Genomic DNA, 92,563 nt, shown 5'->3' with positions numbered 1-92,563 from the left:
TTGCCACGCTCAAAACCTGGAAGATCCTGGCCAAGCTGCGCTGCTGCCCACGCCGAGCCACCGCGATCGTGCAGGCGATCCTCGTCCTGCACCGCACCGAATCCAACCGCTACGCAGGATGAAAAGGGCTGACTGGCCTACTGACATGTCCGCGGTGCGGACAGCGCTACATCGGCACGTCCGCCAAAGGCCGCACCCGCCGCTACCGCTACTACACCTGCTTCACCCGCACCCGCTACGGCAAGCACGCCACCTGCACCGCACCCCGACTCCCCGCCGACGACCTCGACCACATGATCCTGAAAGCCCTACTCGACTTCTACACCACCGCCGAACCCGTCCTCGCCGCCATGATCCAACGCGCCCACACCCAACACGACACCACCACCGACGACCGACGCGCCGAACTCACCGCCACCGCCCACCAGATCACCAGCACCGAGAACGCGATCGACCGGTATCACACCGCGTTCGAGAACGGCACCATGGACGACGCCACCGCCGGACCCCGCATCCGCGAACTCCGCCAACGACTCGCTCAACTTCAAGCCCGGCACACCGAACTCGACGCCGACCTGACGTCACAACCCGAGCCCCCGCCGCCGGGCACCGTCGCCCGGATCCGCGACCACCTCAGCACCATCATGACCAGCGGCACCGCCACCGAACGCAAAGCCGCCATCGAAGCGCTCATCGCCGAAGTCCAACTCACTGACCAGGGAGTCGTACCCGTGTTCAAGATCCCCACCGACACAACAATGCCCCCGCCCGAAACGGACGGGGGCACCTCAGGAGTACCACCGGTTCGCACAATGGTGCGGTCGGTGGGGCGGGCGGGACTCGAACCCGCGACCGAGGGATTATGAGTCCCCTGCTCTAACCGGCTGAGCTACCGCCCCGTCACCGCGCCGGATCTTATCCCGCCCGGTGGATCACCGGCCAGCACGAGATGGCGCCGTCGCTCATCGGCGTCGCCGGCGTAGCAGCACGATGGGCAACGCGAGGATAACAGTGAGCAGCCACCCCACCGCGACGACGCCCCACAGCCAGCCCTCGTCGCTCTCGGCGGTCTCGGTGATGAACATGCCGAGGGTCAGCAGAGCGTTCGCGCCGCCGATCGCCAGCGCGGCGAGGCCGCTGACGACCATCAGCGGGATCTCCCACCAGGAGCGCTTCGCCGGCTCCCGCCGCTCGGCGCCGGCTGCGGCCCGGGGCTGCGGGATGCGGTCCGGGTCGCGGGCCGGCATGACCACCTGCCGGTCGGCCGGTACCTGGGAGTCGATCACCCGGATCGCGCCGGGGTGCAGGTCGAACATGGTCGGTTCGATCCGCATGGAGATGGCGTCGTCGCCGATGAGCTGCCGGGCGCCGTCGGGCCAGGCGAGCATGAGGGCGCACTCCGCGTACCGGACGGTGAGCGGGCCGCCGTGGCCGAGCCAGCTCACCCCGTCGACGCCGACGTGCAGCTCGCCGTCGCCCTCCTTCTCCTGGTACGCGGTGCCGGCCACCGTGTCGGCCGAGCGGGTGGGGGCCGCGGCGAAGCCGGCCCAGTCGGCGCGGTGTCCCTCGGGCACCATGAGCAGCGCGCCGGCCAGCGCCTCGCGGGCCACCTCGTGCACGTCGTCGACGTCGACGGCCTTCAGCTCGGCGCGGTGCTCGTCGACCGTCAGGTTGCGCTCCCCGGTGAGCACGTTGAAGGCGTACGACGGCAGCCGGGCCGCGTCCACCTCGGCGGTGCCGAGGAAGTCCTCCCGCTTCGCCACGACGGCGTCGAGGTCGGCCTGCTCGATCCGGCCGACCCGCAGCTTGGCGAGCGTGTCGACGAAGCCGCCGAGCACGGCGTCCTGCTTCTCCGGCAGCGCGTCGGCCAGCGCCCGCAGCGTCGCGTGGCCGTCGCCGCGCGGCTCGTAGCCGGCGGTGGTCTGGTAGGAGAGTCCGCCGTCCTGGCGCAGCGCCCGGTACAGCTCGCGCTCCAGCACCCCGGCGAAGACGCTCGCGGCGGTCCGGCGCCGCACGACGGCGTCCAGCACCACCGCCCGCGAGCCGCCGACGAAGTACGCGGGGGTCCGCGGCAGCGCCGACGACGCGGCCGGCACCGGCTGCCGTACGCCCGACGGCAGTGCCAGCCGCAGCCCGGCGGGCACGGACCTCCCGGCGATCCAGAGCACCGCGTTCTCCCGGGTGAACCAGCGGGCCGCCCACTGCCGCAGGTCGTCGGCGGTGAGCGCGCTGAGCCCCCACTCCGGGTAGCTGGTGATGCCGAAGTCGCGGGCGCCGTGCCGCCACAGCGGGATGTCGTCGGTGGCGGCCGTGCCCCGGCTGCTGTGCTCGGTGCGCAGGATCTCCTTCTCCACGTCCAGCCGGCCGGTCGGCAGCTCGCTCAGGTTGGCGCAGACCGAGGTGAGGAAGGTGGCGATGTCCTGCGCGGAGCCCTGCATGTGGAACGTGGTGAACACCGGCGCCGTGGCGCCGTTGACGTGGTAGTCGGCCAGCCCGAGGGGGGCCAGCGCGAGGTGTTCCAGCAGGTGGGTGATGCCGCTGCGGGCGAGCGTCTCGTCGGCGGTGCCGACCCGGAAGGTCAGCCCGGCGCGCATCGGCCCACCGGTGGGGGCGAGCAGCGTGGGCACCCCGTCCACGTCCAGTTCCTGGATCATGACTGCCCACCCTTCGCGTACGCCTTGTCGCGGAACTTCTGGAACTGCTTGGCGGGGTCGCCGATGTAGCCGAACATCGCCTCGTCGCCGAGCGGCCCCATGGCCGCGAACTGCTGCGCCGCCGCCGGGTACTCCTCCAGGAGGCAGAAGGCCATCGCGAAGACGCTGCGCACCCAGACCCAACCCCAGCCGTGCCGGAACCCGGGGTGCCAGACCGACTGCTGCGCCGCCTGGTGGATCTCGTGCCGGACGTGCGCGCCGCGCAGGTGGGCGCCCGCCTCGCTCACGTCGTCGTGGTCGAGCGCCTCCTCCAGGTGGGCCTCGACCACCAGCACCGCGTTCGGTGCGCCGGGCGGGGCGGCGTCGGCACACTCCCGGGCGAAGCCGTGTGCCCGTTCCCAGGTGCCGCTCCACTTCGGGCAGAACTGTTGCAGCAGCGACGCCTGGGCCGGCAGGTGGTGGGGGTGGTGCTTGGCGAGCTGGTCGTAGCGGCGGCGGGCCTCGGCCTGGCCGAGCTCCAGTCCCCGCGCGTTGGTGATCCGCTGCGTCCACGCCGCCGCGTCGTCCGGGTGCCGGGCGGTGACGTCGATCAGCACCTGCTCGGCCCGCCGCAGGTGGGCGTGGAACTGGGCGAACTGCTCCCGGCTGACGTGCTGGGCCCGGTAGGACGATCGGATCCGCCAGCCGGCCCGGATCAGGTGCGACCCGAGCAGGGCGCCGGCGAGCGCGTCGTCGGGCCGCCCGGCCAGCACGTCCCGGAGGAACTCCTCGACGTCCTCGGTCTCGCCGGCCTCGCCGACGAGGAGGGTCCGGCCGTGCGGGTCCTGCCCGTCGACGATCGCGCGCAGGGCCGGCCAGTCGCGGGCCGCGAGGGCCGCGCGCACCTGACCGACCTGGGGGTACGCCGCCGCGGCGTCGAAGTCGGGCGGCGGAATGGTTCCGGGCATGGCGAGGAGCATAAGTGATCTTCAACGGGGCGTGACCCACCGTTCAGCCGGTACGCAGCTCCGACAGGACGGCTCCGGCGGCCCGCCAGCCGCTGGCGAGGGCGCCTTGGATGGAGGGGCTGTCGCGGTGGTCCCCGGCGACGAACAGGCCATCTCCCAGGGCCACCGGCTTGCGCAGCCGGCCCTGCGGCGGGGGCGCGGCGGGCAGCGCGTCGGGGATGGACACCGTGGTCAGGTGGGTCCAGTCCGCCGTGGACCGGCCGTAGAGGCGGGTGAGTTCCGCCCGCACCGTCGGCTCGGGCGGGGCCGACGGGCCCACCACCGAGGTGGCGACCAGGTGCCGACCGGCCGGCGCGTACGTGGGCGCGGCCCTGCTGACCACCACCGTGTTGGCGACGATCTCGCGCCGGTCGCCGTCGAGGAGCAGGATCGGCTCGTCAAGCGGCGGCTCCGGGGTGCTGTGGTAGTAGGTCGTGTAGCTGTGCATGCGTACCGCCGGCAGACCCGGCAGCAGCGTGGCCGCCGCCGGCGGGTCCACGGCGACCACGACGGCGCGGCAGCGGATGTCGCCGGCCTGGGTGCGGACCCGGCCGGGCGCCACCTCGGCGACCGGGGTGTCCAGGTCGATCAGCTCCGCCGGGAGCGGGTCGGCGACGGCGCGGGGCAGCGCGGCCATCCCCTCGGCGGGCAGGCCGATGCGGCCCCGGGCGAAGGAGCGCAGCACCATCGCCAGCACGTGGCTGGAGGTCTCCAGCTCCCGGCCGACGAGGACGCCGGAGAGGAACGGCCGGAGCAGCTCCTCGACGATCGCGTCGGAGAGGCCGGCGCGGCGCAGCGCGGTCTCGGTGGTGGTCTCCTCGGCGGCGAGCAGCCGGGTCTTCGGCAGGGTGGCGCAGCCCGTGGCGAGCGCGGCGAAGCGCAGCCGGTCGAGCAGCGATCCCACGCCGGCCAGCGCGGTGGCGGGGCCGCCGGTCGGTTCGCGCAGCGGGTTCACCAGGCGGGTCAGCCGGTCGCCCTTGCGTACCAGCACACCGGAGGTGAAGTGGCCGAGGCGCAGCCGGTCGACGTCGAGCAGGGTGCCGAGCCGGGGGTACGCCGTGTTGAGCACCTGGAAGCCGCGATCGAGCAGGTAGCCGTCGACCGCGTCGGTGGCGACCCGGCCGCCGAGGCGGGCGGCGGCCTCCAGCAGCCGCCACGGCACGCCCGCGCGGTGCAGCCGCCGGGCCGCGGCGAGCCCTGCCAGGCCGCCGCCGACCACGATCACGTCGGTCTCCGCGAGCATCGCGCGCCTCCCGCTCCTTCGTTCGTCCGGGGCAGCCCGCCCCGGCCACCAGATCGTCGGCCCGGTGTCGCAGCCCGGCGCGCGGGCAGCCGGCAGCGAGCGGACGTTCCCATGAACCGACGCATCGATCGACGCAGCAGGAGTCTAGGTCGACATCGACCATCCTGCCGGGGAAGCGGGCCCCTGGGTGGCGGAAACGCCCACCCGACCCGGGGGCAGGAACGGCGAACGCCCGCCGGCGTGGCCGACGGGCGTCTGGGTGTGGAAGCTCCCCCGTTTGGACTCGAACCAAAAACCTGCCGGTTAACAGCCGGCTGCTCTGCCAATTGAGCTACGGGGGACCGTTGCGTCATCCGGCGCCGATCTCGCTGTGCGCCGTGCGACGAGGACAAGAATACAGGATTCCGGGGGGTGTTGGTCCAGGGGGTTACCTTCGGAGTCGGCGCCCGGGCCACACGATAATAAAACCAGACAAATCGTCATCACGGCACAAGGAGGTATGAGCGGAGAGCAGGATGGGTAGTTAGCTGCCGACAGAGAAGACAGGCGCGATTTGGTCGCCTCCGGCGGGGTAACCCACCGGACGACGGCGCGTCAGGTACGGAAGGAGCCGCCATGCGCGGAAAGATGATGTTCCTTGGCGGGCTGGCTGCGGGATTCGTCCTGGGCGCCCGTGCCGGTCGGGAGAAGTACGAGGAGCTGGTGATCCGGGGCCGCAAGGTGCTCGACCACCCGACCGTCCAGGAGGCGGCCGGTGTCGCGCAGGCCCAGGCGACCCGCCTCTACAGCGAGGGCAAGGACAAGCTCGGCCAGTCGAAGCTGGGTGAGAAGCTGAACACCAACGGCCAGAAGCAGGAGCTGACCGCCGCCGACGACGCGTTCGCCGGCACGCCGGCCACGGTCGGCGCGAAGAACGCCACCGGGTCGTCGAGCACGACCGCGACCCCCGGGTCGACGTCGGCCACGCCCCGTAACAAGCCGTCCGGCTCGGGCACCAACGGCAGCACCCTCTGAGCGCACCTTCGGGCGGGCCGGTCACCTTCGGGTGACCGGCCCGCCCCGCGTGCAAACCCCGACGCGGGCGGCCCGGGTGCGACCGCGTGCGGACCCCGACGCCGGTAGCCCGGATGCGACGCGTGCGGACCCCGACGCCGGTAGCCCGGATGCGACCGGAGCCGGTCAGTCCTTGCTGCTGAAGGCGGCGTCGAAGGCCGCGGCGGGGGCGTCGAAGGCGAGCCGGCGGACGAACTGCAACGCCTCCGGGGCGCCGACGAGGCGATCCATCCCGGCGTCCTCCCACTCGATCGAGATCGGGCCGGCGTAGCCGATCGCGTTCAGGGCCCGGAAGCAGTCCTCCCAGGGCACGTCGCCGTGGCCGGTGGAGACGAAGTCCCAGCCGCGCCGCATGTCCGCCCACGGCAGGTGCGAGGCGAGCCGGCCCCGCCGTCCGTCCCCCGTACGCACCTTCGCGTCCTTGCAGTCGACGTGGTAGATCCGGTCGGCGAAGTCGAAGATGAAGTTCACCGGGTCCAGCTCCTGCCAGACGAAGTGCGACGGGTCCCAGTTCAGCCCGAACGCGGGCCGGTGCCCGACCGCCTCCAGTGCCCGCTTCGTCGTCCAGTAGTCGTACGCGATCTCGCTCGGGTGCACCTCGTGGGCGAAGCGCACCCCCACCTCGTCGAAGACGTCCAGGATCGGGTTCCACCGGTCGGCGAAGTCCTGGTAGCCGCGCTCGATCATCGACGGCGGCACCGGCGGGAACATCGCCAGCGTGTGCCAGATCGACGAGCCGGTGAAGCCGACGACGGTGTCCACCCCCAGCTTCGCCGCCGCCCGCGCGGTGTCCTTGACCTCCTCGGCGGCGCGGCGGCGTACGCCTTCGGGTTCGCCGTCACCCCAGATCCGCGCGGGCAGGATGCCCTGGTGCCGCTCGTCGATCGGATGGTCGCAGACGGCCTGGCCGACCAGGTGGTTGGAGATCGCGAAGACCTTCAGGTTGTGCTTCGCCAGGGTCTCCCGCTTCCGCTCGACGTACGAGTCGTCCGCGAGCGCCCGGTCGACCTCGAAGTGGTCGCCCCAGCAGGCGATCTCCAGCCCGTCGTAGCCCCACTCGGAGGCGAGCCGGCAGACCTCGTCGAACGGAAGATCGGCCCACTGGCCGGTGAAGAGCGTGATGGGTCGCGCCATGGTGCTTCTCCCCTGTGCTGATGGGGATTCCGTGGGTGCGTGACCGGGGCGAGGGTGACCGGCCGGGGCGGTGCGGCGGCGGGCCACGGCGGAGCACCGGTGGGTGCGCGTGCGCACCTGGAACCGGCCGGGTTGCGCCTCCCGCCGGTCACCGGCAACCGCCACGGTCGCCGACCCCACTCTAGGACCGCCGGGGCACCCCACGAAAGCCCTCGTCCTCCCCGCGATCCCGCGGTTGTCCGCCCCGGTCCGCACACCGTGCCGGCGCGGACCACGGGATCGCGGGGAGGAACGCCAGGGTCAGCGGATCAGGGCAGGGTCCACTTCTGGTTGGCACCGGTGTGGCAGGTCCACAGGTGCACGGCCTGACCGTCGGCCGGGTTGTTGCCCGAGACGTCCAGGCACTTGCCGGTCTGCGGGTTCCTCAGCGTCCCGTCCGCCTGCGCCGACCAGTTCTGCGCACCGGTGCCGTTGCACGTCCACAACTGGATCTTCGTGCCGTCGGCTGACGCGCCGCCGGAGATGTCCAGGCACTTGCCCAGCGCCTTCACCGTCGAGTTCGGCGTCACCGTCCACGTCTGCGCGGCGGAGCCGTTGCAGGTCTGGATCTGGATCTGGGTGCCGTCGGCCGTGGCGCCGTTGCGCACGTCCAGGCACTTGCCGGCCAGGCCCCGGATCGGTCCGACGCCGCCGCTGCCACCGGTCCTGACCAGGGTGAAGTCGTCCACGTCGAAGAGCCCCGTGCCCGAGCCGGTGAAGGTCAGGTAGAGGTCCCGGGTGCCGGACGGCACCCCGGACAGGGTGGTCGTGACGTCGGCGAAGGTGTTCCAGCCGCCCGTGTTCGGCACGGCGACCGAGCCGAGCACGGTGCCGGTCGTCGATCCGGTACGCACCTGGAGGGTGCCGCCCGGCCCACCGGAGACGACCCGCGCCCGCAGCGACGTCACCCCGCTCAGGTCGACCCCGGCGTACGCGGCCCAGTCGCCCGGGTCGATGTGCCCGAGGGTCTGGCCACCGTTCGCGCCGGCCTTGGTGAACGGGGCGACCCCGGCCGCCGAGCTGAACGCCTCCGCCTGGACGGTGGTGTTCCCGCCCGGCGGGTTCACGCCGAGTTCCTTGATCCGGATGTTGCGGAACGAGGCGTCGTCGCCGGTGCCGTGGTTCTGCAGCCCGATGTGGCCGGCGAGCGAGCGGGCCGGGTCGGTGTTGGTGAAGTCGTTGATCCGCACGCCGTTCAGGAAGACCTGGAGGCGCTCGCCCTCGACGAGCAGCTCGTAGGTGTTCCACTCCCCCGGCGGGTTCAGCGCCGCGTCCCGGGCGGCGATGTCGGCGGACTTGAAGGTGTAGACGGCCCCGGTGGTGCGGTCGGCCGCGTCGGTGGCGTCGATCTGGACCTCGTAGCCGCTGTTCACCGCCGACCAGGGGTCGCTCGACGGCGGGAAGCCGATGAAGACGCCGGAGTTGTCGTCCCCGGCGAGCCGCCAGTCCAGCTTGAGCGAGTAGTTGGTGAACTGCTTCGCGCTGTACCAGTACAGGCCCATGCCGCCGACCGACGTCAGGGTGGCGTCGGCGTTGCTGAAGCTGCCCGGCCCGGCCTGGGACCAGCCGCTGGTGGAGCCGTTGTAGAGCGCCGTGTAGCCGGTCTCGGGCCGGCAGTCGGCCTTGGCCCGGCCGGCCGCGTACCGGATGCCGCCGAGCAGGTGGGCGCGGAAGGCCGGCTCGGCGTACGACGCCTGGGTGTGCCCGCCGCCGGTGTAGAAGGAGCGGCCCCCGCTGTAGGTCTTGCACCAGGAGTGCGGGTGGTCGGCCCCCATCGAACCGCCCGTGTAGGACGACTCGTCGAGGGTGGCCAGCACCCGGGCGGTGGAGCGGGCGTTGGTCTGGTAGTTGTACCACTCGTCGGTGCGGGTCCAGGTCTGCGGCAGGTGCGCGGTCGCCGCGTGCGCCCGGTTCTCCGCCTTGACGTTCGCCTGCTGGATGTGCGGGTGTGAGGCGAAGTACGCCCCGACCAGGTTGCCGTAGAACGACCAGCCGTACTCGGTGTCGGCGGCGGCGTGCACGCCGACGAAGCCGCCGCCCGCGCCGATGTACGACTCGAAGGCGCTCTGCTGGGCGCCGTCGAGCACGTCGCCGGTGGTGTTGAGGAAGACCACCGCCTCGTAGCGGGACAGGTTGGCGGTGGTGAACTGGGTGGCGTCCTCGGTGGCGGTGACGGTGAAGTTGTTGGCGGCGCCGAGGTCGCGGATCGCCTGGGTGCCGACCGCGATCGAGTCGTGCCGGAAGCCGGCCGTCTTGGAGAAGACCAGCACGTCGTACGGGGCGTCGGCGGCGCTGGCCGAAGGGGCCGAGGTTGCCGGGGTGGTGCAGGCGAGGACGGCGAGGACGGCGGTGGCCGCGCCGAGCAGGGGTCGGAGGAGTCTGGGCATGTCGCTCTCCCAACGAGGTGTAAGGAAGGGCCCCCTGTTAACGCCTGGTGTATAGGAAGGGGCCCTTCCTTCAGATCAGGGCAGGGCCCACTTCTGGTTGGCGCCGGTGTGGCAGGTCCACAGGTGCACGGGCTGACCGTCGGCGGCGGTGTTGCCGGAGACGTCCAGGCACTTGCCGGTCTGCGGGTTCTTCAGGGTGCCGTCCGCCTGGGCGGACCAGTTCTGCGCGCCCGTGCCGTTGCAGCCGTACAGCTGGATCTTCGTGCCGTCGGCGGACCCGCCGCCGGAGATGTCCAGGCACTTGCCCAGCGCCTTCACGGTCGAGTTCGGCGTCACCGTCCACGTCTGCGCGGCGGTGCCGTTGCAGCCGTGGATCTGGATCTGGGTGCCGTCGGCCGTGGCCGCGTTGCGTACGTCCAGGCACTTGCCGCCGAGCCCGACGACGGGGCCGGTGCGGACCGCCGCGCCGGTGGTGAAGGCGAACGTGTCCACGTCGTAGAGCGCGCCGGTGCCCGTGCCGGCGAACGTGAGGTAGAGCGTGCCGGTGCTGGCCGGTGCCCCGGAGATGCTGCCGCTGACCGTGGTGAACGTGTCCCAGGCGCCGGTGACCGGGACGGTCGCGGAGCCGAGCACGGTGCCGGTGGGCGAACCGGCCCGCACCTGGAGGGTGCCGCCGGCGCCGGCCGAGGAGACCCGGGCGCTGAACGAGGTCGCGTTGTCGATGCGGTACGGCTCGAACGCGATCCAGTCGCCGTTGTGGATGTCGCCGACGGTCCTGCCGCCCTCGGCGGTGGCCTTGTCGAAGGTCCCGACGCCGGAGGAGGTCTTGAAGTGCTCCGCCTGACGCTTGCGCGGCTGGAGGGTGTGCTGCTTGTGCGTGGTCAGCCCGCCGGCGTCGGTGTACTCGGCGTCGAAGATGGCGAAGATGTTCGCCGCGTCGTCGTGTTCGCCGTCGACCGGGATGGTGATCGAGCCCGAGCAGCCGTTCTTCGAGGTGATCTGGTGGCCGTGGTTGTCGTGGCCCAGCACGTACGTCATCTTGACCTTGGTGCAGTCGATGGCGCCGTCCTCCGGGTCGGTCACGGTGATGCTGAACGGCACGGTGTCGCCGTAGCTGAACAGTCGGCCGTTGGCCGGGCTGTTGATGGTGACCGTGGGCGCGGTGTTGCCGACGCCGATCTGCACGTTCGCCGTGCCGGTGGCGCCCTGGGGGTCGCGTACGGTCAGCGTGACCCGGTAGGTGCCGTTGGCGGTGTACGTCTTGCTGGGGTTGGCCGCCGTCGAGCTGGTGCCGTCGCCGAAGGCCCAGGAGTACGTCAGGGCGCCGCCCTCCGGGTCGGTCGACCCGGCCGAGGAGAAGTTCACGGTCAGCGGGGCCGTGCCGGAGGTCTTGTCGGCCGCGGCGACGGCGGTCGGGGCCCGGTTGCCGCCGGCGATGTAGTCGTAGCGGTAGAGCGCCGAGTTGGCGTCGCCGTTGAAGTAGCCGGTGCCGTAGTCGAGGATGTAGAGCGCCCCCTCGGGCCCGAACGCCATGTCCATGATCTGCTTGCCGTTCCACGGGAACGTGTCGATGCCGCCCGGGGAGCCGTCGGCGTTGAGGTGGATCGGCTTGACCCAGCCCCGGCCGAGTTCGCCGGCGAAGAACTGCCCGTCGAAGGACTGCGGGAACTTGGTGGTGGAGTTCAGCGCGGCGTCGTAGCGGTAGACGGGGCCGGCCATCGGCGACTCGGAGCCGCCGCCGAACTCGGGCGGGGTGCCGGCGTCGCCGGCGTACCGGATCCAGGCCGGCTTGGCCCCGGGCAGGGTGGGCAGGCCGGTGTTGCGGAACGAGTTGTTGGTCGGCCCACCGGAGCAGTTGAACTTCGCCCCGGCGGTTCCGGCGGCGAAGTCCCACTCGGCGTACGTCTCGGTGGCGGTGTTGGTGCCGGTGCAGTACGGCCAGCCGTAGTTGCCGGGACCGGTGACCCGGTTGAACTCGACCTGGCCGCTCGGGCCCCGGGCGCCGGTGGTGCCGGCGTCCGGGCCGTAGTCGCCGACGTAGACGATGCCGGTGGCCCGGTCGACGCTCATCCGGAACGGGTTGCGGAAGCCCATCGCGTAGATCTCGGGGCGGGTCCGCGTGTCCGAGTCGACGAACATGTTGCCGGCCGGGATCGAGTACGTGCCGTTGGCGTTCACCTTGATCCGCAGGATCTTGCCGCGCAGGTCGTTGGTGTTGGCCGCGGTGCGCTGCGCGTCGTACGCGGGGTTGCGGTTGGTGCGCTCGTCGATGGGCGCGTACCCGGCCGAGTCAAACGGGTTGGTGTCGTCGCCGGTGGAGAGGTAGAGGTTGCCGGCGGCGTCGAAGTCGATGTCGCCGCCGACGTGGCAGCAGATGCCCCGGTCGGCGGGCACGTCGAGGATGTCGACCCTGCTGCCGGTGTTCATCGTGAAGTCGGCGTTCAGGGTGAACCGGGAGAGCCGGTTGACGCCCTGCCAGGCCGAGAAGTCGCTGCCGGTCGCCGGGGCGTCGCCGGACGGGGTGGCCAGCGGCGGGGCGTAGTAGAGGTAGATGTGCCGGTTGGTGGCGAAGCCCGGGTCGGCCGCGATGCCCTGCAACCCCTCCTCGTCGTGGGTGTAGACCGGCACGGTGCCGATCACGGAGGTGGTGCCGGCGGAGTCCGTACGGCGGACGGTGCCGTTGCGGGCGGTGTGCAGGACCGACCGGTCCGGCAGCACCGTGATCGTCATGGGCTCGCCGACCTCCGCGACGCCCTTGGCGAGGGTGACCTGCTGGAAGTCGGTGCCGACGATGGGGTGGGCCTGGGCCGGGGTGGGGCCGCCCAGCGCGGCCGGGCCGGTGCCGAGGGCGACCGTGCCGGCGGTGGCGGCCAGGAGCAGCGCCGAGGCGGCGCAGAGCCGTCGTCGGAGCCGGTGGGTGGGGGCGTCCTGGGTGGACATGGGTGTGCCGTCCCTTCCTGACGAGTGACTGCCAGGGCGGGCGCGCGCCGTCGCGCCGGATGCCGTAGCGGGGGGGGTGCTCGGCCTGCCGGGTGCCGTGCCCGGCCGGCCGTGACCTGGGAGCGACGGGGCGGACCCGGTCGGTCGGAGGTCACCAGTCGATGGGTTCCCGCGCCGCCGGTCCGCCTCGACGAAACAGATTCGTGATGGGCCCGACATTAAGCGGCGCACATCGATGTGTCCATACCTTCCGCCGAATCGGCGCTAACTTTTGTCGATCTCGCCGAAAGTCGCGGCCGGTACGGGACGACTCAGCGGGGGCGGTCGACGGCCCGGGCGGCGAGTTCGGTCAGGGCGGCCCGGGCCTCGGCGGTCACCGGGGCCGACGACAGGGCCGCCAGCGCGGCCTCGGCCCGTACCCGGATCATTCCCTCGATCCGCGCGCGGGCCCCGGTGCCCTCGATGATCTTCCGCAGCTCGGCGGCGCCGTCGCCGTCCAGCGCCGGATTGCCGAACAGCTCCCGCAGCCGCGCGGCCTGTGCCCGGTCCGCGGCGCCGCGGGCCAGCGCCATCATCACCGTCGGCTTGCCCTCCCGCAGGTCGTCCAGGACCGACTTGCCGGTGACCGTCGGGTCGCCGAAGATCCCCAGCACGTCGTCGCGCAACTGGAACGCGTCGCCCAGCGGGTCGCCGAACTCGGCCAGCGCGGCGACCCGCTCCGGCCCGGCCCCGGCCAGCGTCGCGCCGATCTGCAACGGCCGGGTGACCGTGTAGCGGGCCGCCTTCATCCGGACCACGGTCAACGCGCTCGCCACCGAACCGTCGCCCACCCCCGAGACCAGGTCCAGGTACTCCCCCGCGATGACCTCGGTACGCATCAACGCGAAGACCGCGTACCCCCGGTGCACCCGGCCCACGTCCAGGCCACACTCGTGGAACATCTGATCCGACCAGGCGGCGCAGAGGTCGCCGCAGAGCAGCGCGGTGTCGCGCCCGTACGCCTCGGGGTCGCCGCGCCAGGACGAGCGGGCGTGCAGGTCGGCGAAGAGCCGGTGCACCGACGGTCCGCCCCGGCGACGGTCGCTGCCGTCGAGGATGTCGTCGTGGATCAGCGCGAACGCGTGGAACAGCTCCAGCGCGGCGGCGGCCGCCACGATCGGCGCGCCGTCGGCGCCGCCCGCGCCCCGCCAGCCCCAGTAGCAGAAGAGCGGGCGCAGCCGCTTGCCGGCCAGCACGAACCGGTGCAGCGCGGTGAAGACGCCCCGGGGCGCACCGTCCGGCCAGTCCCGGCCCTGCCGGTCGAGGAACGCGGCGAGCGCCGCGTCGAAGCGGGCCCGCAGCCCGCTCGTGTCGGTCGGGGCGACGGCGACGGTCACGGCCCCTCCCCCGTTCGCCCGGTCGCCGCCGGGGCGGACGGCACGGCCGGCGGCGGCCCGCCCCGGCGCGGCGGCGCGACCGCGTCGGAGGCCGGCGACGCCAGCCCCGCCAGCTCCAGCAGCAGCGCCTTGACCTCGGTCGCGGCGACCCGCCCCCGGGCGGCGGACGCATCGGAGCAGAGCAGCACCGGCCCGTCGGCCGGGTCGGCGGGCAGCCGCCCGTGCGACCCCCTGACCGCCCGGGCACCGGCGTCCAGCCCCACCACGCTCATCAGGTAGCGCATCCCGAGCTTCCTGCGGGCCAGCGCCACGGCGGCCCGCCGCTTCGCCGCCGACGGTGCGGCCGGGTCGAAGAAGAGTTCGGCGGGGTCGTAACCCGGCTTGCGATGGATCTCCACCAGCCGGGCGAAGTCGGGCGCGCGGGCGTCGTCGAGCCAGTAGTAGTAGGTGAACCAGGCGTCCGGCTCGGCGACGAGGACCAGCTCCCCGGCGCGTGGGTGGTCCAGCCCGTACGCGGCCCGCCCGTCGGCGTCGAGCACCTCGGCCACCCCCGGCAGCCCGGCGCAGAGCGCCGCCACCGCCGGCACGTCGGCCGGGTCGCGGACGTAGACGTGCGCCACCTGGTGGTCGGCCACCGCGAAGGCCCGCGAGGTCCACGGGTCGAGATACTCCATGCCGGCCTGGGTGTGCACCCGCAGCAGCCCCTCGGCGCGCAGCGCCCGGTTGACGTCGACCGGGCGGGACACGTCGGTGATGCCGTACTCGGAGAGCACCACCACGGTGGCGTCCCGGGCGCGGGCGGCGTCCAGCAGCGGCCCGAGCACCTCGTCCAGCTCGGCCGCCGCCACGGCCGCCCGGGGCGACGAGGGGCCGTGGCGTTGCAGGTCGTAGTCGAGGTGCGGGACGTACACCAGCGTCAGGTCCGGGGACTGTTCGGCGAGGATCAGCTCGGCGGCCCGGCAGATCCACGCCGACGACGCCAGCCCGGCGCCCGGCCCCCAGTAGCTGAACAGCGGGAAGGTGCCGAGCCGGTCGGTCAGGGCGTCGTGCAGCTCCGGCGGGTCCGTGTAGCAGTCCGGCTCCTTGCGCCCGTCCGCGCGGTAGACGGGGCGGGGGGTGACCGTCCAGTCCACGTCGGCCCCCATCGCGTACCACCAGCAGACGTTGGCGACCGTCCAGCCCGGCTCGACCCGGCGGGCCGCCTGCCACAGCTTCTCCCCGCCGACCAGGGCGTGGTGCTGCCGCCAGAGCAGCACCTCGCCGAGGTCGCGGAAGTACCACCCGTTGCCGACGATGCCGTGCCCGGCCGGGAGCGCCCCGGTGAGGAAGGTCGACTGCACGGGGCAGGTCAGCGCGGGCAGCACCGTGCCCAGCTCGGCGCGGAAGCCGGCGTCGGCGACCGCGCGCAGCCGGGGCATGTGCGCCAGCAGGCGGGGGGTCAGCCCCACCACGTCCAGCACCACCAGCCGCCGGCTCACGCCGGCACCCCGCTGTCGTGCCGGTCATCCGCCGGCGCGAGACTGAGGGCGACCAGCTCCGCGCGGGCGAAGGCCAGCTCCGCGGCGATGCCGACGGCCAGCTCCGCGTCGGTGCGCGGGCGCCGCGCGGCCGGCAGCACCCCCCAGGTGTACGTCTCGACGTCCAGGTGGTCGCAGCCCGGCGCGGGCCCGGCGTAGAGCGCGGCCAGCGCGGCGCGCAACACCGGCAGGGTGGAGCCCAGCGGCGGCTCGGGCGGGGCGTGCAGCGGCACGTGGTAGTGCACCCGCCACGGCCCGGGCAGCCGCGCGTCCAGGGCGGCGTCCAGGTCGTCGGCGGCGTGGGCCGGGTGGGCCGGGTCCGCCGCGCCCGCGCAGCCGGCGGCGCGGGTCTGGTGCAGGAAGCGCGGCTCCACCCAGCGGCGCAGCGCCGACGTGGCCCCGGCGGGCGCCTCGATGGCGGCCGAGACCTGCACCTTCACCACCGGCAGGCCGGCCGTACGCAGCCGGCGCAGCGCGTCGGCGGGCTCCTCCCACGCGCAGGCGAGGTGGGCGAGGTCCAGGCAGACGCCGATCCGGTCGCTGTCCACGCCGGACAGGGCCGCGACGGCCTGCCCGGTGCTCTCCACCACGCAGCCGGGCTCCGGCTCGAAGCCGACCCGCACCGGCCGGCCGGTCTGCCGCTCGACGGCCGCCAGACCGGCCGCCAGCTCGTCGAGCCGTCGGCGGGCGGCGTCCGCGCGGGCGGCGTCCCAGGGCTGCCGCCAGGCCAGCGGCAGGGTGGAGACCGAACCCCGGGCCGCGTCGTCGGGCAGCAGGTCGGCGAGCACCCGGGCCAGGTCCAGGGTGTACGCGAGCCGCGCGGGGGTGGTCCAGTCCGGGCGGTAGACGTCGCCCTTGACCACGGGCGCCTGGAAGGCCGCGTACGGGAAGCCGTTGAGGGTGACCACCTCCAGCCCCCGGACGGTCAGCTCGGCGCGCAGCCGGCGACGGGCGGCCGGGTCGGCGGCCAGCTCGGCGGCGACCGGGGCGGCCAGCCACAGCCCGAGGCCGAGCAGGTCGGCGCCGAGCGCCTCGCGTACGGGCACGGCGTGGGTGTCCAACTGGCGCAGGATGCCGGCGAGGTCCTCGGCGGGGTGCACGTTGGTGCAGTAGCCGAGGTGGACGGTGCCGCCGCCGGGGTGCCGCAGCCGCATCAGCTGCCGCCGCGCAGGATCGAGTTGCCGGCCCACGTGCCCGTCCCGGCGTCGACGGCGGCGTCCAGGTCCGTCAGGTCGAGCCGCCCCGACTGGCCGTAGAACTCGACCGGGTTGCGCCACAGCACCCGGTCCACGTCGTCGGCGGTGAAGCCGGCCAGCAGCATCGCCTCGCCGGTGGCCCGGGTCAGCAGCGGGTCGGAGCGTCCCCAGTCGGCCGCCGAGTTGACCAGCATCCGCTCCGTCCCGTACGCCCGCAGCAGCTCCACCATGCGCGGCGGCGACATTTTGGTGTCGGGATAGATGGAGAAGCCCAGCCAGCAGCCGGTGTCGCGGACCAGCCCCACCGTCACCTCATTGAGGTGGTCGAGCACCACCCGGCCCGGACCGATCCCCGACTCGGCCACCACCGCGAGGCTGCGCTCGACGCCGCGTGCCTTGTCCCGGTGCGGGGTGTGCACCAGCGCCGGCAGGTCGTGCGCCACGGCCAGGGCGAGCTGGGCGGCGAAAGCCTCGTCCTCCTGCGGGGTCATCGAGTCGTAGCCGATCTCGCCGACCGCCACCACGGCGTCCTTCTCCAGGTAGCGCGGCAGCAGGTCGAGCACCGGGCGGCAGCGCGGGTCGTTGGCCTCCTTCGGGTTCAGTGCGACCGTGGCGTGGTGCCGCACGCCGAACTGCCCGGCCCGGAACGGCTCCCAGCCGATCAGCGAGTCGAAGTAGTCGGCGAAGGAGGCGGGGCTGGTGCGGGGCTGCCCGAGCCAGAACGCCGGTTCCACCACCGCCCGGACGCCGGCGGCGGCCATCCGCTCGTAGTCGTCGGTGGTCCGCGAGGTCATGTGGATGTGCGGGTCGAAGATGCGCATCACGCCTCCTGGTTCGCGCGCAGCCGGGTGAGCAGGTCGGTCGCGTCCGCCGGCAGGCCGCGCCCGGCGGCGTGCCGCTCGGCGGCCAGCGCCCCGAGCATCGCGGCGAGTTCGCCGTCGGCGCGGGCGTCGAGGTCGTGCACCACAGCCAGCGGCACCCCGGTGAAGACGCACTTGAGCACCGCCTGCCGCCAGGCGGCCGGGTCGAGGTGCCGGGCGTACGGGCCGAGGGCGGCGGTCAGCAGCCGGGTGTCGTTGGTGCGGATCGCGTCGTGCAGCAGCGGCACCCCCGCCGCGCCGATTGGCAGCAGCGGCAGGGCCTTGAGCACGGCCCGCTTCTCGGCGGCGTCGCCGTGGCGGTAGCGGGACTCCGCGTGCGCGGCGTGGTCGGCCGGCAGCGCGGCCAGCAGCAGGGCCCGGACCGCCTCGTCGGCGCTCCAGCCGGGTGCGGCGGGCAGCGGCGCCCGGCCGCAGCGCCGCCCGGCGGCCGGGAACGACCGGTCGATGGCCGCCGGCTCGGCCGCCACCCGGCGCAGCGCCGCGTCGAGCCAGTCAGGATCGGGTACGCCCCGCAGCGCGGCCCGCAGTGCATCCGGTGTCATCCCGTCTCCTCTCTCGTGCCTCCGCCGTGGCCGGCGTCACCGTCGCGCCGATTGCCTCCCGGTCGCACCCGGTTGCGGTCGCGCCGCTTTCCTCTCGGCGGCGCGCAGGAAGTCGAGCGAGCGGGCCGCGACGGCGGGGGCGGCGTGCGAGTGCCGGGGCAGTTCCACGGCGATCAGGCCCCGGTAGCCGACGTCGCCCAGGGCGCGCAGCACGGGCGGGAAGTCGATTTCGCCGGCGCCGAACTCCAGGTGTTCGTGCACACCCCGGCGCATGTCGTCGATCTGCACGTTGACCAGGTGCGCGGCCACCTCGCGCACGCACTCGGGGACCGGCCGGGGCTCCAGGCAGCGGCAGTGTCCGATGTCGAGGGTGATGCCGAGGCGGGCCGGGTCGCCGAGCGCGGCGCGCAGCCGGTGCCAGCCGGCGATGTCCTCGACCAGCATGCCCGGCTCCGGTTCGAAGCCGAGAGTCGTCCCGGCCGCCTCGGCGGCGTCGAGCACCGTCGCGCAGCCGGCGACCAGCCGGTCCCAGGCGGTCACCGGCGCGACCGTGGCGGGGCGTACGCCGGACCAGAGGGAGACGGCCTGCGCGCCCAGGTCGGCGCCGATGCGTACGGCCCGGCGCAGGAAGTCGATCCGCCGCGCCGGGTCGTCGTGCAGCAGCGTCGGGGCGTGCTTGTGCCACGGGTCGAGCAGGTAGCGGGCGCCGGTCTCGACGACCACGGCGAGGTCGAGCGCCGCGAGCCGGCGGGCGACGGCGGCCACCCGCCGGGCCAGCGCGGGCGCGAACGGGTCGAGGTGGTCGTGGTCCAGGGTGAGCGCGACGCCCTGGTAGCCCAGGTCGGCGACGACGGCGAGCGCGTCGGTCAGCCGGTGGTTGGCGAACCCGTTGGTCCCGTAGCCGAACCGCAGGCCGTCGCGGTCCGGGTGGGCCGCGTCGGTGCCGGCGCGTGCGGGCGCGGGCGCGTCCGGGGCGGCGGCCGGGCCCCGGCGGTCCGGTGCGGGGGTCGGTGGGGTCCTCACGTCGGGGAGATCTTCCGCGCCAGGTGGCCACCGAGCGGCGCGGCCGCCGCCACCGCCAGGCCCAGCAGCCCGGCCCCGGCGCGGGCGGCGAGGGCGCCCTGCAACGCGGGCAGCCCGGTGATCCCCGCTCCCACCGCCGCCCGCACCGGGCCGGGCCGGGGGTCGGCCGCCGCCCGGGCCTGGGCGGCGCCGTACCGGGCCGCGTACCAGCCGGCCAGCAGCGCCGGCAGCGCGACCGCGACGCCGGGGCCCGGGCGGAGGACGCGGTCCGGCACGTCGGTGGGCCTCGCGCGGGCGACGACCCGGGGCCGGGCGCGGACCGGGCGCGGCGGCACTCCGGCGCTCGCGGCGACCAGGGCGGTGCCGGCGAGGGTACGCAGCGGCAGCGCGGCGTCGGCGCCGGTGACCTCCCGTCGGGAGAGCGCGGTGACCGTCCAGGTGTGCGCGGCGACGGTGGCCGCCGCCGGTACCGCCGTGCGCACCCGGCCGCCCGTCGCGCCCAGCAGCACGTCCAGCCCTCGGCAGGCGGCCATCACGGCCGGCCCGGCGGGGGTCGACTTCGCCGCCAGGTCGTACCCCCAGACGGCGGCGGCGAGCGGGACGGCGACCGCCGCGGCGCGCCTGCCCCCGGCGGCGGTGGCCAGCGCGACGCCGGCGGCGGTGAGCCCGGCGGCGAGGCCGAGCGCGACCCCGGGGGCGACCCGGCCGCTGGGGATGGGCCGCTCGGGGCGTTCGACGGCGTCCAGCCGGCGGTCGGCCCAGTCGTTGGCCGCCATCCCCGCCCAGTAGAGCAGGACGGACGCGGCGGCCAGCGCGGGCGTACGCCGCCCGAGCGTGCCGGCTGCCGCCGCCCCGGCGACGACGTCCCCGGGCACCGACAGCGCGGCCGGCGCCCGGACCAGCTCGGCGAGGTCAGCGAGGCGCGGCATCGGTGCCCCCCGCGTGCAGCCGGCGGGTGAACCCGCACAGCCGGGTCCACTGCTCGGCGAGCGAGTGGGTGGACGCGCCGAGCGGGTCCTTGAAGAAGAAGGCGAGGTCGGTGAGGGGGCCGGTGTGGCCGGCGGCGTGCGCGGCGGCGGTGAGCCGGGCCAGGTCCAGCACGAGGGGTGCGGCCAGGGCCGAGTCGCAGCCGTGCCAGGTGAACTCCATCCGCATCCCGGTGCCGAGGAACCCGGCGAAGGTGACCAGGTCCCACGCGGTCTTGAAGTCGCCCAACGCCTCGACGTACTCGATGCGGGTGCCGCCCTGCGGGACGTGGCCGAGGGTCTCGCCGAGCACCCGTTGCTTGCTCTCCACCTTGGCCGCGTTGGCCGCCGGGTCGGCGAGGGTGGCGCCGTCGCCGCCGCCGAGCAGGTTGACCCCGGACCAGGAGCGCACCGCTAGGTGCCGCATCGCGAACATCGGCGCGAGCACGGACTTGACCAGGGTCTCCCCCGTCTTGCCGTCGTGCCCGGCGTAGGGGATCCCGCACTCGGCGGCCAGCGCCGCCAGGGCCGGCAGCCGCAGCCCGGTGGACGGGGTGAAGTCGACGTACGGGCAGCCGGCGCGCACCGCCGCGTACGCGTAGAGGGAGCTGGGCGGCAGCACCTCGTCGCCACCGGCGAGCGCGGCGGCCAGCGCGCCCGGGTCGGCGTGCCCCGGATGCGGGCGGGCGGCCGGTTCGGTGGCCGAGACGTTGACCACCACCACCCGGTCCAGCCCGTGCCGGCGGCGGAAGTCGGTGAGGTCCCGTACGACCGCGGCGGCCCGTTCCGCCTGGCTGCCGCCGGCAGGGGCCGGGCGCAGCTCGTCCTCGACGGCGGCCAGTTCGTCGGGGAGGGCGGTGACCAGTCGGCCGGGCAGCACGCCGGCGGTGGCCAGGGCCTCGGCCCGCTTCGTCAGCGGGGTGGTGACGACGTCGTGCCCGCCGAAGACCAGGTCGGTGAAGGCCGGCAGGGCGGGCCCGCGCAGGTCGGGCAGCTCGGTGACGCAGCCGGTCGGGCCGGTGAGCCCGGACCGCAGGGCGAGCGCCCCCACGATGCTGGTGGTCGCGACCGAGCCGCGCGCCCCCACCAGCCAGACACCCGTACGCATGGTGCTCCTTCCCGATCAGGAGGAACCAGCCGTGCATTGAGTTATATAGATATCAGAAGTTTGTTCAGAAAGATATGCATCTATGCAGATGGGCCCCGTCCGCCGGCCGCCCCGGGAGGAGCCCACCGGTCCGGTGTCGACGTCGGCGGCGACGACCCGGCCCGGATCCCGGTGCGGGCGCGGACGGACGGGGCTGGCAGGCAGGGCCGGTCGGCGTCCCGTCCCTGCCTCCCCCGCACCCGCCGGTCGGGACGACGGCGCGCACCGACCGGACGTCGTGGGGTGACACCCCCGGCGGCGTCGCCGGGTGGTGACGGTCCTCCGGTGCGACCGGGGAATCCCGGTCCGGCCGCACCGGACGACCGTTCTGCTCGTGCCCACCGGACCACCGGCCCGGTGGGCACACCCTCCGGCGCCGACCTCGTCCCGGCCGCGGGGCGCAACCGCGGCCGGTCCCTCGCCGGTCGGCACCGGAGGCGGATCAGGCGGCGACCGTGGCCAGCGCCGGCTCCACCTCGGTCCACGAGGAGCCCAGCTCCGCCGACCGGGTCACCGCGTCCAGCACGAGCTGCACCTGCAACCCGTCGACGAAGGAGGGGGCCGGGTCGACGCCGGTGGCGACCGCCTCGACGAAGTCCCGCGCCTGGTGGGTGAAGGAGTGCTCGTAGCCGATGAGGTGCCCCGGCGGCCACCACGCGGACATGTACGGATGCTCCCCCTCGGTCACCAGGATGCGACCGAACCCCTGCTCGGCGGCGGGCCGCGTCGCGTCGTAGAACTCCAGCTCGTTGAGGCGCTCCAGGTCGAAGGCCACCGTGCCCAGCGAGCCGTTGATCTCCACCCGGAGGGCGTTCTTGCGGCCCGTGGCGAAGCGGCTCGCCTCGTACGTGGCCAGCACCCCGCCCTCGAGCCGGGCCACGAAGACCGCCGCGTCGTCGACGGTGACCGGCCCGGTGGCCGGGCGGTGACCGTCGGAGCCGTTGGCGTCGGCCGCCGCCAGCCCGTCCACCGTCACCCCCGTCCCGTCCACCGTCGCCGCCAGTCCGCTCGACCCGGCCGGCAGTGGCCGTTCCCTGACGAACGTCTCGGTGATCGCGCTGACCCCGGTGATCCGCCGGCCCGTGACGTACTGGGTCAGGTCGATGATGTGCGCGCCGATGTCGCCGAGCGCGCCGGAGCCGGCCCGGTCCCGCTGCAACCGCCAGACCAGGGGAAACTGCGGGTCCACGATCCAGTCCTGCAGGTACGTCGCCCGGACGTGCCGGATCACCCCGAGCCGCCCGTCGGCGACGAGCCGGCGCATCATCGCCACCGCCGGCACCCGTCGGTAGTTGAACCCGCACATCGACCGCACCCCCGCGGCCTGCGCGGTGACCGCCGCGGCGGCCATCGCCCGGGCCTCGGAGATCGTGTTGGCCAACGGCTTCTCGCACAGCACGTGCTTGCCGGCGGCCAACGCGGCGAGGGCGATCTCGGCGTGGCTGTCGCCCGGTGTGCAGACGTCGACCACGTCGATGTCGTCGGAGGCGATCAGCTCCCGCCAGTCGGTCGTGTACGCGTCCCAGCCCAGCCGGCCGGCGGCGTCGGCCACCTTCGCGGCGTCCCGGCCGCAGATCAACGCCATCCGGGCCCGCGCCGGCAGGTCGAACACCCGGTTCACGGTGCGCCACGCCTGCGAGTGTGCGGCGCCCATGAACGCGTAGCCGACCATGCCGACCCGCAGTTCTCTGTCTGTCGTGGACAAGGTGGGTCTCCCCCCGTGTGTCAGAACCCGAGCTTGAGGTAGTCGCCCGCGTTCTCCTTGGTGATCGTCTCCGAGGCGAGGATGATCTCCTTGGGTACCTGAAGTTCCACCAGGTCGGACATGCCCCTGCCCTGGCCGATCAGCCGGGCCAGCGAGACGGCCGAGGAGGCCATCGAAGGGCTGTAGGTCACGGTGGCCTTCAGCACCGTGTTGTCCGCCTGGATGTCCTCCATCGCCTTCTTCGAGCCGGCGCCGCCGACCATGAAGAACTCCTTGCGGCCACTCTGGTTCACCGCGGCCAGCACGCCGATGCCCTGGTCGTCGTCGTGGTTCCAGAGCGCGTCGATCTTCGGCAGCGCCTGGAGCAGCTGCGCCGCCTCCTGCTGCCCCGAGTCGGCCGTGAAGCGGGCCGCCCGACGGTTGGCGACCTTGAAGCCGCTCGCCGTCAGGGTGTCGGCGAAGCCCTTCGACCGCTCCTGGGTCAGCTCCAGCTCGTCCATGCCGGCGATCTCGCCGATCACCGGGTTGCTGACGCCCTTGGCCTTGAACTGCTCGATCATGTAGGTGGCGGCGGCCACCCCCATGCCGTAGTTGTCGCCCTTGATCTGGAGCCGGTAGGCCCGCGCGTCGGGGAAGGCCCGGTCCAGGTTGACCACCGGCACGCCGGCCTTCATCGCCTCCAGGCCGAACGCGTTGAGTTCCTTGCCGTCGTGCGGCAGCAACACGATCACGTCCGGCTTCTGCGAGATCAGCGTGGACAGCGCCGCCCGCTGGGCCGCCGCGTCCGCGCCGGCCTCGACCGACTTGAACTCCACGTCGGAGTACGTCCCGGCCTGCGCCTTGGCGTTGTTGGTGATGGCGGCGATCCAGCCGTGGTCCGCGGCCGGGGCGGAGAAGCCGATGACGACGCGCTTGCCGGGCTCGCTGTTGCCGCCCGGCGCACCCGCCGCCTTGGTCTGCGCCTCGGTCGGCTGGCTCTCGTTGCTGGTGCAGCCGGCGAGCAGCACGCCGGCGCCGACGGCGGCCCCGCCGAAGAGCAGTCGACGGCGTGACATGTCGCGACTGTGCTGGGTCATGACGACCTCCTGGGTTGACGGTGGTGGTGGAGGAAACTCGCGGTGCGGGAGGGAAGAGGGCGTGCGGGGCCCGGCCACCGTCGCTCAGGTGGCCCGGATGCCGCGCGGAGTGCTTCTGCGGGTCGGTGCGGAGTGGGTCGGTCGGGTCGGTGCTGATGCGGGTCGGTGTGGTGCAATGCGGGTCAGGTGGTGAGCCGGTTGCGGCCCAGGAACTGGGTGAGGCTGCGGAACTGGACCTGCTGGACCAGGACGGCGGCGACGATGATGCCGCCCTTGACCATGTTCTGGGCCTCCGTGGAGAGGCCGTTGATGGCGAAGAGGTTGGTGATGGTGGCGAAGATGACCACCCCGAGCAGGGAGCCGATGATGGTGCCCCGCCCGCCGCTGAGCAGTGTGCCGCCGATGATCGCGGCGGCGATCGCGTCCAGCTCGTAGAGGTTCGCCATCGCCGCCTGCGCCGAGTTGGCCTGGGCGGTGAGCATGATGGCGGCGATCCCGCAGCAGAGGCCGGAGAGCGCGTAGAGCAGCACGGTGTGCCGCTTGACGTTGATGCCGGCGAGCCGGGCGGCCTCCGGGTTGCCGCCGACGGCGACCGTACGCCGGCCGAAGGTGGTGCGGTTGAGCAGCACCCAGCCGGCCGCGACCACGGCGGCGAGGATGTAGACCAGCAGCGGGATGCCGAGCAGGCTGTTGCTGGCGAGCCCGTTGATGAAGCCGTTCTCCGACACCTGGGTCTGCTTGTCGGAGATCTCGGCGGCCAGACCCCGGGCGGCCACCAGCATGGCGAGGGTGGCGATGAACGGCACCAACCGGCCGTACGAGATGAGCAGCCCGTTGACCAGGCCGACCGCCAGCCCGACGGTGAGCGCGCTGAAGATCATGCCGCCGGCGCCGTAGCTCTGGGTGGCCACCGTGGTGCACCAGACGCCGGCCAGCGCGACGATCGCGCCGACGGAGAGGTCGATGCCACCGCCGATGATCACGAAGGTCATGCCCACGGTGACCACGCCGACCACGGCCGCCAGCTTGAGGATGCTCAGGACGTTGTCCCACACCCAGTCCGGGTTCGAGTACAGGTCGGAGCGGGTGAGGGCGCCGATCACGACGAGCACGACCAGCACCCCGACCAGGCCGAGGTTGCGGCGGGCACCCTCGCCACCCTCGCCCCGCCACCAGGAGATCCGGCCCGGGGCGGACGTTTTGTGGACCGCCCCGGCGGTCTCCGTGGGATCCACCGGCGGCGACTGCGCCGGCAGTTGCGCCGCCCGCTCCGGCGTCGCGGTGGGGGTGAGAGGCTCGCTCATGCCGCTGCGCCTTCCATCAGGGACCCCGCCATCACGAGGTCGAGCACGGTGTTCTCGTCGAGTTCGCCGGCCGGGGCCTCGCGGACGACCCGCCCCTCCCGCATCACCAGCACCCGGTCGGCCAGGCCGAGCACCTCGGGAACCTCACTGGAGACCAGCAGCACCCCGACGCCGCGCGCCGCCAGCCCCCGGATCACCTGGTAGAGCTCCGCCCGCGCGCCGACGTCGACACCCCGGGTCGGCTCGTCGAGCAGCAGCAGCCGGGTGTCGCCGAGCAGCCAGCGGCCGACCACCACCTTCTGCTGGTTACCGCCGGAGAGGGTGCGCACCGGCCGGCGTACGTCGCGGGGCCGCAGCTCCAGGCTCTCGGCGATCCGGTCGGCCTCCGCCCGTTCCCGCCCGGCGTCGGTGAACCCGGCGCGGGCGTAGCGGGCGAAGGTCGCCAGGGTCACGTTGCGGTAGATCGGCTCGCCCAGCAGCAGCGCCTGGCTCTTGCGTTCCTCGGGCGCCATCCCCATCCCGGCGCGCACCGCCGCACCGACGCTGCCGGGACGCAGCGCCCGGCCGGCCATCCGCACCGAACCGGCCTCGGCGCGGCGGGCGCCGTAGATGGTCTCCAGCAGCTCGGAACGGCCGGAGCCGACCAGCCCGGCGATGCCGACGATCTCACCGGCCCGGACGTCGAGCGAGACGTCGGCGAACTCGCCGGCCCGGGTCAGCCCCTCGACCGTGAGCAGCTGCGCGCCGTCGGCCGCGCCGGCCGGGCGGTCCGGGAAGACGTACTCGATGGTCCGGCCGGTCATCCGGCTGACCAGGTCGCGGGTCGGGGTGTCGCGGGCCGGCAGGTTCGCCGCGGTGGTCCGGCCGTCCTTGAGTACGGTGACCCGGTCGCCGATCTCGCGGATCTCCTCCAGCCGGTGCGAGATGTAGATGACGGCGATGCCCTGCGCGGTCAGCTCACGGATGATCCGGAACAGGTTGCCGACCTCGTCGTGGGCCAGCACGGCGCTCGGCTCGTCCATGATGATCAGCCGAGCCTCGTGGGAGAGCGCGCGGGCCATGCTGACGATCTGCTTGCCGGCGGCGGGCAGCGCGCGCACCATCCGCCCGGGCGGGATCTCGGCGTGGCCGAGCCGGCCGAGGATCTGCCGGGTGAGCCGGGCCATGGCGCCCCGGCGGACGAAGCCCAGCCGGCGCGGCTCGTGGCCGAGGAAGGCGTTCTCCGCGACCGAGAGGTCCTCGACCAGGTCGAGTTCCTGGTAGATCGTGGCGATGCCCGCGCGCATGGCGGCCTGCGGGTTGGCGAAGGTGGCCGGTCGGCCCCGCCACTCGACGAGCCCCGAGTCGGGCCGGTGCACCCCGGCCAGCACCTTGATCAGGGTGGACTTCCCGGCGCCGTTCTGCCCGAGCAGGCAGTGCACCTCGCCGGCCCGCACCTCCAACTGCACCCCGTCCAGGGCCCGTACGCCCGGGAAGGTCTTGACCACGTCGGTGAGGCGCAGCACCACCTCGCCCGCGGCGGTGTCGGCGGGCGTCTCGACCAGCGGGGTGCCCGCCGGGGTGAGGTGCGCCGCTGCGGCGGCCTGCTGCTCGGGTCGGGCCACGGTCTCCTCCTCGCGCTCACTCACGACGCCACCTCCGTTCGCGACTGCGGGGCTCGCAAACCCGGCTCACTCCTCGCACTCACGACGCCACCTCCGTTCGCGACTGCGGGGCTCGCAAACCCGGCTCACTCCTCGCACTCACGACGCCACCTCCGTTCGCGACTGCGGGGCTCGCAAACCCGGCTCACTCCTCGCACTCACGACGCCACCTCCGTTCGCGACTGCGGGGCTCGCAAACCCGGCTCACTCCTCGCACTCACGACGCCACCTCCGTTCGCGACTGCGGGGCTCGCAAACCCGGCTCACTCCTCGCACTCACGACGCCTCCCCGAAGGCGACGTCGCTGGCCAGCACGGCCGCGCCGGCCACGCCGGCGCGCGGGCCGAGTTCGGAGAGGACGACGGGAAGGTTGCCGGTGGCCAGCGGCAGCGACCGGCGGTAGACCACGCTGCGGATCTCGGCGAGCAGGATGTGCCCGAGCTGGGCGAGCCCGCCGCCGATCACGATCATCGACGGGTTGGTGAAGCTGACCAGACCGGCCAGCACCCCACCGACCCGCCGACCCCCGTCGCGGATCAGCTGGATGCAGGTCACGTCCCCCTCCACCGCGCCGCCGGCGACGTCCAGGGCGGTCACCGTGCCGTGCGCGGCCAGCCGTTCGGCCAGCGCGGGCGAGGCGCCGCTGCGGGCGACGGCGGTCGCGTCCTTGGCCAGCGCGGCCCCGCTGAAGAGCGCTTCGAGGCAGCCGACGTTGCCGCAGGAGCACATCGGGCCGTGCGCGTCGACCTGGATGTGGCCGATGTCGCCGGCGCAGCCGTCGGTGCCCCGGTAGACCTCGCCGCTGAGATAGATCCCGCACCCTATTCCGGTGCCGATCTTCACGAAGAGGAAGTCGTCCACGGAGTGCGCGACCCCGCCGTGCCGCTCCCCGATCGCCATGATGTTGACGTCGTTGTCGACCACCGCCGGGCAGCCGTGCTCGCGGGTGAGCAGCTCGCGCACCGGGAACCGGTCCCACCCCGGCATGATCGGCGGGGAGACCGGCACGCCGTCGCGGAAGCTGACCGGGCCGGGCACGCCGATGCCGACCGCGTCGAGCCGCTCGTAGGCGCCGTCCACCCGGGCCTTGTGCAGCAGCTCGTTGACCCGCTGGAGGATCACCTTCGGGCCGGTACGGATGTCGGCCGCCTCGGCGTACGCGGCGACCGGCTCCAGCCGGCCGTTGACCAGCTCGACGTCGATGGAACTGGCGCCGAGGTCGACGGCGGCGAAGCGCAGGCGTGGGCTCAGCTCGACGAGGGTGGAGCGGCGGCCACCCCGGGAGGCTGCCAGCCCCGCCTCGGCCACGTAGCCGAGGCTGACGAGCCGTTCCAGTTCCGCCAGCAACCGGGGTCGGGGCATCTGCAGCCGGTCGCCCAGCTCGGCCCGGGACACCGCGCCCTCGTCACGCAGCAGGCGCAGCAGCCGTACGTGCAGGGGGTCGACCGTCCGCACCGGAACTCACCTCTTCGCGGGCTCGTGCACATCGACGTGATGCCGAGGTGTCGTGCCCGACACAGTAGGAGTGTTCCGCGTCACGTGTCCAGAGCTTCGGCCGATTTGACGCAAACTTTTGTCCGTTCGAGCAAAAGCCTTCGGCGGATCAAGAAAAGCCGCGCCCCGACACGACCCACGAACGTCGAGACCCAGCCGCCAGCACCGCCGCAGGGGCTGCCGCCAGCACCGCCGCACACCCAGCCGCAGGCGCTACCGCGGGGGCTGCCGACGGTGATCAGGACGCCATGTACCTGAAAACCGGCGGGTAGCGTCCACCGCGTCCTGATCACCGGGGTGCTCACCCGTGCGGAGGCGGGCGGACCGGCACGCACTCACGCCAAGAGGCGGGCGGACCGGCACGCACTCGCGTCCAGAAGCGAGTGAGCGGGCAGCGCCATGGGCAGGCACGACACGCGCCAGGAGGGGGCGAGCGGCCAGCACGACACGCGCCAGGAGGGGGCGAGCGGCCAGCACGGAACGCGCCGCCGCCCCGGCACCGGAGGGGTGGCGGGGCGGCGGGGAGACGTGGTGGGGTGGGGTGGGGTGGACACCGTTCAGCGGCGGTTGGCGGCGTTGCGCTTCTTCTTCAACTTGCGGTCGTCGCGCAGTTCGACGTACGGCTCCTCGTCCGGGGAGTGGCCAGCCTCGATGGCGCGGCTGCGCTCCAGCTCGGCGTCGAACTCCGCACCGAGAAGGATCGCGATGTTGCTCAGCCAGAGCCAGATCAGGAAGATGATCACACCGGCGAGCGCACCGTACGTCTTGTTGTACGAGCCGAAGTTGCTCACGTAGAGCGCGAACAGGCCCGAGATCACCAACCAGATCACCACGGCCAGCACGCCACCGGGGCTGACCCAGCGGAAGCCGCCGTGCCGCGCGTTCGGCGACGCCCAGTAGAGGATCGCGAACATCAGGCTCACCAGGAGCAGCAGCACCGGCCACTTGGCGATGTTCCACACGGTCACCGCTGTCGAGCCCAGCCCGATCGCTTCCCCCACCTGCTCGGCGAGGCCGCCGGTGAAGACCACGATCACCGCGCTGGCCAGCAGCATCACGCCGATCACCGCGGTCACGCCGACGCGGATCGGCAGCGTCTTCCAGATGGGGCGCCCCTCCGGCACGTCGTAGATGGTGTTGGAGGCGCGCATGAACGCGGCGACGTAACCCGACGCCGACCAGAACGCGGCCAGCAGACCCAGGATGGCGGCGAGGCCGGCGAACCCGCCGCTGCTCTGTGCCTGGTCGATCGCCCCCTCGATGATCTGCCGGATCTCCCCCTGTGGCACCGCCTCGTTGACGGTGTCCTTGACGCCCTGCGTCGCGCCCGGACCGAGCAGCCCGAGGATCGAGACCAGCACCAGCAGGCCGGGGAAGATGGAGAGCACCCCGTAGTACGTGAGGGCCGCCGCCCAGTCGGCCAGGCTGTCGTCCTTGAACTCCCGCACGGTCCGGCGCAGCGCGGCCTTCCAGCCCACGCCCGGCAGCTCGGCCGGGCTGTCGGGGCCCTCGTCGGGCCCGACCGGGCCGCGACCCGGGCGGTGCCGCTCGGCACGCGCGTCGGCCCCCCGGTCGGCGCGGCCCGTCCGGCCGTCGGCCCCCCGGCCGGCGGGCAGCGCCCCGGCATCGTCGCGGTCGCGCCCGCTGCGGGCGGAAGACTCGTCGGAGGCCATCGCCCCTCCTCGTGATCGGTGTCAGTCCCCTCGACATGCCCAGGCAGCGGCCACCGTTAACCCTCAGCCGTAGAGCAACCTGCCCATCCGGCGCGAGGCGATCAGCAGGCCCAGGGCCATCGCCGCGAGCAGGTAGAGCACGTCGAGCACCCACTCCCAGCCGGCCGCGCCCACCGAGACACCGCGGACGAGGTGCACCGCGCGGTAGAGCGGCGTCACCTCCACCACCCAGCGCAGCGCGACCGGGTAGGACTCGGCGGGCACGAACGTGCCGGAGAAGAGGAAGAGGGTGAACTGGGCCGCCGCCATCAGGTCGAAGTCGTGCCAGCTGCGCATGAAGGTGGTGATCGCCATTCCGAGCGCGCCGAAGGCGAAGCCGACCAGCACGGCCGCCGGAAAGGCGACCAGCGCCCGCGCCGCGGTGGTCAGGTCCATCACCACCATCACCACCAGGAAGGCGGCCGAGTACGCGCTGCCGCGCAGCATCGCCCAGAGCAGCTCCCCCAGCGCGATCTCGAACGGCTGCACCGGGGTGGCGATCACCCCGTCGTACAGCTTCATCTGCTTCATCTTGCCGAAGAAGTTGAAGGTCGTCTCCGACAGCGCGCCGGACATGGCCGACGACGCGAGCATGGCCGGCGCGACGAACGCCGCGTAGGTGACTACCGCGCCGCCGGGCAGCGTGAGGTCGCCGACCAGCCTGCCGACCCCGACACCGATGGAGAGCAGGTAGAGCAGCGGCTCCACGAACCCGGAGACGAGCAGCAGCCAGTAGACGGCCTTCAGTGCCGCGACGTTGCGCTCGGCCACGGAGACCGAGCGGCGGTAGGCGGCGGAGACGGCGACCAGCCGGGGCAGGACGAGACCGACCACTGCGACCCTCCTAGACGACCAGCCTGCGACGGAACGCGCGCCGGGCCAGCAGCCAGCCGCCGGCCGCCCAGGCCGCGAGGTAGAGCAGGTGGCCGGCGGCCGACCACTGCGGAGCGACGCCGAGGGCCGCCGCCCGGCACAGGTCGACGCCGTGCCAGAGCGGGGTCGCGTACGCCAGCCAGCGCAGCGCCAGGGGCAGCGACTCGACGGGGAAGAACACGCCGGCGAAGAGCGTCATCGGGATCACCGCGAAGCGCAGCAGCATCGCGAGCCAACTGTCGACGGTGACCGTCGACGCGTACGCGAAGGCCGGCGCGGCGACAGCCAGCCCGAGCAGTGCCGTCACCGGCAGCGCGGCGAGCGCCCACGGCGGGCGCAACGCCCCGAGCAGGGCTGTCACCAGCAGGAACGCCGCGACGGTGGTGACCACCCGGAACACCACGAAGGCCAGGTGCCCGCCGAGGATGTCGCCCACCCGCAGCGGCGCCGCGCTCTGCGCGAAATAGGTCCTGACCCACTGGAAGTTGCCGAACACGGGCCACGTCGACTCGTTGACGGCCGTCTGCATCGCCGTCGACGCGATCAGGCCGGGCACGAGCCAGTCGAGGTAACGCACCCCGTCGATGCCCTGGTCGATGTAGGCGCCGACGCCGAAGCCGAAGCCGAGGACGGTCAGCACCGGCAGCAGGAACGACGAGAAGAGCCCCGCCCGCCAGGTACGCCGGTAGCCGACGAGATGGTGCGCCAGCACCGCCAGCGCCGGCACCCGCGGCAGTGCCGGACGTGCCCGTTCCCGCGCCGACTGCGCCACGCTCACGCGACCACCCCTGTCTCGCTCCGCGTCCACCACGGCCTTCCTACCTCGCGGGTACGACAGGCGGCGGCCACCCTGCGGCGCCCCGTCCCCCCGGCGCCCGTCAGCGCTGCCGGGTCGCGCGCAGCAGCGTCAGTACCGCGTAGCCGAGCAGCAGCAGCCCGGCACCCGTGCCGACGACGAGCCCCGCCGACACCGCCGTGGCGAGCGCGGTGACCAGCCCGGCCAGGGCGACGACGCACATCGCCGCCCCGAGCAGCCACAGCACCGGGTCGCGCAGCACCGGCACGAGGGGGAAGAAGTGCAGCCCCACCACGGCGCAGACCAGCACCGGGATGAACTCCGACCGACCGACGAGGGCGAGCAGGACGGCGCCGAGCCCGGCGGCGGCGAACTCGGCGAGGACGATCAGGAGGTAGCGACGGTCGGCGGCGCGGTCCCGGGTGAGCCTGGCGGTGGCGCGGCTGCGGGTCATGAGGACGGCGCCGACCACCGCCGTGAGCAGCGCGGCCCCGCTGGCGACCACCAGCAGGGCGCGCAGCGGCTGTTCGGCGGCCGGCACGCTGAACCAGATCGTCGCGAAGACGCCCAGATAGAGCGCGGCGAGCCCCGCCTCGCGGCGGGACTGGAACTCCAGCTTCGACATGGCACTCCCGGGTGCGTCGCGGGGCGCGTGACAGGCCGCCCGCCCGCCGATGCTACTTCCGGTCAGTCGACCAGGGTGCGGCCGGTGAGGTGGAGGAAGACGTCCTCCAGGCCGCTGCGGCGGACCAGTACGTTGGCCGGGTGCAGGCCCCGCTCGCCGACCTCGGTGACGGCCGCGTCGCCGTCGGGCACGTAGAGCAGGATCCGGTCGGGGAGCACCTCGACGCGCTCCCCCAGCCCGTCGAGCTTGCCGGCGAAGGCCTCCTGCGACTCGGCGGCGAACCGCAGCTCCACCACCTCCCGGGTGGAGTGCCGGTCGATCAGCGCGCGGGGCGAGCCCTCGGCCACGATCCGCCCGCCGTCCATCACGACCAGGCGGTCGCAGAGCTGCTCCGCCTCGTCCATGTAGTGCGTGGTGAGGACCAGCGTGACGCCCTGCTGTCTGAGCCGGAACAGCCGCTCCCAGACCAGATGCCGGGCCTGCGGGTCGAGGCCGGTCGTCGGCTCGTCGAGCAGGACGATCTCGGGCTCGTTGACCAGCGCGCGGGCGATGGTCAACCGCCGCTTCATGCCGCCGGAGAGGGGCTCGACCTTGCTGTCGGCCCGTTCGGTGAGCTGGACGAAGTCGAGCAGCTCGGCGGCCCGTGCCCGGGCCACCCGGCGGGAGATGCCGAAGTAGCGCGCGTAGGTGGTGAGGTTCTCCTGCACGGTCAGGTCGGGATCGAGGTTGTCGAGTTGGGGGCAGACACCGAGGCGGGCCCGGATCGCCGGCCCGTCGCGGACCGGATCCATCCCGAGGATGCGCAGCTCGCCGCCGCTGGGCGGGGAGGTGCACCCGATCATCCGCATGGTGGAGGACTTGCCGGCGCCGTTGGGCCCGAGAAAGCCGAACGCCTCGCCGGCACGTACCTCGACGTCGATGCCGTCGACGGCGGTGAAGTCGCCGAACCGCTTCACCAGCGCCCGTGCCTGGATGAGGGGTGGAGCCGTGGTCACCGCCCGACCATAACCTCCGGCACCGACACCCCCACCGGATCCGGCCCGGGCCGTCGCCGGGCGACAGGGGTGGGGGCCGGCGGCCGGAGTGGGGCCGGGAGTAGGGGTACGGGCACCCTGGTCAGGGCCTGTCCGGCAGCGGGAGAGCGACGAAGGCTACGGCGTGTAGCGGGATCGTGCGGCGAGGAGCTTGCGGTGGCGGCGGCGCGCGCTGGGCACCGGCACGTGCGGCTACCGGACCAGTATGGACGGACCGGATGCAATCCGCCGCCGGCTTGCCGCATTCCTACCAATTTCCGCCGCGCGGCCTTCCGCATATCCGGACTCAATTGCGCTCTCTCTGTGTGATCGGGGTTCAGATAAGTCACTGACTGCAATCAGGATCAACAATATTCCGCCCGCTATGCAATTCGCGTATCGTGCCCCCTCGTGCCACCAGTGCGTTCATCCGGCGAGCCCACCCCGCAGCCGTCCACCCCGAGCACCGGTTCCACGCTGGACGAGGGTCCGGTCCCGCTACCGCCCGAGGTGGACGACCGGGTCGACCCCGACGACACCGCGCCCGATCCGCAGGAACTCGCCGCGCAGTTCGAGGACGAAAGGCCCGGTCGGCAGCTCTCCGGGCCGATCGGCGTGCTGGTCACCGGAACGACGTCGGCGATCGCGCTGCTCGCCCTCCGGCAGGTGTTCGACCCGATGCCGCAGGGGAGCAAGTTCTATCTGATCATCTTCCTGGCCGGCATCCTGCCGATGGTCTTCCTGGCGTACCCCGCGGATCTGCGGCTGCCCCGGCGACTGCGCCGAACCGGCGCGGACGCCCCGACGATCGTGGTGCCGAACGTGCTGCTGGTCCGCAAGGACCTCGACGCGCACGTGGCCTGCGCGATCACCCGGACGGTGTTCGACAAGAAGGACGCTCTGGCCCAGGCCAACCCGGCCGCCAAGGGCATCAGCCTGGACAACGCCCGCAAGACCGACCCCGTACCGCTGCACCGCGGCGCGGTCAAGGCGTTGCAGGACCTCGGCGCCAGCTGATCCCGGTGCCGGGTCCGGGCGTCGCGCCCGGGCCCGGCACCCCGACCCCACCCCGGAGGGCCCGAGTGTCGCTCCCCACCCCCGGTCGGGTGCGCCGGCACCACCGGCCCGTCGACCACACCGACCGCCTGTGGTCGGTACGCACCCAGCTGCTCACGCCCATCCTGGTGGCCACGGCCGCCCTGTTGGTGCTGGGGTCCACCCAGACCGCCATCGCCATGGCCGCCGCCGACGACGCGGACCGCGCCCGGGTGCTGGCCGGCACCGCGACGGCCACCGTACGCCTGGTGCACGAGCTGGAGCGGGAACTCGGCGAGACGGCGGCCCTGCGCCAGCGGGGCGGCAGCACCGGGCGGTCCCTCGTCGACGCGCAGCGCCGACGGGTCGACGCGTCCGTCGAGCGGTACCGCGGTTCCAGCCAGGACGCCCGCCGCGCCGCCCCCGACCTGCGCCCGGTGCTCGACGGCGCCGACACGCAGCTCGGCCAGCTCGAACCGGCCCGCGGGTCCGCCCTGGGCGGCACCTCCGCCGACCCGGCCTACCTCTCGCTGGTCGAGTCGCTGCTCGCCGTCGCCGACGCGCTGCCGGCCCAGGTCCGCGACCGGGAGTTGGCCAACAGGGCGCGGGAGGTGGCCGCCGTGGCCGCCCAGGAGCACCTCGCCGCCGTGGAACGCGACCTGCTGCGCACCGTCTTCGTGCGGGGCACGTTGGCGAACGGGGAACTGGTCCGTCTCGGCCGGCTGCGGGGTGCGCAGGAGCAGCGTCAGGCCGAGTTCTCCCGGATCGCCAGCCGGTCGGCGGCGGACGCGTACACCCGGCTGGTCGCCGGCACCGACGTCGCCACGGCCCGCCGGATGCGCGACGGCGCGCTCAACGTGGAGACCGAGCCCGCCGGGCTGAAGACCGACGGCGACGCCTGGTACGTGGCCCAGAGCGGCGCCATCCGGCGGTACAACCTGCTCGGCCGGGAACTCTCCGAGGAACTCGACCGCGAGGCCGCCGGACTGACCAGGAACGCCCAGCTACGGGCCCTGATCACCGGCGGCACGACCATCACCGTCGCGCTGGCGTCGTTGACCGCCGCCGTGCTGCTCGCCGTCCGCACCAGCCGCCGGCTGCGTCGGCTGCGGGTCGCGGCGCTCACCATGGCGCACCACGAGCTGCCGGAGCGGATCACCGCCATCGCGGCCGGCGACGGCGCACCGGCCGACGGTGCGGCCACCCGCCTGACCGCCGGCATCGGGCAGGGCCGCGACGAGATCGCCCAGGTCGCGCAGGCCTTCGACACGGTGAACCGGGCCGCCCTGCGCCTGGCCGGCGAACAGGCCGAGGTGCGGATGGACGTGACCCGGATGGCCGAGGCCCTGGCCCGGCGCATCCGTACCCTGATCACCCGGCAGCTGCGGCTGCTCGACGAGTTCGAACGCGAGGAGACCGACCCGGACGCGCTGGCCCGGCTCTTCGCGCTCGACCACCTCGCCGCCCGCATGCGGCGCAACGGGGAGAACCTCCTGGTCCTCGCCGGCGGGGAGCCCGGCCGTACGCACGACGGCGCGCACCTGCTCGCCGACGTGGTCCGGGCGGCGGCCTCCGAGATCGAGGACTATCCGCGGGTGGACGTCGACGTGCCGGCCGCCGCGGTGCACGGCGGCGCGGTGGGCAACCTGGTCCACCTCCTCGCCGAACTGCTGGAGAACGCCACCGTCTACTCCCCGCCGGACACGCCGGTGCACGTCGACGGCCGGCGCACGATCGACGGCCTGACGTTGCGCGTGCACGACCAGGGCATCGGCATCAGCGACAGCCGGCTCGCCTCGATCAACGAGCGGCTGCTCGCCCCCGCGATGCTCTCCAGCGCCTCGGCCGGCAGCATGGGCCTGCACGTGGTGGCCCACCTGGCGGCCCGGCACGGGGTGCGGGTGCAACTGCACAACAGCGGCGCGGGCACCGTCGCGCAGGTGGACGTCCCGGAGTCGGCGCTGACCCGGGTCGAGGACGTCGCCCCGCGCCCCGCCCCGGACGCGCGTACGCCGGCCGCCCAGGGGGTGCGTACGCAGCCGCCGCCCGCCCCGGAGGCGCGTACGCAGGCGCCGGTCGTGCCCGCGCAGACCGCCTGGTTCCGGCCCCGCAGGGCGGCCGGTGGTCCCGCCGCCGTACCCGACCCGGCCAGCGTGCACCGCGCGCCGACGATCACGCTCCCGGTGCTCGGTGCGCGCCCGGCCGGGCCGGGCGACGGCGCGTCGACCCCACCGCGTCCCGCGTCGACCCCGCCCCTACCGCCCCCGCCCACCGGGGCCGGACTGCCACGCCGCACCCGGGGCGGGCAGCTTCCGGTCGCGCTGCACGAGGCCCCGCCGGCGCGGCCGGCGGGCGACCTGCTCGACCCCGAGGTCGTACGGTCCCGGCTGTCCTCGCTCGCGGAGGGAGTCGCCGCCGCGACCCGACGTACCCAGACGACACCCCCCAGGAGAAACCCATGACCCCCTCAGTGAGCCCCGGCCTGGACTGGCTGCTGGCCAACTTCGCCGAACAGGTGCCGGACGTGTCGCACGCCCTCGCGGTGTCCGGCGACGGGCTGCGACTGGCGGCCTCGCCCCACCTCGCGCCCGACCAGGTGGACCAGCTCTCCGCCGTGATCAGCGGCCTGGCCAGCCTGACCGTCGGCGCCGCCCGGCTGATGTCGGCCGGCCGGGTACGCCAGCAGATCATCGACATGGACGGCGGCGTGATGCTGGTGATGGCGGTCGGCGAACGCGCGCTCGTCGGGGTGCTCGCCGCGCCCGGCTGCGACCTCGGCCAGATCGGCTACGAGACCGCCATGCTGGTCCAGCGGGTGGCGGAGGCCCTGGAGCCGGCGGTCCGGACGTGACCGGACGCGCCTCCCGGCTGCTGGCGGCCCTGCTGGCGACCGTGCTCGCCGCCGGCTGCGGCACGGCCGAGGCGGGGCCGCAGCCCTGGCACGGCGGCCGGATCTTCCTCGCCACCGGCAACACCACGGGCGTCTACTACCAGCTCGGCGGCGGCTACGCGGACGTGATCAGCCGCCACCTGCCCGGCTACGAGGCGCGGGCCGAGCCGACCGGCGCGTCCGTGGAGAACATCAACCGGCTGTCCAGCGGCGACATGGAGATCGCCTTCAGCCTCGCCGACACGGCGGCGGACGCCGTCGCCGGGCGCGGGGCCTTCGCGGGCCAGCCACAGCCGGTCCGGGCCCTGGCCCGGGTCTACAGCAACTACACCCACGTGATCGTGCGCGCCGACGCGAAGATCACCAAGCTGTCGGGGCTGCGCGGCAAGCGGGTCTCCACCGGCTCGCCGAAGTCCGGCACGGACGTCATCGCCGGGCGTCTGCTGACCGCCGCCGGCCTCGACCCGGACCGGGACGTCGTCCGGGCCACGCTCTCCCTGCCGGAGACCGTGAAGCGGATGCGGGCCGGCACGCTCGACGCGATGTTCTTCTCCGGTGGCCTGCCCACGCCGGGCATCGCCGACCTGCTGACCAACGCGCCAGGCAGGTACGTGCTGCTGCCCGTCGCCGACCTGACGGAGCCGCTCACCGCGCGCCACGGATCGGTCTACACCACCGCCGAGCTGCCGAAGGAGGCGTACCGGACGAGGAGCGGGACACCGACGGTCACGGTGGCGAACGTCATCCTGGTCAACGCCGACATGCCCGACCAGCTGGCGTACGACCTGACCCGGCTGCTCTTCGCCCACCAGGCCGACCTGGTGGGGGTGCACCCGGAGGCCGGCAACTTCACCCAGCAGAGCGCCCCGGGCACCGACCCGATTCCGCTGCACCCCGGGGCCGCCCGGTTCTATCAGCGCGGCTGACCCGGGCCGCTCAGACGTCCGCCGGGGCGGTGGCGGCGCGGGCCTCGGCCACGAGGCGGTCGAGCTCGGCGAGCACCTCGGGGGAGTCCGTCGGGGTGCCGGGGTCGACGCGGACCGTCCAGGTCAGGCCGTCCACGCCCGGCACCCGGCGTGCCGCGACCCGGCCGGCGCCGCCGGGCACCGGGTGGTGCCGCGTGTACGCCACCGACCGGGTGACCCGCTCGCGCACCTGGTGCGGCAGCTCCCCCGGGTCGAGCAGCAGGTGGCTCTCCGCGGGGCGGTCGGCCACCACCAGGTAGCCGTCGCGCTCGGCGAGCGGCTCGGCCGGCGTCACCGTGAGTTCGCGGCCGGACCAGACCGCCTTGAGCACGTCGTGCCAGCCCAGCCGGTGCGCCCGGCCGGGCAGCCAGAGCCCCAGGTTGCTGGCGACCACCACCCCGCCGCCCCCGCCGTCGCCGACGGCGGCCCAGGCGAGCACCCGCTCGTCGGCGGCCAGCGGCGGCCGGTCGGCCTGGGGCAGCTTCGACCTGCGGCGGAACAGTCCCATCTAAAGCCCTCCCGCGGCCTGCTCGCGCAACGCCCGGGCGTGCTGCTCCAGCGACAGCAGCTCGCCGAAGGCGGCGAAGTACTCGTCCTTGTTGTTGACCGGGTTGATCCGCTGGATCCGGGACTTGAGGTCCTTGATCCGGCCGGTGACGGAGCCCCACTGCAACCGGGCCATGGTGATCGAGACGTAGCGCGGGTCGGGCTCGCCGTCGATGCGCAGCGGCTCCACGGCCAACTCTCCGACGAGCGCCCGCGCGGCCAGGTCCTCGCAGGCGTCGCGGACCGACTCGATCCAGACCGCCCCGCCGGTCGCCGCGGCGGCCCCGCCGGCGGCTGCGACGGCCGCCCGCACCGCCGCGTGTACGGGGTGCCGGTACTCCGACGCCTCGACCGCGTCGAACATCGGCCCGGCCAGCACCGGCTCCTGGAGGGCGAGCTTCAGCGCCTCCCGCTCGACCATCGAGTGCGGGTTGTCGACGACCGGTTGGGCAGGGGCGGGCCGGGACGCCGGCGTGGCGTCCCGGCCGGGTGCGGCCGACGCGGCGGCCAGCACGGCCCGCTGCACCGGCTCGATCTCCATGCCGAGGTCCCCGGCGAGCTTGCGGACGTACTCCGGACGCTTCTCCCGGTCCTTGAGCTTGGCGACCAGCGGCGCGGCCCGGCGCATCGCCTCCACCCGGCCGTCGACGGTGTCGAGGTCGAAGCGGTTGATCACGTGCCGCAGCGCGAAGTCGACCAGCGGCTCGCGACGGGCGACCAGGTCGCGCACGGCCAGGTCGCCCTTGGCCAGGCGCAGGTCGCACGGGTCCATGTTGTCGGGGCTGACCGCGATGAACGTACGCCCGACGAAGCGCTGGTCGTCCTCGAAGGCGCGCAGCGCGGCCTTCTGGCCGGCGGCATCCCCGTCGAAGGTGAAGATGATCTCACCGGCCACGTCGTCGGTGTCCAGCAGCAGCCGGCGCAGCACCCCGATGTGGTCGGCGCCGAACGCCGTGCCGCAGGTCGCCACGGCCGTCGGGACCCCGGCCAGGTGGCAGGCCATCACGTCGGTGTAGCCCTCGACCACGACCACCTTGCCCTGCTTGGCGATCTCCCGCTTGGCCTGGTCGACGCCGTAGAGGACGTGCGACTTCTTGTAGATGGGCGTCTCGGGGGTGTTCAGGTACTTCGGGCCGTCGTCGTCGTCGAAGAGCTTGCGTGCGCCGAAACCGATCACGTCGCCGGCCAGGTCGCGGATCGGCCACATCAGCCGGCGGCGGAACCGGTCGATCAAGGTGCCGGAGCGCGACGGCCGGGACAGCCCGGCGGCGACCAGCTCGTCGTGGCTGAAGCCCTGCTGGCGCAGCTGCTTGGTGAGCAGGTCCCAGGCGTCGGGCGCGAACCCGCAGCCGTAGCGCTCGGCGGCGGCCCGGTCGAAGCCGCGCCGGGCCAGGAACTCCCGGGCCGGGCGGGCACCGGCGGTGCCGAGCTGGGCGCGGTAGAACTCGACGGCGGCGGCGTGCGCGGCGACGAGGCGCTGCCGCTGCCCCTGTTGGGGACGCGGGCGCGGCGCGGTGGAGTCGTTCTCGACGTAGCGCAACTGGATGCCGGCGCGGTCGGCGAGCCGCTCGATCGACTCCACGAAGCTGAGGTGCTCGGCGTCCATCAGGAACTTGATCGCGTCGCCGCCGGCGCCGCAGCCGAAGCAGTACCAGACGTTGCGCGCGGGCGAGACGTTGAACGAGGGGCTCTTCTCGTCGTGGAACGGGCACAGCCCCTTGAGGTTGCCGCTGCCGGCCGACCTCAGGGTCACCGTCTCGGAGATGACGTCGGCGATCGAGCTGCGCTCCCGGACCAGCGCGATGTCCTCGTCCCGGATCCGCCCAGCCATGTCCGCCACCCCCTCGGCGTACATCCTGCCCTGCCGCACCGACGCCGCGCCGTCGGGGGACGCCGCGGGTGGCGCCGACCGCCGCCACCTCGGCGGTCGCGCCCGCGTCCGGACCCGGTCCCGGCCGCCCGGCCCGAATCAGCGCGGGCGGCGCAGGTAACGGCGCACCGGCGGTGGGTCCTCCTCCTCGTACGAGCGGACGGCCCGGACGGCCGCGGCCAGGCCGGAACGGCGGACCCGCGGTGGCGGGTGGACCGCCGGGTCCCGGGCCATGTCCCGGAGCAGCGCGACGGCCAGGCCGAGCATCACGCCGACGAACGGCAGGGCCACGAGGATGGTCGCCTGTTGCAGCGCGTCCAGCCCGCCCACCAGTAACAGCACGGCGGCGACCGAGCCGATCAGCACCCCCCAGAGCACCACCAGCACGCGGTGCGGACGCAGGGCGCCCCGCGAGGTCAGCGAGCCGAGCACCAGCGACGCCGAGTCGGCGCTGGTGACGAAGTACAGCGCGATCAGCACCATGGCCAGCACGCTGGTCAGGGTCGCCAGCGGCAGCGCCTCCAGCAGGCCGAACAGGGCCTGCTCGGTGCCCGCCCCGACGTCGGCGACCAGGTCCCGGGCACCGGTGGCCTGCGCCCGCAGCCCGCTCCCGCCCAGCACCGCGAACCAGACCGCGCTGGCCCCGCTCGGCACCAGCAGCACGCCGACGAGGAACTGCCGGACCGTGCGGCCCCGGGAGATGCGGGCGATGAACGTGCCCACGAAGGGCGCCCAGGAGATCCACCACGCCCAGTAGAAGATCGTCCAGGAGCCGAGCCAGGACGGATCGGAGAAGGCGCCGGTGCGGGTGGACATGAAGACCAGGTTGCTCAGGTAGTCGCCCACCGCGGCCGGCAGGACCTCCAGCGTGTAGATGGTCGGTCCGACCGCGAATACGAAGAGCATCAGCAGCACCGCCAGCAGCACGTTGGTGGTGGAGAGCCACTTGATGCCCCGGTGCAGCCCGGAGAAGGCGGAGATGACGAAGGCCAGGGTGAGCGCGCCGATCACGACGAGTTCCACCGTGGTCGTGTCCGGGATCCCCGCCACCAGGTCGAGGCCGGCGGCGACCTGGAGTGCGCCGAGGCCGAGGCTGGTCGCCGAGCCGAACACGGTGGCGAAGACGGCCAGCAGGTCGACCGCGCGGCCGGCCACGCCGTCGGCACGGTCCCCGAGCAGGGGATGGAAGGCAGCCGAGATCCGGTTCTCCCGGCCCCTGCGGAAGGTGGAGTACGCCAGCGCGAGCGCCACGACCGCGTAGATCCCCCAGGGGTGCAGCGTCCAGTGGAAGAGGGTGTACTGCATCGCCGTGGCGCCGGCCGCGCCGGTCTGCGGTGCGACGCCGGTGGCCGGCGGTGGGGCCGCGTAGTGCTGGACGGGCTCGGCGACGGCGAAGAAGACCAGGCCGATCCCCATCCCGGCGCTGAACATCATGGCCACCCAGGCCAGCGTGCTGAACTCCGGTTGGTCGTGGTCGGCGCCGAGCCGGATCCGCCCGAACCTCGACGCCGCGATGACCACCGCGAGCACCAGGAAGGCGTCGGCGGCCACCACGAAGAACCAGCCGAAGGTCTCGATCACCCAGGCCAGGCCGGTCTCGCCGAACCCGGCCAGGGAGTCCCGGGCCAGCACGCCCCACGCCACCACGGCCAGTACGCCGCCGACGCCGAACGCCAGCACCGACCGGTCGATGCGGCCCTCGGCGTGCGCCCGGTCGCGTACCTGCCCGCTCATCGCCACCCCCTGCCCATCCTGCTGGGCCGGGGGAGGCACCCGGGCGACATCGGGCGTGAACCACCCGCCGCCGCTCCGACTTCCACCGACGACGGATGCGCCGGCGTCCACGACGGTGGACCTGACGCCGCGTCAGGATCAAGTCAGCCGGTCGGGATGCCGGATGCCGCCCGCAAGTGCCCTGAAGCAGGGCTCCCGGTGTCCGCTCAAACCGGGACGGCGGCGGACTCCTCGGCCTCCACCTGCCGGTTCCAGTCGGGCTTGCTGGCGCGCCAGCCCTCGTCGTCCAGGCCGCGACGCCAGTAGCCGGAGATGGACAGCCGCTCACGGGACACCCCGCGCTCGACGCGCAGCAGGCGGCGCAGCTCCTTGACGAAGGTAGCCTCGCCGTGCACGAAGGCGTGCACCTGTCCGGGCGGGAACTCCAGGGCGCGTACGGCCGCGACCAGTGCCTCCCCGACCGGGCGGTCGCCCCGGTGCAGCCAGGTCAGGCGCACCGCGCCCGGGCTGGCCAGCGGCTGCTCCTCGGTCGGGTCGGCGACCTCGACGAAGACGGTGGCCGGGGCGCCGGCGGGCAGCCGCTCCAGGGCGGCGGCGATCGCCGGCAGCGCGCTCTCGTCGCCCACCAGCAGGTGCCAGTCGGCGTCCGGGCTGGGGGCGTACGCCCCGCCGGGGCCGACGAAGGGCACCGGGTCGCCGGGGCGCAGCGCGGCCGCCCACGGCCCGCCCAGCCCCACGTCACCGTGGTGCACGATGTCGACGGTCAGCTCGCCGGCCGACGCGTCCCAGGCCCGCACCGTGTACGCGCGCAGCCGGGGCCACTTCTCCCGGGGCAGGTCACGGCGGAGCACGTTGAGATCCGCCGGGATCGGGTACCGCGTCCCCGGCGCCGGAAAGACGATCTTGATGTAGTGGTCGGTGAACTCGCCCACCGGCAGGCCGGTCAGCTCCTCACCCCCGAGCACCAGCCGGACGACGTGGGGGGTGGGCCGCACGGTGCGCAGCACCCGGGCGGTGGTGACCTTGATGGGGCGTTCCGTCATGTCGGTTAGGTTAGCCTAAGTTGGCTCGGCCGCCCATCCCCGTCATCCCCTCGGCGGATGACCGGTTCCCACACCGCGCACCAGCCGCCCGTGCCAGGCGACGGCTCCCGGGTCGGTCAGCGAGGCGACCTGGTCGATCACCACCCGCAGTCGGGCGGCGTCGTCCGGCGCGGCCGACCAGAGCGGGGCGAAGACGGGATCCAGCCCGTCCGGCGCCCGGTCGGCCAGGGTGTGCACCAGCTCCGCCAGGATCTCCCGCTGCCGCCGGTAGCGGTCCCCCGAGCCGGGGCGACGCATCACGTACCGCAGGGCGATCCCCTTGAGCAACGCGCACCGCGCCCGGGTACGCCGGGGCACCACCAGGTCGGCGGCGTACCTGCGGTGCGGACCGGAACCGTACCGCTCCTGTGTGGCCGCCACCACGGCCGAGACGAAGCGGCCCGTCAGCACGCTGGTCGTCTCCTTCAGCGCCGCCTGCGCACGGTGGCTGCCGTCGTAGCCGGCCAGCGGGGCGAGCACCGGGTCGTCGAGCAGCTCCAGCAGCACGTCACCGAGGTCGGCCGGGGACTCGCCGGAGTAGGTGGCGGCGACGTCGGCGCAGAGCGCCGCCCGCTCCTGCGGGTCGTGCAGCAGCGGGCGCAGCGTCACGTACCCGCCGTGGATGCCGTCCTCGACGTCGTGCACCGAGTACGCGACGTCGTCGGCCCAGTCCATCACCTGCGCCTCCAGGCAGCGCCGGTCGTCACCCCGGCCGCCGGCGCGCAGCCAGGCGAAGAGCGGGAGGTCGTCGTCGTACGCCCCGAACTTGCGCACGCCGGGCCGGCGCGGCCACGGGTACTTGCTGACCGCGTCGAGCGAGGCGCGGGTCAGGTTGAGGCCAACGGACGTCCCGTCCGGGGCGAGAACCTTGGCCTCCAGGCGGGTCAGCACCCGCAGCGTCTGCGCGTTGCCCTCGAAGCCGCCGCACCCGGCCGCCAGGGCGTCGAGCGCGTCCTCGCCGTTGTGCCCGAACGGCGGGTGGCCGAGGTCGTGGGCGAGCCCGGCGGTGTCGACCACGTCCGGGTCGCAGCCCAGCCGCGCCCCCATCTCCCGGGCGATCTGCGCGACCTCCAGCGAGTGGGTCAGCCGGGTACGCAGGAAGTCGTCGGTGCCGGCCGTGTGCACCTGGGTCTTCGCGGCGAGCCGCCGGAACGCCGCCGAGTGCAGCACCCGGGCGCGGTCCCGCTCGTACGCCGACCGCCCGTACCCGGTGTCCTTCGGCGGCTCGTCGACCCGACGGGCGACGTCCGGATCGTCCGGCCCCGGACGGTCAGCCCGCACGCTGCCGCAGCACGCAGAACTCGTTGCCCTCCGGATCGGCCAGCACGGTCCAGTCCACCTCGCCCTGACCCACGTCGACGTGCCGGGCTCCCATGTCGACCAGCCGCTCGACCTCGGCCTCCAGGTCGTCGGGGCGCAGGTCGATGTGCAGCCGGTTCTTGGTGGTCTTGTCGTCGGCGACCGGCACGAAGACGATGCCCGGCAGCCGGTCGGCGGCCCGGCGGATCTCCACCTCGTCCGGTTGCTCGGTGACCACCTGGTAGCCCAGGGCCTCGGCCCACCAGCGGGCGAGCCGGGCGGGGTCCCGGGCGTCGACGGTCAGGCTCTCCCAGGCGCTGCTCATGCCGATCAGGTTACGCCCGCGCGCCGCGGACGGCTCGCCGTCGCCGCGCGGGCGACGGATGCACAACCTCCGAACAGTCGAGAGTTGTCGGCCGATCGCCGACGGTTACGGGATCGCGGTCCGGCATGGCCGGCGGTAGCGTTCCCAGCGCGGAACGTGACCAGAGTGACGGCCCGACGGTAGGGAGACACCCGTGGACGCGGACACGATGATGGGAACGGAACTGTCGGGGCTGCGCCTGCGCCGCCCCGAGGTGGCGGGCACGGTGCTGGCCGGCACCGACGGCCTGCTGATCTCCAGCGACCTGCCGGCGACGGACGCCACCCACCTGGCGGCGCTCGCGGCGGCCAGCTTCGGCCTCGGCCACCGGGTGGCCGACACGGTGCGGCACGGCGAGTTCCGGGAATCCGTGGTCCGCACCTCGGCCGGCGCCGTCGTCACCTACCCCGCGGGGCGCAACGCCCTGTTGACGCTGGTCGCCGACGCCAGCGCCGACCTGGAGGAGCTGCACGCCGACGCGCGGGCGGTGGCCCGGCGCACCGGCTCGGTGCTGGACACCAGCCGCCGGGTCGGGGTGGCGCCGGTGCGCGAGGCACACGCGGCGCTCGCGGCCCGCACCTCGGGCGGCCGGCTCCCCCGGCGGGTCAGCTCGCACGCCTGGCGTCGCCCGCCGATCTGAGCAGACCCGGGAGTCGGCCGCGACCGACTCCCGTCCCACGCTGCGGTCGTGCCGGCACGGGCCGCCCGCACGACAGCGGCGGCGGACCCGCTCCCCCGGGTCCGCCGCCGGCCTGTTCCCACCTGCCGCGTCAGCGGCTGTCGGAGCCGTCCGTCTGAACCGCCGCGCGGCCGGCCTCCAGCCGGGCGACGGGCACCCGGAAGGGCGAACAGGACACGTAGTCCAGGCCGACCTCGTGGAAGAAGTGCACCGACTCAGGGTCACCGCCGTGTTCGCCGCAGACGCCGAGCTTCAGCTCCGGCCGGGCGGCCCGGCCCTCCTGCGCGGCGATGCGCACCAGCCGGCCCACGCCGTCCCGGTCGATCGACTCGAACGGCGAGATGCCGAAGATGCCCAGCTCCAGGTACCGCCAGAAGAAGGCGCCCTCGACGTCGTCGCGGGAGAAGCCCCAGGCCATCTGGGTCAGGTCGTTGGTGCCGAAGGAGAAGAACTGTGCCGCCTCGGCGATCTGGCCGGCGGTCAGCGCCGCCCGGGGCACCTCGATCATCGTGCCGATCAGCACCTCGACGCCGCTGTCCCCGACCACCTCGGAGATGATCTTCTCGGCCTCGGCGCGGACCGTCTCCAGCTCCTGCACCGCGCCGACCAGGGGGACCATGATCTCCGGCCTGGCCACCGCGCCACCACGGGTGACGGTGACCGCCGCCTCCGCGATGGCCCGGACCTGCATGGCGAACAGGCCGGGGATGACCAGGCCGAGACGGACGCCGCGCAGACCCAGCATCGGGTTCTCCTCGTGCATCCGCCGGACCGCGGCGAGCAGCGCCTCCTCCTGCGCGACGTCCTCACCGCGTTCCTGGGCGACCGCCACGTTGACCGCGAGCTGCTCCAGCGGGGGCAGGAACTCGTGCAGCGGCGGGTCGATCAACCGGACGGTGACGGGCATCCCGTCCATCTCCCGGAAGATCTCCTCGAAGTCCGCGCGCTGCAACGGGAGCAGCGCGGCCAGTGCGGCCTCCCGCTCGGTGTTGTCGCGGGCAAGGATCAGCCGTTCGACCAGCTCACGACGGTCGCCGAGGAACATGTGCTCGGTGCGGCACAGCCCGATGCCCTCCGCGCCGAAGCGCCGGGCCCGGGCGGCGTCCGCGCCGGTGTCGGCGTTCGTGCGTACGGCCAGCCGCCGCTTGGCGTCGGCGTGCGACATGATCCGGTGTACGGCCCGGACCAGCGCGTTGTCGATGTGCTCGGGGTCGAGGCTGCCCTCGAAGTACTGCACCACCTCCGACGGCATGACCGGCACCTCGCCGAGGTAGACCTTGCCGGTGGTGCCGTCGATGGAGACGACGTCGCCCTCGACGACGGTCTGCCCACCGACGACGAAGCGGCGCTGCGGGACGTCGACCTCGATCTCGTCGGCGCCGGAGACACAGGTCTTGCCCATGCCCCGCGCCACCACGGCGGCGTGGCTGGTCTTGCCGCCGCGCGAGGTGAGGATGCCCTGGGCGGCGATCATGCCGTTGAGGTCGTCCGGGTTGGTCTCGCGCCGGACCAGGATCACCGACTCCCCCTCGGCGGCCCGTTCGACCGCGCGGGCGGAGGTGAAGACCACCTTGCCCGACGCCGCGCCCGGCGACGCCCCGATCCCCTTCGCCACCGGCTGGAGATCGTGGTCGAGCCGGAACCGCGGGAACATCAGCTGGGCGAGCTGCGCGCCGTTGACCCGGTGCAACGCCTCGTCGAGGTCGATCAGGCCCTCGTCGACGAGCTGCCCGGCGATCACGAACGCCGCCGCGGCGGTGCGCTTGCCGACGCGCGTCTGGAGCATCCAGAGCTTGCCGCGCTCGATGGTGAACTCGATGTCGCAGAGATCGCGGTAGTGGCCCTCCAGCCGGGCCATGATGCCGAGCAGTTCGTCGTAGGACTTCTTGTCCAGCCGCTCCAACTCCTGCAACGGCACGGTGTTGCGGATGCCCGCGACGACGTCCTCGCCCTGGGCGTTGGCCAGGTAGTCGCCGTAGATGCCCTGGGCGCCGCTGGCGGGGTCGCGGGTGAACGCGACGCCGGTGCCGGAGTCCGGACCGAGGTTGCCGAAGACCATCGCCACCACGTTGACCGCGGTGCCCAGGTCGGCCGGGATCCGCTCCTGGCGGCGGTAGAGCACCGCACGCTCGGCGTTCCACGACTCGAAGACCGCGCGGATGGCCAGGTCGAGCTGCTCGCGCGGCTCCTGCGGGAACTCCCGGCCGGTGTGCCTGAAGAAGATCTTCTTGTACGCGTCGACCAGCCCGCGCAGGTCGTCGGCGTCGAGGTCGAGGTCGTCGCGGGTGCCCTTGGCCCGCTTGGCGTCGTCGAGGGCGTGCTCGAACTCCTCGCCCGGCACCTCGCACACCGTCTTGCCGAACATCTGGATCAGGCGGCGGTAGGAGTCCCAGGCGAACCGGTCCGCGCCGCCGGGGGCGGACTGCCCGCCCGAGCCGCCGGCCTGCCGGGCGAGCCCCTGGACGCTGCGGTCGTTGAGTCCGACGTTGAGGACGGTCTCCATCATGCCGGGCATGGAGAACTTGGCGCCGGAGCGGACGGAGACCAGCAGCGGGTCCTCCGGGTCGCCGAGGCGCTTGCCCATCGCCTGCTCCAGCGACGCGAGGTGCGCGGCGATCTGCCCGGCGAGGCCGTCGGGCTCCGCCCCGGTGGCGAGGTACGCCTTGCATGCCTCCGTGGTGATCGTGAAGCCCGGTGGGACCGGCAGGCCGAGATTGGTCATCTCGGCCAGGTTGGCCCCCTTGCCGCCGAGCAGTTCCTTGAGGTCCTTGTTGCCCTCGGCGAAGGCGTAGACGTACTTGTGTTCCACCGTCTCTTGCGTTGCCACCAGAGCCCTCCCACGCGCGCCGGTCCGACACTTAACGAAGGTTCAGTTGCTCCCATTACCCCGGGACGGACCACCGGCAATCCCCGGTACCGAGCCGGCCGGTGGGCGAAGGCTAAGCGAACTTCGGGTGGCTCGGGACCGTTCGGTGACAATCGGCACAACCATCACGACCATCCGCGTTCGTGCCGGTATCTGGGAACGCTTCCACGCGCACGATCACGCATTTCCCGCTTCGCCTCGTAGTCTTGGCCGCAGGCATTCGGTGAACTTCACCTTTGCCATAACCGACGCAAATACACCCCTGGAGAGCCGACACCGTGCCACCCGTTCCCACCGCCGCCCCGGAGCCGCTCGACCCGTCCAGCGCCGCGACGGGCGAGCGGTCGGCCGGGTACCCCGACCTACCGGTCCGCGAACCGGCCGCCACCGAGCTGGCCCGGGCGGCGACCCGGGCCGCCGAGGACGCCCTCGCCCCGCCCGCCGAACTCGGCGACGACGTGCCCGCCCCGCCGGCCCGGACTGCCGGCGACCCGCCCGCTCCGGCCGCCCGCATGCGGCTGGGCGACGTCGTGCCAGCCCCCGAGCGGGTCGCGCCGGTCGCGGGCGCCGACTTCGTACTCACCTCCGACACGGTGGTCCGGGCGGGCCCCGGCGACGCCCACGCCGTCGCCGGGCAGCTCGCCGCCCTGCTCCGGCCGGCCACCGGCCATCCGCTGCCGGTGACCGGCGACACCCGGGCCGAGCCGGCCGGCGACATCACGCTGGCGCTGGTCGACTCCGACGACCTCGGCCCCGAGGGCTACCGGCTCGACGTGGCCGCCGACAGGGTACGGATCGAGGCCGCCACCCGGGCCGGGCTCTTCTTCGGGGTACAGACGGTGCGGCAACTCCTGCCCGCCGCCATCGAGAGCGCGACGCCCGTCGCCGAACGCTGGGCGCTGCCCGGGGGCTCGATCACCGACCGGCCCCGCTTCCCGTACCGGGGGGCGATGCTCGACGTGGCCCGACACTTCTTCGGCGTACCGGACGTACTGCGGGTGATCGACCACCTGGCCCGCTACAAGCTCAACCACCTGCACCTGCACCTCACCGACGACCAGGGCTGGCGGATCGCCGTCGACTCCTGGCCCCGGCTCGCCGAGGTCGGCGGGGCGAGCGAGGTGGGCGGCGGCCCGGGCGGGCACTACAGCCGCGACGACTACCGGCGGATCGTGGCCTACGCCGCCGAGCGGCACGTCACCGTGGTGCCGGAGATCGACCTGCCGGGGCACACCCACGCGGCGCTGACCGCGTACGGCGAGCTGGCCCCGGACGGCGTCGCGCCACCGCCGTACACCGGCACCGAGGTCGGCTTCAGCTACGTCGACCCCACGAGCGAGCGGACGTACGAGTTCGTCGCCGACGTGCTGGGCGAGCTCGCGGCGCTCACCCCCGGGCCGTGGCTGCACATCGGGGGCGACGAGGCGTTCAAGGTGCGCCCCGACGCGTACGCCGCCTTCATCGAGCGGGCACAGCGCATCGTCGCCGCGGCCGGCAGGAGGGTGCTGGGTTGGCACCAGATCGCGCCCGTGGCCCACGCCGAGGGCCGTGTGCTCCAGTGGTGGGGCACCGACGGCGCGGACCCGGTCACCGCCGACGCCGTCCACCGGGGGGCGCGGCTCGTCCTCTCTCCCGGCAACCACGCCTACCTCGACATGAAGTACGCCCCGGACACCCCGATCGGGCACGACTGGGCGGGCCTGATCGACGTGCGGCGGTCGTACGACTGGGATCCCGGCGCCCACGTGGCCGGCGTGCCGGCCGACGCGGTACTCGGGGTGGAGGCGCCGCTTTGGACCGAGTCGGTCACCTCGCGGGCGGAGGTCGAGTTCATGCTCTTCCCGCGCCTGCCCGCGATCGCCGAGCTGGGCTGGTCACCCCGCGCGACGCACGACTGGGCCGGGTTCCGCGACCGGCTGGCCGGACACGGCCCGCGCTGGGCCACCGCCGGCATCGCCTTCCACCGCTCGCCGGAGATCCCCTGGCCCGCCGACCGGCAGCCCACCGCGCCGAAGACGGCGATCCCCACCCAGCCGGAGCGGCCGACACCCGCCGGGCCACCGACGGCGATCCCCACCCAGCCGGAGCGGCCGACACCCGCCGGGCCACCGACGGCGATCCCCACCCAGCCCGGCCCCCCGGCACCCGCCGGATCGCACGAGGCGACCGGCGTCCGCCCCGGTCCCGGGGAGGCCACCACGCCCGCCCCGTCCGCCTGACACGCCGCCCACGCGCCCACGCCGCCCACGCCGCCCACGCCGCCCACGCGCAACCCTCGTTGCGACGTGACGACGCGGTTGTCCGGTTCACGGTGTCCGGTCCGCACCCGGATGTCGCGACCGTCCCGTGGTCGGTGCCACGCGGGCGGCGGAATCGTGGGCGGGCCCGGGTCGTTGAACGTGGCATACCCACCGCGCTCCCCCCGCGCCACGGTGGCCCGCCGGCCGGCGGAATCGATGGCCGGGTCGGGTCGTTGAGATCCCCCGGACGCCCGAGCAGGCCCCCGCCGCCGGAGTGGTCCGTTCCGACTCCCCCTGCGCGGCACACCGCATCCCCCGGTGAGTGTCCGCGTGTCCCCCGATCGAAAGGTGCCCCCAACATGCGTACCGATCTGATCCGTAGGACCGCCCTGACCGCTGCCGGGCTCGCCTTCACCGGCGGCGCCATCGCCGGCCCCGTCACGGCCGCCGTCGCCTCCCCCACCCAGAGCCCGGCCGTCACGGTCGCTCAGGACCGCAAGGGCGGCGAGCGTGAGCTCGGCGTGCGCTACGAAGCCCAGCCCAACTTCTACTACTGCGGCCCCGCCGCCGCCCGCAACGCCCTCAGCGTCCAGGGCAAGAACATCGACGTCGACGCCATGGCCAAGCTCATGGGCACCACCGAAGCCGGCACCAACTCCATCAACGACATCACCCCCGTGCTCAACAAGGAAACCGGCCGCGACGCCTACCAGTCCGTCGAGATCCGCGACCCCGCCGCCGACGACACCCAGACCGACAAGCTGCGCGCCGACATCGTCACCGCCATCGACGAAGGCCACGCCGTGGTCGCCAACATCGCCGGCACCGCCACCGACACCGACGGCACCACCCACTCCTTCGAAGGCGGCCACTACATCAGCGTCGTCGGCTACCGCGACAACGGCAACACCGTCACCATCGCCGACTCCGCCGACCCCGACCAGGCCACCTACCGCATGAGCATCGACAACCTCGCCGACTGGACCGCCACCCGCGGCTACACCGCCTGACCCCACCGCGACCACACGCACCACGACAGGAACGACGACAAGGGCCGGCCCCGACACGGGGACCGGCCCTTTCGTCACGTCCACGGCTGTCCGCCGTCGGGCCGGGGCGGGTGGTCGGCTCAGCCGCCCGAGTCGGCCAGTTCCGCGCCCTCGGGGACGGTGTCGTCGTCGCGGCTGGCCAGCCAGCCCTCCGGGAGGAACACCTTGCCGGGCGAGTTGGTGCGGCCGCGCGGCTGGCCCAGCGTGGCCACCGGAAAGGGCTCGGTCGGGTCCAGCTTGCCGAGCAGGTCGTCGAGCTGGGCCAGACTCTCGATCATGGCCAGCTCGCGACGCAGCTCGCTGCCGACGGGGAAACCCTTCAGGTACCAGGCCACGTGCTTGCGGAAGTCGGTGCAGCCGTCCCGCTCGCCCCGGGCGGGCGTACGCGAGCCGGCGGTGAACTGGTCGACCAGCAGTTCCGCGTGGCGGCGCATGGTGCGCGCCACCTCGCCGAGGGCGGGTAGCCGGCGCTCCGGCCGGCCGTCGAACGCAGCCTCCAGGTCGGCGAAGAGCCACGGGCGGCCCAGGCAGCCCCGACCGACGACCACCCCGTCGACGCCGGTGTGCGCCACCATCCGCAGCGCGTCGTCGGCCTCCCAAATGTCGCCGTTGCCGAGCACCGGCACGTCGAGGGCCTGCTTGAGCGTGGCGATGGCGTCCCAGTCGGCGGTGCCGGAGTAGCGCTGCGCGGCCGTACGCCCGTGCAGGGCGACCGCCGCCACGCCCGCGTCCTGCGCGGCGAGGCCCGCCTCGACGTACGTCAGGTGGTCGTCGTCGATGCCCTTGCGCATCTTGACCGTGACCGGCACGCCTGCGGGCGAGGCGGCGTCCACCGCGGCCCTGACCAGCCGCGCGAAGAGCCGGCGCCGCCACGGCAACGCCGAGCCGCCGCCCCGGCGGGTGACCTTGGGCACCGGGCAGCCGAAGTTCAGGTCGATGTGGTCGGCGAGGTCCTTCTCCACCACGATCCGCACGGCGGCGGCGGTGATCTCGGGATCGGTGCCGTAGAGCTGGAGGCTGCGGGGCCGCTCGTCGTCGCCGAAGGCGATCATGCGCAGCGTCTTCGGGTTCCGCTCGACCAGGGCGACGGTGGTGATCATCTCGCAGACGTAGATGCCGCCGCCCTGCTCCCGGCAGAGCTGCCGGAAGCCGACGTTGGTGATGCCGGCCATCGGCGCGAGCACCACCGGGGGCCACACCTCGTGCCGCCCGATGGTCAGCGGGCGGCGTGCTGGTCCGGTCGCAACGGTCACCCGCCAAGTGTAAGGAAGGGCCCCCTCCTAACGCCTCGTGCAGAGGCAGGGCCCCCTCCTAACACGGCGCATATCACAGTCGGCGCAGCACCGGGGCGGTCTCCACAGCGGGTGGCGTCGTCCACAGGCGCCACCGGTCGGCCCGGACACAGTGGCGGCCCCGCGCCCATGCTGCCCCTCATGCGTGAGCATCCACCCGAACTCGCCGATGCGGCGGAGCGACAGCAGCAGATCGTCACCCGGGCCCAACTACTGGCCGCCAGCTTCGACGACATGTACCTGTACCGCCAGACCCGGCGCGGCCTGTGGCAGCGCGTGCTGCCGGGCACGTACTCCCTGGTCACCGGCACCCTGACCGAGGAACAGCGGCGGATCGCCGCTGCGCTGTACGCCGGACCGGAGGCTCAGCTCACCGGGCTGGCCGCGCTCATCTGGTACGGGTTCCGGCAGAGCCCACGCACCGACGACGTACACCTGATCGTGCCGCACCAGGCGCGGCGAACCTCGGCGGGATTCGCCCGGGTCGCACGGTCCCTGGCCCTGGATGCCAGGGCCCGGCGAACGTCGATCTATCCGGTCTGCTCGCCGGCACGGGCCGTGGTGGACGCGGCGCGGGACCTGCACCACCTGCGTCCGGTACGCGCGATCGTCGCCGAGTCCGTGCAGCGCGGGTTCACTGACCTGGCCCGGCTGGACGAGGAGATCCGCCGGGCCCGGCGAAGCCGGACGGCGCTGGTCAGGAAGGCCTTCTCCGAGGTGGTACAGGGCACCCGGTCGGCGCCGGAGGCGGAGTTGCGGGAGTGCCTGGCCGGCAGCCGGCTGTTGCCGGAGATTCGGTGGAATCCCCGGCTGGTCGCAGGCGACGGCGGATCGCTGCCGACGCCCGACGGTTACCTCGCCGACGCGGCGGTGGCGCTCGAGGTCGACTCGCAGGAATACCACTTCAGTCCTGGTGACTGGGCGCGGACGCTCGACCGGCACAACGAACTGAGCCGACACGGCATCCTGATCCTGCACTTCACCCCGGCGCAGATCCGCCGCGACCCGGGCCGGATCCGCCGCACGGTGGAGGACGCGTACGAGTCCAGGCGCGGCGTCGGCGCCGCGAGCCGGGTCCGCGTCGAGCCCGTCGAGGTGCCGGGTTAAAGCGGGTGAGCCTTCCAGAAGTGTTAGGAAGGGCCCCTTCCTATACCGAAAACGTTAGGAAGGGGCCCTTCCTTACACCTCAGCAGCCGGGGAGGCGCTCGATCAGGTAACGCTCGACCTGGTCGAGCGCGATGCGCTCCTGGGCCATGGTGTCCCGGTTCCGCACGGTCACCGCGTCGTCGTCGAGGGTGTCGAAGTCGACCGTCACGCAGAACGGGGTGCCGATCTCGTCCTGGCGGCGGTAGCGGCGGCCGATCGCCTGCGAGTCGTCGAACTCCACCACCCACCGCTTGCGCAGGTCGGCGGCGAGGCCCTTCGCCTTGGGCGAGAGCGCCTCGTTGCGCGACAGCGGCAGCACCGCCACCTTGACCGGGGCCAGCCGCGGGTCGAAGCGCATCACGGTGCGCTTGTCCACGCCGCCCTTGGTGTTCGGCGCCTCGTCCTCGTCGTACGCCTCCAGCAGGAACGCGAGCACCGCGCGGGTCAGGCCGGCGGCGGGCTCGATGACGTACGGCATCCAGCGCTCGCCCTTGGCCTGGTCGAAGTAGGACAGGTCGACGCCGGAGTGCTTGCTGTGCGTGGAGAGGTCGAAGTCGGTGCGGTTGGCGATGCCCTCCAGCTCCGCGAACTCGGTGCCGCCGAACTGGAAGCGGTACTCGATGTCGACCGTGCGCTTCGAGTAGTGGGAGAGCTTCTCCTTCGGGTGCTCGTAGAAGCGCAGGTTGCTCTCCGACAGGCCCAGGTCGAGGTACCAGTTCCAGCGCTCGGAGAGCCAGTACTCGTGCCACTGCTCGTCCGAGCCGGGCTCGACGAAGAACTCCATCTCCATCTGCTCGAACTCGCGGGTACGGAAGATGAAGTTGCCCGGCGTGATCTCGTTGCGGAACGACTTGCCGGTCTGGGCGATGCCGAACGGCGGCTTCTTGCGGGCGACCGTCTCGACGTTCTTGTAGTTGACGAAGATGCCCTGGGCGGTCTCGGGCCGCAGGTAGTGCATGCCCTCCTCGCTCTCGACCGGGCCGAGGAAGGTCTTCATCAGGCCGTTGAACATCTTCGGCTCGGTGAAGGTGCCCTTGTTACCGCAGTTCGGGCAGTTCAGCTCGGTCAACGACGCCGGCGGCTTGCCGTGCTTGGCCTCGTACGCCTCCTCGAGGTGGTCGGCCCGGAACCGCTTGTGGCACGACTGGCACTCGGTCAGCGGGTCGACGAAGGCGTCCAGGTGGCCGGAGGCGGCCCAGACGTCGCGGGCCAGGATCACGGCGGAGTCGAGGCCGACCACGTCGTCGCGCTGCTGGACCATCGTCTTCCACCACTGCCGGCGGACGTTCTCCTTCAGCTCCACGCCGAGCGGACCGTAGTCCCACGCCGACCGGGTGCCTCCGTAGATCTCGCTGGAGGGGAAGACGAAGCCTCGGCGCTTGGCGAGGCTGACGACGGCGTCGATACGGTCGGCTGGCATGTTTCCTCCTACGCCGACTGGCGGTCGGCGGGGACGCGGTGGGGAACGGAAGGAACAGTTCGGGACAACGGTACGACCCGTGCCGTCCCGGGCCCAGCAGAATACCGGGGGCGGGTCAGCTCACCCCGCACACCTCCATGCCGCCGGTCTGCTGGTCCTGCGCGAGGGTGACCTCCTGCCGGTCCTGCCGGCCACCCGTGTAGGTCACGTCGACCGGCACGGTGAGGGAGACGGCGTCCACGTCGCCCACCCGGAAGGTCGCGATCCGCGGCTCGGCGGAGACCCGGCGCTCGAACTCCCGGCGTGACTCGCGCCGCTGCGCGTCGTCGCAGAGCTGGTCGTACGCCGCGCCGTACTTGCGCTCGACGAGCGCCTGGTAGTAGTCGGTGGAGACGGTGCGCCCCTGCTCGCGCACGGCCTGCACCCCGGTGACGACCAGACCCACCACGGCCGCCCCGCCACCGCCGCAGCAGAGCAGCACGGCGAGCGCCCCGGCACCCAGCCCGAGCCAGAGCCGGGTGTTGCGCCCCTCGGTGGGCGGCGCCGCGAAGGGCGGGGAGACCCCCGGCCCGGCCGGTGGGGCGGGCACGCCCGGATCCGCCGGTGGGCCGGGCAGGACGGGCGGCTGCGCCCCCTGCTGGCCGGGCTGCGGAGGGTACGGCGGCGGGGTCGCCGGTCCGGGAGCGGTCATGCATGCAATGTAGTGCCCGCCGGCTCAGCGGTAAGGACCAGCGGCCCGATCGCTGGCGGTCCGGACGACCTCGCCGCCCGGGGCGGCGTTGGCGAGCGCCTCGTACGCCGACGGCTCGTCGAGCGACTCGGCGAGCAGCGGCACGGCGGTGATCTTGACGTCGAAGCCGCCCAGGGCGCGCCGGTAGGTGCCGACCGACTCCCACTCGGTGACCAGGCACCAGTGCCGCGGGTCGTCCAGCGCCCGGACGAGTTGGCCGCGCAGGTAACCGGGGCGGGCCGCGAGCGCGGCGAGGGCGGCGTGCGCCCGCTCGGTGAACTCGTCGGCGACATCGACGTCCACCACGAACCGGTTCGTCACCAGCACGGGGTTCCTCCTCGTAGAGTCTGTGGGATGCAGCGTACGCAGAGCCGGATACCGGCCCGGTTGGCCCGGGCGAACCCGACGACGGTGTTCCTGGTCACCCTCGTGCTGGTGCTCGTCGCGTTCTTCACGCCCGGCGCGGTCGGCGGGCTGTTCACCCTGCTGCTGGCCGCGGCGGTGGCCGCGCTGCTGGTCATCACCTGGTCGGTGCAGACGGCGCCGACCCGGGTGATCCGGCTGGTGGCGCTCACCCTGCTGGTCACCGCGGGCCTGGTGAAGCTGCTCTGACATGCAAGCATGCGTTTTTGACAATCATTATCGTTGTCGCGGAGAGTTCGTGACATGAACATCCGCTCCGCCCCCCGCACCCTGGCCGTCGCCACCACCGCCCTGCTCGCCCTGGGCGGTGTCACGGCCTGCTCCGACGACGGCACCGCCGGCGCCGACCCGCAGCGGGTCGACGTGGTGGCCGCCTTCTACCCGTTGCAGTTCCTCGCCGAGCGCGTCGGCGGCGACGCGGTGAAGGTGAGCAACCTGGTCAAGCCCGGGGCGGAGCCGCACGACCTGGAGCTGAACCCGGGCCAGGTCGGCCAGGTCGCCGAGGCGGAGCTGGTCGTCCTGCTCAAGGGCTTCCAGCCGGCGCTGGACGAGGCCGTCGAGCAGAACGCCAAGGACCGCGCGTTCGACGTGTCGACCGTGCAGCCGCTGATGGACGCCGCCGCTGGCGGCCACGACCACGAGGGCGAGGGCGAGGAGCACGGCCACCCCGAGGAGTCCGGCAAGTCCGAGGAGCACGGCCACGAGGAGAACGGCACCAAGGACCCGCACCTCTGGCTGGACCCGACCCGCCTCGCCACGGTCGGCGACAAGCTCGCCGAGCGGCTCGGCCAGGCCGATCCGGACCGCGCCGGCGACTACACCACCCGCGCCAAGGCGCTACGCGCCGAGCTGGAGAAGCTGGACGCCGAGTTCACAGCCGGGCTGAAGACCTGCCAGCGGCGGGAGATCGTGGTCAGCCACACCGCCTTCGGCTACCTGACCGAGCGCTACAAACTGGAGCAGATCGGCATCACCGGGCTCAGCCCGGACAACGAGCCCGCCCCGCAGCGCCTCGCCGAGGTGATCGAGGAGGCCCGGGAGCACAAGGCCACCACGATCTTCTTCGAGACGCTGGTCAGCCCGAAGGTGGCCGAGACCATCGCCAAGGAGGTCGGCGCGAAGACCGCCGTGCTGGACCCCCTGGAAGGGCTGACGCCCGGCGGCGGCGACTACCTTTCGGTGATGCGTACCAACCTTGCGACCCTGAGGACGGCGTTGAGCTGCTCGTGACATCCCCAGTCATCACCGTCGCGCACGGGGTGGTCGGCTACGACGGCCGCCCCGTGCTTCGTGACGTCTCGTTGACCGTGACCGCCGGCGAGGTGGTCGCGGTGCTCGGCGCCAACGGCTCCGGCAAGTCCACCCTGATCCGCGCCGCGCTCGGCCTGGTGCCGCTCAGCTCCGGGTCGGTCACCCTCTTCGACCGCCCGTTGCGCCGCTTCCGGCAGTGGCACCGCATCGGGTACGTCCCGCAGCGCCTCGGCGCCGGCAGCGGCGTACCGGCCACCGTCCGCGAGGTGGTGGCCTCCGGCCGGCTCGCCCGGCGCGGGGTGCTGCGCCCGCCCGGAGGGGCGGACCGGGCGGCGGTGGCCGCCGCGCTGGCGGCGGTCGGGCTCGCCGATCGGGCCCGCGATCCCGTGGCCACCCTCTCCGGCGGGCAGCAGCAACGCACCCTGATCGCCCGGGCGCTGGCCGGCCAGCCGGAGCTGCTCGTCCTCGACGAGCCCACGGCCGGGGTCGACGCCGCCAGCCAGGAGGCGTTCGCGGGGGCGCTGCACGGCTTCGTCGCCGGCGGCGGCACGGTGCTGCTGGTGGCCCACGAGCTGGGGCCCCTGCGACCGCTGATCACCCGGGCGGTCGTCGTACACCAGGGTGGGATCTGCCACGACGGCGCGGTGCCCGAGCCCGCCGGCCACCACGCGGAGCCCGACCACGACCACGTGCACCCGCACGGTCCCGACGAGCCCGCCGGGCTGTGGAGCAGCTGAGATGGAACTCTTCCAGTACCCCTACATGCAGCGGGCCCTGATCGGGGCGCTGATCATCGGTCTGGCCGCCCCGGCGCTCGGCATCTACCTGGTGCAGCGGCGCCTCGCCCTGATCGGCGACGGGGTGGGGCACGTGGCGCTCACCGGCGTCGGTGCCGGCCTGCTGCTCAACCGCTCACCGGTGCTCGTCGCGGTGCTCGTGGCGACCGCCGGCGCGGTCACCATCGAGCTGGTCCGCGCGCGGGGACGCACCTCCGGCGACCTGGCGCTGGCCCTGCTCTTCTACGGCGGCATCGCCGGCGGCGTGACGCTGGTCGGGCTCTCCGACAGCACCAGCGTCAGCCTGAACTCCTACCTGTTCGGGTCGCTGAGCACCATCACGCCGGCGGACCTGACCACCATCGCGGTGCTCGGCGCGACGATCGCGGTGACCATGCTGGCGCTGCGCCCGGCCCTGTTCGCGGTCTGCCACGACGAGGAGTACGCCCGGGTCTCCGGCCTGCCGGTGCGCACGCTCAACCTGCTGCTCGCCGTGGCCACCGCGGTCACCGTCACGATCGCCATGCGGGCCGTCGGGGTGCTGCTCATCAGCGCCCTGATGGTGGTGCCGGTGGCGACCGCGCAGCAGGTGACCCGAGGTTTCCGCAGCACGATGACCGCGGCCATGGCGCTCGGGCTCTTCGCCGCCGGCGCCGGGGTCTGGGTGGCGGCGAACGCCGACACCGCCCCCGGTGCCTCGGTGGTGCTGATGGCGATCGCCTCGTTCGGGGTGGTCGCGATTCTCGGCGCGGCGTGGCGGGTGCTGCGCCGGCGGCGCACCCCGGAGGCCGCGCCCGCGCCCGAGCCCGAGCCGCACGAGGTCGTGCTCCACTGATCCTGCTCAGCGAAGCGTCGGTGGGATTGGTTACCGTTACGGGGTGACCGACGGATCAGGCTACGACGCCTTCGAGGGCGCCAGCGAGCTGCTGCGTGCCCTCTCGGCGCCGATCCGGCTGGCCATCGTCAGCGAGCTCGCCGAGGGCGAGCGCTGCGTGCACGAGCTGGTCGACAAGCTCGGTGCCGCGCAGCCGCTGGTCTCCCAGCACCTGCGGGTGCTGCGGGGCGCCGGCGTGGTGCGCGGCTCCCGGCGGGGTCGCGAGATCGCGTACGCGCTGGTCGACGAGCACGTGGCACACATCGTGGCCGACGCGGTGAGCCACGCCGGGGAGGGATCATGATCATGACGGGTGCCACGGTCCGCAACACCCGGCAGCGCTCGGCGGTGAGCGCGCTGCTCGGCGAGTTGGAGGGCTTCCACAGCGCGCAGGACCTGCACGCGATGCTGCGCGAGCGCGGCGAGCGGGTCGGGCTGACCACCGTCTACCGCACCCTCCAGGGGCTCGCCGACACGGGCGAGATCGACGTGATGCGCCCGCCGGGCGGCGAGCACCTCTACCGCCGGTGCAGCGAGGGCCACCACCACCACCTGGTCTGCCGGTCCTGCGGCCGCACGGTGGAGGTCGCGGGGCCGACGGTGGAGAACTGGGCCGAGCGGGTCGCGGCAAAGCACGGCTACGCCGACGTCAGCCACACGCTGGAGATCTTCGGCACCTGCCCGGCCTGCACGGGCTGATCCCGTCCGGTCCGCACGGGCTGATCCTGCCCGGCCCGCACGGGCTGATCCCGTCCGTCGTCGAGCGGGGGTGCCGGTCCGCCCGGTGCGCCGTCCGCCGGGCCCCGCGGTGCGCCGTCCGCCGGCCCCGCGGTGCGCCGCCGTTCGTGCCGCGTGCCAGGGGCCCCGCGCGCGTGGCACGCTGTCCGGCGTGAAGATCTACGCCGATCGTTTCCCGACCGCCGTCCGACAGTTGATCACCGACCTGCTCGTCGTCGCCTGGGTGTACGGAGCGATCCGTGGCGCGCTGTGGCTGCACGACCTGGTCCAGAAACTCGCCGTACCGGGGCAGAAGCTGGAGGGTGCCGGCGGCGGCCTGGCCGACAACCTGGCCGAGGCCGGCAGCAAGGTCGGCCGGGTGCCGCTGGTCGGCGACGAGCTGACCGCGCCGTTCGAGCGGGCCGCCACCGCCGCCCGGTCGCTCGCCGAGGCGGGCCGGGACCAGCAGGAACTGGTCGATCAACTCGCCCTCGCGCTGGCCGTCGCCGTGCTGGTCTTCCCGCTCGGCCTGGTGCTCTTCGGCTGGCTGCCGTTGCGGGTGCGCTGGATGCGCCGGGCCGCCTCGGCCGCGAAGCTGGCCGCCGCTCCCGCCGGCCGGGACCTGCTCGCCCTGCGCGCGCTGGCCACCCAGCCGCTGGGGCGGCTGACCCGGATCGCGCCCGACGTGGCCGAGGCGTGGCGACGCGGCGACCACGCCACCGTCGACGCACTGGCCGCACTGGAACTACACCACCTGGGCCTGAAACCCACCCGCTGACCCCCGCCCCCGCCCAGGCCCCAGGCCCCTGGGCCCGGCCCCAGCCCAGCCCCGGCCCAGGCCCGGCCGAGGCCCAGCCCAGGCCCAGCCCCAGGCCAGGCCCAGGCCCAGGCCCAGGCCCAGGCGATCATGCAGTTGTGGTGGCCGGGACGGTCGGACTCGCCCCTTTCGTGGGGCACCCCAGCTGCACGATCGACCCGGATCGGGGGGCAGGGGTCAACGGGAGGGTGCGGGCGGGATGCGGCGGCGGACGTCGTCGGTGGTGGACGGGCCCGGCGACCAGCGGGCCACCCACGGCAGGTCGTCGGCGGGGGTGATCACGCCGTCCTCCAGGGCGGCGTAGCGCCCGGCGAGGATCCGCTTCGCGGCGAGCGTGTCGACGGAGTCGGTGTTGTCCCACAGGGCGTTGAAGAGCGCGTCGACGCGGACCCGGGCCTGCCGGCAGAACAGGTCGGCCAGTTCCACGTTCTCGGGCCGGGCCTCCCGCTCGGCGTGGGCGCGTACGCAGACCGCGGACATCGCGAACAGCTCCGCGCCGATGTCCACCACCCGGCCGAGGAACGCCTGCTTGCGCTCCATCTTCCCCTGCCAGCGGGACATCGCGTAGAACGTCGACCGGGCCAGCTTGCGCGAGGCGCGCTCCACCTGCCGCAGGTGACCGGCCAGCGGGCCGAACTCGGCGTACGCCGACGGGCGCTGCCCCCGGCCGACGGCGAGGGTGGGCAGCCACTTCGCGTAGAAGGCGCCCGCCCGCGCACCGGCCCTCGCCTTGCGGCCCAGCCCGGCGTCCGGGTCGATGATGTCGCCGGCGACCGACAGGTGCGCGTCGACCGCCTCCCGGGCGATGAGCAGGTGCATGATCTCGGTGGAGCCCTCGAAGATGCGGTTGATCCGCAGGTCGCGCAGCATCTGCTCGACGGCGGCGGGTCGCTCGCCCCGGGCGGCGAGCGAGTCGGCCGTCTCGTAGCCGCGACCGCCGCGGATCTGCACCAGCTCGTCGGCGATCTTCCAGGCCATCTCGCTGGCGTAGAGCTTGACCAGCGCCGCCTCGATCCGGATGTCGTTGCGGTCGTCGTCGGCGAGCAGGCAGCAGAGGTCCAGCATGGTCTCCATGCCGTACGTCGTCGCGGCGATGAAGGAGAGCTTCTGGGCCACCGCCTCGTGCTCGCCCACGGGCCGCCCCCACTGCACCCGGTCGACGGCCCACCCCCGGGCCACGTTCAACGCCCACTTGCCGGCCCCGACGCACATGGCCGGCAGCGACAGTCGCCCGGTGTTCAGGGTGGTCAGGGCGATCTTCAGGCCCTTGCCCTCGCCGCCGATGACGTTCTCCTTCGGTACGAAGACGTCGTGGAAGCGGGTCAGGCTGTTCTCCAGGCCACGCAGGCCGATGAAGGCGTTGCGCCGTTCGACCGTGATGCCCTCGCTGTCGCCCTCGACGACGAAGGCGGTGATCCCGCCGCGCCGCCCCTCGGTGGCGGGCACCCGGGCCATCACCACGAGCAGGGTGGCGACGGTGCCGTTGGTGGCCCACAGCTTCACGCCGTTGAGCCGGTAGCCGGTGCCGTCGGGCGTGGGCTCGGCGGTGGTGCCCAGCCGGGCCGGGTCGGAGCCGACGTCCGGCTCGGTGAGCAGGAACGCGGAGACCTCACCGGCGGCGAGCCGGGGCAGGAAGCGCTGCTTCTGCTCGGCGGTGCCGAACATCTTGAGCGGCTGCGGCACCCCGATGGACTGGTGCGCGGAGAGCAGTGCGCCGAGGGCCGGGCTGATGGAACCGGCCAGCATGAGCGCCCGGCAGTAGTGCAGGTTGCTGAGCCCGAGCCCGCCGTACGACCGGTCGATCTTCATGCCGAACGCGCCGAGCCGGGCCAGGCCCTGGAACACCTCGTCCGGGATGGCCGCGTCCCGCTCGATCGCGGCACCGTCCACCTCGGCGGTGAGGAAGTCGCGGAACCGGCCGAGGAACTCGTCGGCGCGGGCGACGTCCGCGGGGTCGGAGCGCGGCCAGGGGTCGATCAGGTCGAGCCGGAACCGGCCGAGGAAGAGTTCCTTGCCGAAGCTGGGCCGGTCCCAGGTGGACTCCCGGGCCGCCTCGGCGACCTGCCGGGCCTCCTTCTCGGAGACCTGGCCGGCCTCCGTCGGCAGCGCCCCGGCCGTGCCGGCCGTCGGCGGGCCGTCGGCGGTCGTCGCCGGCCGGTCGTCGCCTGTTCCGTCGGACGCGGGTCGGCTGTTCTCTGTCGTGGTCACGGCGGCCTCCTCGAACCTTGGTCCGGATGCGTCAACGTGCTCGACAAACAGCACGCTACCCCCGGGTGTTACCCAGGGGTAGCGTTCGGTAAATATCGAGTTGCGTCGTGTCAGTCCGCGAGCGAACGCGGCTCGTCGTCATCGTCGTCATCGTCGTCGTCCTCGCCCCAGTTGCGCCGGGAGAACGGCAGGAACACCCAGAAGGTGAGGAACCAGAGTCCGGCGAGTCCACTGAGCACGAAGGCGACGCTGCGGTCCAGCACGAAGTCGGTGATCAGCAGCACCGCGCTGACCATCGAGATCAGCATGAAGGCGAGGCCACCGCTGGCCATGCGGTGCGCGAAGCGCACGAGCTCCGGCTTGCGGCCCTGCCGGAACAGCGCCCGGTGGAACGCCACCGGCGAAATGATCATCGCGGTGGCGGCGGCGGCCGCCAGCAGCGCGACGATGTAGATGTCCTTCTGGAACTGCGTCGTACGGGTGAAGCCGCTGCTGAACGGAAGGGTGAGGAGGAAGGCGAAGAGAATCTGCACGCCGGTCTGGGCGACCCGCAGTTCCTGGAGCAGGTCGGCGAAGTTGCGCTGCCAGCGCTGCTTCTCGGTTTCCTTGGACACGCGCTACCTCCGGTCAGACGGTACTGCCGGCGGGGGCGGCCGGCGGCAGCATCGCTGATGCCCCACCGGCTCACGCGCGAAACCGACTCACGTCACTGTCCGGGGCCGTTCCGGGATCGTCAGGAGCCGCGCCGGATCCGGCCCGCGTACCGGGCCTCCAGGGCGCTGTTGTGCTCGTCGCCCCCGGCGATGTTGGCCGACAGGTAGACCGGGGGCCGCTCCCCCGCCGCCAGCAGGCGGGCCACCACCTCGACCGTGATCTGCTGCGCCAGCAACGCGGCCGTGATCGACGAGACCGCGCCGACCGCGCCGCCGCCGGGCAGCGGCAGCGTCGCGTCGCCGTACGGGGCGCCGTTGTCGAGCACCACGTCGGCGAAGTCGGCGAGCCTGCGACCCGACGGATGGCGGGACGTCATCTGCCCGGAGTGCTGTGCCGAGGTGATCGCGACCAGCCCGTGGCCCTTCTCCCTGACCAGCGAGGCGAACTCGACCATCGCGCCGTTCACGCCGGAGTTGGAGGCGAGCACGAAGACGTCCCGGGGGCCGACCGGCGCCAGCTCGTAGAGGCGGTGCGCCACCGCCGGATCGCGCTCCAGCAGCGGCCCGAGCACGTTCGCCGGGGCGCCGCCCACGAGCACCAGGTCCCGCAGGGCGATCCGGTTCGTCGGGACCAGCCCGCCGGCCCGCCCGGCGATCTCCATGGCCAGCGCCTCGGAGTGGCCCGTGCCGAACGCGTGGACCACGCCGTCGGCGCGTACCGCCTCGGCGATCAGGTCGGCGGCCCGCCCCACCGCCTCGCGCTGGCTCTCGGCCACCCGGTTGATCGTGGCGGTCACCACGGCCAGGAACTCCTCGGCGCTCACGGGCGTGTCAGTCCCGTCCATGTCGTACCTCCGTCGGGGTGGGGCCCGGCGTCCGCCGGGCGACGTCGCGGGCGGGTCAGACCGGGTCGTGCACCCGGGCCAGGATCGCCTCGGCCAGCGCGGCGGGCGCCTCGTCGGGGATCCAGTGGCTCACCCGGGGCAACTCGACGAAGCGGTAGTCGGCCGTCACGTGCCCGGCGCACGCCTCGGCGGCGGTCCGGCCGACCGCGATGTCGCGACCGCTCCACACGTACGTGGTCGGCACCGTCACCGGCCCGACGGAGGTCAGGTCCCGGCGGGACATGGCGCGGTACCAGTTCAGCGCGGCGGTCAGCACGCCCGGCTCGCGCATCGGGTTCGCGTACGCGGCCACCCGCGCGTCGTCGCCGACCCCGTGCAACATCCGGCGCAGCCCGGTCGCGCCCAGCACCAGCAGCGCCTTCTCCGCCTTGCCGGGCTTGCGGAACAGCGCCATGTACGCCGAGCGCGCCTTCTGCCCGGCGTCCTCGGCCAGCACCCGGGCCATGGCGGCGGGGTGCGGCACCGAGACCGCGGTCAGCGTGCGGACCCGGTCGGGATGGTGGGCCGCGACGGCCCACGCCACGATCGCACCCCAGTCGTGCCCCACCAGGTGTGCCGCGTCGACGCCCAGCGCGTCGAGCAGGCCCAGCACGTCGGCGACCAGCTCCGGCAGCCGGTAGGCCTCGACCGCCTCCGGTCGCGCGCCCGGCGAGTAGCCGCGCTGGTCCGGCGCGTACGTGCGCAGGCCCGCGGCGTGCAACGCGGGCACCACGCCGTCGAACTCCCCGCCGTGCTGGGGAAAGCCGTGCAGCAACAGGACGGGCGTGCCGCCCTCCGGTCCGCCGGCGCGAACGTCGAACGTCAATCCTCGGGCCTCGATCCGCATGATCGTGAGCCTACCCAGCGCCGCACCCGGCCGCCCGCAAGCTGCCCGCCCACGTCGGCGGTTCCGTCCGGACCGGCCCCGCCGGGTCGCCGCCGGTCACTCGTACTGCTGCCGGGGAACGGGCACCTGCCGCCAGGACTCCACGTCCAGGTAGGGGATCTCGGCGTCGTTGACCGGGTCGCGGGCGATGCGGTCGCTGTAGCGGCCGGTCACCTCGATCCAGGTGTCGTCGGCCAACCCGTCGGGGGCTGCGCCGGTCAGGCCCAGCTTGACCGGCCGGCCGTCGGCGGCACAGCAGGAGAGCACCATCCGGGCCAGCAGCGGCCGGCCGTCGGCGCCGGTGGTGACGAAACCGCTGAGTTGGACGCGGCGGTCGCCGATCGAGGCGCCCCGTTCGAACAGGGCCCGGGAGGCGTAGTCGAGCACGGCGATCCGCACCGGGTCGCCGTCGGGCAGCGGCGGGTAGTCGGACGGCTGCTGGCGGGTGGAGACGGCGGTGCCGGCCTGCCCGGCCGCGTACGAGCCCAGGGCCGGCGGGGCGACCAGCAGCAGGCCCAGCACGGGCAGGATGAGCAGCCAGCCGACCCGCGGCTCGTGGTGGCCGTGCCCGCCGTCGTGGTCGCCCTGGGCGTGGTGGCCGCCTTGGTCGCCCTGGGCGTGGTGGCCGTCGTGGTGGCCGGCAGGCGTGCGGCGCAGCAGCGGGCGCAGCTCGTAGTAGAGGGTCATGACCGCGGCGGCCACCAGCAGCAGGCCGGCGGCGACCAGGAAGGGCCGCAGTCCCTCCTTGACGTAGCGCAGGTGCAGGTCGGTGAGGCTGGCCCGGATCACCGCGCCCCCCAGCAGCAGCAGGACGACCGCCTGCGCCTGCCGGTTCACAGCAGCACCGCCCCGGTCCCGACGGCCACCGCGACGGCCACCACGAAGGTGGTCGGGGCGAACCGTAGCGCGAACCGCCGGCCGAAGACCCCGGCCTGCATCGAGATGAGCTTCAGGTCGACCATCGGCCCCACCACCAGGAACACCAGTCGGGAAGTCAGCGAGAACTGCGACAGCGAGGCCGCGACGAAGGCGTCCGCCTCGGAGCAGAGCGAGAGCAGCACCGCCAGCGCGGCCAGCGCGAGCACCGAGAGCACCGGCTCGTCGGCGAGGGTCTGCAACCAGCGCTCGGGCACCACGACGTTGATCGTGGCGGCGGCGGCCGCGCCGATCACCAGGAACCCGCCGGCGTGCGTGACGTCGTGCCGGACGGCCCCCCAGAACGCCCGGCCGCGCGAGCTGTCGTCCAGCTCCGGCCGGCGCGGCAGCCGGATCCAGTCGGCCCGGCCGAGGCGCAGCCACAGCCAGCCCATGGCCATCGCGACGAGCAGGCTCGCGACGGCCCGGCCGAGCACCATCGCCGGGTCGTCCGGGAAGGCCACGGCGGTGGCGGTGAGCACGATCGGATTGATCGCCGGGGCGGCGAGCAGGAACGCCAGGGCGGCGGCCGGGGTGACCCCGCGCCGGATCAGCGACCCGGCGATCGGCACCGCCCCGCACTCGCAGCCGGGCAGCACCACGCCGGCCGCGCTGGCCACCGGCACCGCGAGCGCGGGATGACGCGGCAGCGCCCGGGCCCAGAACGACCGGGGCACGAAGACCGCGATCACCGCGGAGAGCACCACCCCGAAGACCAGGAACGGCACCGCCTGCACCAGGACCGAGACGAAGACGGTGGTCCAGGTCTGCAACCGGGGCGCCGACAGGGCGCGGGCGAGCGGGTCGCGGAAGACGACCAGCAGGATCAGCAGACCGGCGAGCACCTCCACCGACCCGACCCGCCGGTCCGGGCCGCGGGGCGCCGCCGGCGTCTTCTCGCGTACGCCCTGGGCGGTCACGCCCACCGCGCCCGGGTGCGGCCCGTCCGGCGCGCGGCGCTCAGCCTCGGATGTCACGTCCGTGTCCCTCTGCCGGGTTCCCAGTGGCCGCCCGAGAGTACCGGGGCGGAATCGACCGCGTCGATCGTGCGCGCCGGTGAGCTGCGCAAAGATCACTTTGCTCGATGATCTTCGAAGGTGTTAGCGTCGGCACGACAACTTCACATCCGACAGGGGAGCGCACAGCGCTGAGAGTGCGGGCACCGCCCGCAGACCCTCGAACCTGATCTGGGTAATGCCAGCGCAGGGAGTTCGGTCGACCTCCAGCCGCGTCGACGTCCGGCACGTCCGGGCGCGGCGTGCGTCTTCTCCTGGTTCTCGTTCGGGACTGGGAGCATCATGCGAGACAACAACACCGCCACCCGGTGGCGTACGGTCGACGTCGTCGTCGCCGCGGTGATCGCGGTCGCCTTCGGCGTCATCTTCTGGGCCTGGGGCCTGCTGTGGCGGGCCGTCGACCCGGCGTTCGCGTTCTTCCCCGCCGGCCAGGCGATCATGTACGGCGTGTGGCTGGTCCCGGCCGTCCTGGGCGGCCTGGTGATCCGCAAGCCCGGCGCGGCGCTCTTCTGCGAGGCGGTGGCGGCGACGGTCTCCGCGCTGCTCGGCTCGGAGTGGGGCGGCGTCACCATCGTCCAGGGCCTGATCCAGGGGCTCGGCGCCGAGCTGGCCTTCGCCGCGTTCCGCTACCGCTCGTTCCGGCTGCCCACCGCGCTGCTCGCCGGCGCGCTGACCGGCCTCGGCGCGGCCCTGTTCGACTTCTTCGTCTGGAACAGCGAGTACGCCCTGGGCAGCTACCGGATCCCCTACGCCCTGCTCACCATCGTCAGCGCCACCGTCGTCGCCGGTGCCGGCGGCTGGGCCCTGACCCGCGCCCTCGCCACCACGGGTGCGCTGGACCGCTTCCCGTCCGCCCGCACCCGCCCCCTAATCTGACCCACCCATCCACCCAGGATGCGTTGATCATGAAGTTGTTGTCACGACACGCCGTGCCGAACGACAACAACTTCATGATCAACGACTGCGGGCGGGGTGGGCGGGGCGGGAGGGAGGGGTTGGCGTGGGGGCGGTGACGCTGCGGGGGTTCGGGTGGCGGCACGCCGGGCGACGGGCGTGGGCCGTACGCGGGGTGGACCTGCGTGTCGAGGCCGGCGAGCGGGTGCTGCTGCTGGGCCCCTCCGGCGCCGGCAAGAGCACGCTGCTCGCCGCGCTGGCCGGGCTGCTGCCCGAGGACTCGGGCGAGCAGGAGGGCACCGTCGAGATCGACGGGCTCGACCCCCGCAAGGGGCAGGAGCGGGTGGGCATCGTCTTCCAGGACCCGCAGACCCAGCTCGTGATGGCCCGCAGCGGCGACGACGTGGCGTTCGGGCTGGAGAACCGCGGCACCCCCGCCGGGGAGATCTGGCCCCGCGTCGACGAGGCGCTCACCCGGGTCGGCTTCCCGTACCCCCGGGACCGGCCCACCGCCGCCCTCTCCGGCGGCGAGCAGCAGCGGCTCGCCCTGGCCGGGGTGCTGGCGCTGCGCCCCGGCCTGCTGCTGCTCGACGAGCCGACCGCCAACCTCGACCCGACCGGCGCGGCGCTGATCCGGGCGGCCGTGGCCGGCGCGCTGGACGCCGACACCACGCTGATCCTGGTCGAGCACCGGGTCGCCGAGGCGCTGTCGCTGGTCGACCGGGTGGTCGTGCTCGAACCCGGTGGCGGCGTCCGCGCCGACGGCACGCCCGAGGCCGTCTTCGGCACACACGGCGACGCGCTCGCCGACGAGGGCGTCTGGGTGCCCGGCCGCCCGGTGCCGCCCCGGCACGCCACCACCCCGCCCGGCGACGTGCTGCTCACCGCCGACCGGCTCGGCCTGCCGCCCCGGCTGGCCGCCGTCGACCTGGCGGTACGCGCCGGCGAGGCGCTCGCCGTCGTCGGGCCCAACGGGGCCGGCAAGTCGACCCTCGCGCTGCTGCTCGGTGGCCTGCTCAAGCCTCGGACGGGCCGGGTCGCGGCGACGACGGCACTGGCCGGCGGCGACGAGCGCACTCCCCCGCACCGCTGGCGTGCCCCGGCACTGGCCCGCCGGATCGGCTCGGTCTTCCAAAACCCGGAGCACCAGTTCGTCACCAACACCGTCTTCGACGAGCTGGCTCTCGGCCCGCGCCGCACCAGCCAGCCCGAGGCGGCGGTGCGGTCCACGGTCGACGCTCTGCTGTCCCGGCTGCGGCTGACGAAGCTCGCCGCCGCCAACCCGTACACCCTCTCCGGCGGGGAGGCTCGGCGGCTGAGCGTGGCGACCGCCCTGGCCACCGCGCCCCGCCTGCTCGTCTGCGACGAGCCGACCTTCGGTCAGGACCGGCGCACCTGGCTGGAGCTGGTGGACCTCTTCGCCGAACTACGCGACGCCGGGCACGGCCTGGTCGCCGTCACCCACGACCCGGAGTTCGTCGCCGCCCTGGCGGACCGCCGCCTCACCCTGGAACGCCCGTGAGCAGCCCCGAACCGGTCGCCGCACCGGCCACCCACCCGGACCGCCGCCTCACCCTGGAACGCCCGTGAGCAGCCCCAAACCGGTCGCCGCACCGGCCACCCACCCGGACCGCCGCCTCACCCTGGAACGCCCGTGAGCAGCCCCGAACCGGTCGCTGCACCGGCCACCCACCCGGACCGCCGCCTCACCCTGGAGCGGGCGTGATCAATTTCGAGCCGGTCGCCGCGCCGGAGGCGCCGCTGGCCCGGCGCAACCCGGTGGCCAAGCTCGCCGCGGCGCTGGTCTTCTCGTTCATTCTGATCGCCACCCTGGACCCGGTGGCCCCGGCCATCGCGATCGCCGTCGAGCTGGCCCTGCTGCCGCTGTTCGGGGTTCGCCTGCGGGTGCTGGCGCGGCGGGCCTGGCCGCTGCTCGTCGGCGCCGTCGGCGTGGTGGTGACGCTGGTGCTCTTCGCGGCCGAGCGCTCCGGTCGGGTGCTGGTCGAGGCCGGCCCGGCGGTGGTCACCTCCGGGGTGCTGCTCACCGCGCTGGGCCTGGTGCTGCGCATGTTCGCGGTGGCGCTGCCCGGTGTGATCGTCTTCGCCACCACCGACCCGACCGACCTGGCGGACGCGCTGATCCAGAACGCGAAGGCGCCCGCCCGGTTCGCCATCGGGGCGCTGGCCGCGTTCCGGCTCGTGCCGCTACTGGGACAGGAGTGGCAGATGATCTCCATGGCCCGTCGCGCGCGGGGGGTCGAGGCCGGCCGCAACCCGCTGGCGAAGCTGCGGCTGTTCGTCTCGACGGCCTTCGCGCTGCTGGTCGGGGCGATCCGCCGGGGCACCCGGCTGGCCGTGGCGATGGACGCCCGCGGTTTCGACGCCGGGATTCCGCGCACCGTCGCCCGGCGGCAGCGCTTCGTCGCCGCCGACGGCCTGCTGATCGCCGGCGCGGCGGTGCTCGCCGGGGCCGCGCTGACCGTGAGCGTGCTGCTCGGCACCTTCCGCCCGTTGATCGGCTGAGCCGCCCGCCTGACGCGTCCTCCGGGCGAGGGGGGCCGGGTGGAGCCGCCGGCCGCGGCGGCTCCACCCGGCCGGCACCGTCAGCTGCGCCGGAAGGCGTACCGGCGGGCCTGCCCGGCCTTCTGGCCGCGCATCGCGCCGGCACGACCGGCACCGGTGGCTGGCGGACCGGCCTGCGGCGCCGCCGGCCGGTCGACCGGCAGCGCCGGCACGACCGGCGCGACCGCCACCTCGTCGAGGTTGACGGGCGTCAGGTCCGCCACGGACGGCGTGGGGACGGTGGTACGGGACTTCTTCGGGTTGCGCCTGGCGGGCATCCGGTGCCTCCTCGTCTGCGGGCTCTTCCGCACCGGAGCGACGCCCGGTGCGCGGGGCCCGCCTCGTTCGGCGACCGTCGCGTGACGGTCGGGCGGGATCGGAACTGCTGCCCGGGATCGACCACGAGGAACACCGCCGCCTCGGGGGCAAGTGCGGAATGCGGACGCCCGGGAGCACGCGGACCCGCGGCCAGCAGCGGCGGGTCGGCTCGGAGGTGGGGCGTCAGTTACGCATGCCCACACACTAACCGCCCGTCCGGTCGCGCGCAGCCGAATTACCGGCACGATCGGCGGCGGGCCGGTTACGACGCCCTCGGCCCCGCCCCGACGCCCCTGCGTGGCCACGGTGCCGGGGCGCCCGCCGCTCGTCGCTGGGCGTGGCCCCGGCCAGCGAGATGGGGCAGCGGAGCACGCGGTGGTGGCGGAACGGCCGACCCGCCTCCGGCCCGCCGTGCCCGCGATACGGTCGCAGCGGCGGGTGTCGACGGCGGAGGGCGGGCGGATGACCGGGCGGGCGACGGCGCGGATCGGCGTGACGGGGCTGGCGGTGATGGGCCGGAACCTGGCCCGCAACCTGGCCCGCAACGGCTTCGCCGTGGCGGTGCACAACCGCTCGCCGGAGCGTACCCGCAGCCTCGTGGCGGAGCACGGCGACGAGGGGACGTTCGTGCCCGCCGAGTCGATGGCCGACTTCGTCGCGTCGCTGGAGCGGCCCCGGGCGGTCATCGTGATGGTCAAGGCGGGCGGGCCCACCGACGCGGTCGTCGACGAGCTCGTCCCGCTGCTCGACGCCGGTGACATCGTCGTGGACTGCGGCAACGCGCACTTTGCCGACACCCGCCGGCGGGAGGACGCGCTGCGGAGCCACGGCCTGCACTTCGTCGGCACCGGCGTCTCCGGCGGCGAGGAGGGCGCCCTGCGCGGCCCGAGCATCATGCCGGGCGGATCCGCGGAGTCGTACCGCACGCTCGGGCCGATCTTCGAGCAGATCGCCGCCCAGGTGGACGGGGTGCCGTGCTGCCGGCACATCGGGCCGGACGGCGCCGGGCACTTCGTCAAGATGGTGCACAACGGCATCGAGTACGCCGACATGCAGCTCATCGCCGAGGCGTACGACCTGCTGCGGGCCGGGCTGGGCGCGGAGCCGGCGGAGATCGCGGAGATCTTCCGTGGCTGGAACTCCGGCGAGTTGGAGTCCTTCCTGATCGAGATCACCGCCGACGTGCTCGCGCACACCGACGCGGCCACCGGGCGGCCGTTCGTGGACGTCGTGCTGGACCGCGCCGAGCAGAAGGGCACCGGCCGTTGGACGGTGCAGAGCGCGCTGGAGCTGGGCATCCCCATCACCGGCATCGCCGAGGCGACCTTCGCCCGGTCGCTCTCCGGGCACGCCGACCAGCGCGAGGCGGCCCGCCTGGCGTTCCCGGACGCGGGCACCGGCTGGCGGGTCGAGGACTCCGACGCCTTCGTCGAGGACGTCCGCCGCGCCCTGCTCGCCTCGAAGATCGTCGCGTACGCGCAGGGCTTCGACCATATCCGCGCCGGCTCTACGGAGTACGACTGGGGCATCGACCTGGGCGGCACCGCGACGATCTGGCGGGGCGGCTGCATCATCCGGGCCCGCTTCCTCGACCGCATCCGCCAGGCGTACGACGAGCGGCCCGACCTGCCGACGCTGCTGGTGGCGCCGTGGTTCGCCGGCACCGTCGACGACGGGGTGCCGAGCTGGCGGCGGGTGGTGGCCGAGGCCGCCCGGGCCGGGGTGCCCGTCCCCGCGTTCGGGTCGTCGTTGGCGTACTTCGACGCGCTGCGCGCGCAGCGGCTGCCCGCCGCCCTGATCCAGGGGCTGCGGGACAACTTCGGGGCGCACACCTACCAGCGCGTGGACCGCGAGGGCACCTTCCACACCCGCTGGCCCGCCGACCGTGCCGAGATCGAGGCCTGACGCGCGAACCCCCGACCCGCGAGTCGATCATGCACTTCCGGTGGGCGGGCGGAAGGCACCGGTACGGGCCTTTCGCGGGGCACCACTACTGCATGATCGGCGAGCGGGTCGGGGGTCGGGTCGTGGGTGGGTGGTCAGAAGAAGCGGCGGCGCTTGGCCTTCTGCGGGCGGAGCATGTCGGCGCCCTTGGTGAGCAGGCGGCTGATCCCGGTCGGGCCACGGCGGGCCTCCAGGGTGCGGCTGAGCCGGCGCGCGCCGCCCGCCGCCAGCGGTACAGCGACCGCCATCATCGCCCACTGGGCAATACGCTTCTGGATCATGTGGGTTCACCTCCGTCGGTGGCTGCTGAGGACCGTGATACCCCGTACGACCGGGCGGTAAGCCTCAGCTCGGCGGGGCGACCGGGTTGGGCAGCGCGCCACCGAAGCGCCGGTCCCGCTGGGCGTACAGCTCGCAGGCGTACCAGAGGTGCCGGCGGTCGAAGTCCGGCCAGAGCGTGTCGAGGAAGATCAGCTCGGCGTACGCGGTCTGCCAGAGCAGGAAGTTGGAGATCCGTTCCTCGCCGGAGGGCCGCAGGAACAGGTCCACCTCGGGGATCTCCGGGTGGTAGAGGTACTTCGCGACGGTCTTCTCGGTGACCTTCTCCGGGTCGAGCCGGCCCGCCGCGACGTCGCGGGCGATGGCGGCGGCGGCGTCGGCGATCTCGGCCTGCCCGCCGTAGTTGACGCAGAACTGGAGCGTCAGCGTCGAGTTGCCCCGCGACATCTCCTCGGCCGTCTGCAACTCGGAGATGACGCTCTTCCACAGCCGGCCGGCCCGGCCGGACCAGACCACCCGCACCCCCAGGTCGACCAGCTGGTCGCGGCGGCGGCGGATGACGTCGCGGTTGAAGCCCATCAGGAACCGGACCTCGTCCGGCGAGCGCCGCCAGTTCTCCGTGGAGAAGGCGTACGCCGACAGGTAGGGGATGCCCATCTCGATGGCGCCCTCGACCGTGTCGAAGAGGGAGAACTCGCCCGCCTCGTGGCCCTTGGTGCGGGGCAGCCCGCGCTCCTTGGCCCACCGGCCGTTGCCGTCCATCACGACGGCGACGTGCTTCGGCACCGCGTCGGCGGGCAGCGCCGGCGGCCGGGCGCCCGACGGGTGCGGTGTCGGCGGCACCGGCTCACGACGCCCGGCCCTCAACGATCGGATCACTCGGTCCTCCCCCTGCTCACACGCCGTCCGTTCCCGGCCCGACGCCAAGCGACGGCGGAACCGGGCCGGTCACGCCACCGCCGGACGGCGGGACCGGGCCGGCCGTCGGGGCGCCCCGGTCGACCAGCGGCAGCGAGCGTAGCGCGCGCTCCAGGTGCCACTGCAGGTGCGCCGCGACCAGGCCGCTGCACTCCCGGCGTACGCCGGCCTCGGTGGCGTCGGCGACCCGCCAGTCGCCGGTGGTCAGCGCGGACATCAGGTCGACGGTGGCCGGGGCGGGATGGGCCGCGCCGGGCGGCCGGCAGTCCGGGCAGACCGCACCCCCGGCCGGTACGGAGAACGCCCGGTGCCGCCCCGGCGTCCCGCACACGGCGCAGGCGGTCAGCGCCGGCGCCCAGCCGGCCAGCGTCATGCCGCGCAGCAGGTACGCGTCGAGCACCAGGGTGGTGGCGTGGCTGCCCGCGGCGAGCGCGCGCAGCGCGCCCAGGGTGAGCTGGAACAGCCGCAGCGACGGCTCCCGTTCGACGGGGGTGAGCCGCTCGGCGGTCTCGGCGATCGCGCTGGCGGCCGTGTAGCGGGAATAGTCGCCGAGGAACCGCTTGCCGTAGAGGTCGATGCCCTCGACCTGGCTGACCGTGTGCAGCGAGCTGCCGTGGTTGCCCTTCGGGTCGCCGGCGAGCTGGAGGTCGACGTGGCCGAACGGCTCCAGCCGGGCCCCGAACTTGCTGCTGGTGCGGCGGATCCCCCGGGCCACCGCGCGCAGCCGGCCGTGCCGGCGGCTGAGCAGGGTGATGATCCGGTCGGACTCGCCGAGCTTCTGCACGCGCAGGACCACCGCGTCGTCGCGGTAGAGCTGTCGGCGGTACCCGGCCATCGGACCATTCTCTCTCGGGGTGCGGAATCAGGGTCAGCTCGGGGTGTCCATGCGCGGAACCCCGATGCGCGGGGCGCGTCACGCCTCGTAGCGTGCTCGCATGGCCCTGCACCGCACCGCCGCCGCGCTCGCTGCGGCCACCACCCTGATCGTCGCCGCCGGGTGCGACAACCTGTCCTTCCGCCGGCTCGACTACGACAACACCGAGGCCGTCCGGATCAGCAGCATCCGGGTGCTCCCGGGAGCCGGCGACGTGACCGTACGCGCCATCGGCGCGCAGGACGAGGTGCGGATCAAGCGGGTGGTGCGCTACCAGGGCGGCCAGCCCGGCACGACGTACGAGATCAAGGGCACCGAACTGGTGCTGGACACCGACTGCGGCTCCCGGTGCAGCGTCTCCTACGAGGTCACCGCCCCCGACGGGGTGAGCGTGAAGGGCGAGACCGGCTCCGGTGACGTCGACCTGAGCAAGGTGGGCCCGGTGGAGATGCGGCTCGGCTCCGGCAACATACAGGTGACCGCCGCGAGCGGCCCCGTCCGCGCGGAGACCGGCTCCGGCAACATCCGGGTGGCCGGCGCCAGCGGGCCCGTCCGCGCGGAGACCGGCTCCGGCAACGTCGAGGTCGTCGAGGCGGCGGGCGCGGCCACGCTGCGCACCTCGTCGGGCGACATCCTCGGGCACCGCCTCGACGGCGGGGTGGACGCCGAGGCCGGCTCCGGTGACATCACCGTCGACCTCACGACGCCCGCCTCGGCGCGGGTGCACGCCTCCAGCGGGAACATCGAGCTGGTCGTGCCGACGGGCCGCTACCGGGTCCGCTCCAGCACCGACGGCGACGACGCCGACCTGGGCGTCACCGACGACCCGGCCGCCACGCTGGTGATCGACGTCCGCACCGGCAGCGGCAACGTGACGGTCACCCAGCGCTGATCTCGACGGTCTCCGGCTCCCGGGGTGCCGGGACCGTCGCCCGCCCGGTGGCCGCGCCGTCGACCGGCCGCTGGGCGAGCGGGTGAACGGCTCCCGGGCCGGGGCGGATGCGGCCGGGGACCAGCTCCGGCGGCCTGCGGGCCGCCACGTCCTCCACCCAGCCGACCAGGGCGGTCACCGCCGCGACCAGCGCGAAGACGAGCACCACCCGGATCGCCAGGCCGAGCGGGTCCTGATGCGACCAGCCAACCACGTCGACCAGCGGGGTGAGCGCCACCACGAACGGCATGTGCCACAGGTAGACGGTGAGCGCCCGCCGGTTGAACACGGTCACCACCCGGCCGAACGCGGCGCTGCGGTCCACCCAGGACGCGCTCGCCGGGCCCCGACCGAGCAGCACGAGGATGAAGGCGGCCGACCAGAGGGCGTTGCCGAGGGGATTGTCGTTCAGGTCGTACCCGCGGGGACCGGGGTGGGTGAAGATCCAGGCTGCGCCGGCGGCGGCGAGGGTCAGCGCGACCGGCACCAGCACCCGGTTGCTCAGGCGGCGCAGCATGCCGGCCTGGTGGGCGAAGCCGAGCAGCCAGGCTCCGAAGTAGAGCCCGAACTGGTGCAGCGCCACCGGCAGCGCCGGGAGCAGGCCCAGCTCGGCCGCCGCGAGCAGGGCGTACGGAGCGGCCAGGGTGGGCACCGGGGCGCGCCGGAACAGCCACAGGGCCACCGGCGAGGCGAGCACGAACCAGAGGTAGTCGCGCAGGTACCAGATCACGCTGAGCGCGATCGCACCCCAGCCGTTGGCCGGCGGGTCGGCGATGGGGAAGAGCCAGAGCAGCACCTTCGGGCTCAGGGGCAGCCCGGTGAGCAGCATGGCGGGCACGAAGACGGCGGCGAGCACCCAGAGCGACGGCAACAGGCGGCGCAGGCGGCGGACGACCGCCCCCGGCCCCCACCGGTGCAGCGAGGCCGCCATCATCGAGCCGGCGAGCGCGAACATCACCGACATCGCCGGGAAGACGAGCGTCAGCGTGGCCCAACCGGTGACGTGGTAGACGACGACTCGGACGATGGCCAGGAAGCGGAGCAGGTCCAGGTATCGGTTTCGCATCAGCCTGAATCTATGTCCGGGGATACGGGGGCTGTCCTACCCCCTACCCTCCGCGCCAGTCACGGCAAACAGAAGGGATCCCACCAGAACGTGACGTCTCCCATACTCCCGGCCGGCAACGGTCAGGCACCGGGCGGGCCGCGCCGGGGCCGGGACACCCGCGTGCCCCGGCGCCGGCCTCAGAAGCCCAGCTTGCGCAGCTGCTTCGGATCCCGCTGCCAGTCCTTCGCCACCCGGACGTGCAGGTCGAGGTAGACCCGGGAGCCGAGCAGCTCCTCGATCTGCCGGCGGGCCGTGGTGCCGACGTGCTTGAGCCGGCTCGCCCGGTGGCCGATCACGATCGCCTTCTGGCTGGGCCGTTCGACGTACAGGTCGGCGTAGATCTTCATCAGTTGGCCCTCGGGGATCATCTCCTCGACGACCACCGCGATGGAGTGCGGCAGTTCGTCGCGGACGCCCTCCAGGGCGGCCTCCCGGATCAGCTCGGCGACCAGCACCTGCTCCGGGTCGTCGGTGAGCATGTCGTCCGGGTAGAGCTGCGGCGACTCGGGCAGGTAACCCGTCATCACGTCGACCAGAATGTCCACCTGGTGCCCGGAGACCGCGCTGACCGGCACCACCTCGGCGAACTCGCCCAGCTCGCTGACCGCGAGCAGTTGCTCGGCCAGCCGCTTGCGGTCCACCAGGTCGGTCTTCGTGACCACCGCCAGCACGGTGGCCTTCAGCTCGGCCAGCTCGCCGGTGATGAACCGGTCGCCCCGCCCGATCGGCTCGTCCGCCGGGATGCAGAGGCCGATCACGTCGACCTCGCTCCAGGTCTGCCGGACCAGGTCGTTGAGGCGTTCGCCCAGCAGCGTACGGGGACGGTGCAGACCCGGTGTGTCGACCAGCACGAGCTGGGACTCCGGGCGGTGCAGGACGGCCCGGATGATGTGCCGGGTCGTCTGCGGCTTGTTCGAGGTGATGGCGATCTTCTGCCCGACGATCGCGTTGGTCAGCGTCGACTTGCCGGCGTTCGGCCGGCCGACGAAACAGGCGAACCCGGCCCGGTAGGGGCGCGGCTGGAGGTCGTTCACGCCGCCGTCCCGCCCCGGGAGGGCCGCGGCGCCACGCCACGCCGCCCCACGGTCCGCCCGCTCACTCGACCACCGTGCCCAGGACGGCCCCGTCCGGGGCGGCCACGTGGATCGGCGCGTCCGCGGCGAGGTCGCGTACCGCCGCGTGCCCGGCACCGTCCAGCGTCGACGCCTCGGTGACCACCGCGGCGGCCTCCAGCCGGGTCGCGCCGGCCGCGACCGCCGAGGCCACCGCGAGCTGGAGCGCGGTGATCGTCAGCGACGGCAACGAGACACTGGCCGCGGCGTACGTCCGGCCGTCCTGGTCGCGGACCGCCGCGCCCTCCACGGCGCCCACCCGACCACGCGCGCCCCGCGCCAGCACGACCAGCTTGCCGTCCTCGGCGCTCAGCTCGACCGGGTCGGACGGGGTGGGCCGGGCGGCCGGTACGGCGGGTGACTCAGGCATCGGCGGGTTGCCTCTCCTCGGATCGGTTCGGATGGTCCCGGGACTCGGCGTGTCCGCCGCGGCCCGGGCCGTTCTGGGTGTCGGTCGACTCCGCCCGGCTGACCAGCACGGTGTCGATCCGGTTGCGGCGGCCGGTGGTGCCCTCGGCGATCAGCCGGAGCCCGGCGACCTCGGCCTGCGCCCCGGGGATCGGGACCCGGCCCAGGGACTGGGCGAGCAGGCCGCCGACGGTCTCCACCTCGTCGGTGGGGAGATCGGTGTCGAACAGCTCGCCCAGGTCCTCCACGGGGAGCCGCGCGGTGACCCGCACCGCCCCGTCGTCGAGGTGCTCGACCGGCGGGCGCTCGACATCGTACTCGTCGGTGATCTCCCCGACGATCTCCTCCAGGATGTCCTCGATGGTGACCAGCCCGCCGGTGCCGCCGTATTCGTCGACGACGATGACCAGGTGGTTGCGGGCGGCCTGCATCTCCGAGAGCAGGTCGTCGACCGGCTTGGACTCGGGCACGAAGGTGGCGGGGCGCATCAGCTCGGCGACCGGGAGCCGCCGGTCCTCCGCGGCGCCGCCCTGGGTGTGCCGGATCAGGTCCTTGAGGTAGAGCACGCCGAGCACGTCGTCGACGCTCTCACCGATGACCGGGATCCGGGAGAAGCCGGAGCGCAGGAAGAGCGCCAGCGCCTGGGAGAGCGTCTTGCGCTCCTCTATCCACACCATCTCCGTACGCGGCACCATCACCTCGCGGGCGATGGTGTCGCCGAGCGCGAAGACCGAGTGGATCATCTGCCGCTCACCGTGCTCCACGACGCCGCGCTGCTCGGCCAGGTCGACCAGCTCGCGCAGCTCCACCTGGGTGGCGAACGGCCCCTCCCGGAAGCCCCGGCCCGGCGTGACCGCGTTGCCGATCAGGATCAGCAGCGAGGCGAGCGGGTTGAGCGCCCGGCCCAGCCAGCGCACCAGCGGGGCGACGGAGCGCCCCACCACGTACGCGTGCTGCCGGCCGATGGTCCGGGGGCCGACGCCGACCACCACGAAGCTGATCACGGTCATCGCGCCGGCCGTGACCAGCGCCGCGCGCCAGCCCGCGCCGAAGGTGTCCACCGCGACCAGGGCCACCAGGGTGGTGGCGGTCAGCTCGGCGAGCAGCCGCAGCAGCAGCAGCAGGTTGAGGTGGCGGACCACGTCCCCGGCGACGACCTGGAGCGTCCGTGCGCCCCGCACGCCGTCGCGGGCCAGCTCGGCGGCGCGGGCGGGCGAGACCGCGGCGAGCGCCGCCTCTGTCATGGCGATCAGGCCGGCCAGCACCACCAGGCCGGCCGCGAAGACCAGCAGTTGCAGGTCGGGCAGGCCGGTGGCGCCGGCCGCCAGTGTCGAGGTGGTCATCACCGGGACCGGGTCGACCGCCAGCTCGCCAGCAGCCGGGCCTGGAGGGCGAACATCTCCCGCTCCTCCTCCGGCTCGGCGTGGTCGTAGCCGAGCAGGTGCAGCACGCCGTGCACGGTGAGCAGGTGCAACTCGTCGGCGGCCGTGTGACCGGCCGTGGCGGCCTGCTTGGCCGCCACCTCCGGACAGAGCACGATGTCGCCGAGCAGCGCGGGCTCGCCGCCGGCGGCGGACGTCTCGCCGGGCCCGTGGTCGACGCTGCCCTCGTCCATGGGGAAGGCGAGCACGTCGGTCGGGCCGTCGCCGCCCATCCACCGGTGGTTGAGCTCGGTCATGTAGTCGATGTCGACCAGCAGCACGGAGAGCTCGGCGAGGGGGTTGACCCCCATCTCGTCGAGGGCGTGCCGGGCGACGGCGAGCACGGCGTCGGTGTCGACGTCGACACCCGACTCGTTGGCGATCTCGATGGACAACAGTCTTCCCTCGGTCTAGCGGCGCCGGCCGGCCCGGCCGCCCTGGGCGGACCGCCCGGGCACGGCGTGCACGCTCTGCGCCTGCTGATTCTCGTCCCACCGGGCGTATGCGTCGACGATCTCCCCGACCAGCCGGTGACGGACCACGTCGGAGCTGGAGAGCTGGGCGAAGTGCACGTCCTCGACGTTCTCCAGGATCTCCCGGACCACCCGCAGGCCGCTGGTCGTGCCGCCGGGAAGGTCCACCTGGGTGACATCACCGGTGACGACGATCTTGGAACCGAAGCCGAGCCGGGTGAGGAACATCTTCATCTGCTCGGGCGTGGTGTTCTGCGCCTCGTCGAGGATGATGAACGCGTCGTTCAACGTGCGCCCCCTCATGTATGCCAGCGGCGCCACCTCGATCGTGCCCGCCGCCATCAGCTTGGGGATGGAATCCGGGTCGAGCATGTCGTGCAGCGCGTCGTAGAGCGGGCGCAGGTAGGGGTCGATCTTCTCGTTGAGCGTGCCGGGCAGGAAGCCGAGCCGCTCCCCCGCCTCGACCGCCGGCCGGGTCAGGATGATCCGGTTGACCTGCTTGGCCTGCAACGCCTGGACGGCCTTCGCCATCGCCAGGTAGGTCTTGCCGGTGCCCGCGGGGCCGATGCCGAAGACGATCGTGTGCGCGTCGATCGCGTCGACGTAGGTCTTCTGCCCCAGCGTCTTGGGGCGGATGGTGCGGCCGCGCCGGGAGAGGATGTTGAGCGTCAGGACCTCGGCGGGCCGCTCGGCGCCGCCCTGCTCGAGCATGCCGACGGTACGCCGGACGGCGTCAGTGGTCAGGGTCTCGCCTTTCTCGATGAGTTCCAGCAGCTCGCTGAAGATCCGTTCGGCGAGGGCGTTGTCGGCGGGGGCGCCGGTGATGGTGATCTCGTTGCCCCGGACGTGCACGTCGCTGTCGACGGAGCGCTCGACCAGTCGCAGGATCTCGTCACCCGCGCCGAGCAGGTTGACCATGATCTTGGAATCCGGGACGGTGATCCTGGTCTGCACCCGGGGCGGGCCGGGAGGTGGGGTGCCGGTCATAGGTCGGGCCGAGGGGCCCTGCGCCACCTGCTCTCGATCTCGGCGCCGGGCCTGCTGGCGCGGCGCGCTGACGTTCCTGCCATCCTATCTTTTCAACCGCGGTGGCACCCTGCCCATTTCCGCGGGTTCCGCAGGAGCGGACAGGTCGAGCGGGCACGGCGGCGGCGGACCGGACGGGTGGCCCCTCGGCTCCGGCCCGTCCGGTCGCGCGGGTGTCAGGAGCCGGCCCGGAAGTCGTACCGCTCGAAGGTCTCCTGGTGCCGGGTGAACCGGTAGGTCGCCCAGTGCATCCGTACCACCGTGCCGTGCTCGTCCCGGGTCAGCCGGAGCAGCTCGCCCGTCTCCCGGCCGGAGACCGTGCGGAACACGTCCGGCCGGTCCGGCAGCGGGACGAAGACCGACGGCGACCGGCCCGCCGCATCGTCGGCACCCCGGGCCCGCAGCTCGCCGTCGTGCCAGGAGAAGACGTACTCGAAACCCTCCCCCCACCAGCGGCCGAGCAGTCCGCGTACGCCCTCGGGGGCGGGCGGACCCGGCCGCCACGGCGTGATCTCGGCCGGGTCGTGCTCGACCGCGGCGGCCAGCAGCCGGTGCGGCAGGGCGAGGACCTCGCCGGCGGTGCCGGAGGAGCCGAGCACCGCGACCCCCATCGCGCCGGGGGTGCCCTCCCCGCCCCGCCGGCCGTAGACGCCGGCCAGGAATCCGGGCATCGCGCCGTCGTGGCCGACGTGCACGACCCGCTCGCCCTGCGGCACCAGGATCAGCCCCAGCCCGAAGCCACCGGCCCAGAGGGTCTCGTCGGTGACCGTCGCCGGCCAGCGCATCTCGTCCAGCGTGGCCGGGGCGAGCACCGCGCCGGCCGGGTCCAGCGCCGCCGGATCGGCGAGGAAGGCCGCCCAGCGGGCCATGTCGGTGGCGGTGCTCCAGAGCTGCGCCGCCGGGCCGACCGCCCCGAAGTCCGTCGGCGGCTCGGGGTGCGCCTCGTCGGAGTAGGCGTCGACCAGGAAGCCCGTCGCGGCGTGCGGCCCGGGCGTCGTCGAGGTCCCGGCCAACCCCAGCGGGGTCAGCACCCGCTCGCCGAGCACCTCCGCCCAGGTGCCGCCCCGCAGGTGGCCGACGAGCCGGCCGAGCAGCGCCATGCCGAGGTTCGAGTAGTGGTAGCGGCGGCCCGGGGGCAGCACCCGCTCGGCCCGCGCCAGGTCGGCGACCAGCCCGTCGACGTCGGGCGCGCGCAGGGTGTCCCAGACGTCGCCGTACGGCTCCCGTTGCAGCCCTGCGGTGTGCGACAGCAGCCGGCGCACCGTCAGCTCGCCGTGGGCCGGCAGGTCCAGGTGCCGGCCGAGCGGATCGTCGAGGTCGAGCAGGCCGTCGTCGCGGCACTGGAGCGTCAACACGGCGGTGAACGTCTTCGTGACCGACCCGATCCGGAACCGGGTGCCCGGCCCCAGCTCGGTGTCGTTGCCGGTCCCGCCGACGGCGCACGTCCAGAGCGGCCGGTCCGCGCGGTGCAGGGCCGCCGACACCGCCGGCACCCGGGCCTGCGCCTGGACCGTCCGCACCAGCCGCGACAGGCGGTCGTCGACCACCTTCACGCGAGGCTCCGCGCCAGCATCGGGCCCAGCGGCGCACCGCCGAGCACGTGCGCGTGCACGTGGAAGACCTCCTGGCCGCCGTACGCGCCGGTGTTGAACATCAGCCGGAAGCCGTCGCCGAGCAGCCCCTCGTCCTCGGCCACCGCGGCGGCCGTGGCGAGCACCTCCCCGGCGAGCGCCGGGTCACCCTGGGCGAGCGTCGCCACGTCGGCGTAGTGCTCCTTCGGAATGACCAGCACGTGCACCGGCGCCTTCGGGTCGATGTCGCGGAAGGCGAGCGTGGTGGCGGTTTCCCGGACGATCGTGGCCGGGATCTCCCCGGCGACGATGCGGCAGAACAGGCAGTCGGTTCCCATCGGGGCAGTGTAAGGAAGGGCACCTTGTTAACGCCTGCGGTAGAGGAGGGGTCCCTTGCTAACGGGCGGACGGGCCGGCCGGGCATGATGACCGGCGTGACTTCACGGGCGGTACTGGTGACGGGGGCCTCGCGCGGCATCGGGCGGGCGGTGGCGACGGTGTTCGCGGCAGGCGGCGACCGGGTGGCGATCCACCACCGGGACTCGGCGGAGCTGGCCGAGCGGCTACGCGCCGAACTGCCCGGCCAGGGGCACGTGGTGGTCCGCGCCGACCTCACCGACCCGGATGCCGTACGGGCCATGGTCGACGAGGCGGCCGGCCTGCTCGGCGGGCTGGACGTGCTGGTCAACAACGCCGGCGTGTACGGCGAACGGGACGCCCCGCACCCGGTCTTCGGCGCCTCCTACGAGCAGTGGCGCGCGCAGTGGCGGCAGGTGCTGGAGACCAACCTGACCGGCGCCGGCAACGTCACCTGGTGCGCCGCGCAGCACATGCGCGAGCGGGGCGGGCGGATCGTCAACGTCTCCTCCCGGGGAGCCTTCCGGGGCGAGCCGGAGCAGCCGGCGTACGGGGCGAGCAAGGCGGGGCTGAACGCGCTGGGGCAGTCGCTGGCGGTGGCCCTCGCCCCGTACGGCATCACGGTCGCCACGGTCGCCCCGGGCTTCGTGGAGACGGACATGACCACCGGTCACCTGAGCGGGGAGCGGGGCGCCGCGATCCGGGCGCAGAGCCCGTTCGACCGGGTGGCCCGGCCCGAGGAGATCGCCGCCGCCGTGCACTGGCTCGCCTCCCCGCAGGCGGAGTGGGCCTCCGGCACCATCGTCGACCTCAACGGCGCGTCCTACCTGCGGAGCTGACCGGCTCCGCCCCTCAACGAACTCCCAGCGTGCGTGGGGTGACGATGGGCACTGCCGGGGTAAGGGTTGCCGGCATGACGGACAGCGTGCTGGACCTCACCGACGACTACCAGGTGGTCGACGGTCACGACGACGATCCCGTGCTGCTGCGCCCGGACGGTAGCCCGGTGGACACCTGGCGGGAGGACTACCCGTACGACGAGCGGATGGAGCGTGCGGAGTACGACCACCACAAGCGGCTGCTCCAGATCGAGCTGCTGAAGCTCCAGGACTGGATCCGGGAGTCCGGCGAGCGCCTCGTGATCCTCTTCGAGGGGCGCGACGCGGCCGGCAAGGGCGGGACGATCAAGCGCTTCATGGAGCACCTCAACCCGCGTGACGCGTCGGTCGTGGCCCTGACCAAGCCCGACGAGCGGGAGTCCACCCAGTGGTACTTCCAGCGTTGGCTCGGGCACCTGCCGGCGGCCGGCGAGATCGTGCTGTTCGACCGGTCCTGGTACAACCGGGCCGGGGTGGAACGGGTGATGGGCTTCTGCACCCGCAAGGAGTACCTGGAGTTCCTGCGCCAGGCCCCCGAGCTGGAGCGGATGCTGGTGCGCTCGGGCATCCGCCTGGTCAAGTTCTGGTTCTCGGTGTCCCAGAACGAACAGCGCACCCGGTTCGCCGTCCGTCAGGTGGACCCGGTGCGGCAGTGGAAGCTTTCCGACATGGACATCGCCTCGCTCGACAAGTGGGACGAGTACACCGAGGCCAAGGAGGCGATGTTCTTCTACACCGACACCGCCGACGCGCCGTGGACGGTGCTGAAGAGCAACGACAAGAAGCGGGCCCGGATCGAGGCGATGCGCCACGTGCTGAGCCGCTTCGACTACACCGACAAGGACCCCGAGGTGGTCGGCGTGCCGGACCCGCGGATCGTCGGCCCGGCCCAGCTGGACCTCAGCCCGGAGGAGCAGCCGGTGCACGTCTTTCCCCGGCTCTGAACACGCCCCGCACCGCAGCACACGCCCCGCAGCGCGACAGACGCCCCGCACCGCAGCACACGCCCCGCACCGCAGCACACGCCCCGCACCGCGACACACGCCCCGCACCGCAGCACACGCCCCGCACCGCGACACACGCCCCGCACCGCGACACCCGGGGCCGGGCGGCAGCGTCCGGGCACGGCCCCGCCTCGGGGTCGTCACACCCGTCACGCGCAGGTCGTCACCAGCGGTCGAGCCGGGCCGAGAGCACCGACAGGGCAGCCACCCCGGCGGTCGACGTACGCAGCACCGAGGGCCCCAGCCGCACCGGCCGGGCGCCGGCCTCGGTGAGGGCGGTCAGCTCGGCCGGGGCGATGCCGCCCTCCGGGCCCACCACCAGCACGATCTCACCGGCGGCGGGCAGCTCGACGGTGGTCAGCCGCTCCCGCGCCTCCTCGTGCAGGACGAACGCGGCGGCGGCCCCGGCGATTCGGCGGGCCACCGTCGCGGTGGACTCGTCGGGGGCGCCGGCCACCACCGGCAGCCACGACCGGCGGGCCTGCTTCGCCGCCTCCCGGGCCGTCGCCACCCACTTCTCGCGCGCCCGTACGCCCCGATCGCCGCGCCACTGCGCCACCGAGCGGGACGCCGCCCAGGGCACGATCTCGTCCACCCCGACCTCGGTCATCGCCTGCACAGCCAGCTCGCCCCGGTCGCCCTTGGCGATGCCCTGCACCACCACGAGCCGGGGGACGGGCGCGTCGACGTACCCCCGGGTGGTGATCTCCAGGTCGAGGGTGCCCTTGCCGACGGCCGTGATCACGGCGGACGCGGTGCCGCCCCGGCCGTCGGCGAGCAGCAGTTCCTCGCCGACACGTAGCCGTTGCACGGTGGCGGCGTGGTGCCCCTCGGGGCCGCCCAGGGTGAGCTGGTCGGCGGTGGGCAGCGAATCGACCAGGAACAGCGGCGCGGACACGACGATCAGGCTAGCCGCCCCGGCAGGCACCGGGGCCACGAGCCCGCAGGAGCCGACGCCACCGGGTCGGGTCGCCGCGCTCGGCGGCGACCCGGCCCCCGTCAGGCGTGGCCGTTGAAGGCGTCGCGCATCCGGGAGAAGAACCCGCCCTGCTTGGTGAGCTCCGCGACCTCCTCGCCCCGGGTCTTGGCGAAGTCGCGCAGCATCCGCTCCTGGTCGGCGTCGAGCTTGGTGGGGGTGCGCACGTCGAGGTGGACGTAGAGGTCACCTCGACCGGTGCCGCGCAGGTGCGGCACGCCCCGGGCGCGCAGCCGCAGGTTGCTGCCCGGCTGGGTGCCGGCCTTGACGTCGACCGTCTCCTCGCTGTCCAGCGTCTTGATGGTCAGCCGGGTGCCCAGCGCCGCCGCGGTCATCGGCACCGTGACCCGGCAGTGCAGGTCGTCGCCCTTGCGGGAGTAGACGTCGTGCGGTCGCTCGTGGATCTCCACGTAGAGGTCGCCGGCGGTGCCGCCGCCCGGGCCGACCTCGCCCTGCTGGGCGAGCCGGATGCGCATGCCGTCCTCGACGCCGGCCGGGATCTTGACGGTCAGCGACCGTCGGGTGCGGACCCGGCCGTCGCCGGCACAGGTGGGGCACGGGTGCGGGATGGTGGTGCCGTAGCCCTGGCAGACCGTGCACGGCCGGGCGGAGACCACCTGGCCGAGGAAGGTGCGTTGCACGGACTGCACCTCGCCCCGACCGGCGCACGCCTCGCAGGTGGCCAGGTGGGTGCCGGCCGCCGTGCCGGCACCCGAGCAGGTGGTGCAGAGCACGGCCGTGTCGACCGTGATCGGCGCCTCGACGCCGAACGCGGTCTCGTGCAGGTCCAGCTCCAGCCGCAGGATCGCGTCGGCGCCCGGCCGGGTCCGTGGTCGCGGACCCCGCGAACCGCCGGCCGCGCCGCCGAAGAACGCGTCCATGATGTCCTGGAAGCCGACGAACGGCCCGGCGCCGCCGGGGCCGCCGGGGGCGCCCGCACCCCCGCCGCCGGGGGCGAGCGGGTCGCCGCCCAGGTCGACGATCTGCCGTTTCCGGTCGTCCGAGAGGACCTCGTACGCGGCGTTGATGTCCTTGAACTTCTCCTGTGCCTCCGGATCCGGATTCACGTCCGGGTGGAACTGCCGCGCCAGCTTGCGGTAGGCGCGCTTGATCTCGTCGTCGGAGGCTTCCCGGCTCACCCCGAGAATGCCGTAGTAGTCCCTGGCCACTGCGTCCCGTGTCCTCATGTTCGTCTCGCGTTGCGCCGGTCGGCGGCCGGAGCCGGCCGTCGGCCCTGACTGGTCAGTTCTGGGCCAGCAGCTCGCCCACGTAGCGTGCCACGGCCCGCACCGTGGCGATGGTGCCGGGGTAGTCCATCCGGGTCGGCCCGAGCACGCCGAGGCCGCCGACGCTGGTCGTGCCCGGCCCGTAGCCGGTGCTGACCACCGAGGCGGCGCGCAGGTTGTCGATCTCGTTCTCGTCGCCGATCAGCACCCGCGTCGTGCTCGGTTCGGCCTCGCCGATGAGCTTGAGCATGACGACCTCCTCCTCCAGCGCCTCCAGGATGGGGCGCAGGGAGCCCTGGAAGTCGAGCAGGCCGCCGCGGGTGAGGTTGGCCGTGCCGGCGAGCGCGATCCGCTCCTCGTGCCGCTCGATCAACGTCTCCAGCAGCACGGTGGAGAGGGTGGTCATGGCCGGCCGCAGGTGCGGCACCGACTCCTCGACGAGGGCCTGCACCAGCGGCGGCGTCTCCGAGAGCCGGGTGCCGACCAGCTTCTCGTTGACCAGCCGGCGCAGGTCGGTGACGTCGTCGGCGGGGATCGGCGTGGGCAGCTCGACCAGCCGCTGCTCGACCCGGCCGGTGTCGGCGATCATGACGAGCATCAGCCGGGTGGTGGAGATCGGCACCAGCTCCAGGTGGCGCACCGAGGAGCGGGCCAGGCTCGGGTACTGCACGACGGCGACCTGCCGGGTGAGTTGCGCCAGCAGCCGGACGGTGCGGTGCACCACGTCGTCGAGGTCGACGGCGCCGACCAGGAAGCGCTCGATCGCCCGGCGCTCGGCCGGGCTGAGCGGCTTCACCCGGGACAGCCGGTCCACGAAGAGCCGGTAGCCCCGGTCGGTGGGCACCCGGCCGGCGCTGGTGTGCGGCTGGCGGATGTAGCCCTCCTCCTCCAGCACGGCCATGTCGTTGCGGACGGTCGCCGGGGAGACCCCCAGCTGATGGCGTTCGACCAGCGTCTTGCTGCCGACGGGCTCCTGCGTGGCGACGTAGTCCTCGACGATCGCGCGCAGCACGGCGAGTTTGCGGTCGTCGAGACCCATCCTCCCCACCTCCTGTCGCACGTCGGCACCGGCACGCGGGGTGCCGGGGCGGGCTACTGGCACTCGACTGTAGCGAGTGCCAGTCTACGTCGGCGGGGCCACCGGCGCGATGATCGACCTGGGCGATCGGGGCCCACCGGCGGCCGCGCGGGCCCGCCCGACGGCGCCGGGACCGGCCATTCGGACATCCCGGCCGCTGTCACGCTGGTGCCGCCTTGCCGGCTGCACCTACCGTGACCTCCATGACCGAACCACCTCGCCCTCCCGGAGCGGGAGACCCCGGCTTCCCGCCAGACCCGACCGCTCCCTCGGGGTTCCCCGGCCCCGCCCGCCCCGACGAACCCACCGCACCACTGTCCGGGCCCGGCGGCTATCCGCCGCCCGGCGACTATCCGCCGCCCACCGGTGACCACCCGTCGTCGGGCGGCTACCCTCCGCCCGGCGACTACCCTCGGGCCGGGGGCCAGCCGCCGCCCGGCGGCTTCCCCCCACCCGGGGCCGGTCATCCCGCCGGCGGCGGCTACGGTCCGCCGACGGGCGGCCACGCCAGCAACGACGACAAGAACTGGGCCCTCATCGCCCACTTCGGCGGTGCCGTCGGCGTGATCGTCGGCGGCGGCCTGCTCGGCTGGCTGGCGCCGCTGATCGCGCTGATGGTCCGGGGGCAGCAGTCGCCGACCGCCCGGGCGCACGCCGTCGCGGCGCTGAACTTCCAGCTCACCTGGACGCTGGTCGGGGTGCTGAGCTGGGTGGTCACGCTGATCACCTGCGGGGTGCTGTTCTTCGTCCCGTTGCTCGTCTGGCTGGTGCCGGTGATCTTCGGCATCATCGGCGGCGTCAAGGCCAACGAGGGCGTGCTCTACCGCTACCCGATGACCTACAGCTTCACCAGGTGACCCGGGTCGGCCGCTCCCCCGGCCGGCCCCGGCACGCGGTTCAGGGCAGCAGGTCACGCACGACCGCGTCGGCGAGCAGCCGGCCCCGCAGGGTCAGCACGGCCCGGCCGGCCGCGTGCTCGTCGGCGACGAGCAGCCCGGCGCCGAGGGCCCGCGCGGCGCCGGCCCGGCCGGCGTCGTCGAGGGCGTCCAGCGGCAGCCCGGAGGCGAGGCGCAGCCGGAGCATCACGTCCTCCGTGTGCGCCTCGTCGGCGGTGAGCACCTCGCGGGCCAGGCCGGGCGACTCGCCGGCGGCCAGCCGCTTCGCGTACGTCGTGGGGTGCTTGACGTTCCACCAGCGCACGCCGCCGACGTGGCTGTGCGCTCCCGGGCCGAGGCCCCACCAGTCGGCGCCGGTCCAGTAGAGCAGGTTGTGCCGGCACCGGGCCGCCTCGTCGCGGGCCCAGTTCGACACCTCGTACCAGGAGAGACCGGCCGCGCCGAGGGCGGTCTCGGCGGCGAGGTAGCGGTCCGCGGCGACGTCGTCGGAGGGGTACGGCAGCTCGCCGCGCCGCATCCGGGCGGCCAACCGGGTGCCGTCCTCCACGATCAGGGCGTACGCGCTGACGTGGTCCACCCCGGCGGCGACGACCTGGTCGAGCGAGGCGGCGAAGTCGGCCTCGGTCTCCCCCGGCGTGCCGTAGATCAGGTCCAGGTTGACGTGGTCGAACCCGGCGTCGCGCGCCTCGCGGGCGGCGGCGACGGCCCGGCCGGCGCTGTGCGTACGGTCGAGGATCGCCAGCACCCCGGGGGCGGCGGACTGCATGCCCAGCGAGATCCGGGTGTAGCCGGCGGCCCGCAGCGCCTTCAGCGACTCCGGCGTGACCGACTCCGGGTTGGCCTCGGTGCTCACCTCGGCGTCGGGCGCGAGCCCCCAGGTGCGGTCGATGCCGTCCAGGATCCGGGCCAGGTCGTCGGCGGGGAGCAGGGTCGGGGTGCCGCCGCCGACGAAGACCGTGTCGACCCGGGGCGGCGGGGCGTCGCCCAGCACCCGGCGGGCGAGCGCCAGCTCGGCCAGCACGGTGTCGGCGTACTCCTCCCGGCCCGCCCCGCCGCCCAGCTCCGCAGAGGTGTAGGTGTTGAAGTCGCAGTAGCCGCAGCGGCTGGCGCAGAACGGCACGTGCACGTACACGCCGAAACCGCGCGCGCCGACGGCGCGGGTGGCGGTGGCGGGCAGCGACCCGTCGACGGGAACGGTTTCGCCTTCTGGAAGGACGCCGGGCATGGCCACTAGTGTGCCCTTACATGACCTCTCCCGACGTGCTCGTGCGGGCCGCCACGGCCCGTGGGGTGACCACCCTCACCCTGGACAGCCCGCACAACCGCAACGCGCTCTCCACGCCGCTGATGACCCAGCTGCTGGCCGGCCTCGCCGAGGCGGTCACCGACGACGCCGTACGCGTGATCGTGCTCGACCACATGGGCCCGGTCTTCTGTTCCGGGGCGGACCTGAAGGAGACCGCCGCCGCGTACGCCAGCGGGACCGTGCCGGCCGGGATGCTCGGCGACGTGCTCGCGGCGGTCTGGGAGTGCCCGAAGCCGGTGGTGGCGAAGGTTGCCGGCCCGGCCCGGGCCGGCGGCCTGGGCCTCATCGCGGCGGCCGACCTGGCGGTGTGCGCGCGGGAGGCGACGTTCGCCTTCACCGAGGTACGGATCGGCGTGGTGCCGGCGGTGATCTCCGCGACCGTGCTGCCCCGGCTGCACCCCCGCGCGGCGGCCGAGCTCTACCTGACCGGTGACACCTTCGACGGTCGGCGGGCCGCCGAGATCGGCCTGGTCACCGCCGCCGTGCCGGCGGACGGGCTGGACGCGGCGGTTGTCGGGTACTGCGACTCTCTGGTTCGGGGGGCACCGGGCGCACTGGCCGGGGCGAAGCAGCTGCTGCGCCGGCCGCCCGCCGCGGACCTGCGGGCGGAGATCGCCGGGCTGTCCGCCCTGTCGACCGGGTACTTCCTGTCGGAGGAGGGACGCGAGGGCGTGCTGGCGTTCCGGGAGAAGCGCCCGGCGCGCTGGGTGCCGACCGACGGCGACGCCGCGCCGGGTGAGGGCCGGTAGGGGCGGGGATCCGGGGTCCGGCGGGCGGCGCCGGTGGAGAACCGGTCGGACGACCCGGAAGGCGCCACGGGGGACGTACGCTTGTCGGACTGTCGATCAGGGGGTGTGAGTGCGTACTCGCGCAGTCGTGGCGGGCGGCCTCGTCCTCGCCGTCCTCGCCGCGGTCGGGATCTGGATCGTCATCCGACAGGTGGGCGGGCAGCTGCGCCTCCCCCTGGCCAGCCGGACGTGCACGGTGCAGGCGGACGGCCGGGTGGCTCTGGACCCCGACCAGATGGCCAACGCGGCGACGATCGCGGCCAT

General features: G+C 73.7%; 83 protein-coding genes, 2 tRNA genes, 3 pseudogenes and 1 riboswitch (1 of these 89 only partly in view). Of the genes and pseudogenes, 28 read left to right on the top strand and 60 right to left on the bottom strand.

Features of this window, described 5'->3' with window-relative positions; genetic code table 11:
- Both KBX06_RS20920 and KBX06_RS28730 read left to right on the top strand, forming a co-directional pair.
- Positions 1 to 122: pseudogene (locus KBX06_RS20920) on the top strand (IS5/IS1182 family transposase); the annotation flags it as partial.
- Positions 123 to 128: 6 nt separating this feature from the next.
- Positions 129 to 299 (top strand): annotated as a pseudogene (locus KBX06_RS28730) (zinc ribbon domain-containing protein); the annotation flags it as partial.
- A 9-nt stretch (positions 300 to 308) separates the two neighbouring features.
- Here the strand turns inward: KBX06_RS28730 and KBX06_RS20910 are convergent.
- The 6 genes from KBX06_RS20910 to KBX06_RS20885 all read right to left on the bottom strand — a co-directional run bounded on the left by KBX06_RS20910 (position 309) and on the right by KBX06_RS20885 (position 5,224).
- Positions 309 to 548, bottom strand: a complete 240-nt coding sequence (locus tag KBX06_RS20910) for a hypothetical protein (protein ID WP_210837674.1) — start codon at positions 546 to 548, stop codon at positions 309 to 311.
- Between the two features lie 277 nt (positions 549 to 825).
- Positions 826 to 899, bottom strand: a tRNA-Ile gene (locus KBX06_RS20905).
- Between the two features lie 63 nt (positions 900 to 962).
- Positions 963 to 2,654 (bottom strand): pitrilysin family protein, encoded by a 1,692-nt coding sequence (locus tag KBX06_RS20900; protein ID WP_210837672.1) that lies wholly within the window; start codon positions 2,652 to 2,654, stop codon positions 963 to 965.
- Positions 2,651 to 3,601, bottom strand: coding sequence for a hypothetical protein (locus tag KBX06_RS20895; protein WP_210837670.1), 951 nt, complete (start codon positions 3,599 to 3,601; stop codon positions 2,651 to 2,653). The genes KBX06_RS20900 and KBX06_RS20895 overlap by 4 nt, the downstream gene beginning before the upstream one ends.
- Positions 3,602 to 3,644: 43 nt before the next feature.
- Positions 3,645 to 4,883: an NAD(P)/FAD-dependent oxidoreductase gene (locus KBX06_RS20890; RefSeq protein WP_210837668.1), complete on the bottom strand. Its 1,239-nt coding sequence runs from the start codon at positions 4,881 to 4,883 to the stop codon at positions 3,645 to 3,647.
- 268 nt (positions 4,884 to 5,151) lie between these two features.
- Positions 5,152 to 5,224: transfer RNA gene (locus KBX06_RS20885), tRNA-Asn, on the bottom strand.
- Between the two features lie 274 nt (positions 5,225 to 5,498).
- On the opposite strand from KBX06_RS20885, the gene KBX06_RS20880 reads away from it, so the two are divergent.
- A complete protein-coding gene (locus tag KBX06_RS20880) occupies positions 5,499 to 5,897 on the top strand; it encodes a hypothetical protein (protein ID WP_210837666.1) in 399 nt (132 codons plus the stop codon).
- Positions 5,898 to 6,062: 165 nt separating this feature from the next.
- Here the strand turns inward: KBX06_RS20880 and KBX06_RS20875 are convergent, their stop codons facing one another.
- The 21 genes from KBX06_RS20875 to KBX06_RS20775 form a co-directional block, all read right to left on the bottom strand.
- The gene (locus tag KBX06_RS20875) at positions 6,063 to 7,070 is read right to left on the bottom strand and encodes a sugar phosphate isomerase/epimerase (protein ID WP_210837664.1); all 1,008 of its coding nucleotides are present in this window, start codon (positions 7,068 to 7,070) and stop codon (positions 6,063 to 6,065) included.
- A gap of 308 nt (positions 7,071 to 7,378) precedes the next feature.
- A complete protein-coding gene (locus KBX06_RS20870) occupies positions 7,379 to 9,496 on the bottom strand; it encodes a ThuA domain-containing protein (RefSeq protein WP_210837662.1) in 2,118 nt (705 codons plus the stop codon).
- Between the two features lie 75 nt (positions 9,497 to 9,571).
- A complete protein-coding gene (locus tag KBX06_RS20865) occupies positions 9,572 to 12,436 on the bottom strand; it encodes a PQQ-dependent sugar dehydrogenase (protein WP_210837660.1) in 2,865 nt (954 codons plus the stop codon).
- 311 nt (positions 12,437 to 12,747) lie between these two features.
- Positions 12,748 to 13,812: a polyprenyl synthetase family protein gene (locus KBX06_RS20860; protein WP_210837658.1), complete on the bottom strand. Its 1,065-nt coding sequence runs from the start codon at positions 13,810 to 13,812 to the stop codon at positions 12,748 to 12,750.
- A complete protein-coding gene (locus tag KBX06_RS20855) occupies positions 13,809 to 15,290 on the bottom strand; it encodes an alkaline phosphatase family protein (protein ID WP_307854702.1) in 1,482 nt (493 codons plus the stop codon). The genes KBX06_RS20860 and KBX06_RS20855 overlap by 4 nt, the downstream gene beginning before the upstream one ends.
- On the bottom strand, positions 15,287 to 16,483 hold the full coding sequence (eboE, locus tag KBX06_RS20850; protein WP_210837656.1) for a metabolite traffic protein EboE: 1,197 nt from the start codon (positions 16,481 to 16,483) through the stop codon (positions 15,287 to 15,289). The genes KBX06_RS20855 and eboE overlap by 4 nt, the downstream gene beginning before the upstream one ends.
- Entirely contained in the window at positions 16,483 to 17,346 is an 864-nt protein-coding gene (locus KBX06_RS20845) for a TatD family hydrolase (RefSeq protein WP_210837653.1), read from the bottom strand. Before KBX06_RS20845 ends, eboE begins: the two co-directional genes overlap by 1 nt.
- Positions 17,346 to 17,948: an EboA domain-containing protein gene (locus KBX06_RS20840; RefSeq protein ID WP_210837651.1), complete on the bottom strand. Its 603-nt coding sequence runs from the start codon at positions 17,946 to 17,948 to the stop codon at positions 17,346 to 17,348. Before KBX06_RS20840 ends, KBX06_RS20845 begins: the two co-directional genes overlap by 1 nt.
- Before the next feature lie 36 nt (positions 17,949 to 17,984).
- On the bottom strand, positions 17,985 to 18,971 hold the full coding sequence (locus KBX06_RS20835; RefSeq protein ID WP_374225661.1) for a sugar phosphate isomerase/epimerase family protein: 987 nt from the start codon (positions 18,969 to 18,971) through the stop codon (positions 17,985 to 17,987).
- Complete coding sequence (locus tag KBX06_RS20830; protein WP_210837649.1) at positions 18,968 to 19,900, bottom strand: SCO3242 family prenyltransferase; 933 nt, start codon at positions 19,898 to 19,900, stop codon at positions 18,968 to 18,970. The genes KBX06_RS20835 and KBX06_RS20830 overlap by 4 nt, the downstream gene beginning before the upstream one ends.
- Positions 19,884 to 21,044, bottom strand: a complete 1,161-nt coding sequence (locus tag KBX06_RS20825) for an inositol-3-phosphate synthase (protein ID WP_210837647.1) — start codon at positions 21,042 to 21,044, stop codon at positions 19,884 to 19,886. The genes KBX06_RS20830 and KBX06_RS20825 overlap by 17 nt, the downstream gene beginning before the upstream one ends.
- A gap of 481 nt (positions 21,045 to 21,525) precedes the next feature.
- Positions 21,526 to 22,755: a Gfo/Idh/MocA family protein gene (locus KBX06_RS20820; RefSeq protein ID WP_210837711.1), complete on the bottom strand. Its 1,230-nt coding sequence runs from the start codon at positions 22,753 to 22,755 to the stop codon at positions 21,526 to 21,528.
- 53 nt (positions 22,756 to 22,808) lie between these two features.
- Positions 22,809 to 23,864 carry a substrate-binding domain-containing protein gene (locus KBX06_RS20815; protein WP_210837645.1) on the bottom strand — a complete coding sequence of 352 codons (1,056 nt, stop codon included), beginning with the start codon at positions 23,862 to 23,864 and terminating at the stop codon, positions 22,809 to 22,811.
- A 182-nt stretch (positions 23,865 to 24,046) separates the two neighbouring features.
- Complete coding sequence (locus KBX06_RS20810; protein WP_210837643.1) at positions 24,047 to 25,168, bottom strand: ABC transporter permease; 1,122 nt, start codon at positions 25,166 to 25,168, stop codon at positions 24,047 to 24,049.
- Complete coding sequence (locus tag KBX06_RS20805; RefSeq protein ID WP_210837709.1) at positions 25,165 to 26,676, bottom strand: sugar ABC transporter ATP-binding protein; 1,512 nt, start codon at positions 26,674 to 26,676, stop codon at positions 25,165 to 25,167. Before KBX06_RS20805 ends, KBX06_RS20810 begins: the two co-directional genes overlap by 4 nt.
- 411 nt (positions 26,677 to 27,087) lie before the next feature.
- Entirely contained in the window at positions 27,088 to 28,266 is a 1,179-nt protein-coding gene (locus tag KBX06_RS20800; protein WP_210837641.1) for an ROK family protein, read from the bottom strand.
- A gap of 596 nt (positions 28,267 to 28,862) precedes the next feature.
- Positions 28,863 to 29,978, bottom strand: a complete 1,116-nt coding sequence (locus KBX06_RS20795; RefSeq protein WP_210837639.1) for a YihY/virulence factor BrkB family protein — start codon at positions 29,976 to 29,978, stop codon at positions 28,863 to 28,865.
- A 63-nt stretch (positions 29,979 to 30,041) separates the two neighbouring features.
- The gene (locus KBX06_RS20790) at positions 30,042 to 30,851 is read right to left on the bottom strand and encodes an ABC transporter permease (protein WP_210837637.1); all 810 of its coding nucleotides are present in this window, start codon (positions 30,849 to 30,851) and stop codon (positions 30,042 to 30,044) included.
- Positions 30,852 to 30,861: 10 nt separating this feature from the next.
- Positions 30,862 to 31,662 carry an ABC transporter permease gene (locus KBX06_RS20785; protein WP_210837707.1) on the bottom strand — a complete coding sequence of 267 codons (801 nt, stop codon included), beginning with the start codon at positions 31,660 to 31,662 and terminating at the stop codon, positions 30,862 to 30,864.
- 106 nt (positions 31,663 to 31,768) lie between these two features.
- Positions 31,769 to 32,311, bottom strand: coding sequence for a hypothetical protein (locus tag KBX06_RS20780; protein ID WP_210837635.1), 543 nt, complete (start codon positions 32,309 to 32,311; stop codon positions 31,769 to 31,771).
- Positions 32,312 to 32,373: 62 nt separating this feature from the next.
- Complete coding sequence (locus KBX06_RS20775) at positions 32,374 to 33,306, bottom strand: ABC transporter ATP-binding protein (protein ID WP_210837633.1); 933 nt, start codon at positions 33,304 to 33,306, stop codon at positions 32,374 to 32,376.
- Positions 33,307 to 33,735: 429 nt separating this feature from the next.
- Between KBX06_RS20775 and KBX06_RS28525 the strand changes: the two genes are divergently transcribed.
- From KBX06_RS28525 to KBX06_RS20755, 4 genes are all read left to right on the top strand, one after another.
- The gene (locus KBX06_RS28525; protein WP_307854701.1) at positions 33,736 to 34,341 is read left to right on the top strand and encodes a TAXI family TRAP transporter solute-binding subunit; all 606 of its coding nucleotides are present in this window, start codon (positions 33,736 to 33,738) and stop codon (positions 34,339 to 34,341) included.
- Positions 34,342 to 34,406: 65 nt separating this feature from the next.
- Positions 34,407 to 36,821, top strand: coding sequence for a sensor histidine kinase (locus KBX06_RS20765; RefSeq protein WP_210837631.1), 2,415 nt, complete (start codon positions 34,407 to 34,409; stop codon positions 36,819 to 36,821).
- Entirely contained in the window at positions 36,818 to 37,210 is a 393-nt protein-coding gene (locus KBX06_RS20760) for a roadblock/LC7 domain-containing protein (protein WP_210837629.1), read from the top strand. Before KBX06_RS20765 ends, KBX06_RS20760 begins: the two co-directional genes overlap by 4 nt.
- The gene (locus KBX06_RS20755; RefSeq protein ID WP_210837627.1) at positions 37,207 to 38,175 is read left to right on the top strand and encodes a TAXI family TRAP transporter solute-binding subunit; all 969 of its coding nucleotides are present in this window, start codon (positions 37,207 to 37,209) and stop codon (positions 38,173 to 38,175) included. Before KBX06_RS20760 ends, KBX06_RS20755 begins: the two co-directional genes overlap by 4 nt.
- 10 nt (positions 38,176 to 38,185) lie before the next feature.
- On the opposite strand, the gene KBX06_RS20750 is transcribed toward KBX06_RS20755, so the two are convergent.
- The 6 genes from KBX06_RS20750 to KBX06_RS20725 form a co-directional block, all read right to left on the bottom strand.
- A complete protein-coding gene (locus tag KBX06_RS20750) occupies positions 38,186 to 38,722 on the bottom strand; it encodes a hypothetical protein (protein WP_210837625.1) in 537 nt (178 codons plus the stop codon).
- Complete coding sequence (gene dnaG / locus KBX06_RS20745; RefSeq protein WP_210837705.1) at positions 38,723 to 40,615, bottom strand: DNA primase; 1,893 nt, start codon at positions 40,613 to 40,615, stop codon at positions 38,723 to 38,725.
- A 114-nt stretch (positions 40,616 to 40,729) separates the two neighbouring features.
- Entirely contained in the window at positions 40,730 to 42,364 is a 1,635-nt protein-coding gene (locus KBX06_RS20740; protein WP_210837623.1) for a BCCT family transporter, read from the bottom strand.
- Between the two features lie 206 nt (positions 42,365 to 42,570).
- A complete protein-coding gene (locus tag KBX06_RS20735) occupies positions 42,571 to 43,407 on the bottom strand; it encodes a siderophore-interacting protein (RefSeq protein WP_210837621.1) in 837 nt (278 codons plus the stop codon).
- 42 nt (positions 43,408 to 43,449) lie between these two features.
- The gene (locus KBX06_RS20730; RefSeq protein WP_210837619.1) at positions 43,450 to 44,727 is read right to left on the bottom strand and encodes a deoxyguanosinetriphosphate triphosphohydrolase; all 1,278 of its coding nucleotides are present in this window, start codon (positions 44,725 to 44,727) and stop codon (positions 43,450 to 43,452) included.
- Positions 44,717 to 45,070 carry a VOC family protein gene (locus KBX06_RS20725; protein WP_210837616.1) on the bottom strand — a complete coding sequence of 118 codons (354 nt, stop codon included), beginning with the start codon at positions 45,068 to 45,070 and terminating at the stop codon, positions 44,717 to 44,719. Before KBX06_RS20725 ends, KBX06_RS20730 begins: the two co-directional genes overlap by 11 nt.
- Before the next feature lie 193 nt (positions 45,071 to 45,263).
- Here KBX06_RS20725 and KBX06_RS20720 point away from each other — a divergent pair, with 193 nt between their 5' ends.
- Positions 45,264 to 45,749, top strand: a complete 486-nt coding sequence (locus tag KBX06_RS20720; protein ID WP_210837614.1) for a roadblock/LC7 domain-containing protein — start codon at positions 45,264 to 45,266, stop codon at positions 45,747 to 45,749.
- A 130-nt stretch (positions 45,750 to 45,879) separates the two neighbouring features.
- On the opposite strand, the gene ppdK is transcribed toward KBX06_RS20720, so the two are convergent.
- The gene (gene ppdK, locus KBX06_RS20715; protein ID WP_210837612.1) at positions 45,880 to 48,615 is read right to left on the bottom strand and encodes a pyruvate, phosphate dikinase; all 2,736 of its coding nucleotides are present in this window, start codon (positions 48,613 to 48,615) and stop codon (positions 45,880 to 45,882) included.
- A 317-nt stretch (positions 48,616 to 48,932) separates the two neighbouring features.
- On the opposite strand from ppdK, the pseudogene KBX06_RS20710 reads away from it, so the two are divergent.
- A pseudogene (locus tag KBX06_RS20710) lies at positions 48,933 to 50,699 on the top strand (family 20 glycosylhydrolase); the annotation flags it as partial.
- A 554-nt stretch (positions 50,700 to 51,253) separates the two neighbouring features.
- The gene (locus KBX06_RS20705; protein ID WP_210837610.1) at positions 51,254 to 51,904 is read left to right on the top strand and encodes a C39 family peptidase; all 651 of its coding nucleotides are present in this window, start codon (positions 51,254 to 51,256) and stop codon (positions 51,902 to 51,904) included.
- A 119-nt stretch (positions 51,905 to 52,023) separates the two neighbouring features.
- On the opposite strand, the gene dusB is transcribed toward KBX06_RS20705, so the two are convergent.
- Positions 52,024 to 53,196: a tRNA dihydrouridine synthase DusB gene (gene dusB / locus KBX06_RS20700; RefSeq protein ID WP_210837608.1), complete on the bottom strand. Its 1,173-nt coding sequence runs from the start codon at positions 53,194 to 53,196 to the stop codon at positions 52,024 to 52,026.
- Between the two features lie 180 nt (positions 53,197 to 53,376).
- Here dusB and KBX06_RS20695 point away from each other — a divergent pair, with 180 nt between their 5' ends.
- Positions 53,377 to 54,342, top strand: a complete 966-nt coding sequence (locus tag KBX06_RS20695; protein ID WP_210837606.1) for a type IV toxin-antitoxin system AbiEi family antitoxin domain-containing protein — start codon at positions 53,377 to 53,379, stop codon at positions 54,340 to 54,342.
- A 79-nt stretch (positions 54,343 to 54,421) separates the two neighbouring features.
- On the opposite strand, the gene KBX06_RS20690 is transcribed toward KBX06_RS20695, so the two are convergent.
- From KBX06_RS20690 to KBX06_RS20680, 3 genes are all read right to left on the bottom strand, one after another.
- Complete coding sequence (locus tag KBX06_RS20690; protein ID WP_210837604.1) at positions 54,422 to 55,801, bottom strand: glycine--tRNA ligase; 1,380 nt, start codon at positions 55,799 to 55,801, stop codon at positions 54,422 to 54,424.
- Between the two features lie 115 nt (positions 55,802 to 55,916).
- The gene (locus KBX06_RS20685) at positions 55,917 to 56,390 is read right to left on the bottom strand and encodes a hypothetical protein (RefSeq protein WP_210837701.1); all 474 of its coding nucleotides are present in this window, start codon (positions 56,388 to 56,390) and stop codon (positions 55,917 to 55,919) included.
- A 126-nt stretch (positions 56,391 to 56,516) separates the two neighbouring features.
- Positions 56,517 to 56,858: an antibiotic biosynthesis monooxygenase gene (locus tag KBX06_RS20680; RefSeq protein WP_210837603.1), complete on the bottom strand. Its 342-nt coding sequence runs from the start codon at positions 56,856 to 56,858 to the stop codon at positions 56,517 to 56,519.
- Positions 56,859 to 56,885: 27 nt separating this feature from the next.
- On the opposite strand from KBX06_RS20680, the gene KBX06_RS20675 reads away from it, so the two are divergent.
- From KBX06_RS20675 to KBX06_RS20645, 7 genes are all read left to right on the top strand, one after another.
- A complete protein-coding gene (locus tag KBX06_RS20675; protein WP_210837601.1) occupies positions 56,886 to 57,143 on the top strand; it encodes a hypothetical protein in 258 nt (85 codons plus the stop codon).
- Between the two features lie 54 nt (positions 57,144 to 57,197).
- Positions 57,198 to 58,184 (top strand): metal ABC transporter substrate-binding protein, encoded by a 987-nt coding sequence (locus KBX06_RS20670; RefSeq protein ID WP_210837599.1) that lies wholly within the window; start codon positions 57,198 to 57,200, stop codon positions 58,182 to 58,184.
- Positions 58,181 to 58,942 carry a metal ABC transporter ATP-binding protein gene (locus tag KBX06_RS20665; RefSeq protein WP_210837597.1) on the top strand — a complete coding sequence of 254 codons (762 nt, stop codon included), beginning with the start codon at positions 58,181 to 58,183 and terminating at the stop codon, positions 58,940 to 58,942. The genes KBX06_RS20670 and KBX06_RS20665 overlap by 4 nt, the downstream gene beginning before the upstream one ends.
- 1 nt (position 58,943) lies before the next feature.
- Positions 58,944 to 59,816, top strand: coding sequence for a metal ABC transporter permease (locus tag KBX06_RS20660; RefSeq protein WP_210837595.1), 873 nt, complete (start codon positions 58,944 to 58,946; stop codon positions 59,814 to 59,816).
- 43 nt (positions 59,817 to 59,859) lie between these two features.
- Positions 59,860 to 60,159 carry a metalloregulator ArsR/SmtB family transcription factor gene (locus tag KBX06_RS20655; protein ID WP_088998913.1) on the top strand — a complete coding sequence of 100 codons (300 nt, stop codon included), beginning with the start codon at positions 59,860 to 59,862 and terminating at the stop codon, positions 60,157 to 60,159.
- A gap of 2 nt (positions 60,160 to 60,161) precedes the next feature.
- Positions 60,162 to 60,554 (top strand): transcriptional repressor, encoded by a 393-nt coding sequence (locus KBX06_RS20650; RefSeq protein WP_210837699.1) that lies wholly within the window; start codon positions 60,162 to 60,164, stop codon positions 60,552 to 60,554.
- A gap of 190 nt (positions 60,555 to 60,744) precedes the next feature.
- Positions 60,745 to 61,350: a hypothetical protein gene (locus KBX06_RS20645; RefSeq protein ID WP_210837593.1), complete on the top strand. Its 606-nt coding sequence runs from the start codon at positions 60,745 to 60,747 to the stop codon at positions 61,348 to 61,350.
- A 216-nt stretch (positions 61,351 to 61,566) separates the two neighbouring features.
- On the opposite strand, the gene KBX06_RS20640 is transcribed toward KBX06_RS20645, so the two are convergent.
- From KBX06_RS20640 to KBX06_RS20615, 6 genes are all read right to left on the bottom strand, one after another.
- The gene (locus KBX06_RS20640) at positions 61,567 to 63,597 is read right to left on the bottom strand and encodes an acyl-CoA dehydrogenase family protein (RefSeq protein WP_374225660.1); all 2,031 of its coding nucleotides are present in this window, start codon (positions 63,595 to 63,597) and stop codon (positions 61,567 to 61,569) included.
- A 110-nt stretch (positions 63,598 to 63,707) separates the two neighbouring features.
- Positions 63,708 to 64,211, bottom strand: coding sequence for a DUF6328 family protein (locus tag KBX06_RS20635; RefSeq protein WP_210837589.1), 504 nt, complete (start codon positions 64,209 to 64,211; stop codon positions 63,708 to 63,710).
- A gap of 119 nt (positions 64,212 to 64,330) precedes the next feature.
- Positions 64,331 to 65,095: a sugar isomerase domain-containing protein gene (locus KBX06_RS20630; protein ID WP_210837587.1), complete on the bottom strand. Its 765-nt coding sequence runs from the start codon at positions 65,093 to 65,095 to the stop codon at positions 64,331 to 64,333.
- A gap of 55 nt (positions 65,096 to 65,150) precedes the next feature.
- On the bottom strand, positions 65,151 to 65,981 hold the full coding sequence (locus KBX06_RS20625) for an alpha/beta fold hydrolase (RefSeq protein ID WP_210837585.1): 831 nt from the start codon (positions 65,979 to 65,981) through the stop codon (positions 65,151 to 65,153).
- 96 nt (positions 65,982 to 66,077) lie between these two features.
- Positions 66,078 to 66,857: a TIGR03943 family protein gene (locus tag KBX06_RS20620; RefSeq protein ID WP_210837583.1), complete on the bottom strand. Its 780-nt coding sequence runs from the start codon at positions 66,855 to 66,857 to the stop codon at positions 66,078 to 66,080.
- A complete protein-coding gene (locus KBX06_RS20615; RefSeq protein WP_307854703.1) occupies positions 66,854 to 67,855 on the bottom strand; it encodes a permease in 1,002 nt (333 codons plus the stop codon). Before KBX06_RS20615 ends, KBX06_RS20620 begins: the two co-directional genes overlap by 4 nt.
- A 201-nt stretch (positions 67,856 to 68,056) precedes the next feature.
- Positions 68,057 to 68,162: riboswitch (TPP riboswitch) on the top strand.
- Between the two features lie 71 nt (positions 68,163 to 68,233).
- Between KBX06_RS20615 and KBX06_RS20610 the strand changes: the two genes are divergently transcribed.
- From KBX06_RS20610 to KBX06_RS20600, 3 genes are all read left to right on the top strand, one after another.
- The gene (locus KBX06_RS20610) at positions 68,234 to 68,827 is read left to right on the top strand and encodes an ECF transporter S component (RefSeq protein WP_210837581.1); all 594 of its coding nucleotides are present in this window, start codon (positions 68,234 to 68,236) and stop codon (positions 68,825 to 68,827) included.
- 124 nt (positions 68,828 to 68,951) lie between these two features.
- The gene (locus KBX06_RS20605; protein ID WP_210837579.1) at positions 68,952 to 70,367 is read left to right on the top strand and encodes an ABC transporter ATP-binding protein; all 1,416 of its coding nucleotides are present in this window, start codon (positions 68,952 to 68,954) and stop codon (positions 70,365 to 70,367) included.
- 200 nt (positions 70,368 to 70,567) lie between these two features.
- Positions 70,568 to 71,368, top strand: a complete 801-nt coding sequence (locus KBX06_RS20600; protein WP_210837577.1) for an energy-coupling factor transporter transmembrane protein EcfT — start codon at positions 70,568 to 70,570, stop codon at positions 71,366 to 71,368.
- 80 nt (positions 71,369 to 71,448) lie between these two features.
- Here the strand turns inward: KBX06_RS20600 and KBX06_RS20595 are convergent, their stop codons facing one another.
- Entirely contained in the window at positions 71,449 to 71,685 is a 237-nt protein-coding gene (locus KBX06_RS20595; protein WP_210837575.1) for a hypothetical protein, read from the bottom strand.
- A 502-nt stretch (positions 71,686 to 72,187) separates the two neighbouring features.
- Between KBX06_RS20595 and gndA the strand changes: the two genes are divergently transcribed.
- A complete protein-coding gene (gndA, locus tag KBX06_RS20590; protein ID WP_210837695.1) occupies positions 72,188 to 73,630 on the top strand; it encodes an NADP-dependent phosphogluconate dehydrogenase in 1,443 nt (480 codons plus the stop codon).
- 134 nt (positions 73,631 to 73,764) lie between these two features.
- Here the strand turns inward: gndA and KBX06_RS20585 are convergent, their stop codons facing one another.
- From KBX06_RS20585 to recO, 3 genes are all read right to left on the bottom strand, one after another.
- Positions 73,765 to 73,950, bottom strand: a complete 186-nt coding sequence (locus tag KBX06_RS20585) for a hypothetical protein (protein ID WP_210837573.1) — start codon at positions 73,948 to 73,950, stop codon at positions 73,765 to 73,767.
- A 64-nt stretch (positions 73,951 to 74,014) separates the two neighbouring features.
- Positions 74,015 to 74,791, bottom strand: coding sequence for an isoprenyl transferase (locus tag KBX06_RS20580; RefSeq protein ID WP_210837693.1), 777 nt, complete (start codon positions 74,789 to 74,791; stop codon positions 74,015 to 74,017).
- Between the two features lie 52 nt (positions 74,792 to 74,843).
- Complete coding sequence (gene recO, locus KBX06_RS20575) at positions 74,844 to 75,701, bottom strand: DNA repair protein RecO (protein WP_210837571.1); 858 nt, start codon at positions 75,699 to 75,701, stop codon at positions 74,844 to 74,846.
- Between the two features lie 100 nt (positions 75,702 to 75,801).
- Here recO and KBX06_RS20570 point away from each other — a divergent pair, with 100 nt between their 5' ends.
- On the top strand, positions 75,802 to 76,632 hold the full coding sequence (locus KBX06_RS20570; protein ID WP_210837569.1) for a DUF4097 family beta strand repeat-containing protein: 831 nt from the start codon (positions 75,802 to 75,804) through the stop codon (positions 76,630 to 76,632).
- Here the strand turns inward: KBX06_RS20570 and KBX06_RS20565 are convergent.
- From KBX06_RS20565 to KBX06_RS20530, 8 genes are all read right to left on the bottom strand, one after another.
- Positions 76,619 to 77,737: an acyltransferase gene (locus KBX06_RS20565; RefSeq protein ID WP_210837567.1), complete on the bottom strand. Its 1,119-nt coding sequence runs from the start codon at positions 77,735 to 77,737 to the stop codon at positions 76,619 to 76,621. The genes KBX06_RS20570 and KBX06_RS20565 overlap by 14 nt on opposite strands.
- 179 nt (positions 77,738 to 77,916) lie before the next feature.
- On the bottom strand, positions 77,917 to 78,813 hold the full coding sequence (gene era / locus KBX06_RS20560; protein ID WP_210837565.1) for a GTPase Era: 897 nt from the start codon (positions 78,811 to 78,813) through the stop codon (positions 77,917 to 77,919).
- A gap of 61 nt (positions 78,814 to 78,874) precedes the next feature.
- Positions 78,875 to 79,261 carry a cytidine deaminase gene (locus tag KBX06_RS20555; protein WP_210837563.1) on the bottom strand — a complete coding sequence of 129 codons (387 nt, stop codon included), beginning with the start codon at positions 79,259 to 79,261 and terminating at the stop codon, positions 78,875 to 78,877.
- A complete protein-coding gene (locus KBX06_RS20550; protein WP_210837691.1) occupies positions 79,254 to 80,666 on the bottom strand; it encodes a hemolysin family protein in 1,413 nt (470 codons plus the stop codon). Before KBX06_RS20550 ends, KBX06_RS20555 begins: the two co-directional genes overlap by 8 nt.
- Positions 80,642 to 81,115 carry an rRNA maturation RNase YbeY gene (gene ybeY / locus KBX06_RS20545; RefSeq protein ID WP_210837561.1) on the bottom strand — a complete coding sequence of 158 codons (474 nt, stop codon included), beginning with the start codon at positions 81,113 to 81,115 and terminating at the stop codon, positions 80,642 to 80,644. The genes KBX06_RS20550 and ybeY overlap by 25 nt, the downstream gene beginning before the upstream one ends.
- 15 nt (positions 81,116 to 81,130) lie before the next feature.
- Positions 81,131 to 82,180 carry a PhoH family protein gene (locus KBX06_RS20540; RefSeq protein WP_210837559.1) on the bottom strand — a complete coding sequence of 350 codons (1,050 nt, stop codon included), beginning with the start codon at positions 82,178 to 82,180 and terminating at the stop codon, positions 81,131 to 81,133.
- A gap of 215 nt (positions 82,181 to 82,395) precedes the next feature.
- Positions 82,396 to 83,772 carry a serine hydrolase gene (locus KBX06_RS20535; RefSeq protein ID WP_210837557.1) on the bottom strand — a complete coding sequence of 459 codons (1,377 nt, stop codon included), beginning with the start codon at positions 83,770 to 83,772 and terminating at the stop codon, positions 82,396 to 82,398.
- A complete protein-coding gene (locus KBX06_RS20530) occupies positions 83,769 to 84,128 on the bottom strand; it encodes a histidine triad nucleotide-binding protein (protein ID WP_210837555.1) in 360 nt (119 codons plus the stop codon). Before KBX06_RS20530 ends, KBX06_RS20535 begins: the two co-directional genes overlap by 4 nt.
- A 96-nt stretch (positions 84,129 to 84,224) precedes the next feature.
- Here KBX06_RS20530 and KBX06_RS20525 point away from each other — a divergent pair, with 96 nt between their 5' ends.
- Positions 84,225 to 84,986 carry an SDR family NAD(P)-dependent oxidoreductase gene (locus KBX06_RS20525; protein WP_210837553.1) on the top strand — a complete coding sequence of 254 codons (762 nt, stop codon included), beginning with the start codon at positions 84,225 to 84,227 and terminating at the stop codon, positions 84,984 to 84,986.
- A 74-nt stretch (positions 84,987 to 85,060) separates the two neighbouring features.
- Positions 85,061 to 85,969 carry a polyphosphate kinase 2 gene (gene ppk2, locus KBX06_RS20520; protein WP_210837551.1) on the top strand — a complete coding sequence of 303 codons (909 nt, stop codon included), beginning with the start codon at positions 85,061 to 85,063 and terminating at the stop codon, positions 85,967 to 85,969.
- 223 nt (positions 85,970 to 86,192) lie between these two features.
- Here the strand turns inward: ppk2 and KBX06_RS20515 are convergent, their stop codons facing one another.
- The 3 genes from KBX06_RS20515 to hrcA form a co-directional block, all read right to left on the bottom strand.
- Positions 86,193 to 86,927, bottom strand: a complete 735-nt coding sequence (locus tag KBX06_RS20515; protein ID WP_210837549.1) for a 16S rRNA (uracil(1498)-N(3))-methyltransferase — start codon at positions 86,925 to 86,927, stop codon at positions 86,193 to 86,195.
- A 101-nt stretch (positions 86,928 to 87,028) separates the two neighbouring features.
- Entirely contained in the window at positions 87,029 to 88,174 is a 1,146-nt protein-coding gene (dnaJ, locus tag KBX06_RS20510) for a molecular chaperone DnaJ (RefSeq protein ID WP_210837689.1), read from the bottom strand.
- A 73-nt stretch (positions 88,175 to 88,247) separates the two neighbouring features.
- On the bottom strand, positions 88,248 to 89,270 hold the full coding sequence (gene hrcA / locus KBX06_RS20505; RefSeq protein WP_210837547.1) for a heat-inducible transcriptional repressor HrcA: 1,023 nt from the start codon (positions 89,268 to 89,270) through the stop codon (positions 88,248 to 88,250).
- Positions 89,271 to 89,512: 242 nt separating this feature from the next.
- Here hrcA and KBX06_RS20500 point away from each other — a divergent pair, with 242 nt between their 5' ends.
- Entirely contained in the window at positions 89,513 to 90,166 is a 654-nt protein-coding gene (locus tag KBX06_RS20500; RefSeq protein ID WP_210837545.1) for a DUF4870 domain-containing protein, read from the top strand.
- Between the two features lie 40 nt (positions 90,167 to 90,206).
- Here KBX06_RS20500 and hemW read toward each other — a convergent pair whose 3' ends face one another.
- Entirely contained in the window at positions 90,207 to 91,430 is a 1,224-nt protein-coding gene (hemW, locus tag KBX06_RS20495) for a radical SAM family heme chaperone HemW (protein WP_210837543.1), read from the bottom strand.
- Between the two features lie 20 nt (positions 91,431 to 91,450).
- Here hemW and KBX06_RS20490 point away from each other — a divergent pair, with 20 nt between their 5' ends.
- Both KBX06_RS20490 and KBX06_RS20485 read left to right on the top strand, forming a co-directional pair.
- Positions 91,451 to 92,260, top strand: coding sequence for an enoyl-CoA hydratase-related protein (locus KBX06_RS20490; RefSeq protein ID WP_210837541.1), 810 nt, complete (start codon positions 91,451 to 91,453; stop codon positions 92,258 to 92,260).
- Positions 92,261 to 92,369: 109 nt separating this feature from the next.
- Positions 92,370 to 92,563 carry the beginning of a hypothetical protein gene (locus tag KBX06_RS20485; RefSeq protein WP_210837539.1) on the top strand. The gene runs 661 nt beyond the window's last position, so the window shows 194 of its 855 coding nt (coding positions 1–194); it begins with the start codon at positions 92,370 to 92,372; its stop codon lies off the right edge, out of view.

This window comes from Micromonospora sp. C31 (genome assembly GCF_018070575.1).
Classification (GTDB): Bacteria; Actinomycetota; Actinomycetes; order Mycobacteriales; family Micromonosporaceae; genus Micromonospora.
Note: the sequence above shows the minus strand (reverse complement) of the source record. Positions and strands in the feature narration are given on the sequence as shown.

Coding starts and splice junctions, on each gene's coding strand:
- KBX06_RS20760 (WP_210837629.1), top strand. CDS start 36,818: ATGACCCCCTCAGTGAGCCCCGGCCTGGACTGGCTGCTGGCCAACTTC.
- gndA (WP_210837695.1), top strand. CDS start 72,188: ATGACCGGGCGGGCGACGGCGCGGATCGGCGTGACGGGGCTGGCGGTG.
- KBX06_RS20570 (WP_210837569.1), top strand. CDS start 75,802: ATGGCCCTGCACCGCACCGCCGCCGCGCTCGCTGCGGCCACCACCCTG.
- ppk2 (WP_210837551.1), top strand. CDS start 85,061: ATGACGGACAGCGTGCTGGACCTCACCGACGACTACCAGGTGGTCGAC.
- KBX06_RS20780 (WP_210837635.1), bottom strand. CDS start 32,311: ATGTCGAAGCTGGAGTTCCAGTCCCGCCGCGAGGCGGGGCTCGCCGCG.
- KBX06_RS20660 (WP_210837595.1), top strand. CDS start 58,944: ATGGAACTCTTCCAGTACCCCTACATGCAGCGGGCCCTGATCGGGGCG.
- KBX06_RS20565 (WP_210837567.1), bottom strand. CDS start 77,737: ATGCGAAACCGATACCTGGACCTGCTCCGCTTCCTGGCCATCGTCCGA.
- KBX06_RS20820 (WP_210837711.1), bottom strand. CDS start 22,755: ATGGTCGGCTACGCGTTCATGGGCGCCGCACACTCGCAGGCGTGGCGC.
- KBX06_RS20900 (WP_210837672.1), bottom strand. CDS start 2,654: ATGATCCAGGAACTGGACGTGGACGGGGTGCCCACGCTGCTCGCCCCC.
- KBX06_RS20830 (WP_210837649.1), bottom strand. CDS start 19,900: ATGCCGCGCCTCGCTGACCTCGCCGAGCTGGTCCGGGCGCCGGCCGCG.
- KBX06_RS20630 (WP_210837587.1), bottom strand. CDS start 65,095: ATGGACGGGACTGACACGCCCGTGAGCGCCGAGGAGTTCCTGGCCGTG.
- recO (WP_210837571.1), bottom strand. CDS start 75,701: ATGGCCGGGTACCGCCGACAGCTCTACCGCGACGACGCGGTGGTCCTG.
- KBX06_RS20895 (WP_210837670.1), bottom strand. CDS start 3,601: ATGCCCGGAACCATTCCGCCGCCCGACTTCGACGCCGCGGCGGCGTAC.
- KBX06_RS20795 (WP_210837639.1), bottom strand. CDS start 29,978: ATGGCCTCCGACGAGTCTTCCGCCCGCAGCGGGCGCGACCGCGACGAT.
- KBX06_RS20825 (WP_210837647.1), bottom strand. CDS start 21,044: ATGCGTACGGGTGTCTGGCTGGTGGGGGCGCGCGGCTCGGTCGCGACC.
- KBX06_RS20705 (WP_210837610.1), top strand. CDS start 51,254: ATGCGTACCGATCTGATCCGTAGGACCGCCCTGACCGCTGCCGGGCTC.
- KBX06_RS20740 (WP_210837623.1), bottom strand. CDS start 42,364: ATGAGCGGGCAGGTACGCGACCGGGCGCACGCCGAGGGCCGCATCGAC.
- KBX06_RS20530 (WP_210837555.1), bottom strand. CDS start 84,128: ATGGGAACCGACTGCCTGTTCTGCCGCATCGTCGCCGGGGAGATCCCG.
- eboE (WP_210837656.1), bottom strand. CDS start 16,483: ATGCGGCTGCGGCACCCCGGCGGCGGCACCGTCCACCTCGGCTACTGC.
- hrcA (WP_210837547.1), bottom strand. CDS start 89,270: ATGGGTCTCGACGACCGCAAACTCGCCGTGCTGCGCGCGATCGTCGAG.
- KBX06_RS20490 (WP_210837541.1), top strand. CDS start 91,451: ATGACCTCTCCCGACGTGCTCGTGCGGGCCGCCACGGCCCGTGGGGTG.
- KBX06_RS20815 (WP_210837645.1), bottom strand. CDS start 23,864: ATGACCCAGCACAGTCGCGACATGTCACGCCGTCGACTGCTCTTCGGC.
- KBX06_RS20880 (WP_210837666.1), top strand. CDS start 5,499: ATGCGCGGAAAGATGATGTTCCTTGGCGGGCTGGCTGCGGGATTCGTC.
- KBX06_RS20555 (WP_210837563.1), bottom strand. CDS start 79,261: ATGCCTGAGTCACCCGCCGTACCGGCCGCCCGGCCCACCCCGTCCGAC.
- KBX06_RS20840 (WP_210837651.1), bottom strand. CDS start 17,948: ATGACACCGGATGCACTGCGGGCCGCGCTGCGGGGCGTACCCGATCCT.
- KBX06_RS20650 (WP_210837699.1), top strand. CDS start 60,162: ATGACGGGTGCCACGGTCCGCAACACCCGGCAGCGCTCGGCGGTGAGC.
- KBX06_RS20865 (WP_210837660.1), bottom strand. CDS start 12,436: ATGTCCACCCAGGACGCCCCCACCCACCGGCTCCGACGACGGCTCTGC.
- KBX06_RS20845 (WP_210837653.1), bottom strand. CDS start 17,346: ATGCGCATCTTCGACCCGCACATCCACATGACCTCGCGGACCACCGAC.
- KBX06_RS20725 (WP_210837616.1), bottom strand. CDS start 45,070: ATGAGCAGCGCCTGGGAGAGCCTGACCGTCGACGCCCGGGACCCCGCC.
- KBX06_RS20585 (WP_210837573.1), bottom strand. CDS start 73,950: ATGATCCAGAAGCGTATTGCCCAGTGGGCGATGATGGCGGTCGCTGTA.
- KBX06_RS20810 (WP_210837643.1), bottom strand. CDS start 25,168: ATGAGCGAGCCTCTCACCCCCACCGCGACGCCGGAGCGGGCGGCGCAA.
- KBX06_RS20875 (WP_210837664.1), bottom strand. CDS start 7,070: ATGGCGCGACCCATCACGCTCTTCACCGGCCAGTGGGCCGATCTTCCG.
- KBX06_RS20870 (WP_210837662.1), bottom strand. CDS start 9,496: ATGCCCAGACTCCTCCGACCCCTGCTCGGCGCGGCCACCGCCGTCCTC.
- KBX06_RS20670 (WP_210837599.1), top strand. CDS start 57,198: ATGAACATCCGCTCCGCCCCCCGCACCCTGGCCGTCGCCACCACCGCC.
- KBX06_RS20595 (WP_210837575.1), bottom strand. CDS start 71,685: ATGCCCGCCAGGCGCAACCCGAAGAAGTCCCGTACCACCGTCCCCACG.
- KBX06_RS20610 (WP_210837581.1), top strand. CDS start 68,234: ATGCGAGACAACAACACCGCCACCCGGTGGCGTACGGTCGACGTCGTC.
- KBX06_RS20735 (WP_210837621.1), bottom strand. CDS start 43,407: ATGACGGAACGCCCCATCAAGGTCACCACCGCCCGGGTGCTGCGCACC.
- KBX06_RS20540 (WP_210837559.1), bottom strand. CDS start 82,180: ATGACCGGCACCCCACCTCCCGGCCCGCCCCGGGTGCAGACCAGGATC.
- KBX06_RS20625 (WP_210837585.1), bottom strand. CDS start 65,981: ATGCGGATCGAGGCCCGAGGATTGACGTTCGACGTTCGCGCCGGCGGA.
- KBX06_RS20690 (WP_210837604.1), bottom strand. CDS start 55,801: ATGCCAGCCGACCGTATCGACGCCGTCGTCAGCCTCGCCAAGCGCCGA.
- dnaG (WP_210837705.1), bottom strand. CDS start 40,615: ATGTACGCCGAGGGGGTGGCGGACATGGCTGGGCGGATCCGGGACGAG.
- KBX06_RS20890 (WP_210837668.1), bottom strand. CDS start 4,883: ATGCTCGCGGAGACCGACGTGATCGTGGTCGGCGGCGGCCTGGCAGGG.
- KBX06_RS20675 (WP_210837601.1), top strand. CDS start 56,886: ATGCAGCGTACGCAGAGCCGGATACCGGCCCGGTTGGCCCGGGCGAAC.
- KBX06_RS20500 (WP_210837545.1), top strand. CDS start 89,513: ATGACCGAACCACCTCGCCCTCCCGGAGCGGGAGACCCCGGCTTCCCG.
- KBX06_RS20750 (WP_210837625.1), bottom strand. CDS start 38,722: ATGGGACTGTTCCGCCGCAGGTCGAAGCTGCCCCAGGCCGACCGGCCG.
- KBX06_RS20695 (WP_210837606.1), top strand. CDS start 53,377: ATGCGTGAGCATCCACCCGAACTCGCCGATGCGGCGGAGCGACAGCAG.
- hemW (WP_210837543.1), bottom strand. CDS start 91,430: ATGCCCGGCGTCCTTCCAGAAGGCGAAACCGTTCCCGTCGACGGGTCG.